This is a genomic window from Pseudomonas carassii (assembly GCF_036324045.1).
GTDB lineage: Bacteria > Pseudomonadota > Gammaproteobacteria > Pseudomonadales > Pseudomonadaceae > Aquipseudomonas > Aquipseudomonas peradeniyensis.
Genome location: NZ_JAZDCT010000005.1, coordinates 113,924 through 228,050, shown reverse-complemented (window position 1 = coordinate 228,050; position 114,127 = coordinate 113,924). Strand labels below are relative to the sequence as shown.

The 114,127-nt window shown below is 63.8% G+C and carries 102 protein-coding genes, 2 tRNA genes and 2 pseudogenes (2 of these 106 cut by a window edge); 44 read left to right on the top strand and 62 right to left on the bottom strand.

The window, feature by feature from the left end; translation table 11 throughout:
- The 4 genes from V0R62_RS06080 to V0R62_RS06065 form a co-directional block, all read left to right on the top strand.
- A protein-coding gene (locus V0R62_RS06080) for a FecR family protein (protein ID WP_330103086.1) crosses the window boundary here: on the top strand, positions 1–474 show its 3' portion. 471 nt of this gene lie to the left of the window's left edge; 474 of the gene's 945 nt are visible here — the last part of the coding sequence; its start codon lies beyond the left edge, outside the window; it ends in the stop codon at positions 472–474.
- A 169-nt stretch (positions 475–643) separates the two neighbouring features.
- Positions 644–3,076, top strand: coding sequence for a TonB-dependent siderophore receptor (locus tag V0R62_RS06075; RefSeq protein WP_330103085.1), 2,433 nt, complete (start codon positions 644–646; stop codon positions 3,074–3,076).
- Positions 3,077–3,153: 77 nt separating this feature from the next.
- The gene (locus V0R62_RS06070; protein ID WP_330103084.1) at positions 3,154–4,266 is read left to right on the top strand and encodes a PepSY-associated TM helix domain-containing protein; all 1,113 of its coding nucleotides are present in this window, start codon (positions 3,154–3,156) and stop codon (positions 4,264–4,266) included.
- A complete protein-coding gene (locus V0R62_RS06065) occupies positions 4,263–4,439 on the top strand; it encodes a hypothetical protein (RefSeq protein ID WP_198742816.1) in 177 nt (58 codons plus the stop codon). The genes V0R62_RS06070 and V0R62_RS06065 overlap by 4 nt, the downstream gene beginning before the upstream one ends.
- 239 nt (positions 4,440–4,678) lie before the next feature.
- Here the strand turns inward: V0R62_RS06065 and V0R62_RS06060 are convergent, their stop codons facing one another.
- From V0R62_RS06060 to glnE, 8 genes are all read right to left on the bottom strand, one after another.
- On the bottom strand, positions 4,679–6,121 hold the full coding sequence (locus V0R62_RS06060; protein ID WP_330103083.1) for a lipopolysaccharide kinase InaA family protein: 1,443 nt from the start codon (positions 6,119–6,121) through the stop codon (positions 4,679–4,681).
- The gene (locus V0R62_RS06055) at positions 6,121–6,873 is read right to left on the bottom strand and encodes a lipopolysaccharide kinase InaA family protein (protein ID WP_330103082.1); all 753 of its coding nucleotides are present in this window, start codon (positions 6,871–6,873) and stop codon (positions 6,121–6,123) included. Before V0R62_RS06055 ends, V0R62_RS06060 begins: the two co-directional genes overlap by 1 nt.
- Positions 6,870–7,604, bottom strand: a complete 735-nt coding sequence (locus V0R62_RS06050; protein ID WP_330103081.1) for a lipopolysaccharide kinase InaA family protein — start codon at positions 7,602–7,604, stop codon at positions 6,870–6,872. Before V0R62_RS06050 ends, V0R62_RS06055 begins: the two co-directional genes overlap by 4 nt.
- A complete protein-coding gene (gene rfaP / locus V0R62_RS06045; protein ID WP_330103080.1) occupies positions 7,604–8,410 on the bottom strand; it encodes a lipopolysaccharide core heptose(I) kinase RfaP in 807 nt (268 codons plus the stop codon). Before rfaP ends, V0R62_RS06050 begins: the two co-directional genes overlap by 1 nt.
- Entirely contained in the window at positions 8,407–9,531 is a 1,125-nt protein-coding gene (locus tag V0R62_RS06040; protein ID WP_330103079.1) for a glycosyltransferase family 4 protein, read from the bottom strand. Before V0R62_RS06040 ends, rfaP begins: the two co-directional genes overlap by 4 nt.
- Entirely contained in the window at positions 9,531–10,589 is a 1,059-nt protein-coding gene (gene waaC / locus V0R62_RS06035; RefSeq protein WP_110734449.1) for a lipopolysaccharide heptosyltransferase I, read from the bottom strand. The genes V0R62_RS06040 and waaC overlap by 1 nt, the downstream gene beginning before the upstream one ends.
- Entirely contained in the window at positions 10,590–11,639 is a 1,050-nt protein-coding gene (gene waaF / locus V0R62_RS06030; protein WP_186712636.1) for a lipopolysaccharide heptosyltransferase II, read from the bottom strand.
- A 170-nt stretch (positions 11,640–11,809) separates the two neighbouring features.
- Entirely contained in the window at positions 11,810–14,743 is a 2,934-nt protein-coding gene (gene glnE, locus V0R62_RS06025; RefSeq protein WP_330103078.1) for a bifunctional [glutamate--ammonia ligase]-adenylyl-L-tyrosine phosphorylase/[glutamate--ammonia-ligase] adenylyltransferase, read from the bottom strand.
- A gap of 383 nt (positions 14,744–15,126) precedes the next feature.
- Here glnE and aceE point away from each other — a divergent pair, with 383 nt between their 5' ends.
- The 5 genes from aceE (at position 15,127) to V0R62_RS06000 (ending at position 23,915) form a co-directional block, all read left to right on the top strand.
- Positions 15,127–17,772, top strand: a complete 2,646-nt coding sequence (gene aceE, locus V0R62_RS06020) for a pyruvate dehydrogenase (acetyl-transferring), homodimeric type (protein ID WP_330103077.1) — start codon at positions 15,127–15,129, stop codon at positions 17,770–17,772.
- Between the two features lie 13 nt (positions 17,773–17,785).
- Positions 17,786–19,441 (top strand): dihydrolipoyllysine-residue acetyltransferase, encoded by a 1,656-nt coding sequence (aceF, locus tag V0R62_RS06015; protein ID WP_330103076.1) that lies wholly within the window; start codon positions 17,786–17,788, stop codon positions 19,439–19,441.
- A 314-nt stretch (positions 19,442–19,755) separates the two neighbouring features.
- Positions 19,756–22,449, top strand: a complete 2,694-nt coding sequence (locus tag V0R62_RS06010; protein WP_330103075.1) for a putative bifunctional diguanylate cyclase/phosphodiesterase — start codon at positions 19,756–19,758, stop codon at positions 22,447–22,449.
- Positions 22,450–22,628: 179 nt separating this feature from the next.
- The gene (gene msrA / locus V0R62_RS06005) at positions 22,629–23,297 is read left to right on the top strand and encodes a peptide-methionine (S)-S-oxide reductase MsrA (protein WP_330103074.1); all 669 of its coding nucleotides are present in this window, start codon (positions 22,629–22,631) and stop codon (positions 23,295–23,297) included.
- Positions 23,298–23,300: 3 nt separating this feature from the next.
- On the top strand, positions 23,301–23,915 hold the full coding sequence (locus V0R62_RS06000; RefSeq protein WP_330103073.1) for a glutathione S-transferase: 615 nt from the start codon (positions 23,301–23,303) through the stop codon (positions 23,913–23,915).
- A gap of 190 nt (positions 23,916–24,105) precedes the next feature.
- Here the strand turns inward: V0R62_RS06000 and creD are convergent, their stop codons facing one another.
- The 4 genes from creD to rloA2 form a co-directional block, all read right to left on the bottom strand.
- Positions 24,106–25,434, bottom strand: a complete 1,329-nt coding sequence (gene creD, locus V0R62_RS05995; RefSeq protein ID WP_330103072.1) for a cell envelope integrity protein CreD — start codon at positions 25,432–25,434, stop codon at positions 24,106–24,108.
- Between the two features lie 206 nt (positions 25,435–25,640).
- Entirely contained in the window at positions 25,641–27,074 is a 1,434-nt protein-coding gene (gene creC / locus V0R62_RS05990; protein WP_330103071.1) for a two-component system sensor histidine kinase CreC, read from the bottom strand.
- A complete protein-coding gene (creB, locus tag V0R62_RS05985) occupies positions 27,074–27,754 on the bottom strand; it encodes a two-component system response regulator CreB (protein WP_330103070.1) in 681 nt (226 codons plus the stop codon). Before creB ends, creC begins: the two co-directional genes overlap by 1 nt.
- Positions 27,755–27,931: 177 nt before the next feature.
- A complete protein-coding gene (gene rloA2 / locus V0R62_RS05980) occupies positions 27,932–28,432 on the bottom strand; it encodes a retropepsin-like aspartic peptidase RloA2 (protein ID WP_330103069.1) in 501 nt (166 codons plus the stop codon).
- Between the two features lie 182 nt (positions 28,433–28,614).
- Here rloA2 and V0R62_RS05975 point away from each other — a divergent pair, with 182 nt between their 5' ends.
- Complete coding sequence (locus tag V0R62_RS05975) at positions 28,615–29,502, top strand: acyltransferase (protein WP_186731734.1); 888 nt, start codon at positions 28,615–28,617, stop codon at positions 29,500–29,502.
- A 98-nt stretch (positions 29,503–29,600) separates the two neighbouring features.
- Positions 29,601–30,500 carry an RHS repeat-associated core domain-containing protein gene (locus tag V0R62_RS26765; RefSeq protein WP_408005631.1) on the top strand — a complete coding sequence of 300 codons (900 nt, stop codon included), beginning with the start codon at positions 29,601–29,603 and terminating at the stop codon, positions 30,498–30,500.
- A gap of 9 nt (positions 30,501–30,509) precedes the next feature.
- Here the strand turns inward: V0R62_RS26765 and V0R62_RS05965 are convergent, their stop codons facing one another.
- Complete coding sequence (locus V0R62_RS05965) at positions 30,510–31,082, bottom strand: DUF2780 domain-containing protein (RefSeq protein WP_330103068.1); 573 nt, start codon at positions 31,080–31,082, stop codon at positions 30,510–30,512.
- 177 nt (positions 31,083–31,259) lie between these two features.
- Positions 31,260–31,538 (bottom strand): hypothetical protein, encoded by a 279-nt coding sequence (locus tag V0R62_RS05960; protein WP_062572570.1) that lies wholly within the window; start codon positions 31,536–31,538, stop codon positions 31,260–31,262.
- Positions 31,539–31,931: 393 nt separating this feature from the next.
- Between V0R62_RS05960 and V0R62_RS05955 the strand changes: the two genes are divergently transcribed.
- Positions 31,932–32,747: an RHS repeat-associated core domain-containing protein gene (locus V0R62_RS05955; RefSeq protein WP_330103067.1), complete on the top strand. Its 816-nt coding sequence runs from the start codon at positions 31,932–31,934 to the stop codon at positions 32,745–32,747.
- A gap of 85 nt (positions 32,748–32,832) precedes the next feature.
- Here the strand turns inward: V0R62_RS05955 and fdhA are convergent, their stop codons facing one another.
- The 7 genes from fdhA to V0R62_RS05920 form a co-directional block, all read right to left on the bottom strand.
- Positions 32,833–34,032 (bottom strand): formaldehyde dehydrogenase, glutathione-independent, encoded by a 1,200-nt coding sequence (gene fdhA, locus V0R62_RS05950; protein WP_069015871.1) that lies wholly within the window; start codon positions 34,030–34,032, stop codon positions 32,833–32,835.
- 293 nt (positions 34,033–34,325) lie between these two features.
- On the bottom strand, positions 34,326–35,183 hold the full coding sequence (purU, locus tag V0R62_RS05945) for a formyltetrahydrofolate deformylase (protein ID WP_330103066.1): 858 nt from the start codon (positions 35,181–35,183) through the stop codon (positions 34,326–34,328).
- 12 nt (positions 35,184–35,195) lie between these two features.
- Positions 35,196–35,828, bottom strand: a complete 633-nt coding sequence (locus tag V0R62_RS05940) for a sarcosine oxidase subunit gamma (protein WP_186731738.1) — start codon at positions 35,826–35,828, stop codon at positions 35,196–35,198.
- Positions 35,829–35,972: 144 nt separating this feature from the next.
- Positions 35,973–38,990, bottom strand: coding sequence for a sarcosine oxidase subunit alpha (locus V0R62_RS05935; protein ID WP_330103065.1), 3,018 nt, complete (start codon positions 38,988–38,990; stop codon positions 35,973–35,975).
- Complete coding sequence (locus tag V0R62_RS05930; protein WP_028688435.1) at positions 38,987–39,322, bottom strand: sarcosine oxidase subunit delta; 336 nt, start codon at positions 39,320–39,322, stop codon at positions 38,987–38,989. Before V0R62_RS05930 ends, V0R62_RS05935 begins: the two co-directional genes overlap by 4 nt.
- Positions 39,323–39,338: 16 nt before the next feature.
- Positions 39,339–40,589, bottom strand: coding sequence for a sarcosine oxidase subunit beta family protein (locus tag V0R62_RS05925; protein ID WP_110735299.1), 1,251 nt, complete (start codon positions 40,587–40,589; stop codon positions 39,339–39,341).
- A 15-nt stretch (positions 40,590–40,604) separates the two neighbouring features.
- Entirely contained in the window at positions 40,605–41,858 is a 1,254-nt protein-coding gene (locus tag V0R62_RS05920; RefSeq protein ID WP_330103064.1) for a serine hydroxymethyltransferase, read from the bottom strand.
- A 245-nt stretch (positions 41,859–42,103) separates the two neighbouring features.
- Between V0R62_RS05920 and V0R62_RS05915 the strand changes: the two genes are divergently transcribed.
- Positions 42,104–43,144, top strand: a complete 1,041-nt coding sequence (locus V0R62_RS05915; protein ID WP_330103063.1) for a threonine aldolase family protein — start codon at positions 42,104–42,106, stop codon at positions 43,142–43,144.
- A gap of 118 nt (positions 43,145–43,262) precedes the next feature.
- On the opposite strand, the gene V0R62_RS26760 is transcribed toward V0R62_RS05915, so the two are convergent.
- The 4 genes and pseudogenes from V0R62_RS26760 to V0R62_RS05900 all read right to left on the bottom strand — a co-directional run bounded on the left by V0R62_RS26760 (position 43,263) and on the right by V0R62_RS05900 (position 45,866).
- Positions 43,263–43,991, bottom strand: coding sequence for a methyl-accepting chemotaxis protein (locus V0R62_RS26760; protein WP_408005634.1), 729 nt, complete (start codon positions 43,989–43,991; stop codon positions 43,263–43,265).
- 135 nt (positions 43,992–44,126) lie between these two features.
- A pseudogene (locus tag V0R62_RS26755) lies at positions 44,127–45,104 on the bottom strand (HAMP domain-containing protein); the annotation flags it as partial.
- A 232-nt stretch (positions 45,105–45,336) separates the two neighbouring features.
- Positions 45,337–45,639: a cell division protein ZapA gene (locus V0R62_RS05905; RefSeq protein WP_028688439.1), complete on the bottom strand. Its 303-nt coding sequence runs from the start codon at positions 45,637–45,639 to the stop codon at positions 45,337–45,339.
- Positions 45,636–45,866 (bottom strand): hypothetical protein, encoded by a 231-nt coding sequence (locus V0R62_RS05900; protein ID WP_028688440.1) that lies wholly within the window; start codon positions 45,864–45,866, stop codon positions 45,636–45,638. The genes V0R62_RS05905 and V0R62_RS05900 overlap by 4 nt, the downstream gene beginning before the upstream one ends.
- A 238-nt stretch (positions 45,867–46,104) precedes the next feature.
- On the opposite strand from V0R62_RS05900, the pseudogene V0R62_RS26750 reads away from it, so the two are divergent.
- Both V0R62_RS26750 and V0R62_RS26745 read left to right on the top strand, forming a co-directional pair.
- Positions 46,105–46,914 (top strand): annotated as a pseudogene (locus V0R62_RS26750) (MCP four helix bundle domain-containing protein); the annotation flags it as partial.
- Positions 46,897–47,769 carry a methyl-accepting chemotaxis protein gene (locus V0R62_RS26745; protein WP_375538077.1) on the top strand — a complete coding sequence of 291 codons (873 nt, stop codon included), beginning with the start codon at positions 46,897–46,899 and terminating at the stop codon, positions 47,767–47,769. The pseudogene V0R62_RS26750 and the gene V0R62_RS26745, both read left to right, overlap by 18 nt.
- Positions 47,770–47,831: 62 nt before the next feature.
- On the opposite strand, the gene V0R62_RS05890 is transcribed toward V0R62_RS26745, so the two are convergent.
- Both V0R62_RS05890 and gbcB read right to left on the bottom strand, forming a co-directional pair.
- On the bottom strand, positions 47,832–48,665 hold the full coding sequence (locus tag V0R62_RS05890; RefSeq protein WP_330103060.1) for an RHS repeat-associated core domain-containing protein: 834 nt from the start codon (positions 48,663–48,665) through the stop codon (positions 47,832–47,834).
- A 203-nt stretch (positions 48,666–48,868) separates the two neighbouring features.
- The gene (gene gbcB, locus V0R62_RS05885; RefSeq protein WP_050703446.1) at positions 48,869–49,969 is read right to left on the bottom strand and encodes a glycine-betaine demethylase subunit GbcB; all 1,101 of its coding nucleotides are present in this window, start codon (positions 49,967–49,969) and stop codon (positions 48,869–48,871) included.
- Between the two features lie 296 nt (positions 49,970–50,265).
- On the opposite strand from gbcB, the gene gbcA reads away from it, so the two are divergent.
- Positions 50,266–51,558 carry a glycine-betaine demethylase subunit GbcA gene (gbcA, locus tag V0R62_RS05880; RefSeq protein WP_330103059.1) on the top strand — a complete coding sequence of 431 codons (1,293 nt, stop codon included), beginning with the start codon at positions 50,266–50,268 and terminating at the stop codon, positions 51,556–51,558.
- Between the two features lie 100 nt (positions 51,559–51,658).
- On the opposite strand, the gene V0R62_RS05875 is transcribed toward gbcA, so the two are convergent.
- The 7 genes from V0R62_RS05875 to V0R62_RS05845 form a co-directional block, all read right to left on the bottom strand.
- On the bottom strand, positions 51,659–52,579 hold the full coding sequence (locus V0R62_RS05875) for an RHS repeat-associated core domain-containing protein (RefSeq protein ID WP_330103058.1): 921 nt from the start codon (positions 52,577–52,579) through the stop codon (positions 51,659–51,661).
- An 884-nt stretch (positions 52,580–53,463) separates the two neighbouring features.
- Positions 53,464–54,234: an electron transfer flavoprotein subunit beta gene (gene etfB, locus V0R62_RS05870; RefSeq protein WP_330103057.1), complete on the bottom strand. Its 771-nt coding sequence runs from the start codon at positions 54,232–54,234 to the stop codon at positions 53,464–53,466.
- Positions 54,235–54,245: 11 nt separating this feature from the next.
- Entirely contained in the window at positions 54,246–55,478 is a 1,233-nt protein-coding gene (gene etfA / locus V0R62_RS05865) for an electron transfer flavoprotein subunit alpha (protein WP_330103056.1), read from the bottom strand.
- The gene (gene dgcB / locus V0R62_RS05860; RefSeq protein ID WP_330103055.1) at positions 55,478–57,430 is read right to left on the bottom strand and encodes a dimethylglycine demethylation protein DgcB; all 1,953 of its coding nucleotides are present in this window, start codon (positions 57,428–57,430) and stop codon (positions 55,478–55,480) included. The genes etfA and dgcB overlap by 1 nt, the downstream gene beginning before the upstream one ends.
- Before the next feature lie 187 nt (positions 57,431–57,617).
- Entirely contained in the window at positions 57,618–59,678 is a 2,061-nt protein-coding gene (dgcA, locus tag V0R62_RS05855) for a dimethylglycine demethylation protein DgcA (protein WP_330103054.1), read from the bottom strand.
- Positions 59,679–59,693: 15 nt separating this feature from the next.
- A complete protein-coding gene (locus tag V0R62_RS05850; protein ID WP_028688448.1) occupies positions 59,694–60,224 on the bottom strand; it encodes a DUF5943 domain-containing protein in 531 nt (176 codons plus the stop codon).
- A gap of 77 nt (positions 60,225–60,301) precedes the next feature.
- The gene (locus V0R62_RS05845) at positions 60,302–61,279 is read right to left on the bottom strand and encodes a dipeptidase (protein ID WP_186712608.1); all 978 of its coding nucleotides are present in this window, start codon (positions 61,277–61,279) and stop codon (positions 60,302–60,304) included.
- Positions 61,280–61,554: 275 nt separating this feature from the next.
- Here V0R62_RS05845 and V0R62_RS05840 point away from each other — a divergent pair, with 275 nt between their 5' ends.
- On the top strand, positions 61,555–61,956 hold the full coding sequence (locus tag V0R62_RS05840; RefSeq protein WP_330103053.1) for a lysozyme inhibitor LprI family protein: 402 nt from the start codon (positions 61,555–61,557) through the stop codon (positions 61,954–61,956).
- 158 nt (positions 61,957–62,114) lie between these two features.
- Here V0R62_RS05840 and V0R62_RS05835 read toward each other — a convergent pair whose 3' ends face one another.
- The gene (locus V0R62_RS05835) at positions 62,115–63,059 is read right to left on the bottom strand and encodes a GlxA family transcriptional regulator (protein ID WP_330103052.1); all 945 of its coding nucleotides are present in this window, start codon (positions 63,057–63,059) and stop codon (positions 62,115–62,117) included.
- A 144-nt stretch (positions 63,060–63,203) separates the two neighbouring features.
- Between V0R62_RS05835 and choX the strand changes: the two genes are divergently transcribed.
- The 4 genes from choX (at position 63,204) to V0R62_RS05815 (ending at position 66,701) form a co-directional block, all read left to right on the top strand.
- The gene (gene choX, locus V0R62_RS05830) at positions 63,204–64,148 is read left to right on the top strand and encodes a choline ABC transporter substrate-binding protein (RefSeq protein WP_330103051.1); all 945 of its coding nucleotides are present in this window, start codon (positions 63,204–63,206) and stop codon (positions 64,146–64,148) included.
- A 201-nt stretch (positions 64,149–64,349) separates the two neighbouring features.
- A complete protein-coding gene (locus V0R62_RS05825) occupies positions 64,350–65,234 on the top strand; it encodes a BKACE family enzyme (RefSeq protein WP_330103050.1) in 885 nt (294 codons plus the stop codon).
- Between the two features lie 20 nt (positions 65,235–65,254).
- On the top strand, positions 65,255–66,220 hold the full coding sequence (locus V0R62_RS05820) for an L-carnitine dehydrogenase (RefSeq protein ID WP_330103049.1): 966 nt from the start codon (positions 65,255–65,257) through the stop codon (positions 66,218–66,220).
- A gap of 10 nt (positions 66,221–66,230) precedes the next feature.
- Entirely contained in the window at positions 66,231–66,701 is a 471-nt protein-coding gene (locus V0R62_RS05815; RefSeq protein WP_330103048.1) for a thioesterase family protein, read from the top strand.
- A 50-nt stretch (positions 66,702–66,751) separates the two neighbouring features.
- Here the strand turns inward: V0R62_RS05815 and V0R62_RS05810 are convergent, their stop codons facing one another.
- Positions 66,752–68,131, bottom strand: coding sequence for a hypothetical protein (locus V0R62_RS05810; protein ID WP_330103047.1), 1,380 nt, complete (start codon positions 68,129–68,131; stop codon positions 66,752–66,754).
- A 1,153-nt stretch (positions 68,132–69,284) separates the two neighbouring features.
- Positions 69,285–70,613: a hypothetical protein gene (locus tag V0R62_RS05805; protein WP_330103046.1), complete on the bottom strand. Its 1,329-nt coding sequence runs from the start codon at positions 70,611–70,613 to the stop codon at positions 69,285–69,287.
- A gap of 328 nt (positions 70,614–70,941) precedes the next feature.
- On the opposite strand from V0R62_RS05805, the gene V0R62_RS05800 reads away from it, so the two are divergent.
- Positions 70,942–71,199, top strand: coding sequence for a hypothetical protein (locus V0R62_RS05800; RefSeq protein WP_028688456.1), 258 nt, complete (start codon positions 70,942–70,944; stop codon positions 71,197–71,199).
- A gap of 134 nt (positions 71,200–71,333) precedes the next feature.
- On the opposite strand, the gene gbdR is transcribed toward V0R62_RS05800, so the two are convergent.
- Both gbdR and V0R62_RS05790 read right to left on the bottom strand, forming a co-directional pair.
- Positions 71,334–72,440: a choline metabolism transcriptional regulator GbdR gene (gene gbdR / locus V0R62_RS05795; protein ID WP_050703415.1), complete on the bottom strand. Its 1,107-nt coding sequence runs from the start codon at positions 72,438–72,440 to the stop codon at positions 71,334–71,336.
- Between the two features lie 389 nt (positions 72,441–72,829).
- On the bottom strand, positions 72,830–74,206 hold the full coding sequence (locus V0R62_RS05790; protein ID WP_330103045.1) for an L-serine ammonia-lyase: 1,377 nt from the start codon (positions 74,204–74,206) through the stop codon (positions 72,830–72,832).
- Between the two features lie 444 nt (positions 74,207–74,650).
- On the opposite strand from V0R62_RS05790, the gene V0R62_RS05785 reads away from it, so the two are divergent.
- The 3 genes from V0R62_RS05785 (at position 74,651) to choV (ending at position 77,703) form a co-directional block, all read left to right on the top strand.
- Entirely contained in the window at positions 74,651–75,598 is a 948-nt protein-coding gene (locus tag V0R62_RS05785) for a choline ABC transporter substrate-binding protein (protein ID WP_186731759.1), read from the top strand.
- An 81-nt stretch (positions 75,599–75,679) separates the two neighbouring features.
- Positions 75,680–76,528 carry a choline ABC transporter permease subunit gene (choW, locus tag V0R62_RS05780; RefSeq protein WP_172402369.1) on the top strand — a complete coding sequence of 283 codons (849 nt, stop codon included), beginning with the start codon at positions 75,680–75,682 and terminating at the stop codon, positions 76,526–76,528.
- Positions 76,525–77,703, top strand: coding sequence for a choline ABC transporter ATP-binding protein (gene choV / locus V0R62_RS05775; protein ID WP_050703411.1), 1,179 nt, complete (start codon positions 76,525–76,527; stop codon positions 77,701–77,703). Before choW ends, choV begins: the two co-directional genes overlap by 4 nt.
- A gap of 139 nt (positions 77,704–77,842) precedes the next feature.
- Here the strand turns inward: choV and hisF are convergent, their stop codons facing one another.
- The 6 genes from hisF to V0R62_RS05745 form a co-directional block, all read right to left on the bottom strand.
- Positions 77,843–78,613 carry an imidazole glycerol phosphate synthase subunit HisF gene (gene hisF, locus V0R62_RS05770; RefSeq protein ID WP_008091498.1) on the bottom strand — a complete coding sequence of 257 codons (771 nt, stop codon included), beginning with the start codon at positions 78,611–78,613 and terminating at the stop codon, positions 77,843–77,845.
- A gap of 9 nt (positions 78,614–78,622) precedes the next feature.
- The gene (gene hisA, locus V0R62_RS05765; protein ID WP_028688461.1) at positions 78,623–79,360 is read right to left on the bottom strand and encodes a 1-(5-phosphoribosyl)-5-[(5-phosphoribosylamino)methylideneamino]imidazole-4-carboxamide isomerase; all 738 of its coding nucleotides are present in this window, start codon (positions 79,358–79,360) and stop codon (positions 78,623–78,625) included.
- A 27-nt stretch (positions 79,361–79,387) separates the two neighbouring features.
- Complete coding sequence (locus V0R62_RS05760) at positions 79,388–79,648, bottom strand: DUF2164 domain-containing protein (protein ID WP_028688462.1); 261 nt, start codon at positions 79,646–79,648, stop codon at positions 79,388–79,390.
- Positions 79,649–80,287 (bottom strand): imidazole glycerol phosphate synthase subunit HisH, encoded by a 639-nt coding sequence (hisH, locus tag V0R62_RS05755; RefSeq protein WP_028688463.1) that lies wholly within the window; start codon positions 80,285–80,287, stop codon positions 79,649–79,651.
- On the bottom strand, positions 80,288–80,881 hold the full coding sequence (gene hisB, locus V0R62_RS05750; protein ID WP_028688464.1) for an imidazoleglycerol-phosphate dehydratase HisB: 594 nt from the start codon (positions 80,879–80,881) through the stop codon (positions 80,288–80,290).
- Between the two features lie 255 nt (positions 80,882–81,136).
- Positions 81,137–82,795 carry an OFA family MFS transporter gene (locus tag V0R62_RS05745; RefSeq protein ID WP_330103044.1) on the bottom strand — a complete coding sequence of 553 codons (1,659 nt, stop codon included), beginning with the start codon at positions 82,793–82,795 and terminating at the stop codon, positions 81,137–81,139.
- 416 nt (positions 82,796–83,211) lie between these two features.
- Here V0R62_RS05745 and V0R62_RS05740 point away from each other — a divergent pair, with 416 nt between their 5' ends.
- The 6 genes from V0R62_RS05740 to V0R62_RS05715 all read left to right on the top strand — a co-directional run bounded on the left by V0R62_RS05740 (position 83,212) and on the right by V0R62_RS05715 (position 88,783).
- A complete protein-coding gene (locus tag V0R62_RS05740) occupies positions 83,212–85,461 on the top strand; it encodes an AsmA family protein (protein ID WP_330103043.1) in 2,250 nt (749 codons plus the stop codon).
- Positions 85,458–86,525 carry an A/G-specific adenine glycosylase gene (gene mutY / locus V0R62_RS05735; protein ID WP_330103042.1) on the top strand — a complete coding sequence of 356 codons (1,068 nt, stop codon included), beginning with the start codon at positions 85,458–85,460 and terminating at the stop codon, positions 86,523–86,525. The genes V0R62_RS05740 and mutY overlap by 4 nt, the downstream gene beginning before the upstream one ends.
- A complete protein-coding gene (locus V0R62_RS05730) occupies positions 86,522–86,794 on the top strand; it encodes an oxidative damage protection protein (RefSeq protein WP_011536185.1) in 273 nt (90 codons plus the stop codon). The genes mutY and V0R62_RS05730 overlap by 4 nt, the downstream gene beginning before the upstream one ends.
- Before the next feature lie 90 nt (positions 86,795–86,884).
- A tRNA-Phe gene (locus V0R62_RS05725) sits at positions 86,885–86,960 on the top strand.
- Positions 86,961–87,147: 187 nt separating this feature from the next.
- Positions 87,148–88,158 (top strand): polyphosphate kinase 2, encoded by a 1,011-nt coding sequence (gene ppk2, locus V0R62_RS05720; RefSeq protein ID WP_330103041.1) that lies wholly within the window; start codon positions 87,148–87,150, stop codon positions 88,156–88,158.
- A 181-nt stretch (positions 88,159–88,339) separates the two neighbouring features.
- The gene (locus tag V0R62_RS05715; RefSeq protein ID WP_330103040.1) at positions 88,340–88,783 is read left to right on the top strand and encodes a hypothetical protein; all 444 of its coding nucleotides are present in this window, start codon (positions 88,340–88,342) and stop codon (positions 88,781–88,783) included.
- An 82-nt stretch (positions 88,784–88,865) separates the two neighbouring features.
- On the opposite strand, the gene gabP is transcribed toward V0R62_RS05715, so the two are convergent.
- A complete protein-coding gene (gene gabP / locus V0R62_RS05710; protein WP_186731764.1) occupies positions 88,866–90,251 on the bottom strand; it encodes a GABA permease in 1,386 nt (461 codons plus the stop codon).
- A 606-nt stretch (positions 90,252–90,857) separates the two neighbouring features.
- Here gabP and V0R62_RS05705 point away from each other — a divergent pair.
- The 5 genes from V0R62_RS05705 to V0R62_RS05685 all read left to right on the top strand — a co-directional run bounded on the left by V0R62_RS05705 (position 90,858) and on the right by V0R62_RS05685 (position 95,162).
- Positions 90,858–91,631, top strand: coding sequence for an ABC transporter ATP-binding protein (locus V0R62_RS05705; protein WP_050703399.1), 774 nt, complete (start codon positions 90,858–90,860; stop codon positions 91,629–91,631).
- Positions 91,632–91,642: 11 nt separating this feature from the next.
- The gene (locus tag V0R62_RS05700; RefSeq protein ID WP_330103039.1) at positions 91,643–92,404 is read left to right on the top strand and encodes an ABC transporter substrate-binding protein; all 762 of its coding nucleotides are present in this window, start codon (positions 91,643–91,645) and stop codon (positions 92,402–92,404) included.
- A 57-nt stretch (positions 92,405–92,461) separates the two neighbouring features.
- A complete protein-coding gene (locus V0R62_RS05695; RefSeq protein ID WP_050703398.1) occupies positions 92,462–93,154 on the top strand; it encodes an ABC transporter permease in 693 nt (230 codons plus the stop codon).
- On the top strand, positions 93,155–93,844 hold the full coding sequence (locus V0R62_RS05690; RefSeq protein WP_028688474.1) for an ABC transporter permease: 690 nt from the start codon (positions 93,155–93,157) through the stop codon (positions 93,842–93,844). It abuts the gene before it with no gap.
- A gap of 94 nt (positions 93,845–93,938) precedes the next feature.
- Positions 93,939–95,162 (top strand): methyltransferase, encoded by a 1,224-nt coding sequence (locus tag V0R62_RS05685; RefSeq protein WP_330103038.1) that lies wholly within the window; start codon positions 93,939–93,941, stop codon positions 95,160–95,162.
- Positions 95,163–95,387: 225 nt separating this feature from the next.
- Here the strand turns inward: V0R62_RS05685 and mdtI are convergent, their stop codons facing one another.
- Entirely contained in the window at positions 95,388–95,705 is a 318-nt protein-coding gene (gene mdtI / locus V0R62_RS05680) for a multidrug/spermidine efflux SMR transporter subunit MdtI (protein WP_186731769.1), read from the bottom strand.
- A complete protein-coding gene (locus tag V0R62_RS05675) occupies positions 95,699–96,058 on the bottom strand; it encodes a multidrug/spermidine efflux SMR transporter subunit MdtJ (protein WP_028688477.1) in 360 nt (119 codons plus the stop codon). Before V0R62_RS05675 ends, mdtI begins: the two co-directional genes overlap by 7 nt.
- 526 nt (positions 96,059–96,584) lie before the next feature.
- Here V0R62_RS05675 and V0R62_RS05670 point away from each other — a divergent pair.
- From V0R62_RS05670 to V0R62_RS05640, 7 genes are all read left to right on the top strand, one after another.
- Positions 96,585–97,163, top strand: a complete 579-nt coding sequence (locus V0R62_RS05670) for a hypothetical protein (protein ID WP_330103037.1) — start codon at positions 96,585–96,587, stop codon at positions 97,161–97,163.
- Positions 97,164–97,172: 9 nt separating this feature from the next.
- The gene (locus V0R62_RS05665) at positions 97,173–97,379 is read left to right on the top strand and encodes a helix-turn-helix domain-containing protein (RefSeq protein WP_023629980.1); all 207 of its coding nucleotides are present in this window, start codon (positions 97,173–97,175) and stop codon (positions 97,377–97,379) included.
- Positions 97,380–97,397: 18 nt separating this feature from the next.
- Positions 97,398–97,784 carry a hypothetical protein gene (locus tag V0R62_RS05660; RefSeq protein ID WP_050703393.1) on the top strand — a complete coding sequence of 129 codons (387 nt, stop codon included), beginning with the start codon at positions 97,398–97,400 and terminating at the stop codon, positions 97,782–97,784.
- A 22-nt stretch (positions 97,785–97,806) separates the two neighbouring features.
- Positions 97,807–98,058, top strand: coding sequence for a hypothetical protein (locus V0R62_RS05655; RefSeq protein WP_408005630.1), 252 nt, complete (start codon positions 97,807–97,809; stop codon positions 98,056–98,058).
- Positions 98,059–98,156: 98 nt separating this feature from the next.
- Positions 98,157–98,232: transfer RNA gene (locus V0R62_RS05650), tRNA-Thr, on the top strand.
- 155 nt (positions 98,233–98,387) lie between these two features.
- Positions 98,388–99,533: a copper-containing nitrite reductase gene (gene nirK, locus V0R62_RS05645; protein ID WP_330103036.1), complete on the top strand. Its 1,146-nt coding sequence runs from the start codon at positions 98,388–98,390 to the stop codon at positions 99,531–99,533.
- 77 nt (positions 99,534–99,610) lie between these two features.
- Complete coding sequence (locus tag V0R62_RS05640; RefSeq protein ID WP_330103035.1) at positions 99,611–99,823, top strand: DUF3079 domain-containing protein; 213 nt, start codon at positions 99,611–99,613, stop codon at positions 99,821–99,823.
- 105 nt (positions 99,824–99,928) lie between these two features.
- On the opposite strand, the gene V0R62_RS05635 is transcribed toward V0R62_RS05640, so the two are convergent.
- The 4 genes from V0R62_RS05635 to V0R62_RS05620 all read right to left on the bottom strand — a co-directional run bounded on the left by V0R62_RS05635 (position 99,929) and on the right by V0R62_RS05620 (position 102,401).
- Positions 99,929–100,342 (bottom strand): type II toxin-antitoxin system HicB family antitoxin, encoded by a 414-nt coding sequence (locus tag V0R62_RS05635; RefSeq protein WP_330103034.1) that lies wholly within the window; start codon positions 100,340–100,342, stop codon positions 99,929–99,931.
- A gap of 17 nt (positions 100,343–100,359) precedes the next feature.
- A complete protein-coding gene (locus V0R62_RS05630) occupies positions 100,360–100,551 on the bottom strand; it encodes a type II toxin-antitoxin system HicA family toxin (RefSeq protein ID WP_186712060.1) in 192 nt (63 codons plus the stop codon).
- Positions 100,552–100,727: 176 nt separating this feature from the next.
- On the bottom strand, positions 100,728–101,273 hold the full coding sequence (locus tag V0R62_RS05625; RefSeq protein ID WP_186712061.1) for a phosphonate degradation HD-domain oxygenase: 546 nt from the start codon (positions 101,271–101,273) through the stop codon (positions 100,728–100,730).
- A 72-nt stretch (positions 101,274–101,345) separates the two neighbouring features.
- Positions 101,346–102,401: an HAD family hydrolase gene (locus tag V0R62_RS05620; protein WP_408005629.1), complete on the bottom strand. Its 1,056-nt coding sequence runs from the start codon at positions 102,399–102,401 to the stop codon at positions 101,346–101,348.
- Between the two features lie 247 nt (positions 102,402–102,648).
- Here V0R62_RS05620 and V0R62_RS05615 point away from each other — a divergent pair, with 247 nt between their 5' ends.
- Entirely contained in the window at positions 102,649–104,040 is a 1,392-nt protein-coding gene (locus V0R62_RS05615; RefSeq protein WP_330103032.1) for an L-cystine transporter, read from the top strand.
- A 124-nt stretch (positions 104,041–104,164) separates the two neighbouring features.
- On the opposite strand, the gene V0R62_RS05610 is transcribed toward V0R62_RS05615, so the two are convergent.
- From V0R62_RS05610 to V0R62_RS05565, 10 genes are all read right to left on the bottom strand, one after another.
- On the bottom strand, positions 104,165–106,555 hold the full coding sequence (locus V0R62_RS05610) for a TonB-dependent siderophore receptor (RefSeq protein ID WP_408005633.1): 2,391 nt from the start codon (positions 106,553–106,555) through the stop codon (positions 104,165–104,167).
- Between the two features lie 119 nt (positions 106,556–106,674).
- Positions 106,675–107,658 (bottom strand): FecR family protein, encoded by a 984-nt coding sequence (locus tag V0R62_RS05605; protein WP_330103030.1) that lies wholly within the window; start codon positions 107,656–107,658, stop codon positions 106,675–106,677.
- Positions 107,655–108,188: an RNA polymerase sigma factor gene (locus V0R62_RS05600; protein WP_330103029.1), complete on the bottom strand. Its 534-nt coding sequence runs from the start codon at positions 108,186–108,188 to the stop codon at positions 107,655–107,657. Before V0R62_RS05600 ends, V0R62_RS05605 begins: the two co-directional genes overlap by 4 nt.
- A 168-nt stretch (positions 108,189–108,356) precedes the next feature.
- Complete coding sequence (locus V0R62_RS05595; RefSeq protein WP_028688526.1) at positions 108,357–108,758, bottom strand: ExbD/TolR family protein; 402 nt, start codon at positions 108,756–108,758, stop codon at positions 108,357–108,359.
- A 1-nt stretch (position 108,759) separates the two neighbouring features.
- Complete coding sequence (locus tag V0R62_RS05590; RefSeq protein ID WP_028688527.1) at positions 108,760–109,482, bottom strand: MotA/TolQ/ExbB proton channel family protein; 723 nt, start codon at positions 109,480–109,482, stop codon at positions 108,760–108,762.
- A gap of 30 nt (positions 109,483–109,512) precedes the next feature.
- Positions 109,513–110,310 carry an energy transducer TonB gene (locus V0R62_RS05585; RefSeq protein ID WP_330103028.1) on the bottom strand — a complete coding sequence of 266 codons (798 nt, stop codon included), beginning with the start codon at positions 110,308–110,310 and terminating at the stop codon, positions 109,513–109,515.
- A 384-nt stretch (positions 110,311–110,694) separates the two neighbouring features.
- The gene (locus V0R62_RS05580) at positions 110,695–111,684 is read right to left on the bottom strand and encodes a sulfate/molybdate ABC transporter ATP-binding protein (RefSeq protein WP_011536261.1); all 990 of its coding nucleotides are present in this window, start codon (positions 111,682–111,684) and stop codon (positions 110,695–110,697) included.
- Positions 111,685–111,687: 3 nt separating this feature from the next.
- Positions 111,688–112,560, bottom strand: a complete 873-nt coding sequence (cysW, locus tag V0R62_RS05575; RefSeq protein ID WP_050707422.1) for a sulfate ABC transporter permease subunit CysW — start codon at positions 112,558–112,560, stop codon at positions 111,688–111,690.
- 12 nt (positions 112,561–112,572) lie between these two features.
- Positions 112,573–113,391 carry a sulfate ABC transporter permease subunit CysT gene (gene cysT / locus V0R62_RS05570; protein WP_051098159.1) on the bottom strand — a complete coding sequence of 273 codons (819 nt, stop codon included), beginning with the start codon at positions 113,389–113,391 and terminating at the stop codon, positions 112,573–112,575.
- A gap of 188 nt (positions 113,392–113,579) precedes the next feature.
- A protein-coding gene (locus V0R62_RS05565) for a sulfate ABC transporter substrate-binding protein (protein WP_330103027.1) crosses the window boundary here: on the bottom strand, positions 113,580–114,127 show its 3' portion. The gene runs 460 nt beyond the window's last position; the window shows 548 of its 1,008 coding nt (coding positions 461–1,008); its start codon lies beyond the right edge, outside the window; its stop codon occupies positions 113,580–113,582.

Here is a 114,127-nt window from a genome sequence, read left to right as displayed (position 1 = left end):
ACCGGCCACAAGGACAGCCGTCCGCTGCTGGTGCGCACCGAGGATGGCCGCCTGCGTCCGCTGGGCACACGCTTCCTGGTCAAGCGCGAGGAGGCCGGCACGCGCCTGGAGGTGCTGCAAGCCTCGGTGGCCGCCAAGCCGCAGAACAGTGGCGACGAACAGGTGCTGCGCGAAGGTCAACAGGTGCTGATGAACGCCGACGGCCTGGGCCGGGTCGGCTCCGTGGCGGTCGGCAGCGATGCCTGGACCCGCGGCATGCTGGTGGTGGACAACGTGCGCCTGGCCGATCTAGTGGCCGCGCTAGGGCAGTACCGCAGCGGCCATCTCGGGGTAAGCGACGAAGTCGCCGACCTGCGCGTGAGCGGCAGCTTCCCGCTGACCGACACCGACCTGGCCCTGGCCTCGCTGCAGCCGGCGCTGCCGGTGAAGATCGAGCGGCATACGCCGTGGTGGGTCACCGTTACCGCCAGATAAGCGTCGCGTGCCGCCCTTCGCGGGTTTACCCGCGAAGAAGCCAAGGCGATTCAGAGCTGACCGCCGCTCGTGCCAACCCCGTCAGATATTTTTTCAAAAGACCCCTGTCACTTTCCCAATCTCGCTCGGCAAGGAAGCAGTCAGCACTATTTCGTCGAGGAGCCGCTGCATGTCCCGTGCCGTTGATGCTTTGCTTCGCCCCAGCCTGATGGCCCTGGCCATCGGCCTGGCCGCCCCGTTGGTCAGCACCACCCTGTTCGCCGCCGAACAGGCCGCCCCGCGTGCCTACGACCTGCCCAGCGCGCCGCTGGCCAGCACCCTGAACCAGATCGCCAGCCAGGCCGGGATTGCCCTGGCGCTGGATCCGGCACTGGTCAGCGGGCGCAACTCGGCACCCGTCAGTGGCCAGTACGACGCGGTCGGCGCCCTGCAGGCCGCCCTGCGCGGCACCGGCCTGCAGCTGCAGCAGAGCAGCGCCGGCAGCTACAGTCTGGTGGCGGTGAGCGAAGGCACCCTGGCGCTGCCAGAAACCAACATCAATGCCAACAGCAGCTACGAAAGTGCCTGGGGCCCGGTGGAAGGCTACACCGCCAAGCGCACCGCCGCCGGCACCAAGACCGACACCGCGCTGGTCGAGGTCCCTCGCTCCATTTCCGTCGCCACCCGCCAGCAGATGAGCGACCGCGGCGTGCAAAGCCTGGATGACGCAGTGAAGTACATGCCGGGCATCGTCTCGGCCAGTTTCGGCAGCGACACCCGCTATGACTGGATGCGCGTGCGCGGCTTCGAGCCGACTCAGTTCCTCGACGGCCTGCCCCTGCCCCGCGGCGTGTATGCCAATCCGAAAGCCGAAACCTGGAACCTCGACCGCCTTGCGCTGCTGCGTGGCCCGGCCTCGTCGGTGTATGGCCAGACCCCGCCCGGCGGTCTGCTGGACATGGTCAGCCGCCGCCCCCAGGCCGAGAGCAGCCACGAGATCCAACTGCAGTACGGCAGCGACAACCACCGCCAGATCAACTTCGCCAGCACCGGCAAGCTCGATGAGCAGGGCCAGTTCCTCTATGGCGTCAGCGGCGTGGTACGCGACAGCGGCACGCAGATCGACCATATGGATAACAAGCGCTACAACATCGCCCCGAGCCTGACCTGGAACATCGACGAAGATACCTCGCTGACCTTCCTCAGCCAGTTCACCCGCGACGACACCGGTGCCACCAGCCAGTTCTATCCGATACAAGGCACCAAGATCGACATGCCGTTCGGCAAGGTGTCCCGCCACAAGAACCTGGGTGACCCGGATTACGATTACTACGACCGCACCTATTACGCGCTGGGCTATGCCTTCGAACATCGTTTCAACGATGTCTGGCAGTTCCGCCAGAACGTGCGCTACACCAAGAGCGAGTTGTCATTCCAGACGCTCACCGTTGGTGCCTACTACCAACCCGGCGGCCCGGTGGACAGCGAGGGCAATGCCAACCGCATGTCCACCAACGTCGATGAGGACATCAGCCAATTCGCACTCGACAACAACTTCCAGGCCGACTTCACCACTGGTGACATCAGCCATACCGTGCTGATCGGCCTGGACCACCAGCGCACCGAGTCCGACTTCCTCTCGATCTATGGCTTCGACGTACCGCCCACCAACGTCAACAACCCGGTGTACGGTTTGCCGATCACCCGACCGGACCGCTCCGCGGCCTATCTGGACTACAACCAGAAAACCGTGCAGACCGGGCTCTACATCCAGGACCAGATGGCGCTCGACAAATGGCGCCTGACCCTGGGCGGGCGTGAGGACTGGGTGCATACCGGCACCACGTTCCTCAACAAGGGCAATGCCACCAACACCCAGCGTGACAAGCAGTTCAGCGGCAATGCGGCGCTCAGCTACGTGTTCGACTCGGGCTTTGTACCGTATCTGTCCTACGCCGAGTCCTTCCAGCCAAGCAGCGGTTCGAGCGCTGACATCGAGAAATCGTTCAAGCCAACCGAAGGCCAGCAATGGGAGCTGGGGGTGAAGTATCAACCACCTGGCTCCAACACCTTGCTGTCGGCGGCAGTGTACGACCTCAAGCAGAAGAACGTGACCGTCACCAACAATGTGGGTGGGGTGCCCGTCTCCAGCCAGACCGGCGAGGTCAAGGTCCACGGCCTGGAGCTGGAAGCCGTCTCCGACGTCACCGACAACCTGAAAGTGATCGCCGCCTACACCCTGGCCAAGTCCGAAGTCCAGAAAGGGCAGTACAAAGGCAACCGCCTGCAACAAATGCCCAACCAGCAGGCCTCCCTGTGGACCGACTACACCTGGCATACCGGTGTGCTTGACGGCTTCGGCATTGGCCTGGGCGCACGCTACACCGGCAACCGCTACGGTGACGAAGCCAACACCTGGCTTGGCAAGAGCAAGGCCTACACGGTGTTCGACGCCGCCGTGCACTACGACCTGGGCCGCCTGGACAACAGCCTCAAGGGCGCCTCGGTGGCGATCAACGCCAGCAACCTGCTGAACAAGGACTACCTGTCCACCTGCGACGGGTATTACTGCTATTACGGGGACCAACGCAGCGTCGTCGCCAGCGCCACCTACAAGTTCTGAGTGACCGAAGCAATCGCGGGGCAAGCTCTCTCCCTCCGTGGGAGCGAGCTTGCCCCGCGACTGCGTAAGGAGCCGTGATGAAAAGCCAAACCATCCGCCGCTGGTCAGCGATCCACACCTGGAGCAGCCTGGTCTGCACGCTGTTCCTGCTGCTGCTGGCCCTCACCGGCCTGCCGCTGATCTTCCACCACGAGCTGGAGCACTTGCTCGGCGATGCGCCGGAACTGCGCGAGATGCCCGCCGACACCCCGCACCTGAACCTGCAGCAGCTGGTGCTCAAGGCCGAACAGCACCGCCCCGGCGAGGTGATGCAGTACTTCGGCTATGAAGACGACGAGCCCAACGGCGTGGTGGCAATCATGGCCGCCACCGCCGGCACCCACCCCGACGATTCGCACACCTTCATGCTCGATGCGCGCACCGGCGAGGCCGTGGCCATGCCGGCGGCCAACGGCGGTTTCATGATGCTGATGCTGCGCCTGCACGTGGACATGTTCGCCGGGTTGCCCGGCAAGCTGCTGCTGGCGTTCATGGGGGTGCTGTTCATTGTCGCCATCGTCTCCGGCACCGTGCTCTACGCGCCGTTCATGCGCCGCCTGGACTTCGCCACGGTCCGCCACGACAAGTCGCGGCGCCTGCGCTGGCTGGACCTGCACAACCTGATCGGCGTGGTCACCCTGACCTGGGCCCTGGTGGTCGGCGTCACCGGGGTGATCAGCGCCCTGTCCGACCTGGTGATCGCCGCCTGGCGCAACGACAGCCTGGCGGCCATGGTCGCGCCCTACCGTGACGCCCCACCGCTTACCGAGCGTGCTCCAGCCACGCAGTTGCTGAAGATCGCCGAACAGGCCGCGCCCGGCATGCGCCCGGACTTCATCGCCTTCCCCGGCACGCGCTTCTCCAGCGAGCACCACTACGCGGTGTTCATGAATGGCGCCACGAACCTGACCTCGCACCTGTTCACGCCGATCCTGATCGACGCGCGAACCCTGGAGGTGACCGCCGTTGGCGAACGCCCGTGGTACATGGACGCCATGGGCCTGTCGCAACCCCTGCACTTTGGCGACTACGGCGGCCGGCCGATGCAGATACTCTGGGCCGTGCTCGATGTGCTGACCATCATCGTGCTGGGCGGCGGCCTGTACCTGTGGTGGGGCAAGCAACGCAAACCACGGGAGGTGCGGGCATGAGCCACAAGTCGCAAAGCACCCGCAGGATCTTCGCTTGGCCGGCGCTGATCGCCGTGCTCAGTGCGGCCGGGCTGTTTGCCGCACTGCTCGGGGATGGGGTGTGGGATGTGCTGGCCTGGGTGGGGCTGGGCCTATCAGCCGGCCTGGGCCTGAGTGGGTTCTGGCGGCGGTAAGCCGCGCTCATGGAAAAAACCGTAACTTATTGATTTATCTAGGCCCTGTGGGAGCGGCCTTGCGTCGCGAAAGGGCCGCAGAGCGGCCCCGGCGATCTTTGCATCAACACTGAGAACCTGGGGCTGCTACGCAGCCCTTTCGCGACGCAAGGCCGCTCCCACAGGGGGACAGTTCCCTGCGCGACAGCGCAGCCCGACGGGCTGGGCGATCTCCTACAGGGATCGCGTCAACCGATCATTCAATCAGCCAACCGCGGCAACACCTGGTCCAATCGCTGGTGCAGCGCGCTGTCCCTCGGCCAGTTGCGCAGCAGCCGCGCCCGGTCCCGGGCGAAAGCCGGGGCGAAGCTGAGCTGGGTGGCGTGCTGGCACATGGCGTCGAGGTCGATCAGCGACCACTGGCCGTCCTGCCAGAACAGGTTGTGGCCCTTGAAGTCACCATGACTGATACGCTCGCGGATCAGCTGCTGCATCACCCGCACCAAGGCCTCAACCTGCTCGTCGGGCGCCTCGCCGCTCTCCACGTAGGGCGCGAAGCACTCGATCAGGTCCGGCCCATCGGCGTACTCGGTCACCAGGTAGGCCGTGCTGCGCAGCCCCATCACCCGCTGCTCCAGCACCGCCAGGGGCCGAGGCGTGGCGATGTCGAGAAACTCCAGGCGGTGGCCCTCGATCCACGAATGCCAGGCCCGGCTCGGGCGCCAGAAGCGCTTGAACCAGTGGGCGGTGTTCTTGATGTTGTAGCGCTTGAGCACCAACTTGCGCCCGGCCACCTCAATACGCGCCACGCTGGCCGCGCCACCGGTCTTGTACAGGTGGCCCTGATCGATCAGCGCATCGGCCTGCTCCAGCACCGGACGCATCGCTTCGACCTCGTTGCGGCGGATGGCCCGCAGCCTGGATAGGTTGCGCTCGACGCTGAACAGCGTGCATTCGCGACCGGCCTTGTCCAGGTAGTCCTTCAGGCGCCAGGCGCGCACCTTGTCCACCTGCTTGTGCAGCGCCTCCAGCGGCAGCGCGTGCTCGGCGTTGGCCAGCACGTAGTGCACCAGCGCCTCCTCGATGAACGGCTCCAGGCGCTTGGGCAACTGGGCGAAGAACACCCCGAGGTTTTCCAGCACGCGCTGGCGCGACAGCTGCTGGCCGGGGGTCTCGGCCTTGATGCCGGCACCGTCGATCAGGTACAGCTGGCCGTCCTGGCGCAGCAGGTTGTCCAGGTGCAGGTCTTCCTGCCACAGGCCCTTGGCGTGCATCTGCGCCACGGCGGTGAGGGCCTCGCCCAGCACCAGGTGCTGCTCGTCGGCCAGCATCGGCAACTGCTCCACCCGGGCCCAGGCGTCACCCAGGCTCTCGGCGTGGTCGAGGTATTCGAACAACAGCCAGCCGCCCTCGCCTTCCTTGAGGCCATCGGCCAGCAGACGCGGGGTGATCAGGCCTTGCTCGGCCATCAGCAGGGCGCCATCGCGCTCGCGCTGGAAATGCCGGGCGGCATTGCCGCCGACCAGCAACTTGGCCAGCACCTTGGTGCCACGCCAGATACCCGCGCCGACATAACGCTGACCCGGCAGCACGCGCAACAGGCTGAGCAACTGCAGGTCGGCGCTGCCCGCGGCGTCGGCGAGGGTGACAGTCAGCGGCAGGCTCGGGCTGCGCCCGGCCGCCTTCAATTCGGACAGGCGCATCAGCGGGCCTCTTTGTGGCGACGGCGTTGGGTCAGGCGTTGCAGCCAGGTGGATACCAGGGCGCTGTCCGCCGGCTGCTCCAGGTAGGCCGCCAGCAGCACGCGCACGTCCGCTTCGTCCCAGGCCCGGGCGCGGCGCAGCAGCGGCTCCAGGTCCTTGACCCGATCACGCATGCCGAACAGCAGCGGACGGGTCTTTTCCAGGTCGATCAGCTGGGCCTGCCAGCCCTCGCGACGCTCGCGCAGGAAGATGTGCTTGGGGTAGAAGCAGCCGTGCATCTGCCCGGCGCCGTGCAGGGTACGGGCCAGCCGTCCACAGGCCTGGAGGATCGCCTGGCGCTGCGGTGCATCCATCTGCGCCCAGCGGCCGAGCAGTTGTTCGAGGTCGGTCCACTCGTCCAGCGCCCGGGTCATGAGAATCGCCCGGTGCTCGCCACCCTGCTTGCGCTCGCCATAGAACACCGCCTGCAGGGCGGGGATGTCGAGCTTCTGGTAGCGGCTGATGTTGCGAAACTCGCGGGCGAAGGTCGGCTCGCCGAAGGGCCGCTGCAGGCTGCGGGTGAAGTAGTCGCTCTGGCGCTTGAGGTAGAACCCCTTGCCCTCGAGCTCCAGGCGGAACACGCTGCTCCAGCCGCCACGGCCGGTGTTGGGTTCGTCCACGGCGTCCAGCTGCAGGGCCCACAGCGCGTCGAAGTCGCTCAGCCCGTGTCGTTGCAGCAGCGCCTGGTCAGCACTGGCCAGGTAATCGGTCATTCCCTTCCCTCGAAAAAGCTCAGCACCTGGCGAATGCGCTTCTTGTCACGGGCGTTCAGACGCGCGTGTCCGCGGTATTGCAGGTAGAAGCGCAGGCGCTGGGTCGCCGACAGGTGGTACTTGGCCACCTTGTCCAGGCACGCCAGGTCCTTGATCAGCCTGTGGCGCAGCATGAAGCCGCGCCAGAAGTCGCCGGTCGGGCAATCGATGAAGAATAGCGTGCCCTGGTCGTCGACCAGCAGGTTGCGCCACTTAAGGTCGTTGTGGGCGAAATGATGATCGTGCATCACCCGGGTGTGGCGTGCCAGCTGGCGGCTGACGTGATCGACCCAGGCGGCGTCGCGCAGGCGCGGATCATTGCGTTCGGCCAGCGCCGAGAGGTCTTCGGTACGCGGCAACTCGCGGGTAATCATCGCCCCACGGCCAAAGGCCAGACCTTGGCGCTCTAGCCCCCAGGCGACCACATCGGCGGTGGGAATGCCCCACTTGGCAAACTGCTTGAGGTTCTGCCACTCGGCCTTGACCCGCGGCCGGCCCAGGTAGCGGCGCATGTGCTTGCCGGCGCCGGTGTAGCGCTTGACGTAGTAGTTGACGCCATCGCGCTCGATGCGGATGACCTCGCTCAGCGGGTCGCGGGTCAGGCGCTCGCCCTGAATGGCGAACACCGCGTCGATACTGCCGAAATCGGCCGTCAGGTGCGCATACTCGGGCGCCAGGTTCCAGCTCGCCATCAGAGTGCGTCCCCGTAACGTTGCTTGCGGTCGTAGAGTTTCTGCGCCTTGCGCTCCAGCCAGGCGAGCAGTGCGGCTTCGTCCTTGAGCACCTGGCGCAACGGACGCTGGAAGTAGCCGCGCAGGAAGCGCAGCTTGTCGCGGCGGGTCAGGCCGATGTCCAGGGCCGAGAAGTACAGGGCGGCCAGGTCCTTGTCGCGCCAGCGACGGGTGATCTTCGCCCGGGTCTGGGCGCGGTGCAGGTCGATCACCGACAGTTTGAAGTCTTCCGGCGTCACCGGGCGGTCGGTGTGCAGCAGGAAGTGGCAGATGTAGCAGTCGCGGTGGTTGACTCCGGCGCGGTGCATGCCACCGGTCATCTTCGCCACTTCGGCGATCAGCGCGCGCTTCAGGCGCGGCGCTGGCGGCTGCTTGACCCAGTCGATGCTGAAGTCTTCCAGGCTGACGGTGGGCGCCAATTCCTCGGTGACGATGAACGAGTGCTGGGTGGCCGGGTTGCCGCCGCGCTCGCCGTAGGCCACTGCGGTCATGGTCGGCACACCGGCCTCATGCAGGCGCTGGATGGCCCGCCATTCCTGGCCGGCGCCGAGCACCGGCAACTTGGCGCTGAACAGGTTCTTGAAGATCTCGCCCCAGCCGATGCCGCGGTGGATCTTGACGAAGAAGCCCGCGCCATCGACCTCGGTGCGCAGGGTGCGGCGGCCTTCCAGCTCGCGGTACACCTCGCCCTGCAGGGCCTCGACGGCCTCGAAGGGATCGCGCCCGGCCCACAGGCGCTTGAACGGTTCGGCCAGTATCAGCTTCATGCGGTCTCCTGACCGAGGATCACGTCGGCGGCATGCTGCGGCATGCTGTACAGGTCGGCGGTCTCGGCGAAGGCCACACCGTTGTCCGACCAGGCCGCACGGGCCCCGGCGTCTTCGAGCATGCGTTGCAGGTAGCGGTTCAGCTGCTCCTGCTCGAACGGCTCGTCCAGCACCAGGCCGCTGTCGGCCTCGGCGATGTAGTGGGCATAGCCGCAGACCTTGGACACCAGCACAGGCAGGCCGGCGACCAACGCTTCAAGCAGCACGGTGCCGGTGTTCTCGTTGTAGGCCGGATGGATCAGCAGGTCGGCACCGAGCAGGAAACGCGGAATGTCGCTGCGGCCCTTGAGGAACTGCACCTGCTCGCCCAGGCCGAGCGCCGTGCTCTGCACCTGGAACAGCTTAGGGTCGTCCTGGCCGATGACCATCAGCCTGGTACGCTTGCGCAGGGCCGACGGCAACGCCGCCAGGGCCTTGAGGCTGCGGTCCACGCCCTTGGTCTTGAAGCCCGAGCCGATCTGTACCAGCAGCAGTTCGTCGTCGGCCAGACCGAACTCCTGGCGGAAGTCGGCGCGGATGGCCGCGGCGTCGGCCGGGCGGCGGCGGTCCTGGGAAATGCCCGGCGGCAGCAGGTGGAAGCGCGCCTCGGGGGTGCCGTAGTGCTTGATGAACAGCGGCTGCTGCACCTCGGAGATCATCAGGATCTCGGTGCGCGCCTCCCTGGCGAACACCGCCCGCTCGTACTCGGCGAAATGACGGTAGCGGCCCCAGCGGCGGTACAGGCCGCCGCGCAGGGTCTGGGCCTTGTCCTCGAAACAGCCGTCGGCGGCGTAGTAGACGTCCAGGCCGGGCATCTTGTTGAAGCCGATCAGGCGATCGACCGGACGCTTGGCCAGGTCGGCTTCCATCCAGGCGCTGAGCTTCTCGTTGCGGCGGTGGTTGAACAGCGCCTTGACCGGCGCCACCAGCACCTCGAAGCCCGGCGGAATATCACCTTCCCAGATCAACGTGTACACGCGGATCTGGTGACCCCGCTTCTGGCACTCGAGGGCGATACGCATGAAGTCGCGCTGCAGCCCGCCAAAGGGGAAATACTTGTAGAGCACAAAAGCCAGTTGCATCAACGAACATCCTCAGCCAGCAGCAGCGCGCTCAAGCGGCCCGCCACATGCTCGGGATTCAGGCGAGTGAAGCACAGCGGCCACTCGCGTTTGAGATCGAACCGGCGCAGGTCCTCGGCGCTCGGTTTGTAGGTGCACTTCTTCTGCAGGCACGGGGCGCAGGGGAAGTCGCTCGCCTGGTGGATCTGGGCGCGTCCGTAGGCGCCAGTCAGACCAGGGTTGGTGGGGCCGAACAGCGAAATGGTCGGCACATCCAGCGCAGCGGCCAGGTGGCCGAGGCCGGTGTCCACGGCCACGCAGGCCTTGGCCGCCGCCAGCACGCGGGCAACGCCGGCCAGGTTCAACTTGGGGAGCACCTGGCAGTTGTTCAAGCCCTGGGCGATGCGCTCGGCACGGGCCTTCTCCGCCGGGTTGCCCCAAGGCAGCATCACCTGCAGCTTGCGTCGGCCCATGCGCTCGGCCAGCTCGCGCCAGTAGGCCTCCGGCCAGTGCTTGGTGGCCCAGGTGGTGCCGTGCAGGAACACCACGTAGGGTGCGGCCGGCGGCAGCTGCAGGCGGTTCAGGTCCAGGCCGTAGTCGCCCAGCCCTTCCGGCAGGTCGTAGGCCAGGGCCAGGGCGAACAGCTGGCGCACGCGCTCCACGGCGTGCTGGCCGACGGCGACCGACAGCCGTCGGTCGTAGAAGCGGCTGGCCCAGCCCTCGCGGGCCGAGTAACGGTCCAGGCCGGCCACCGGCGCTTTCACGTAGCGCGTCAGCCAGGCCGACTTGACCAGGCCCTGGGCGTCGATCACCAGGTCGTACTTGTGCTCGCGCAGGCGTTGCTTGAACGCCTTCCATTCGCCGCTCTTGAGCGTCTGCCAGATGTTCTTGCGCCAGCGGCGGATCGCCACCGGGATCACCCGGTCGACCGCCGGATGCCAGCTGGGAATCTCGGCGAAGCCTTCTTCCACCACCCAGTCGAAACGGATTCCGGGGATGGCGTGGGCGGCGTCGGTGAGCGCCGGCAGTGTGTGGATGACATCGCCCAGCGACGAGGTCTTGATGATCAGTACCCGCACTCAGTCGACCTCGGCCACGGTATCGATCAGGTTCGGCCCGCCCAGGCCCTGCAGTGCGGCGATGACCTTGGCCGGCTCCAGCAGGCGCAGGCAGTTGTAGTGGCCGAAGCGGCAGGTGCGCTCGAAGCAGGGGCTGCACTCGATCCCGGTGCGCACCACCTCCACCTGGTCGGCCAGCGGCGGGGTGAAGCCCGGCGAGGTCGAGCCATACACCGCCACCAGCGGGCGGTTGAGGGCGGCGGCCACATGCATCAGGCCGGAGTCGTTGGACACCACCGCATCGGCGCAGGACATCAGGTCGATGGCCTCGGCCAGCGAGGTTTCACCCGCCAGGTTGCAGGACTCCTCGCGCAGCCCGGGGATCAGCCGGTCGCGGATTTGCTCGCCCACCGGGTGATCGTTCTTCGAGCCGAACAGCCACACCTGCCAGCCCTGGCGGATCATCGCGTCGGCCACCTCGGCGTAATGCTCGGCCGGCCAGCGCTTGGCCTCGCCGAACTCGGCGCCCGGGCACAGCGCCAGCACCGGACGGTCCAGGGCCAGGCCGAACTTGGCCAGTGCCGCTTCGCGGCTGGCGGCTTCGATCTGCAGGCTCGGACGCGGGTAAGGCTTGGGCAGTTCGGCATCCGCTGCGTAGGCCAGGGCCATGAAGCGCTCGATCATCAGCGGATAGCGGGCCTTGTCCAGCTTGCGCACGTCGTTGAGCAGCAGATAGCGCATCTCGCCGCGCCAGCCGGTGCGCTTGGGGATACCGGCGAAATACGGCACCAGCGCCGACTTGAGCGAGTTGGGCAGCAGGATCGCCTGGTCGTACTGGCCGGCCAGCGACTTGCCGATGCGTCGGCGCGTGGCCAGCTCCAGCGCGCCGTGACCGAGCGGGAAGCTCAAGGCCTGGCGCACCTCGGGCATGCGCTCGAGGATCGGCCGGCTCCACTCGGGGGCCAGGACGTCGATCACGCAGTCGGGGTGCTGCTGTTTGAGGCACTGGAACAGGGTCTGCGCCATCACCATGTCGCCGACCCAGCTGGGGCCAATGATCAGTATTCTCATGCTTTATCCAGAAACATTCGGGGAGGCTGCAGGCTGCGCTACAACCTGGCCTCCCCTCTTTATATTCAGGCTATGTGGCGGACAGTGTACCACCGGTGGTGAGACGACGTTCCTTGGGGCTGCTACGCAGCCTTGTGCCGCGAAAGGGCCGCATAGCGGCCCCAACAATCTCAAGTCAGACCCAGTTCACTCCAGATCCGCCTTACCTCACGACGCTCATCGACAAACTGCGCCGCGTCGATCACCCCGGCCTGCTTCTGCAGGGCCTGGCGGTGCGACGCCGAGCGGAACGCCTTGTACACCTCGCGCAGCAGCACGGCGTCGGCGGCGGGCATCAGCCCGGCCTGCTCCAGCTCTTCGAGGATGCGGATGTTGTCGGTCCAGCGCAGTATGGCCGGATGGTCGTGGGACCAGGCCAAAGCGGCGTATTGCACCATAAATTCGATATCCACGATACCGCCGGCATCCTGCTTGATATCGAACGGCTGACCGGCCTCGAAGGCGTTGCCCGCGGTGCCGGCAGCAGTGAGCTTGGTGCCCAGGTTGTCGCGCATCTTGGCGCGCATCTCGCTCACTTCGACGCGCAGCTTGTCGAGGTCGCGGGGCTGGCCAAGGACCTGCGCCCGCACCGCCTCGAAGGCCGTCGCCACCTGCTTGCAACCCACCAATACGCGGGCCCGCACCAGGGCCTGGTGCTCCCAGGTCCAGGCCTCGTTCTGCTGGTAGCGCTCGAAGGCGCCCAGCGAGCTGACCAGCAACCCCGAGGCGCCGGAGGGGCGCAGGCGCATGTCCACGTCGTAAAGCTGGCCGGAGTTGGTCTGGGTGGTCAGCAGGTGGATGATGCGCTGGCCCAGGCGAGTGTAGAACTGCGCGCTGTCGATGGGCTTGGCGCCGTCGGTTTCGGCATTCGGATCGCCATCGTGGATGAACACCAGGTCCAGGTCAGAACCGTGGCCCAGCTCCAGGCCGCCGACCTTGCCATAGCCGACAATGATGAAGCCCGGGTCGCACAGGCTGCCGTCGCTGCGCTTGGGTTGGCCATGGCGCGCCACGGTCTGGCGCCAGGCCAGGGCCAGCACCTGGTCGAGAATCGCCTCGGCCAGCCAGGTCAGATAATCGCTGACCTTCATCAAAGGCAGGTTGCCGCTGATCTCCGAGGCAGCCACGCGCAGGTTGTGGGCCAGCTTGAAGTGGCGCAGGGCCTCCATCTGCTGTTCCAGGTCGTCCTCGGGGATGCGTGTCAGGCGCTCGCGCAGCTCGGCGGCCAGCTCTGGCGCCAACGGCGGGCTGAACAACCGGCCCTCGTTGAGCAGCTCGTCGAGCAGCAGCGGGTAGCGGGCCATCTGCTCGGCAATCCACGGGCTGGCGGCGCACAGGGTCAGCAGGCGGCGCAGGGCGCCGGGGTTCTCGGTAAGCAGCACCAGGTAGGCCGAGCGCCGCGCCACGGCCTCGACCAATGGCAGCACCCGCTCCAGCACCAGGTCAGGGTTGTCGTGCTCGACCGCCTGGGCCAGCAACCGCGGAATGAAAGCATCCAGGCGCTCGCGACCGATGCGCTGCATCGAGCGCAGGGTCGGACTGGCGCGCAACGCGGTCAGGCGGCGCAGGGCCTCGGCCGGCTGCCGGAAGCCCGCTTCCTCCAGTTGGCGGGAAGCGGCGTCTTCATCCTGGGCCTGCTCCCACAGGGGCGACCACTCACCACCGACCACCAGCTCGCCTTCGGCTTCGTCTTCATCCGGATCGGCAATGACCTGGCGGAAATGCCAGTCGATGCGCCCACGCCAGTGCACCAATTGCCCGTGGAAGCTGTCCCAGTCGGCGAAGCCGAGCATGTAGGCGATGCGCGCGCGGTCGATCGGATCGTCCGGCAGCATCTGGGTCTGGCGGTCGGCGATGGCCTGGATCGCGTGCTCGGTGTAGCGCAGGAATTCATAGCCGTCGCGCAGCTCGGCGACCACGGCCGGCGGCAGGTAGCCCTGCCCTTCCAGGGTGGTCAGCACCTTGAGCAAAGGCCGCTGTTGCAGGCTCAGGTCGCGCCCGCCGTGGATCAGCTGGAACGCCTGGGCGATGAACTCCACCTCGCGAATGCCGCCGGCACCGAGCTTGATGTTGTCGGCCATGCCCTTGCGCCGCACTTCCTGCTGGATCAGCTGCTTCATGGTGCGCAGCGCCTCGATGGCGGAGAAGTCCAGATAACGCCGATAGACGAACGGCCGCAGCATCTCCTGCAGCTGCGCGCCGGCCACCTGGTCACCGGCGACCACCCGCGCCTTGATCATGGCGTAGCGCTCCCAGTCTCGCCCCTGGTCCTGGTAGTACTGCTCCAGGGCATTGAAGCTGAGCACCAGCGCGCCGGCGGAGCCATAGGGGCGCAGGCGCATGTCGACGCGGAACACGAAACCGTCGACGGTGACCGGGTCGAGCGCCTTGATCAGGCGCTGGCCCAGGCGGGTGAAGAACTCCTGGTTGTCCAGCGAGCGCTTGACCCCTTCGGTTTCGCCGCCCTCGGGGAAGGCAAAGATCAGGTCGATGTCGGACGACAGGTTCAGCTCCACCGCGCCCAGCTTGCCCATGCCCAGCACCACCAGGTGCTGGGGCTGGCCGCTGCGGTTGCCGATGGGCGTGCCGAACTGCTGGCAGTGGCGTGGATACAGCCATTGATAGGCTTCGTCGATGCTGGCGTCAGCCAGGTCGGACAGGTCGCGGCAGGTTTCGGGCAACGAAGCCTGGCGGGTAATGTCGCGCCAGATAATGCGCAACTGCTGGCGGTTGCGCTCGCGGCGCAGGTTGCGCGCCAGTTCGTCCTCGTTCTGGGCAGCCTGGGCCACGGCGTTGATCTGCGCGCGCAGCTGGCCAGGCGCGAACGCCTGGTCCATCGCGCCGCTCGCCAGCAGTTCGAACAGCATCGCCGGATCACGCTGGGCCTGGGCCAGGACGAAGTCGCTGGCGGCGGCGACCTGGTCGAACTGGCGCCGGTGCTCGGCACTCAGACTGTCCAAGTCCAGGTCAGGATAGCCAGCCAGGGCATCGCGCAGGAATTGCTGGTTGCGAGCGACCAGCGGTTGGAGGGCGGCAGGCAGATCGAGCGGCAAAGGCAGGCGCATGGTCTATCCTTGATCGGCGTGAAAGAGAGCGGTTGCAGAGGTCAAACGGAGGTTGGACCACGGTTGGACTGTCGTACAAAAGTTGGAAATAGCTGAAATAGACGAAAAATTGGCAAAACCCATCAAGATCCACCTGTCAGCGAAACACCACCAACCAACATGAACGTTTTTCCTCACAACCCGGGATGCGACCAAACGTCGCATTTGTGTAGTTTTACTACTACTCATGACCTGCCAAAGCATGAAATGAGAAAGCATTTGTAGTAAAACTACACCGCGCCGGATGACTGTCCGGTAATCCAAGAATTCACGACGTCTGCCCATAAGGCCAGTCGCAAACTCAGGCCATCGATTCTGGTGGCCTTTCCGCCCTGGAGCAAGCCATGCAAGACCTCGATCCAATCGAAACCCAGGAATGGCTGGATGCCCTGGAGTCGGTCCTCGACAAAGAAGGCGAAGACCGCGCTCATTACCTGATGACCCGTATGGGCGAGCTGGCCACCCGTAGTGGCTCGCAGCTGCCGTATGCCATCACCACGCCGTACCGCAACACCATCCCTGTCACCCACGAAGCACGCATGCCTGGCGACCTGTTCATGGAACGCCGCATCCGCTCGATGGTGCGTTGGAACGCCCTGGCCATGGTCATGCGCACCAACCTGAAAGACTCGGACCTGGGCGGACACATCTCCAGCTTCGCCTCCAGCGCCACCCTGTACGACATCGGCTTCAACTACTTCTTCCAGGCCCCGACCGACGAACACGGCGGCGACCTGATCTTCTTCCAGGGCCACGCTTCGCCAGGCGTCTACGCCCGCGCCTTCATGGAAGGCCGCATCAACGAAGAGCAGATGAACAACTTCCGTCAGGAAGTGGACGGCAAGGGCCTGTCTTCGTACCCGCACCCCTGGCTGATGCCTGACTTCTGGCAGTTCCCGACCGTTTCCATGGGTCTGGGCCCGATCCAGGCGATCTACCAGGCGCGCTTCATGAAGTACCTGGAAGCCCGTGGTTTCATCCCTGCCGGCAAGCAGAAGGTCTGGTGCTTCATGGGCGACGGCGAGTGCGACGAGCCGGAATCCCTGGGCGCGATCGCCCTGGCCGGCCGCGAGAAGCTGGACAACCTGATCTTCGTCATCAACTGCAACCTGCAGCGCCTCGACGGCCCGGTTCGCGGCAACGGCAAGATCATCCAGGAACTCGAAGGCGTGTTCCGTGGCGGTGGCTGGAACGTCAACAAAGTCGTCTGGGGCCGCTTCTGGGACCCACTGCTGGCCAAGGACACCAACGGTGCCCTGCAGCGCCGCATGGACGAAGTCATCGACGGCGAGTACCAGAACTACAAGGCCAAGGACGGCGCGTACGTCCGCGAGAACTTCTTCAACACCCCGGAACTCAAGGCCATGGTCGAAGACCTGTCCGACGACGAAATCTGGAAGCTCAACCGTGGCGGCCACGACCCGTACAAGGTCTACGCGGCGTACCACCAAGCTGTGAACCACAAAGAGCAGCCAACCGTCATCCTGGCCAAGACCATCAAGGGTTACGGTACCGGTGCCGGCGAAGCCAAGAACACCGCGCACAACACCAAGAAAGTCGACGTCGACAGCCTGCGTCACTTCCGTGACCGCTTCGACATCCCGGTCAAGGATGCCGACCTTGAGAACCTGCCGTTCTTCAAGCCGGAAGAAGGCTCCGCCGAAGCCAAGTACCTGGCCGAGCGCCGCGCCGCCCTGGGCGGTTTCGTGCCGCAGCGCCGCGCCAAGAGCTTCAGCGTGCCGACCCCGCCACTGGAAACGCTGAAAGCGATCCTGGACGGCTCGGGCGACCGCGAAATCTCCACCACCATGGCCTTCGTGCGCATCCTGGCGCAGCTGGTCAAGGACAAGGACATCGGCCAGCGCATCGTCCCGATCATCCCGGACGAAGCCCGTACCTTCGGTATGGAAGGCATGTTCCGCCAGCTGGGCATCTACTCGTCGGTCGGCCAGCTCTACGAGCCGGTCGATAAAGACCAGGTGATGTTCTACCGCGAAGACAAGAAGGGCCAGATCCTCGAGGAAGGCATCAACGAAGCCGGCGCCATGTCGTCGTTCATCGCCGCCGGTACCTCGTACAGCTGCCACAACCAACCGATGCTGCCGTTCTACATCTTCTACTCGATGTTCGGCTTCCAGCGTATCGGCGACCTGGCCTGGGCCGCTGGCGACAGCCGCACCCGTGGCTTCCTGATCGGCGGTACCGCCGGCCGTACCACCCTCAACGGTGAAGGCCTGCAGCACGAAGACGGTCACAGCCACATGATGGCGGGCACCATCCCGAACTGCCGCACCTACGATCCGACCTACGGCTACGAGCTGGCGGTGATCATCCAGGACGGCATGAAGAAGATGACCGAAGAGCAACAGGACATCTTCTACTACATCACCGTGATGAACGAGTCGTACCAGCAGCCAGCCATGCCGGCCGGTGTCGAGGACGGTATCATCAAGGGCATGTACCTGCTCGAGGAAGACACCCGCGAAGCCGCGCACCACGTACAGCTGATGGGCTCCGGCACCATCCTGCGCGAAGTCCGCGAAGCCGCGAAGATCCTGCGTGAAGAGTTCAACGTCGGTGCCGACGTGTGGAGCGTCACCAGCTTCAACGAACTGCGTCGCGACGGCCTGGCCGTGGAACGCGCCAACCGCCTCAAGCCTGGCCAGAAGCCTCAGCAGACCTACGTCGAAGAGTGCCTGGCCGGTCGCAAGGGCCCGGTCATCGCCTCCACCGACTACATGAAGCTGTTCGCCGAGCAGATTCGCCAGTGGGTGCCGAGCAAAGAGTTCAAGGTCCTGGGTACCGACGGTTACGGTCGCAGCGACAGCCGCAAGAAGCTGCGTCACTTCTTCGAAGTCGACCGCCACTTCGTGGTGCTGGCTGCCCTGGAAGCCCTGGCTGACCGTGGCGAGATCGAACCCAAGGTTGTGGCTGACGCCATCGTCAAGTTCGGCATCGATCCGGACAAGCGCAACCCACTGGACTGCTGAGGAGTATTTTTAAGTGAGCGAACTCATTCGCGTACCTGACATCGGCAGCGGTGAAGGTGAAATCATCGAGCTGTTCGTCAAGGTCGGTGACCGTATCGAGGCTGACCAGAGCCTGCTGACCCTGGAGTCCGACAAGGCCTCCATGGAGATCCCCGCGCCGAAGGCCGGTGTGGTCAAGGAACTGAAGGTCAAGCTGGGCGATCGCCTGAAAGAAGGTGACGAGCTGCTGGTCCTGGAAGTCGAGGGTGCCGCTGCCGCGGCTCCTGAGGCCCCTGCTGCTGAACAAAAGCCCGCTGCCGCCCCGGCACAGGCTGCGGCTCCCGCGCCTGCGGCCGAAGCCGCCCCTGCTCCGGCCGCAGCCCCGGCTGCCGCCAGCGTGCAGGACATCCACGTGCCGGACATCGGCTCGTCGGGCAAGGCCAAGATCATCGAAGTGCTGGTCAAGGTCGGCGACACCGTCGAAGCCGACCAGTCGCTGATCACCCTGGAGTCCGACAAGGCCTCCATGGAAATCCCGTCGCCTAGCGCCGGTGTGATCGAAGCCGTGCTGTGCAAGCTGGAAGACGAAGTGGGCACCGGCGACCTGATCTTCAAGATCAAGGCCGCAGGCGCCGCCCCTGCTGCAGCGCCGGCTCCAGCCGCTGCTGCTCCGGCTGCCGCTCCTGCCCCAGCCGCTGCACCTGCCGCCGCCGCGCCGGCTGCTGCGCCTGCTCCAGCTCCGGTTGCCACCGTACCGGCCGCCGGCAGCAACGCCAAGGTTCACGCTGGCCCGGCCGTTCGTCAGCTGGCCCGTGAATTCGGTGTCGACCTGGGCGCTGTTGCCGCCACCGGTCCGCACGGCCGCATCCTGAAAGAAGACGTGCAGGTTTACGTCAAGGCGATGATGCAGAAGGCCAAGGAAGCACCGGCAGCCGCTGGTGCAACCGGCGGCGCCGGCATCCCGCCGATCCCGGCCGTGGACTTCAGCAAGTTCGGTGAAGTGGAAGAAGTGGCCCTGACCCGCCTGATGCAGGTCGGCGCTGCCAACCTGCACCGCAGCTGGCTGAACGTGCCGCACGTGACCCAGTTCGACTCCGCCGACATCACCGAGCTGGAAGCCTTCCGCGTTGCGCAGAAGGCCGTGGCCGAGAAGGCTGGCGTCAAGCTGACCGTGCTGCCGCTGCTGCTCAAGGCCTGCGCCTTCCTGCTCAAGGAACTGCCGGACTTCAACAGCTCGCTGGCGCCAAGCGGCAAGGCGATCATCCGCAAGAAGTACGTGCACATCGGCTTCGCCGTGGACACCCCGGACGGTCTGCTGGTCCCTGTGATCAAGAACGTCGACCAGAAGAGCCTGCTGCAACTGGCTGCCGAAGCCGCCGCGCTGGCCGAGAAAGCCCGCACCAAGAAGCTCTCGGCCGACGACATGCAGGGCGCCTGCTTCACCATCTCCAGCCTCGGTCACATTGGCGGCACCGGCTTCACGCCGATCGTCAACGCGCCTGAGGTGGCGATCCTTGGTGTGTCCAAGGCGACCATGCAGCCGGTCTGGGACGGCAAGGCCTTCCAGCCGAAGCTGATGCTGCCGCTGTCGCTGTCCTACGATCACCGTGTGATCAACGGCGCCGCCGCCGCGCGCTTCACCAAGCGCCTGGGCGACGTGCTGGGCGACATCCGCACCATGCTGCTGTAATGCTGCACGCTGCCCCTGCGCGCAGGGGCAGCCCCGTTTTCGAGCTGCCACGCTCGTACCTCAACCCCGCCAATTGGCGGGGCTTTTTTTGCCTTGGGATTGCCGGGAGGGCTGCGCCCTCCTTTTCGCGGCGCAAGGCCGCTCCTACAGGGGTATGCGATCGTCTGCCGCCCGCCGGTCCTACAGATTCTGCAAGAGCAGCCGACAACCTGTTCACAGCATCCCCCATGGCCGCTTGCCAGCCCACGGGACATGATGCAACCTTGCCCGATGCGCCGTGCTCCAGGCCGCGCCCCAGTTCAAGCGAGTCTTCGATGAAAAGCCAACCCGATGCCGCCAGCCGTGTGGCGGCCGAGGTCGTGACGCAGCTTCCCGTGCCCTCGCGGCTCGGCATGCTGCGTTTCGAGCGGCTGAACGAAGCCAGCTGGGCCATGCTTTACCTCGACCCGGCCTGCGATCGCCAGTTCGGCCTGCCCGCCGCCGAGCTCTGCGCCCTGATCGGCTCGCCCTACGCCAGCCTCATGGAGCCGGAAGCACGCTACAAGCTGCACGACGAGATCCAGCTGCAGCTGGCCCAGCGCGGTTATTACCGGGTGCGCTACACCCTGCACGCCTGCCCGGCGCCACTGCGCTTGCTGGAGGTCGGGGAAAGCTACAAGCAGCACAACCGTCAATTGCTGCGCGGCTACCTGACGGTGTTCGACGACCACCGCCAGGACACCCCGGACCTCGACGCCAACGACCTGGAGTCGCGCAACAACCGCTTGCAACTGGCTCTGCAACTGAACCAGCGCGCCCAGCAGGAGCAGCTCGAACACCTGGAGCGGGTGCGCGCTCAACAGGACTTGATCCTGCGCCTGGCCCGCCAGCGCTACAGCATCGGCAACTCGCTGCTTGAGGCCGCCGAGCTGATCACCCGCAGCGCCTGCGAGATCTACAAGGTCGACTGCGCCAGCATCTGGTACCTGAACGACCAGCGCCTGGAGCCGATCAGCGCCTGGTACCGTCGCGAACAGCAGCACCGCATGCCCGAGGCGATCGATGCCAGCCGCTTCCCGGACTACCTGGAGGCCCTGCACGCCAGCCGCGCCATCGACGCCCACAACGCCAGCCACGACCCGCGCACCCGCGAGATGGCCGAATCGCTGTACAGCACCGACGACAACGCCATGCTCGATGCCAGTATCCGCATCGATGGCCAGGTGGTCGGCGTGCTGTGCCTGGAGCAGACCGGCCAGCCACGGGCCTGGCAGTCGGACGAGATCGCCTTCGCCGGCGAGCTGGCCGACCAATTCGCCCAGGTCATCAACAACCACAACCGACGCACCGCCGCCAGCGCCCTGCATCTGTTCCAGCGCGCCGTGGAACAGAGCGCCAGCGCCTTCCTGCTGGTCAATCGCGACGGCGTGGTGGAATACGTCAACCCCAGCTTCACCGCGATCACCCAGTACAGCACCGAGGAGGTCCAGGGCCACCACCTGGCCGAACTACCGGCGCTGGAAAACCTGAGCGAACTGCTGTTCGACTCGCCGTCGAGCCTGGCCATGGGCAACAGCTGGCAGGGCGAGTTCAAGAGCCGGCGCAAGAACCTCGAGCCCTACTGGGGCCAGCTGTCGATCTCCAAGGTGTACGGCGACAACCGCGAGCTGACCCACTACATCGGCATCTACGAGGATGTCACCCAGACCAAGCTGGCCCAGCAGCGCATCGAGCGCCTGGCCTACACCGACAACCTGACCAACCTGGGCAACCGCCCGGCGTTCATCCGCAACCTCGACGAGCGCTTCGCCCGCGACAGCGCCAGCCCCATCTGCCTGCTGCTGGTGGACATCGACAACTTCAAGCGGATCAACGACAGCCTCGGCCACCAGACCGGCGACAAGCTGCTGATCAGCCTTGCCCGGCGCCTGCGCAACAGCCTGGCCAACGGCGGCAGCCTGGCGCGCTTCGCCAGTAACGAGTTCGCCGTGCTGCTGGACGACACCAGCCTGGAAGATGGCCAGGGCGTCGCCCACCAGTTGTTGCGCACCCTCGACAAACCGATGTTCGTCGACAACCAGTTGATCAACGTCACCGCCTCCGTGGGTCTGGCCTGCGCGCCGCTGCATGGCAGCGACCCGGCCACCCTGATGAAGAACGCGGGCCTGGCCCTGCACAAGGCCAAGGCCAACGGCAAGCACCAGGTCCAGGTGTTCACCGAAGTGCTCAACGCCGAGGCCAGCTACAAGCTGTTCGTCGAGAACAACCTGCGCCGCGCCCTGACCCAGAACGAACTGGAAGTGTTCTACCAGCCCAAGCTGTGCCTGCGCAGCGGCCGCCTGCTCGGCCTGGAGGCGCTGCTGCGCTGGAACCACCCCGAGCGCGGCATGATCCGCCCCGACCAGTTCATCAGCGTGGCCGAGGAAACCGGCTTGATCATCCCCATCGGCAAGTGGGTGGTGCGCCAGTCCTGCCGCATGAGCCAGCAGTTGCGCGAAGCCGGCTTCGGCAACCTGCACGTGGCCATCAACCTGTCGCCCAAGCAGTTCTCCGACCCCGAGCTGGTCAGTTCGATCGGCAGCATCCTCAAGGAAGAAGCCCTGCCGCCGCACCTGCTGGAGCTGGAACTGACCGAAGGCCTGCTGCTGGAAGCCACCGAGGACACCCACCGCCAGCTCGACGAGCTCAAGGCCCTGGGCCTGACCCTGGCCATGGACGACTTCGGCACCGGCTATTCGTCGCTGAGCTACCTGAAGAAGTTCCCGATCGACATCATCAAGATCGACCGCAGCTTCATCAACGAGATCCCCGACAACCAGGACGACATGGAAATCACCTCGGCGGTGGTGGCCATGGCCCACAACCTCAAGCTCAAGGTGGTCGCCGAAGGGATCGAGACCCCCGAGCAGCTGGCGTTCCTGCGCCGGCACCGTTGCGACGTCGGCCAGGGCTACCTGTTCGACCGGCCGATTCCGGGGCGCGAGCTGAACGAGAAGCTGCGCCGCTATCCCCGTGGCCCGGTGGACTGACAGCGGCGTAAAGCTCGGGCACTATAGACATCACTTGCCTGCCGGGGCTGCTTTGCAGCCCTTTCGCGGCACAAGGCCGCTCCTACAGGGATCATGCGTCCCCCTGTAGGAGCGGCCTTGTGCCGCGAAAGGGTCGCAAAGCGGCCCCAGGTTGTTGAATATCAAATAGAGGAACGGCCATGACCCTGCGTTCGGAAATCCTGGTGAACAAAAACGTCCTGCCCACCGCGGAACAGGCCCTGCCTGGCCGCGAGACCCCGATGAGCCTGCCCGAGTTCCACTACGTGTTCGAAGGCACGCCGCTGCTCGGCCCGTTCTTCGAGGGCGACATCGACTTCGCCATCTTCGGCCTGGGCTGCTTCTGGGGCGCCGAGCGCCGTTTCTGGCAGCGCGAAGGCGTGGTCAGCACCGTGGTCGGCTACGCCGGCGGCTTCACCCCCAACCCCACCTACGAGGAAGTCTGCTCGGGCCTGACCGGCCACACCGAGGTGGTGCTGGTGGTGTTCGACAAGAACCGGGTCAGCTACCGCGAGCTGCTGGCAATGTTCTGGGAGCTGCACAACCCGACCCAGGGCATGCGCCAGGGCAACGATGTCGGTACCCAGTACCGCTCGGCGATCTACTGCACCTCGCCGCAGCAGCTGGATGAAGCCAACGCGAGCAAGGCCGCCTTCCAGGCCGAGCTGGGCAAGGCCGGCTTCGGCGAGATCACCACCGAGATCGCCCAGGCGCCAACCGTGTACTTCGCCGAGGCCTACCACCAGCAGTACCTGGCCAAGAACCCGGAAGGCTACTGCGGCATCGGCGGTACCGGCGTGTGCCTGCCACCCAGCCTGCAGGGCAACTGAGCCATGATCCTGTTCCATTCGCCGCTGTCGCCGTTCGTGCGCAAGGTGATGATCGTGCTGCACGAGACCGGCCAACTGGACCGCGTCACCGTGCAGGGCGTGAACATCAGCCCGGTGAACGGCGACGCGCAGCTCAACCAGGGCAATCCGATCGGCAAGATCCCGGCCCTGCGCCTGGACGACGGCAGCGTGCTGCACGACAGCCGGGTGATCTGCGAGTACCTCGACAGCCAGCACGTCGGCCTGCCGCTGATCCCCCGCGAGGGCTCGGCACGCTGGCGGCGTTTGACCCTGGCCTCCCAGGCCGACGCGATCATGGACGCGGCGGTGGCCACCCGCTACGAGACCTTCCTGCGCCCGGCGGACAAACAGTGGGACGGTTGGGTGCAGGCGCAGGGCGAGAAGATCCGCCGCAGCCTGACGAGCCTGGAGCGCGAGCACCTGGCAGAGATCGCCTCGGGGTTCGATATCGCCGCGATCGGGGTGGCCTGTGCGTTGGGGTACCTGGACCTGCGCCAGCCTGAGTTCGATTGGCGTGGGCAGTATCCGGGGCTGGCGGCGTGGTATGCCGAGGTGAGCCAGCGGCCGTCGATGGTGGCTACCGCTCCGGTAGCCTGAGACGCCGCCGGCGAGGGCTGCGCCCTCGTTTCGCGGCACAAGGCCGCTCCTACAGGGGTCCACTCAACCCTGTAGGAGCGGCCTTGTGCCGCGAAAGGGCTGCACAGCAGCCCCAGAATTCACCTCGGTATCACAGGAAATAGCTGGCAAATCCTCACGGCCAACCACCGCCCGATCTCTCTATCCTCCCTCATACCCCCCTCCCCACCCGCGACCAGTCCAGCCGCCGGGTCAGCACCATGAACACGCCCAGCAGGCCAAAGCACAGCAGCGAGCCCATCAGCAGCGCATAGTCCTCGGCGCTGAGCAGCCCGTAGAGCATCGCGTACAACGCCGCCAGCCCCGCCGCAAAGCCAATCCCACGCCCCAGGCTGCGCAGCACATGAACCAGGTAAAAGCCAATCAGCAGCACGCACCCTGACGCCGACAGCCCATAGGCCATGCCAAACCCCAGGTGCTCGGACAGCGACAGCAACAACAGGTAGAAGAACGCCAGGGCCACGCCCACCAGGATGTACTGCACCGGGTGCACGCTGAGGTTCTTCAGCACCTCGAACAGGAAGAAGCCGGCAAAGGTCAGGGCGATGAACAGCAGCGCATACTTGATCGCCCGTTCGCTCTTGAGGTACTGGTCCACCGGGTCGACGAAGCTGACGCCAAAAGCACGCTCGTTGAATTCGCCACACTTGCCGACGGTCGCGCAAAGGCGCATGGACTCTTCCAGGTTGGTGGCGAAGAACGAGGTCTGCCAGTGGGCGCTGAAGCCCTTTTCATCGATGGCACGGCGGCTGGGCAGGTAGCTGCCGACGAAGCTCGGGTGCGGCCAGTTGGCGCGCATGTCCACCGTGGTGCTGCGGCCGACCGGCAGCACCGCCAGTTGGCCAGTGCCCAGCAGCGCCAGGTCGAAGGCGTAGTCGAACTCGCGGGCCTTCTGGTCGCTGAACTGCGGCAGGGCCACATGCACGCCACCGGGCAACCAGTCGACACCACTGCCGGCCTCGAACGGCAGGCGCTGGTCATCCAGGGTGAGCTCCAGGCTGTTCTCGATGCCGCGAATGTCGCTGATGCCGACCATCAGGAACGGCTTGTCGAAGCGGTAGTCGTCGTAGTCCTTCTCGATCCCCCAGCGCTCAGGCAGCTTGAAGCGACCGCTGATCTGGCTTTTGGCATGGAACAGCCGCGCCTGGTAGATGCCGCGGGCGCGCAGCTCGGTATCGACGCCCACATCCATCGCGAAGGTTTCCGGCAGGAAGTAAAGATTGCCGTGCATCGTGGTGGTCTCCTGGACGCTCGTGCCGTCCTTGTCGATCCAGCGCCGCTCGTACTTGCGATAGGGCACCACCAGCACTGGGCCGCTGACCAGCTGGTCGAAGCTGGAGCTCGCGGCGATCTCGCCCAGCACGTTGTTGCGCAGTTGCTGGCGCTCGTCGATCAGGCCGCCAATCATCAGCAGGGGAATCAGCAACAGCAGGATCAGCACGGCGATCAGGCCGAGCTTGAAACCTAGGGTCTTGTTCATGGGGTTGGGCTCCGTTTGCGATGTGGGCAGTGTCTGCCCGCCGCGTGGAGCCCTCGGGGAGGGAATGTGGAGATTGTGTGGAGATTGGCGTAATCAGCAGAAAACCTGTGGGAGCGGGCTTGTCCCGCGATTTGCCCGATCAGGCAGTGATGTTGCCTGGGCTGGCCTCATCGCGGGACAAGCCCGCTCCTGCAGGGACGTGGCCGTCAGCTATATCGTCGCGCAGGCAGCCACAACCTCACCCGCACCCCACCCTCGACGTTGTCCACCGCCAGCGTCCCGCCGTGCAGTTGCATCACCTCGGCCACGAAATTCAGCCCCAGCCCGGTGCTCTTGCGCCCGGTCCCGGGCCTTGGCAACGAATAGAACCGTTCGCTGACTCGCCCCAAGGCGTACTCGGGAATCGCCTGCCCCTGGTTGAACAGGCTAAGCGCCATCCGCTCGCCGTCCCGCTCCAGCTCGAAGGCCAGTGCCCCTCGCTCGGGGGTGAAATCCAGCGCGTTGTCCAGCAAGTTGGCCAAGGCCTGGCGCATCAGGAACGGATCGCACAGCAACCTGACGCCCGCCGGAATGCGCTGGCGCACCTGCAGGCCGGCACTGTCGATCCTCGCGCCATGGGCCAGCAGCAGCTCGTCGATCAGCGCCGCCACCGCCACCTGCTGTTCATCTTCCAGTGCCTGCATCTGCTCGACCCGCGCCAGGTTTAACAGGCGCTCGATCATCTGCTGCAGGCGCTCGCTCTCACGCTCGATATTGCCGGCGAAGCGCGCCCGCTGATCTTGCGGCATGTCGCCCTGCAGCAGCTCCGAGGCGCCGCGGATTGCCGCCAGCGGGCTCTTGAGTTCATGGGTGAGCGTATGCACATAGCGCTCGACATAGGCCTTGCCCTCCAGCTGGGTGCGCATGCGCTCCACCGCCGTGGCCAGCTGCAACAGCTCGCCGCCCTTGTAGTGCGGCAGCGCGGCGCGCTCGCCCTCGCTGACCGCCTGGGCGTAATGGGTGAGCCGGCGCAACGAGCGGGTCAGCCACCACGACAATGCCGCGCCGACCAGCAGCCCCAGCACGATCAACCCCAACCCGAGGGTGAGCAGACGCCGCTCGGAGCGGTCGATGTAGGGCTGCAGCGAGCTGTTGGGCTTGGCCACCGTGACCACGCCGATGATCTGGCCCTGGTCGAGGATCGGCGCCGCCACATGCATCACCGAGGTGCTTTCGTCGTCCGGGTCGCTGCGGGTCGAGCGAGCGCCGTACTGGCCGCGCAGGGTCAGGTAGACATCGTTCCAGCGCGAGTAGTCCTTGCCCAGGTCCTGGCCGCTGGAGTCGAGCAGGACGATGCCCTTGGCGTCGGTCACGTAAATGCGGTGGCTGACCTGGTTCTTCGCCAGCCCCCAGATCTGCGCGCTCGGGCGCCGCTCGCCATAGGAGGCGAGCACCTGCGACAGGCGGCTCTGGGTCAGGGTACCGTTCTTCACATCATCGTGAAGGATCTCGGCCAGCAGGTTGGCGGTGTCCACCAGGGTTTCTTCCGATGATTGCCGCACCACCGGGCGGATCTGCTCGCGCACCGTGTTGAGCAGGAAGTAGCCCGCCAGGCCGACGAACAGGAAGTACACCAGGAAAATGCGAATCCCCAAGCGCATCAGGCGTGTTCCGGGCTGTAGCTGTAACCCAGGCCGCGGTGGGTCTGGATCGCTTCGGCATCGGGCGCGACCTGGCGCAGCTTGGCGCGCAGGCTCTTGATATGGCTGTCGATGGTGCGCTCGTAGCCGACGTCCGAGGCCACGCCCAGGCCATCGAGCAGTTGCTCCCGGCTGAACACCCTCCGCGGTTGCGCAAGCAGGCTCTGCAGCAGGCGGAACTCGTGGCGGGTCAGCGTCAACGGCTGGCCACGGTAGCTGATGCGCATGGCCAGGGTGTCGAGCTGGAACGGCGCACTTTCGCTGGCCACCTCCACCCTGGGCGCCATGCGCTTGAGGATGGCTCGCACCCGCGCGGCCACCTCACGAGGGCTGAAGGGCTTGACCACATAGTCGTCGGCGCCGATCTCCAGGCCCAGCACCCGGTCGATCTCGGCATCGCGGGCGCTGAGGAACATCACCGGCACCTCGCTGAAGCGGCGCAGTTGGCGGCAAGTCTCGAAACCGCTGATGTCGGGCAAGCCGATGTCGAGGATCACCAGGTCGGCCGGGCGCAGGCGCTGCTGCTCGACGGCGGCGCTGCCGAGGCTCACCCACTCGGTGCTGTGGCCGTCGGCCTGCAGGGCGTAGACCAGGGTGTCGGCGATGGCGGATTCGTCTTCGACGATGAGGATGTGGGGCATGGCGTCCGGCCTTGCTGGGGCAAAGGCTGGACTTTGAGGCAAACCGCGATGGTCACGCAATCCTTGTTGCCTTTGCGGGCCCTTTCGCGGCACAAGGCCGCTCCTACAGGTGTTCGCGATTTCCTGTAGGAGCGGCCTTGTGCCGCGAAAGGGGCGCAAAGCGCCCCCAATGCGAAATCAGCAATCCGGCTTGCCCGCCGTGAACTTCTTCGCCGGGTTCACCGCCGCCTTGAACTCGCGCAGGGCCTTGGCGCCCACCAGCAGCGGGTAGTTGAAGCTGCTGCGGTCGACCAGGTTGACCTCCACGGTGCGCTTCACGTCGCCCAGGCACAGTTCCAGGTCGACCACCGGGCGGCGCGACAGCTCGGGGGCATCGCCTTCTTCCTCCTCGTCGGCGCGGTTCTTGATCTTGCTGATGCGCGCCAGCTTGTGTTCGTAGACCTTGCCATTGGCATCCTTGGTGGCCAGGCGAAAACGCACCCAGTCCTCGCCATCGCGGGTGAACTGCTCGATATCCTTGGCCGACAGCGACGCGGTGTAGGCGCCAGTGTCCATCTTGGCCTTGAGGGTTTCACCAATCTCCGGCAGGGCGATGTTCTCGTAGCGGCCGTACAGGGTGGGCTCGGCGGCCATCACCGGCAGCGCCACAAGGGTCAGCAGGGCAAGCAGGGGTTTCACGGGGCAGGCTTCCTTGAGAGGGGTCAGTGCTTAGACTGCGCAGGCAGGATAGGTTCGTTGCAACAGGGTAAACAACACAATGTGAAACATTTGTCCCAGTTAATGGACGTACGACGTTTGGCTAAGGGCCAGACCCTGCTTATCATTGCCGACCGTTCACCTTACACAACAAGAGTCCCTTTATGCGTCGCCTGCTGACCGGCATCCTCACCCTCACCCTGCTGCTGCTCAACACCCTGGTGCTGATCGGCCCGTTGCTGGTCTTCGCCCTGCTCAAGCTGGTGCTGCCGGGCCGTGGCCGCGACTATGCGTCGGCCGCGGTGATGTGGATCGCCGAGACCTGGTCGGAAATCGACAAGGCCATCTTCGCCCTGTGCATCCCCACCCAGTGGGACATCCGCGGCGTCGACACCCTGCGTCAGGACACCTCGTACCTGTGCGTGAGCAACCACCAGACCTGGGTCGATATCCCGGCGCTGATCGAAAGCCTCAACCGCCGCGTACCGTTCTTCAAGTTCTTCCTCAAGAAGGAGCTGATCTGGGTACCACTGCTGGGCCTGGCCTGGTGGGGCCTGGATTACCCGTTCATGAAGCGCTACAGCAAGGCCTTCCTCGACAAGCATCCCGAACTCAAGGGCAAGGACCTGGAGATCACCAAGGCCGCCTGCGAGCTGTTCAAGCGCCAGCCGGTGACCGTGGTCAACTACCTCGAAGGCACCCGCTTCACCGAGGCCAAGCGCCAACAGCAACAGTCGCCCTACCGCCACCTGCTCAAGCCCAAGGCCGGCGGCGTGGCCTTCGTACTGGCGGCGCTGGGCGAGCAGCTGGATGCGCTGCTCGACGTGACCATCGTCTACCCGGGCAACAAGGCGCCGGGGTTCTGGGACCTGCTCAACGGCAGCATCAGCCGGGTGATCATCGACATCCGCGTGCGCGAGCTGGACCCGGCGTTGAGCGAAGGCGACTACGAGAACGACCCGGCCTTCCGCCAGACTGTGCAGGCCTGGGTAAACCAGCTGTGGCTGGAGAAGGACCAGCGGATCGAGGAATTGCGCGCCGAGATGCGTTGATCCTGTTCCGGCCCATTCGCGGATAAACCCGCTCTCACAGGCCGCAATGATCGGAGTCCTGATACTGCCTGGCTTGGCCTGACATTTTTATCAGTAGAATGCCTGTGCGGGCAGTGAGAGACTTCAGGCCACATTGGCTTGCGAAGGGCGGTGACATGGTACGTAACAGCAGCAAGCCAATTCATCACCCCTTGCAGGTCGCCTGCCTTTTGATGGCAACCGACAGCCAACGGTCCGTGTTCTACGGTGCGTTGGGCGCGAACAGTAGCCGCAGGTGTTATGCACCTTATGGATTCGATCCCATACCGGACACTGGAATCCCATTGTCCCGCTTCACGGGGGCGTTCAGGGAACGACACACAGGACTTTACTTGCTCGGTAATGGTACGCGGGGCTACAGCCCGGCCCTGATGCGCTTCCTGTCGGTTGATAGCTGGAGCCCGTTTGGCGAAGGTGGCCTGAATGCTTATGCTTACTGCAGTGGCGACCCTGTCAACAGGGTAGACCCGACAGGGCATCTCTCCGCCAAACCTAGACGCTTGCAGGTGGTATTGCCCTCGGCAGCAGAGCCTATAACTCCTGCACCAACAATCGATGTACTCACTCTTGCGCCTGGAGCGCCAGCACAGCAGGTCTTCCCCACCCCGCATGCCGGGAACGAAGCACTACTGGCCAATCTGCAAGCAACGAACACAACGCGCACAAACATCGATGCACAGTCCCCAGGCAGTGCAAATCACCCACAGAGTACAGCACCACCGCTTCCTCCCCGTGGCCGACGCCTCACGCGAGAACGAGCCGAGGCACAGCGGTTGGAACGAGACGCGGCACGACAAAGCGCACAACAGCTCCTCTCATCTCTAGCCCTCATACCAGACGAACATATGCGCAATGATCTCCACGCACAGATCAGAGTGCTCGAGGAAAGGGCTGCGATGCTGGATATGCAGATCAGTGCCTGGGAGAGCCAGGATCAAGCCAGAACCGTGCGTCGCTAGATCTGCAGCTTATACCGAAGGTGGATTGCCAGTGACCGGGTTGGCCCACAAGCTCCCCAGGTTCTGCAGCAACGACCCGGCAATCCCCTGCTGTCCCAGATACTGCAGGATCAACGGCGCGAACTGCCCGATCATCCCGGTATCCATGCCCAGCGCCTTGAAGGCAGTATCCAGATCGTTGCGGTTCTGCACCTCGCCGCCCAGCGCATTGCTCAGTGCAGAGCTGTTCTTGTCATTGCCGAGCAACTGCCCCAGCCCGCTCAACCCACCCAGCGCATTGGTGCCGGACAGCAGGTCCAGCCCCGGCACGGCCTTGGTCAGTTGCCCATAGTCGTCGCCGCTGAGGTTATTGCGCGCCAGCCCCAGCATCGCCCCGGCGCCGCCGATGGCCTGCTCGGGGGTGATCTTCAATTCGCTGCCCAAGGTGTTGAGCAGGTTGGCCTGGCCTGCCGGGGCCTGCACCTGGCCCTGTTGATTCTGGTTCTGCATGGCCGAGACGGCATTGGCCGCGTCGCTGAGGTTGAAGGCGAACACCGGGCTTGCGGCCAGGGTCATCAGGGTTGCCAGGGTGATTGCTTTCATCGGGAGGGACCTCGTCGGCCGGAATGGCCGGGAAACGAGGGGTTTGACTGGAGCGCCGGGGGTTTGTTCCGGGCCGGCCATCGGTGTTCATTGCAGGGTCTTATCGCGGGGCAAGCCCGCTCCCACAAAGGATGGCCTGGGTCATTCGTGGGAGCGGGCTTGCCCCGCGATGGACATTTACTGGCCAGCTCTGTTTTCCACCGCACTGGCCAGCGCATCCGCCTGCCCCCAGGCGATCTGCATGGCCCGTAGCCCAAGCTTGAGCAATTGCCGCGTCTCTTCGTCCTCGATGCGGTCCAGCGCCCGGTGGCTGTCGCTGAAGGCGAACATCAGGTAGTGGGAGACGTTGGCCAGCACGTATTCCATGGGCACGACACCGTCATGGATGGCACGGGCGAGGGATTTGTCAGGGGGTAAGGCGAATTGGTGGGGTGGATCGGGGACGATCTTTTTCATGGCAGTTACTCGTGTGGTTGAACTGCTCCCGTCCGTTTCCACACGTAGGGTGGCAGTTGTACATGGGGTGGAAAACCGGTCACGAGTAACCCGGTAGGCCATAAGGCCTCCCGTGCACAACTGCCATGACGACAGTGGGTCGTGACTACCGGGTTTCCACACCCGATCGCTGAACCGACAGCGACCGAGCAAGCCTAGTGGGCAGGATTTCCCCGGACAATCAGACGTGTATCGACAGATTGTGAAGGATATTTCCCGCAACCTTTCTCCAGCTGTACGAAATAGACGTGAATTATGTAGGGCTATTCTGCAGCCTATCATTTCTACCAGTTGCTAGCCGCCAAACCTCGTCACAAAGTTAGGTAACGACGAATCCCATAACTCGGAGGTCCCATGGCACAACAACTCAAGCAAGGCACCACATCCATGCTGGCGATTGATAAACACGGATCCGTCTTAGGCCGCCAAGTCTGTGAAGCCCCCAAAGAATTTTCTTATACACCTTATGGTTACGATCGTTTAGATAAAACTTTCTGGCCACTTCTTGGCTTCAATGCCGAACCCCGCACGGCATCGGGTGGTTATTTGTTAGGCAATGGATATCGCTCCTTCACTCCATCACTGATGCGCTTCAACTCACCTGACAGCTACAGCCCTTTCGGTGCCGGTGGGATCAACGCATTCTGTTACTGCCTAAATGACCCAGTTAACAGAACGGACCCATCTGGTCACAAGTCAATTTACCGTCATGCCAGAAGTCTTGCGAAAGGTATACTAAACATATTCGGCCGGAGATCGGGACAGAACTCTTCAGCCCCCAATCCCCCCCCTGACGCCTCACCTACAGGAAGTCAAAACTTTCAAGTCGGGTACACAATGACACCAGAGCCCACACCGACCCCATCCATAAGACAACGTATATTTGATTACGACTTTTCAACTTCCCACCGTAGCTCACTATCCTCTATGAGCGAACTTGACGATCCCGCACCACATTATGGCGAAGTCGTATATGGTGAGCTACCTGACTACGAGCGTGCCATGGAGCTTGCGAGCCAAGCGGAACGAACTAACGACAGATCGAACGATGCCGATCGAATGCGTGAATTTGCGGCTTTTACGGCACAGCAAGAAACGCGACTACCTGGTGAGCGACGAGGTGCAATTACTATGCGGAGCACACGCGATCAAATCAGGCGAACTGAATGACGGCCTAATCGTACGAGCGTATTTATGGAGTTCATGTATTGAGCTATGGCATAGTGAGGCCCACGAGGGGCCTCACTTGCTTGATTCAAGCTGCGCTAAAGGTCCTATGCGGATCAATCACAAACTTCTTCGGCACCCCCGCATCAAACTCGCCATACCCCTCCGGCGCCTGATCCAGGCTGATCACCTGCACCCCCACCACCTCAGCGATATTGATGCGATCCCACATGATCGCCTGCATCAGCTGGCGGTTGTACTTCATGGTTGGGGTCTGTCCGGTGTGGAAGCTGTGGGACTTGGCCCAGCCCAGGCCGAAGCGGATGCTCAGGGCACCGATCTTGGCGGCGGCATCCACCGCACCCGGGTCTTCGGTCACGTACAGGCCCGGAATACCGATCTTGCCGGCCACGCGGGTCACCTGCATCAGCGAGTTGAGCACGGTGGCCGGGGCTTCGTGCTTGGCGCCTTCATGGCCATGACCACGGGCCTCGAAGCCAACGGCATCGACGGCGCAGTCCACTTCCGGCTCACCGAGGATATCGATGATCTGCTCGTGCAGCGGAGTGTCCTTGGACAGGTCGACCACTTCGAAACCTTGCGACTTGGCGTGAGCCAGCCGGGCCGGGTTGAGGTCGCCGACGATGACGCAGGCGGCGCCCAGCAGACGGGCGGAAGCGGCGGCGGCCAGGCCGACCGGGCCGGCGCCCGCAACGTAGACGGTGCTGCCCGGGCCGACACCTGCGGTGACGGCGCCGTGGTAACCGGTGGGGAGGATGTCGGACAGGCAGGTCAGGTCGCGGATCTTCTCCATGGCCTTGTCGCGGTCCGGCAGTTTCAGCAGGTTGAAGTCAGCGTAGGGCACCAGCACGTACTCGGCCTGGCCGCCGGTCCAGTCGCCCATGTCGACATAGCCGTAGGCGCCACCGGCGCGGGCCGGGTTGACGGTGAGGCAGACGCCGGTGTGCATCTCTTTGCACGAGCGGCAGCGGCCGCAGGCGACGTTGAAGGGTACCGATACCAGATCGCCGATTTTCAGGCGTTCGACGTCACGGCCCATTTCGACGATTTCACCGGTGATTTCGTGACCCAGGACCAGGCCGACCTGTGCGGTGGTACGGCCGCGGACCATGTGCTGGTCGGAGCCGCAGATGTTGGTGGAGACCACCTTGAGGATGACGCCGTGCTCGATCTTCTTGCCGCGCGGGTCCTGCATCTTGGGGTAGTCGATCTTCTGCACCTCGACCTTGCCCGCGCCGAGATACACCACTCCACGGTTACCAGACATGCTTCTTACCTCGCTTGATTTGTATTTATGCAGCGGTGGTGGAAAGCGCCGCCTTTCCGTGGGCGGCCTGTGTTACTGGATGAAGGGGATTGTGGGCTGGATGGGCGGTGGGGCGGTGACTGGATGCGACAGGCAGATGCCTGTTCACGGCAGGCCAAAAGCCGGGGCCGCTGCGCGGCCCTTTCGCGACACAAGGCCGCTCCTACAGGGGACCGCGTCAGCCAGGGCATACGCGGACTTTGTAGGAGCGGCCTCGTGTCGCGAAAGGGCTGCGCAGCAGCCCCGGCACTCGATCAGAGAACGACAGTCCGATTGGCGTTAAGAAACACCCGCCGCTCAATGTGATAACCAACAGCCCGCGCCAGGGTCAGGCACTCGATATCGCGCCCCTTGGCGATCAGGTCCTCGGGATAGTGGGCATGGTCCACCACCTCCACGCCCTGGGCGATGATCGGCCCTTCGTCCAGGTCGTTGTTGATGTAGTGCGCCGTGGCGCCAACCATCTTCACGCCCTTGTTGTAGGCCTGGTGATACGGCTTGGCGCCCTTGAACCCGGGCAGCAGCGAGTGGTGGATGTTGATCGCCCAGCCATCCAGCCGCCGGCACAGCTCCGGCGACAGCACCTGCATGTAGCGGGCAAGAATGACCAGCTCGGCACCGCTCTCCTCGATCACCTGCAGTACCTTGCGCTCCTGCGCTGGCTTGTCGTTCGGGTCGAGGGCGAAGTGGTAGTAGGGAATCTTGTGCCAGTGCGCCAGCGGCTCCAGGTCAGGATGGTTGGACACCACCGCGACCACGTCCATGGCCAGCTGGCCGATGCGCTGGCGGTACAGCAGGTCGTTCAGGCAATGGTCGGCCTTGGACACCATGATCACCACCTTGGGGCGGTGATTCGGCGCGACCAGCTCGAAGGCCATGCCGAACGCCTCGCTGCGCTCGGCCAGCCCAGCACGGAAGGCATCCTCGTCGAAACCGTCCGGGGCGCGGAACTCCACGCGAATGAAGAACCGCCCCGACAGCCGGTCATCGAAGGAATGGTGCTCGGTGACGTAGCAGCGCTGCTCGTAGAGATGACGCGTCACTACATCGACCGTGCCGAGCATGCTCGGGCAGTCGGCAGTGAGAATCCAGGTGTCCGGTGCCCGACTCATGGGTAATGCTCCTTACGCTTCGATGGCCAGGCCGTATTCGGCCGACGCGTCCTGCAGCCACAGCCACCAGTAGTCGGAGAAGCTGCGGCGGATCACCAGCTCCCAGGTGTCCTCGGCGGTGCGGCGGATCACCAGCTGCGACTTGGCGAACACGGTGCCGACGGCCTTGCCCACCGGGAAGTTGTTCGGGTGTACATCATAGCTGGTGGATTTCATCAGCACGTCGCGCACGTTGGGGCCGCGCAGTTCAAGCAGGGTCTGCCCGCCGCTGACGTTGACCACCTGGATGTGCTGGCCGTCGAGGGCATCGCGCAGCTTCTGCTCGACGGCGAACTCCTGGCCGCCGGGGACGATCAGCAGCCACTCGTCCGGGCCCACCCACTGCAGCGACATCTCGTTGTTGGCGACCACGGTCAGAGCCACCGGCAGCTCCAGGCCAAGGGCCTTGTGCACGCCGCCGGCGAAGGCCTGGTCATGGCCATTGCCACGGATAGTGAGGTGGCCGAGGAGTTTCTTTTCGCGCAGGGTCACGCCTGCGTTCTTGCGGCCCTTGCCGACCAGGCTGGCCAGGTCGGCGTGGTGCAGCGGCGACTGGGCCTTGGCATCGGAGCCCGGGTTTTGCTGGAAGACGTTGATAGCGCTCATTTCTTACCTGCCTTGAATTCTTGTAGGTCAGAGCGGCATCGGCACCATGGGAGCGGGCTTGCCCCGCGATGGGGGCGCCCAGGCCTCCATCGCATCGCGGGGCAAGCCCGCTCCCACAGTGTCCGGTGTCGCCAGCCGGAAGCCTTAGACGTTCTGCCGCTCGCCCTTCGGATCGAAGAACACCGAAGACACGATCTCGGCCTCGATCACGCTGCCGTCGGCCTGGGGCGAATACACCCGCTCGCCCATGCGCTTGAGACCGCCCTTGACCACACCCATGGCGAACGAATAGCCCAGGGAGTTGGCCGCGTAGCTGGAGGTGACGTGCCCGACCATGTCCATCGGGATCGGCTGCTTCGGATCGAACACCAGCTGGGCGCCTTCCGGCAGCCACACGTTCGGGTCCACAGGCTTGAGGCCCACCAGCTGCTTGCGGTTCTCGCGCACGGTGTCCTCGCGGTTCATGCCGCGCAGGCCGATCCACGAGAAGGCCTTGTTGCGGCCCACGCACCAGCTCATGTTGAGGTCGTCCGGGGTCATCGAGCCGTCTGTGTCCTGGCCGACGATGATGAAGCCCTTCTCGGCGCGCAGCACGTGCATGGTCTCGGTGCCGTACGGGGTCAGGTTGTACTTCTTGCCCGCTTCGACGATCTGCTCCAGCACGCCCATGGCGTAGTTGGCCTGGACGTTGATCTCATACGACAGCTCGCCGGTGAACGAGATGCGGAACACCCGCGCCGGCACGCCGCCGACCAGGCCCTCCTTCCAGCTCATGAACGGGAAGCCTTCCTTGTCCAGGTCGATGTCGCTGACCTCGGCCAGCAGCTTGCGGCTGTTGGGGCCGGACAGGGTCATGGTCGCCCAGTGGTCGGTGACCGAGGTGAAGTACACCTTCATCTCCGGCCATTCGGTCTGGTGGTACAGCTCCAGCCACTGCAACACGCGGGCGGCACCGCCGGTGGTGGTGGTCATGATGAAGTGGTTGTCACCGACGCAGGCGGTGACGCCGTCGTCGAAGACCATGCCGTCTTCCTTGCACATCAGGCCGTAGCGGGCCTTGCCCACGTCGAGCTTGGTCCAGGCGTTGGTGTAGATGCGGTTGAGGAACTCGCGGGCGTCCGCGCCCTGGATATCGATCTTGCCCAGGGTCGAGGCGTCCAGCAGGCCGACGCTGTCACGCACGGCCTTGCATTCGCGGGCCACGGCGGTGTGGATGTCTTCGCCGGGCTTGGGGAAGTACCACGGGCGCTTCCACTGGCCGACGTCCTCGAACTCGGCGCCGTTCTTGATGTGCCAGGCATGCAGGGCGGTGAAGCGCACCGGCTCGAACAGGTGGCCGCAGTGCCGGCCCGCCACTGCGCCGAAGGTCACCGGCGTGTAGTTGGGGCGGAACATGGTGGTGCCCATTTCCGGGATGCCTATTCCGAGCGAACGGGCGGCGATGGCCAGGCCGTTGATGTTGCCCAGCTTGCCCTGGTCGGTGCCGAAGCCCAGCGCGGTATAGCGCTTGACATGCTCGACCGACTCGAAGCCCTCGCGGGTGGCCAGCTCGATGGCGGCGGCGGTAACGTCGTTCTGCTGGTCGACGAACTGCTTCGGCGCACGGGCGGTGCCCTTGTCGTGGGGTACCTGGAACAGCGCCACGGTGGCCTCTTCCTTGCGCGCCAGGGTTTTCGGCAGGGTGCCGGCGCTGGCCTTGAAACCTGCCTCGGTGGCAGCGCGCACGCCACCTTCGAAGCCGTCGGCGATCACATCGCCGAGGGCATAGACACCGTTCACGCCACCGACGCACACACGCTTCTGCGGCGCATCGCCCGGCACGAAGCCGAGGATGTCTTCACGCCATACCGGGCGACCGCCCAGGTGCGAAGCCAAGTGGACCACCGGGCTGTATCCGCCGGAAGTCGCGATCAGGTCGCACTCGAGGGTTTCGCCAGGGCTGGTGACCTTGTGCGCCTGCACATCAATGGCGGCCACGCGGGCGCCGGTGACGTGCTTGCTGCCCTTGGCCTCGATCACGGCGCTGGAAGTGAGAATACGGATACCTTTGGCGCGAGCCTCTTCGACCAGCGAACCGCGTGGGTTGTGGCGGGCGTCGGCGATGGCGACCACTTGCAGGCCGGCGTCGTGCCAGTCCAGCGCGGCGCGGTAGGCGTGGTCGTTGTTGGTCGACAGCACCAGCTTGCGGCCCGGGGCCACGCCATAGCGGCGCACGTAGGTCGATACGGCGCCAGCCAGCATGTTGCCCGGCAGGTCGTTGTTGCCGTACACCAGCGGACGCTCGTGGGCGCCAGCGGCCAGCACCACACGATTGGCCCGTACACGGTGCACGCGTTGGCGTACCTGGCCGATGGGCGCACGGTCGCCGAGGTGGTCGGTGAGACGCTCGTGGATGGTCAGGAAGTTGTGGTCGTGATAGCCGTTGACGGTGCTGCGTGGCAGCAGGGTGACTTCCGGCAGCGACTCCAGCTCGGCGACGACGGCATTGACCCAATCGGCGGCTGGTTTGCCATCGAGGGTTTCGCGGCTGTCGAGCAAGGTGCCGCCGAACTCTTCCTGCTCATCCGCCAGGATTACCCGAGCACCGCTGCGTGCAGCGGCCAGGGCGGCGGCCAAACCTGCGGGGCCGGCACCGACGATCAGCACGTCGCAGTGCTGGTTCATGTAGTCGTAGCTGTCCGGATCGTTCTGCAGCGGCGCACGGCCGAGGCCCGCCGCCTTGCGGATGTACTTCTCGTAGGTCATCCAGAACGACTTGGGGTACATGAAGGTCTTGTAGTAGAACCCAGGCGGCATCATGTTGCCGCCGACCTTGCCGATGATCCCCATCATGTCGTTGTTGACGTTCGGCCAGCCGTTGGTGCTGGTGGCCACCAGGCCTGCATACAAGGCCTGCTGGGTGGCGCGCACGTTGGGGATCTGGGTGGCTTCGCTGGAGCCGATCTGCAGGATCGCGTTTGGCTCTTCGGTGCCGGCGGCGATGATCCCGCGGGGGCGCGAGTACTTGAAGCTGCGCCCGACGATGTCGACGCCGTTGGCCAGCAGCGCGGCGGCCAGGGTGTCGCCGGCATAACCCTGGTAGGTCTTGCCGTTGAAGCTGAAGTTCAGCACCTTGCTGCGGTCGATACGGCCGCCGCTGGCGAGGCGATAGGTCTGGCTCATACTTTTTCCCCTTGGCCCTTGGCGGTCGCTGGCGCGGTGCTCTGTTTCGAGGCGGCGGTAACCTGCGGCTTCTCGCCGATCTTGTAGGTTTCCAGGATCTCGTAGGTCACGGTGTCGCGGGTGACGTTGAAGTACTGGCGACAGCCCGCGACGTGGTCCCACAGCTCATGGTGGATGCCGCGCGGGTTGTCGCGGAAGAACATGTAGGTGCCCCATTCCTCGTCGGAGCAGGCGTTCGGGTCCAGCGGGCGGGCAATGTGCGCCTGGCCTGATGCGTGGAATTCTTCCTCGGAGCGCAGCTCGCCGCAGTGGGGACAGAAGATTTGCAACATGACGGTTGTCTCCGGGTCAGTGGGCGACGGCAGCGGCGCCGTGTTCGTCGATCAGCGCGCCGTTGTAGAAACGGTCGATGGAGAAAGGCGCGGCCAGCGGGTGCATCTCGCCTTTGGCCAGGCTCGCGGCGAACACGTTGCCCGAGCCCGGGGTGGCCTTGAAGCCGCCGGTGCCCCAGCCGCAGTTGAAGAACATGTTCTTCACCGGGGTCTTGGAAATGATCGGGCAGGCATCCGGCGTGGTGTCGACGATGCCGCCCCACTGGCGGTTCATGCGCACACGGGAGAGGATCGGGAACATCTCGACGATCGCCTGCAGGGTGTGCTCGATGACCGGGTAGGAGCCGCGCTGGCCGTAGCCGACCCAGCCGTCGATACCGGCGCCGATCACCAGGTCGCCCTTGTCGGACTGGCTGATGTAGCCGTGCACGGCGTTGGACATGATCACGCTGTCGATGATCGGTTTGATCGGCTCCGATACCAGTGCCTGCAACGGGTGCGATTCCAGCGGCAGGCGGAAGCCCGCCAACTTGGCCATGTGGCCGGAGTTGCCGGCGGTGACCACGCCGACGCGCTTGGCGCCGATGAAGCCCTTGTTGGTTTCAACGCCGATCACGGCGCCATTCTCTTTACGGAAGCCGATCACCTCGGTCTGCTGGATCAGGTCCACGCCCAGGGCGTCGGCGGCACGGGCGAAGCCCCAGGCCACGGCGTCGTGACGGGCCACGCCACCACGGCGCTGCACAGTGGCGCCGAGGATCGGGTAGCGGGTGTTCTTCGAGCAGTCCAGGTACGGGATCTCGGCCGCGACCTGCTCGGTGCGGATCAGCTCGCCGTCCACGCCATTGAGGCGGTTGGCGTTGACCCGGCGCTCGGAGTCACGGATGTCCTGCAGGGTATGGCACAGGTTGTACACGCCGCGCTGGGAGAACATCACGTTGTAGTTGATGTCCTGGGACAGCCCCTCCCACAGTTTCATGGCGTGTTCATACAGGTGCGCCGACTCATCCCACAGGTAGTTGGAACGCACGATGGTGGTGTTGCGGGCGGTGTTGCCGCCGCCCAGGTAGCCCTTCTCGACCACCGCCACGTTGGTGATGCCGTGCTCCTTGGCCAGGTAGTAGGCCGTGGCCAGGCCATGGCCGCCACCGCCGACGATGACCACGTCGTAGACCTTCTTCGGCGTCGGCGTGCGCCACATGCGCTGCCAGTTCTCGTGGTGGCTGAGGGAGTGCTTGAAGAGGCCGAAGCCCGAATAACGTTGCATGGTGTTCTGCTCCACTCAGCGGTAGACCGGGAAGTCGGCGCACAGGGCGGCGACGTTCTTGGCCACATCGGCCTCGACATCGGCGTCGCCCAGGTTGTCCAGCACATCGCAGATCCAGCCGGCCAGCGCCACGCACTGGACGACCTTGAAACCACGGGTGGTGACGGCCGGGGTGCCGATGCGCAGGCCCGAGGTGACGAACGGCGACTGCGGGTCGTTGGGCACGGCGTTCTTGTTGACGGTGATATGGGCGCGGCCGAGGGCGGCGTCGGCGTCCTTGCCGGTCAGGCCCTGGCGGATCAGGCTGACCAGGAACAGGTGGTTGTCGGTGCCGCCGGAGACCACGTCGTAGCCGCGGTCGACGAACACCTGGGCCATGGCCTGGGCGTTTTCAATCACCTGCTTCTGGTAGGCCTTGAAGCCAGGCTCCAGCGCTTCCTTGAAGCACACCGCCTTGGCAGCGATCACGTGCATCAGCGGGCCGCCCTGGGCGCCGGGGAACACGGCGGCGTTGAGCTTCTTCTCGATCTCCTCGTTCGACTTGGCCAGGATCAGGCCGCCACGCGGACCGCGCAGGGTCTTGTGGGTGGTGGTGGTGACCACGTCGGCGAAGGGGATCGGGTTCGGGTACAGGCCGGCGGCGACCAGGCCGGCGACGTGGGCCATGTCGACGAACAGCAGCGCGCCGACTTTATCGGCGATCTGGCGGAAGCGTGGGAAATCGAGGGTCTTCGAGTAGGCCGAGAAGCCGGCGACGATCATCTTCGGTTTGTGCTCGACGGCCAGGCGCTCGACTTCGTCGTAGTCGATCAGGCCCGTGGTGGTGTCGATGCCGTACTGCACGGCGTTGTACAGCTTGCCCGAAGACGACACCTTGGCGCCGTGGGTCAGGTGGCCGCCGTGGGCCAGGCTCATGCCCAGGATGGTGTCGCCGGCCTGCAGCAGGGCGAGGTACACGGCGCCGTTGGCCGAGGAGCCGGAGTGCGGCTGGACGTTGGCGTAGTCGGCGCCGAACAGCTGCTTGGCGCGCTCGATGGCCAGCGCCTCGACCTTGTCCACATGCTCGCAACCACCGTAGTAGCGCTTGCCTGGGTAGCCCTCGGCGTACTTGTTGGTCAGGCCGCTGCCCTGGGCCTGCATCACGCGCTTGCTGGTGTAGTTCTCCGAGGCGATCAGCTCGATGTGATCTTCCTGGCGCTGTTCCTCGGCATTCATCGCCGCCAGCAGTGCGTCGTCATAACCCTGGATCTGGTCTTGCTTGCTGAACATCGTGTATCTCCCGGCAGCGATCGTTTCTTGTCTGGTGAGGGTTTTCCCACCCTTTGCAGCGATGGTATGACCGGGCACCGGGGCACAGATGCCTGCGCGCGCCTTGCAATGGCGCGTTTACGACATTGCTCAAGGCGCTGAGGAAAACATCGTGGGAGCGGCGGTGCCTTTGGACAACCTGTATAGGCAACCGCCAAATCGATGGTTTAGAGTGCGTTCCTGCGTCGTACAAAAGGACAGGCGTCATGACCGACAACAACCAACAATTCGCCAGCGACAACTACTCCGGCATCTGCCCCGAAGCCTGGGCCGCCATGGAAAAGGCCAACCAGGGCCACCAACGCGCCTACGGCGACGACCAGTGGACCGAACGCGCCTCGGAATACTTCCGCAAGCTGTTCGAGACCGACTGCGAGGTGTTCTTCGCCTTCAACGGCACCGCTGCCAACTCCCTGGCCCTGGCCTCGCTGTGCCAGAGCTACCACAGCGTGATCTGCTCCGAGACCGCCCACGTCGAGACTGACGAATGCGGCGCGCCGGAGTTCTTCTCCAACGGCTCCAAGCTGCTGACCGCCGCCAGCGTCAACGGCAAGCTGACGCCCCAGTCAATCCGCGAAGTGGCGCTCAAGCGCCAGGACATCCACTACCCCAAGCCCCGCGTGGTGACCATCACCCAGGCCACCGAAGTGGGTACCGTGTATCGCCCCGACGAGCTCAAGGCGATCAGCGCCACCTGCAAGGAGCTGGGCCTGAACCTGCACATGGACGGCGCACGGTTCACCAATGCCTGCGCGTTCCTCGGCTGCTCGCCGGCCGAGCTGACCTGGAAGGCCGGGGTCGATGTGCTGTGCTTTGGCGGCACCAAGAACGGCATGGCGGTCGGCGAGGCGATCCTGTTCTTCAACCGCGACCTGGCCGAAGACTTCGACTACCGCTGCAAGCAGGCCGGGCAACTGGCGTCGAAGATGCGTTTCCTGTCGGCGCCATGGGTTGGTCTGCTCGAAGACGGTGCGTGGATGCGCCATGGCAAGCATGCCAACCACTGCGCGCAGCTGCTGGCGTCGCTGGTGAGTGATTTGCCTGGAGTGGAACTGATGTTCCCGGTGGAGGCCAACGGGGTGTTCCTGCAGATGCCGGAGCATGCGCTGGAAGTGCTGCGCAACAAAGGCTGGCGGTTCTATACGTTCATCGGTAGCGGTGGGGCGCGGTTCATGTGTTCGTGGGATACCCAGGAAGCCCGGGTGCGTGAGCTAGCGGCGGATATCCGCGCCATCTTTGGTGCCTGACCCAATGCCGGGAGGGCTTCGCCCTCCTTTCGCGACACAAGGCCGCTCCTACAGGTATTGCAATCCCCTGTAGGAGCGGCCTTGTGCCGCGAAAGGGCCGCAGAGCGGCCCCAGCGAATCAAAGCCTGAACCCACCCATCTGCCGCGCCAGGTCATCGGCCAGCCCACGCAACGCCTGGCATTCGTCGCGACACCCCTGCACTTCGCTGGCTGTCTGCCGCGCCAGATCGGAAATCCCCTGCACCGTCCGGTTGATCTCCTCGGTCACCGCCGACTGCTCCTCGGTCGCAGTGGCCACCTGCTCGTTCATGCCGCTGATGCGCTCGACCTGATCAGTGATCGCCCCCAGCGAAGCCCCTGTACGCTGGCTCGACTCGACCCCATTGCCGGTCGCCTGCTGTCCCGCCTGCATCGACGTCACGGCGGTGCCCGCACCCTGCTTGAGACGGTGGATCATCTGCTGCACCTCGTCGGTGGACACCTGGGTCCGCCGCGCCAGGGTCCGGACCTCATCGGCCACCACGGCGAAGCCCCGGCCCATCTCGCCGGCCCGCGCCGCTTCGATGGCGGCGTTGAGCGCCAGCAGGTTGGTCTGCTCGGAAATACTGCGGATCACCGCCAGCACTTCGTCGATCGAGGCAACCTCGTCGGCCAGCTGCGTCACCGCCTCGGCAGCGCGGCCAATCTCACCGGACATGCCTTCGATGTTGTGGATGGAGCGGCGCACCACCTCCCGCGCCTGCAGCGCCTCGTCACGCGCCGATTGCGAGGCATGGGCGGCGGAACCGGCGTTCTGGGCGATGTCCTGCACGGTCAGGCCCATCTCGTGCACGGCGGTGGCGACCATCTCGGTCATCTCCTGCTGGCGGCCCGAGCGCTCGGCGGTGTTGTCCACCACCCGGGTCACCTGCGCCACCGACAGGTGCAGGCGCTCGGTGGTGCGCAGCACTTCACCGATCAGGCCACGCTGGCTGTCGAGGAAGCGGTTGAAGCCACGGGCCAGGTCGCCCAGTTCGTCCTGGCGCGAGTCGTCCAGGCGATGACTGAGGTCCCCCGCGCCACCGCCGATCTGCACCAATGCGGCGGTGACCTGGCGAATGGGCCGGACCAGCCCACGCGCCAGCAGCACCACCAGCAATAACGACAGCAGCGCCACGCCGCCGCCAATCAGGCAGGTCTGCCAGATGGCCTGACGGGCCTGGGCGTAGATCTCGGCTTCCGGCACCTCTGCTACCAGGGTCCAGTTCAGGTCACGCAGGGGCAGGCCCAGGGCCAGGTAGTCCTCGCCATCACGCTGAAAACGGCTGCTGCGCAAGCCTTCGCCACCCACCAGCACGGCCTTGGCCGCCTCGATATCCAACTGCTCGGCTAGCTGGCGCTTGCCACTGAACTGCTGGTCGGGGTGGACCTGGATCAGGCCGTCATTGCGCACCAGGAACACTTTGCCGTGCTCGCCGAAACTGAAGTCGTGGATCAGCTTCGACAGTTCGGTCATACGCAGGCCCATGCCGGCCACGCCGACCAACTGGCCGTCCTTCTCGACCCGGTAGTCGATGAACAGCGCCAGCTCGCCGGTGGAGCCGTCGATATCGATGTTGATCAGGCGCTCGGCGCCACTGTCGATGTAGCCGTAGAACCACTTGTCCTTGGGGTTGGCGCGGCTGAGGGTGCGGTCCAGGCCCTTCTCGTTGTAGTAGTGGCCGGTAACGGTAGAGGCGAACAAAGTGGTGAAAGCGTGGTTGCGCTGCTTGGCCGCGTCCAGGTATTCGATGAAGCGCGGCAGCTCTGCCGGGGCTTCACCGGCGGCCAGCCAGTCGCGCAGGAGGGTGTTGCCAGCGATGTCCGCCGCCGCCACCAGCGGCTGGCCGAGCATGCGCTCGATATCGTTGCGGATGGCCTCGACGCTGGCCGGCAACGCCGTATCCACAAGGTAACGCTCGGTCAGGCGGTTGAGCGCCATCGTGTAGATCGCCACCACCACCAGGATGCTCGCCAGCAGGGCGGCGCCCATGCTTGCGATCAATTGCCACTGGATACTCCGCCGCCAGATATGCATGCCCCACTCCCCGATAATTATTGTTTTTCGGGAAGTGTATACACTTAAGTATCCAGTTGTTCCAGTGATCTGCGACAGGATGGATCGCCCGCCGCACGGGGAAAACCGCTCCCACGAAGCTGCGCGATGGCGTCAGTCAGACGTCGGAGACGGCCTTGCTGATGGCATCGACCGTGGCGTCGATCTGCGCCTGGGTGCGCTCGAGGGTGCGGTCGTGCTCGCGCTGCAGCTCGATCTGCTTGGAGCACAGGTTCAGGGCGGCCAGCACCAGCAGTTTGTCACCGATCAGGGTCGGGTAGTTGCGCTTGGTTTCGGCCAGCGCGACGTTGAGCATGCGCACGGCCTGGGAAAGGGTTTCTTCCTGGCCTTCGGGCGCCTTGAGCGAATAGTCGTTGCCCAGGATCGACACGACATTGACCGGCTGCGCTTGCAGTCTCATGCGTTCACGACACCCGCGCTGGCGCGCTCGACCAGGGCCTGGATGCGGGCGGCGGTGGCGCCGTGCTTCTCTTCCTGCTCCATCAGCGACAACTGCAGGCTGTCGTTCTCTTCCTTGGCCTGGGCCAGTTCCTGGCCAAGGCTGGCGTTCTGCTCGGCCAGTTGCGCGTTCTTGTGCATCAGGTCGCTGACCAGTTGCTCGAGTTGATTCAGGGAAGTTTCCAACATGCGTCTATCTCGGGTTGTTGCAAAGGGCGCACACGATAAGGAAAAACCGCCGCCCCCGCCATTAAATATCGGATTCAAAAGGTGTTTGCCAGGTTCAGGTTGACCCAGGATCAGCCCCCTTGTTCCGACTTGGGTCAACCGCTGGTCAGGAAAATAGTTAGCTGCCTCACATTTTTTGCATGCCGGACTCAAGACTGGCCGGTCACGACCGATAGGCAGGCAGGTCTTCTTCCGTCGCATGGATCGCGGCACCTCTTCTGCCTTGGGAACCGCCTCCATGTCCTTACGCAATATGAATATCGCGCCGCGCGCGCTGCTCGGGTTCGCCGTGATCGGCCTGCTGATGCTGGGCCTCGGCGTGTTCTCGCTGATCCAGATGGGCAATATCCGCCAGGCCGGGGTGACCATCGAAGAAATCAGCGTGCCCAGCATCAAGACCCTCGACGAGCTGACCGCGCTCAACCTGCGCCTGCGCACCCTGTCCTACCGCCTGCTGCTCAACCGCGAGCCGGCCACCCAGCAGGACACCCTGCGCCTGCTCGACGAGCGCAACGCGCAGATCGACAAGGCCCGCCGCGCCTATGAGCCGCTGGTAACCGCCGCCGACGAGAAAGCCGCCTTCGACCAGTACGGCCTGCTGCTCAACCAGTACCGCCAACTCGAGGCGCGCATGCGCACGCTGAGCCAGGCCGGCGATCTGGACGCCCTGCGCGACCTGCTCAACCGCGACCTGCTGGACAACTCCGAGCAGATCAACAAGATCATGGACACTCTGGTGCGCATCAACACCGACCAGACCAGCGCCACCAACGCCCAGGCTGCCGACCAGTACAGCGGCGCCTTCGGCCTGGTGATCAGCCTGCTGGTGGCCGCCACGGTGCTGACCCTGCTGTTCGCCTTCCTGCTCACCCGCAGCATCGTCAAGCCCATCGACGAGGCGCTGCAGGCCGCCGAGCAGATCGCCGAGGGCGACCTCACCCACCACATTGATGCCGAGGGCACCGACGAAGCGGCCCGCCTGCTCAAGGCCATGGCCAAGATGCAGGACAAGCTGCGCGACACCCTGCAGCTGATCGCCGGCTCCGCCACCCAGCTGGCCTCCGCCGCCGAAGAGCTGAACAGCGTCACCGACGAGAGCGCCCGGGGCCTGCAGCAGCAGAACAACGAGATCGAGCAGGCCGCCACCGCCGTCACCGAGATGACCAGCGCGGTCGAGGAAGTGGCGCGCAACGCGGTGAGCACCTCCGAGGCCTCCGGCGAAGCCAGCCGTTCGGCCGGCGATGGCCGTGACCTGGTGATGGAGACCGTGGGCGCCATCGAACGCATGAGTGGCGACGTGCAGGCCACCGCCAAGCTGATCACCCACCTGGCCGAGCAGTCCCGCGATATCGGCAAGGTACTGGACGTGATCCGTGGCCTGGCCGACCAGACCAACCTGCTGGCGCTCAACGCCGCCATCGAAGCTGCCCGTGCCGGTGAGGCCGGTCGTGGCTTCGCCGTGGTCGCTGACGAGGTCCGCGCCCTGGCGCATCGCACCCAGCAGTCAACCAGCGAGATCGAGCGGATGATCGGCAGCATCCAGGGCGGCACCGAGCAGGCCGTGGATTCGATGCGCACCAGCACCGAACGCGCCGAGTCGACCCTGAACATCGCCCGCGGCGCGGGCCTGGCGCTGGACACCATCGCCGGCGCGGTGGCGCAGATCAACGAGCGTAACCTGGTGATCGCCAGCGCGGCTGAAGAGCAGGCTCAGGTGGCCCGCGAGGTGGACCGCAACCTGGTGAACATCAACGACCTGTCGGTGCAGAGCGCTACCGGGGCGCATCAGACCAGCGCGGCGAGTGCCGAACTCTCGCGTCTGGCGGTGGATCTGAGCGGGCTGGTGGCGCGCTTCAGGACCTGATCGGAAACTCCCGGGGCTGAAGGCTGGCCCCGGGAGCATCATGCAAAAATGTTTGCTTTCCCCTAACCAACCCCTTCAAAGTTATCCCCCGGAATTACCTGGTAACCCTCACGGAAGTTTTGGCCTATACCTGAAAGCCACTCGACTGCCAGCCCTGCTCCACTAACCTCATAGGCTGTGCGTGCCAACACTTTCGGCCATAGGGTGTAGTCCGTTCCCACTTTTTTCACAGCATCGACTAACGCTGGCCGATACAACATAAAGGCCCCTGAGGCACCCGCAGCCGTCATTCCAAATTCTACTGGCGTAAAATTCGTAGGCCCACTCTCCAGCAGGTGCAGAACGATACCAGTGCCCCCCGAGTACAGTAGAAGCGTGTTAGCCGTTCTCCACTCCTTGCTCTTCTCCACATATTGGCCCACAGGGGTGGTTTCGCGATTGACCGCCTCAACAAACGTCCTTGCAACCGCGCCGATAGCAGTGTTGGCACTTGCTGCCACCATGGACCCTTTCGCGAATGCATCTTTATCAGGGACTGTTAGCCCAAGTAGCCAAGTACGAGGTGCGGTCCCGGTCCCGTTGCGACTTCTACCTCTAGGATCGGAATAATTGACCGGATCACCCGCACAATAGCCATAGGCATTGATCCCTCCCTTGCCAAACGGGCTGAGCCCATCGGAGGACTGGAAGCGCATGAGCACAGGATTGTAGACACGATGACCGTTACCCAGGTGGTAGCGATCCATCCCGCTGTCACGCGGCTCCCCGCAGTACGCGACTACTGGCCCGTCGTGGCAAGGCAACGCTCCGTAGGGCGTATGACAACGGCTGGAAAAGCCTGTGCCAGAGAGTGGCGTTTTCTGCTTGTCTGCAGCGAGAAGATGGGTGGTCGACATATCCGTTCTGCCTGCGTTCGTTTGCCGTTCTGGCATGCTGACAGTCGCCCCGCAGGTATGAAACTGACAGAATTACCAGGTAGCGCTACTCACAGGACAATGCGGGCGCAATCTCTGCATCAGAGTACCCAGCCGCTTGGGCTGAGTTGTCGTAAAGAGAACTGAAGCCGAAAGCGGAGCGCCCCACGGCGCTCCCTGGCGGATCAATACTCGATCCGCACATCCCCCTTCGGCACGCTGCAGCACGACAGGATGTAACCCTCGGCCTCATCCTCCTCGGTGATCCCACCGTTGTGCTCCATCTCCACCTCGCCGCCGAGCTTGAGCACCTTGCAGGTGCCGCAGATGCCCATGCCGCAGGCCTTGGGAATCATCAGCCCGACCTTGGCCGCCGCCGCGTGCACGGTCTCGCCCGGGGCCACGCGGATGCTCTTGTCGCTGCCGACGAACTCCACCAGGTTGAGGTCGGCCACATCCACTTCCGGCGCGTCTGCCGCGGCTTCGGCATGTTCCACCGCGTCGGCCTTGGCCTCCGGCGGCGTCGCGCCGAACGACTCCTCGTGGTAGTTCTTCATGTCGAAGCCGACCGCCTCGAGCATGCGCTTGACCGCGCTCATGTACGGCGTCGGGCCGCAGCAGAAGATCACGCGCTCCAGGTAGTCCGGGGCGATCAGCTCCATCAGCCGCTGGTTCAGGTAGCCGCGGTAACCGGCCCAGGGCTCACCCAACCCGTGCTTCTCGCAGATGATGTGCAGGCTGAAATTGGGGATGCGCGAGGCCATCTGTTCCAGCTCGCGGTGATAGATGATGTCCTTCGGCGAACGGGCGCTGTGCACGAAGACCATGTCGACATTGGCGTTGGTGTCGTAGAACCAGCGGGCCATGGACATCACCGGGGTGATGCCGACACCGCCCGAGAGGTACAGCACCTTGCCCGCCGGGAAATCGATGGCGTTGAACAGCCCCACCGGCCCGTGCACCGGTAGCTCGGCGCCCTCGTGCATGGTGTCGTGGAGGAAGTTCGACACCAGCCCGCCCGGCACGCGCTTGACGGTGATGGAGAAGCTGTAGGGCACCGACGGCGAACTGGAGATGGTGTACGAACGCATCACCGGTTTGCCTTCGATCTCCAGCTCCAGGGTGACGAACTGTCCGGGCTTGAAGAAGAACATGATCGGCTGGTCGGCCATGAAGCAGAAGGTGCGCACGTCCCAGGTTTCCTGGATGACCTTGACGCAACGCACGATGTGGCGGCCATTGGCCCAGGTCTGGGTGGTAACCGGATTGAGGAAGGTATCGGACATGTTCATCTCCAGCAGCCGAGTGTCGGCTTTCTTATGGCTCCGATAATGCGCAAGCGCACCGCGCCGTACATTCCCATCCGCGACATCGGCGTGCTTATCGCGACCAGCCCCGCGCTACAAGGGCTGGCGCGTCGGAATTCGATGCGGCCATGTCGCCCGTGGATATGGTCCTTTCCCGGCCCGGACGCACACTCCTCGGCAAAACAACATGCTGTTTATCGCGAACAACAGCCTTGCGGCACTACAACAACGATTAGCCACTTCAGCCGGCCGCACGCGGCCCCGAGGACCACACGATGGACGTCACCGCAACCCTGAGCCTGGGCGATCCACTGGAACCTGCACGCAAGGCCACCGCCGAGATGCTGCAGACCCGCGAGCGCACTTACTCGCTGCCGCAGCCGTTCTACTGCGACGAGCGCCTGTTCCAGATCGACATGCAGGAGATCTTCCACAAGGAATGGCTGATCGCCGGCATGGTTTGCGAGATCCCGACCAAGGGCAACTACATCACCCTGCAGATCGGCAAGAACCCGATCATCGTGATTCGCGGTGCCGAAGGTAAGGTGCATGCCTTCCACAACGTCTGCCGCCACCGCGGCTCGCGCCTGTGCGTCAGCGACAAGGGCAAGGTGGCCAAGCTGGTCTGCCACTACCACCAGTGGACCTACGAACTCGACGGCCGCCTGCTGTTCGCCGGCACCGAGATGGGCGCCGACTTCGACATGAACCAGTACGGCCTCAAGCCCGTGAATGTGAAGGTGGCCGGCGGCTACATCTTCATCAGCCTGGCCGAAAACCCGCCGGCCATCGATGAGTTCCTCGCCACCCTCGACCACTACATGGAACCCTACGACATGGAGAACACCAAGGTGGCGGTGCAGACCACCTTGATGGAGAAGGCCAACTGGAAGCTGGTGCTGGAGAACAACCGCGAGTGCTACCACTGCAGCGGCTCGCACCCGGAGCTGTTGAAGACGCTGCTGGAGTGGGACGACACCAACGACCCCCGCGCCAGCCAGGAATTCAAGGACCACGTGGCCGCCTCGGCCGCCGCCTGGGAAGCCGAGAAGATTCCGTACCTGCACAAGAGCCATGGCCTGCGTAACCGCATCGTGCGCATGCCACTGCTCAAGGGCACCGTGTCGATGACCATGGACGGCAAGCAGGCCTGCCAGAGGCTGATGGGCCGCATCAAGAACCCGGACCTCGGCTCGATGCGCATCCTGCACCTGCCGCACTCGTGGAACCACTGCATGGGCGACCACATGATCGTGTTCACCGTGTGGCCGATCAGCGCCCAGGAAACCATGGTCACCACCAAGTGGCTGGTGCACAAGGACGCGGTGGAAGGTGTGGATTACAACCCCGAGGACATGCGCAAGGTGTGGGACGCCACCAACGACCAGGACCGTCGGTTGGCGGAGGAGAACCAGCGCGGGATCAACTCCACGGCCTATCAGCCGGGGCCGTACTCGAAGACCTATGAATTCGGCGTGGTGAACTTCATCGACTGGTACAGCCAGCGGGTGCTGAACAACCTGGGGGCGGAGCCGGCGGCATATCTGAGGGAAGTACAGGCCCAGTAAACCGCACGACTTTACTCACTGAAAGGGCTGCAATGCAGCCCTTATTGATGGTTGTCCTCATAGACAAACTACGAAATGTATTGCGCGAGATATATAGCTTTCAGTCACTGTGCTGGTGATTGCTATCCTTGCGAAGAATAGTCTTCATTTCATCTAGATCGAACACCCCCCCCATCGCAAAAGGAGTTGAAGGTGGGGTACCAGGTAGGGTAGTAGACAAATCAGATTCAGAGTCTCTCGAAGATCCCCTGCCTCGGCGCCGAAGCCCATCAGGCAAACTAGTAGGAGCGTTCGACTCAATTTGAAGTATTGCGTGATTATTCATTGTATTGAGGGGCGTCACCGGTTCTGCTGGTGTAGTCGGCAATCCACTAATAATAACGCCCATATTTTTCTTCACCCTGGCCCATGAGTCTTTTCCGGAGTTCTTTATTGCCTTTATTGACCTCGCCCCACTGAATCCAGCACCAATCGCGGTAAGTGCTACCTCTGCTACCGTTAATGCTACCTTGGCAGGACCTTCAGGAACGGCCTGCTTCGCGATCTTGACGCCTAATCCTCCCCAGGCCCCCAGCGACATTCCTCTAGCAACCTGAACATCAAAGTTGGTTGTGGGGGTCCCCCCAAGCATGACCCAACTCCCGATCGCCAGGTTACTAACCCCCCCGACGTAAGGTGCCGCCGCATTGAAGGTCATCATCATATGACCATTAGTATCACGTTGATTGACCGGGTCGCCCGCACAGTAGGCATAGGCATTGAGCCCCCCTCCACCAAAAGGACTCCATGAATCCGCACTGAGAAAACGCATGAGCCCTACACTATAGACGCGATAGCTGCCCAACACATAGCCGTCCAGGGCTTGCTCGAAACGCTGACCGGTGAAGCCCAATGCCGCGGGGAAGGATGCTGGCGACCTCTGTCCATATGGCGTGTAGGCCGCAGCCAAGCTCTCAGCGCGGCCCTTTGCCAAGCAGGGACTCTGCAACCTGTCGCTCGCCAGTAGCGTTTGCGTAGCCATCTCGACGTACCTTTGCAGTGGTGTACGTACAAAATCTATCAATATGGCCAGAGTAGTGAACCTGGCAAAAATACCAGTTCACAGGGTTGCCAGTACCTGCGTTAGCGAAGTTTTCAACAGTTTATAAACAGTTAAGCGACGCTCTCCTGAACAAGCAGTGCACGCTCACCTGATCAAAAAATGCTCAAAAGGGTGTAGGCCGCTTGCTACAAGGGCTTGATCAAGGTTCCAACACGTTTTCCACAGGGGCACCAACAGAGATTGTTGAAAATGAAACAGGGAACACGACGCTAGCTGTGGATAGGTCCCCAACTTACTCATTTTCTTGAGATTCGGCGCCCTGCCGACAGGTATTGATCAAAAACTGATCACTTTCAGCAAACCCTTTTGAATCAAGGCCTGTAGGCAACATAGAACATGTTGTCCACAGGTCCGCTCACAGTGAATGTGGGCAAGTCCATTCAACGCTTGGCCCGAAGCCACACGTCATCATCAAATGTCACTGCTGTTTTTTTGATCAACCCGTCGTAAGCCATGAGGAATGCACCTTCCAGCCAAGAACAAACACTTTACCCACAGGCTGGCGAACAGATTCGGTGGGCAAAATGTGCAGCCCCTGGCATTTCTGCCAGTTTCCTTCAGTCACAGGGTGTGATGAAGTGAAAACGACCGTTTCGGCGTCGCTTCGAGGGCAGTTATGCACAGGCGCTGCGGGAAGGGGAGCGGGTGACGTTCGAGAGCGTTATCGAGGAGTTGCCGGGCCTGGCATTGAATGTGGTGCGGGAGACAGGTTGAGAGCCAGGATCTGGGGGGGCTGTAGTGACATCATCGCGGGGCAAGCCCGCTCCCACAGCCCCTGTAGCCAGGGCTTGTCCCGCGCGGCGTCAACGCAGGACCCCCTCCTCCACCAACAGCTTGAGGATCGCCTCGGCGCCTTCCTGTGGAGAAACGTCCTTGAGCACCTTGCCGCCCCCGCCACTGGCCTTGGCCGTGGCCGCCTTCATGCGGTCGGCGCCGCTCTTGGCCTTGATCACCTTGAGGCGCTTGGGCCGTGGCCTGGCCGGTTGCAGGGCATCCTCGGCCAGCAGCGGATCCTCGATCACCGCCACGTTGCGCGCCGCCAGCACACCACGCCGGGCCGGGCCGAACGCCGATTGCCGAGGCTTGGGCGCGGCGTTATCCACAGTCGCCAGCAACGGCAGGCGCACCTTCAGGCGGCGCCGTTGGCCCCGTGGCAGAGCCTGCAGCACCTGGGCGGTGCCGTTGTCGATCGATTCGACCTCGGCCAGCCCCACTACCAGCGGCCAGCCCAGCTTCTCGGCCAGCAGGAACGGCAGCATCCCCGAGCCTTCGCCGGTTTCGGCCTGGCTGCCGGTCAGCACCAGCTGAGCACCCGCGTCGCGCAGATAGTCGCCGAGCACACCCAGCACATCGGCGCCAGCAGGCTGTTCCAGCACATCCAGATGATCCAGCCCCATGCCCAGGTAGGCACGCAGCGCCTCTTCGCGAGGATCACCGGCATGCACCACCTGCAAGTTATCCCCAGCCAGTTGCAGGCCCAACTCCACGGCGCGGGCATCCTGCTCGGCGCGACGGGCGCGGCCGGAACTTGGGTGGGCGCCGATCGAGACCAGGCTGATGACTTTCGTACTCATGCTCGCTGCCCCTATGCCGCGTCGCGCTGGCCGCCGCTGCGGAAGTTGTCCACAGCCTCGATCAGTGCCTTGAGAATCGCCGAGCTGTCGCCGATAACCGACAGGTCGGCCCGCTTGATCATGTCGCAGCCCGGATCCATGTTGATCGCCACCACCTTGTCGCAGGCGCCGATGCCCTGCAGGTGCTGGATGGCGCCGGAGATACCCACAGCCACGTAGACCCGCGCCGTGACCCAGGTGCCGGTGGCGCCGACCTGGCGGTTGCGCGGCATGAAGCCGTCGTCCACCGCCACCCGCGAGGCGCCTTCAGTCGCGCCCAAGGCCGCCGTGGCCCGGTGGTACAGGTCCCAGTCCTTGACGCCGTTGCCGCCGGAGACGATGAACTCGGCCTCGGCCATGGCGATGGCGGCCGGGTCCACGGCCACCGAGCCCAGGTCTTCGATACGCGAAAGGCTGCGCGCCACGCCTGTGGACAACTCCACCGGCAACGCTTCATGACGGGTTTCGCTGACCGGCTCGGCACATTCGGCGGCGGCCAGGATCAACCGCGGCACGCTGCGCTGGAGATCCTGCTGGCCGGCACCGGCACGGCCGATGCACTGGCCGTCCTTGACCTGCCACACCCGTGTCGCCGGGCGTTCACCCAGTGCGGCGGCCAGGCGGCGGCCCAGTTCGCCGCCGCCGGTACGGCTGTCGGGCAACAGCCAGTGGCGCGGCGCGAACTGGTTATCCACAGCCCGCAAGCCCTGCACCAGTTGCTCCGGTGCATAACCAGCGAAGGCCTCGCCCTCGATGACCAGCAAGCGATCGACGCCGGCTGTGGAAAAGTTGTTTTCCTTGTGCTCGCCGAACACAACGGCCAAAACCGCGCCGTCGCTGCCGGCAAGGCTGTGGGCAAGGCCCAGCAGGTCGCGGTCGTGGCTGCCCAGGCGGCCACCGACCATGTCCGGCACCACGGCGATGTAGAAGGCAGGCTCAACCACTTGATGCAGCGGCAACTGCACTTCGGCGGCTGCACTGCGTCGCCCGCCGACACCGGTACCCTGCTGGGCGCCGCTGCGGTCGATGCGCTTGAGGCCGCTGGGGCCGATGAAGCCGGCGGCGATCGCGTGCGGGTTCTTGCGGATGATGCCGTGGGGGCCCATCCAGCTCGTCTGTTGCGTCTGCATCGCCGCGTGCAGCGGATGCAGGCGGTTACGGGCGATCCACTCGGCGCGTGGGTCGCGGCGGATGATGTCGCTCATCAGTGCACCTCCGCAGGTTCACGTTTGGCAGCCTGCGACTTCGCGGTTGCAGGGGCTTCGTCTTCGATCAGCACATCGGCGACCAGCTCGGCCAGGTCCTTGATCTGCGGACGCGGTTCGACCACGCCCTCGAGCATCGCCGTGCACTGTGGACAACCCACCGCCACCAGCTCGGCCTCGGTCTCGCGGATATCGTCCATGCGCATGTCGGGAATACGCTGCTTGCCGGGGATATCGGTGATCGGCGCACCGCCGCCACCGCCACAGCAGCGGGAGCGGAAGCCCGAGCGCTGCATCTCGCGCACTTCGATACCCAGCGCCTTGAGCACTTCGCGCGGGGCTTCGTATTCGCCGTTGTAGCGACCCAGGTAGCACGGATCGTGGTAGGTGACACTGCCGCCCTTGTGCTGGCCGAGGTTGAGCTTGCCGGCGGTGATCAGCTCGGCAATATAGGTGCTGTGGTGCTGAACCTGGTAGTCGCCGCCCAAGGCGCCGTATTCGTTCTTCAGCACATGGAAGCTGTGCGGATCGCAGGTGACGATGCGCTGGAAGCTGTATTTGCCCAGGGTCTGGATGTTGCGCTTGGCCAATTGCTGGAAGGTCGCCTCGTCGCCCAGGCGTCGGGCCACGTCACCGCTGTCGCGCTCTTCAAGACCGAGCACGGCGAAGTCCACGCCCGAAGCCTTGAGCACTTTAACGAAGGCCCGCAGGGTGCGTTGGTTGCGCATGTCGAAGGCGCCGTCGCCGACCCAGAACAGCACCTCGGTGCGCTTCACCTCGGACAGCAGTTTCAGGTTGAGGTCGGCCGCCCAGTTCATCCGCCCGCCCGGGGCGAAACCGCCGGGATTGTCGGTGGCGATCAGGTTGTCCAGCACCTCGGCGCCCTTGTTCGGCGTGGCGCCCTTTTCCAGGGTCAGGTGGCGGCGCATGTCGACGATGGCATCGACGTGCTCGATCATCATCGGGCATTCCTCGACGCAAGCGCGGCAGGTGGTGCACGACCACAGCGTCTCGGCATCCACCAGGCCGTTGACAATCGGCTGGCGCGGATGGCCGCCATGTTCGCCGACCGGCTTGCCCGGGTAGGGGCTGCCGGCGAACTGCGCGTCGGTGCCACCGGCCAGACCGATGACCATGTCCTGGATCAGCTTTTTCGGGTTCAGCGGCTGGCCGGCGGCGAACGCCGGGCACATGGCCTCGCACTTGCCGCACTGCACGCAGGCGTCGAAGCCGAGCAGTTGGTTCCAGGTGAAATCGACCGGTTTCTCCACGCCCAGCGGTGCGTTGGGGTCTTCGAGATCCAGCGGCTTGAGGCCGGTGGAGCGGCCACCGCCGAAGCGCTCGGCGCGGCGGTGCCATGCCAGGTGCAGAGCGCCGGCGAAGGCGTGTTTCATCGGGCCGCCCCAGGTCATGCCGAAGAACAGCTCGGACACGCCCCACAGCACGCCGACACCCAGCAAGGCGACCAGCACCCATCCACCGCTACCTTCCGGCAGGATGCCGGCAACCGGCAGCGTGGCGATGAAGAAGCTCGCCGCGAACATCAGCAGACTTTTCGGCAGGCGCATCCATGGGCCCTTGGACAGGCGCGAAGGAGGGTTGAGCCGACGTTTGAAGACGAAAAGCGCGCCCGTGAACATGATCACCGTGGCCACCAGCAAGGCGTAGCCCAGGATCGTGCTGTGCAGGCCGAAGCCGTGCACCAGGATCGCCAGCACGGCCGACAGCACGAAGCCGCCCGCAGTGGCCACGTGGGTCTTGGACATGTACTTGTCGCGCTCGACCACATGGTGCAGGTCCACCAGGTAACGCCGTGGCATGGCCAGCAGGCCACCGATCAGGTCAACCTTGCTAGGCCGCCCACGCCGCCACATGCGCACCCGGCGCAGGGCGCCAAGCACCGCCAGGCCAAGGGCGGTGAACAGCAGGATGGGTAAGAGGGTGTTCAACATGGGAGGCTCCCACAACAGCTGGATTCTTGCGCCGCTCTCAAGAGCGACGCGGAGCCCTGTAGGAGCGGCCTTGTGCCGCGAAAGGGTCGCGCAGCGGCCCCGGCATGTTCAGCAGTACCACACATTGCCGGGTCTGCTTCGCAGCCCTTTCGCGGCACAAGGCCGCTCCTACAGAGAGGCGGTGCGATCAGAAGTCCTTGCACAACCGCAAGGCGTCATAGATCGCCGCATGCACGTTGCGCTGGGCCACGCAGTCGCCGATGCGGTACAGCAGGTAGCCCTCGCCCGGCTGGCTGAGGATCGGCTGCGGCTTGATGGCGAACAGCGCCTCCACGTCGATCTGGCCCTTGTTGCGCGAGCCGTCCTTGAGCGCGTAGTACAGCTGCTCGTCAGGGCGCACGCCGTTCTCCACCACCACCTGGTCGACCACGCGCTCTTCCTTGGCGCCGGTGTATTCGTTCTCGAGCACCGCCACCAGCTTGTCACCCTCGCGATAGACCTTTTCCAGCATCATGTCGCCGGTCATGATCACTTCTTTGGGGTACATGCTGCGGTAGTAGGTCGGGAAGGTCGTGCCGCCCATGGCCACACCCGGCTTGATGTCGTCGGTGACGATCTCGACCTGGCTGCCCTTGTCGGCGATGAAGTCGGCCACCGACATGCCGGTGAATTCGCAGATGGTGTCGTACACCAGCACGTTCTTGCCCGGCGCGATCTTGCCATCCAGCACATCCCAGCTGCTCACCACCAGCCCTTCGGCGGCGCCCCAGTGCTCGTTCTGCTCGAGGAACGAATGGCCGCCCACCGCCAGGACGATGATGTCCGGGCGCAGGTCCTGGATGGTGTCCACATCCGCGGCGGTGCCCAGGCGCAGGTCGACCTTCAGGCGGGCGAACTCCAGCTGGTACCAGCGGGTGATGCCGGCGATCTGGTCACGCTGCGGCGCCTTGGCAGCGATGGTGATCTGCCCGCCGATCTGGTCCTTCTTCTCGAACACGGTGACGTCGTGGCCACGCTCGGCGGCGACGCGGGCCGCCTCCATGCCGGCCGGCCCGGCGCCAACCACCACCACCTTGCGCTTCGGCCCGGTGGACTTCTCGATGATGTGCGGCACGCCCATGTATTCACGGGAGGTCGCGGCGTTCTGGATGCACAGCACATCCAGGCCCTGGTACTGGCGGTCGATGCAGTAGTTGGCACCGACGCACTGCTTGATCTGGTCGACCTGGCCCATCTTGATCTTGGCGATCAGGTGCGGGTCGGCGATGTGCGCGCGGGTCATGCCGACCATGTCGACATAGCCGCCTTCGAGGATGCGCGTGGCCTGGTTCGGGTCCTTGATGTTCTGCGCGTGCAGCACCGGGACCTTGACCACTTCCTTGATGCCGGCCGCCAGGTGCAGGAAGGGCTCCGGCGGGTAGCTCATGTTGGGGATGACGTTGGCCAGGGTGTTGTGGGTGTCGCAGCCCGAGCCGACCACGCCGATGAAATCGAGCATGCCGGTGGCGTCGTAGTAGGCGGCGATCTGCTTCATGTCCTCGTGGCTGAGTCCATCGGGATGGAACTCGTCGCCGCAGATGCGCATGCCCACGCAGAAGTCGTCGCCGACTTCCTTGCGCACGGCCTTGAGCACTTCCAGGCCAAACTTCATTCGGCCCTCGAAGGTGCCGCCCCACTCGTCGGTACGCTTGTTGACCCGTGGGCTCCAGAACTGGTCGATCATGTGCTGGTGCACGGCCGACAGCTCGACGCCGTCCAGACCGCCCTCCTTGGCACGACGCGCCGCTTGCGCGTAGTTGCCGATCACCCGCCAGATCTCCTCCACCTCGATGGTCTTGCAGGTGGCGCGGTGCACGGGTTCGCGGATGCCCGACGGCGACATCAGGGTCGGCCAGTTGAAGCCGTCCCAGCGCGAGCGACGGCCCATGTGGGTAATCTGGATCATGATCTTGGCGCCATGCTTGTGCATGGCGTCGGCGAGGTTCTGGAAGTGCGGGATGATGCGGTCGGTGGACAGGTTGACCGACGACCACCACTCCTGCGGGCTGTCGATGGCCACCACCGACGAGCCGCCGCAGATGGCCAGGCCGATGCCGCCCTTGGCCTTCTCTTCGTAGTACTTCACGTAGCGGTCGGTGGTCATGCCGCCATCGGTGGCGTAGACCTCGGCGTGCGCGGTGCTGAGCACGCGGTTGCGGACGGTCAGCTTGCCGATCTGGATCGGCTGGAACATTGCTTCGAAGGCCATGACGCTATCTCCGGCTTACAACGGCTTTGTAACGAACAGGCCATCTTCGTGGCCTTCTTCCGACCCGCCGTAGACCTGTTCGGCCACGGTGCGGATCGAGCTGCCGCGGGCAGCGAGAATCTGGTCCATGGCACCGGCGAACCAGCCGGTGAACATGTAGTCGACCTTGCGGCCGCACTTGCCATAGACGTACACGAATGCGGAGTGCTTGAGCTTGACGCTGCAGGTGCCTTTATCCAAGTCGATGTCCTGGATCTGGAACAGGCCCCAGCCACGCTGGGACAGGCGCTTCATGTAGTGCTCGAACACCGCCACGCCTTCCAGGCCATGGCATTCGGCCTCTTTTTCGCACCAGTGCCAGGCGGACTTGTAGCCGGCCTTGTAGAGGATCTCGGCGTACTTGTCGGCGCCCAGCACTTCCTCGATGCCCATGTGGTTGTTGACGAAGAAATGCCGTGGCACGTAGAGCATCGGCAGGGCGTCGCTGGTCCAGACACCGGTCTCGCTGTCGACTTCGATTGGCAATTGCGGGGCGATCTTGGCCATGGAAACTCAACTCCATAAAATTTTTTGTTTGGATGCCCCGGCGTTGCTGGCAGGGGCTTTCAGGCTTGGAGAGCGGCTTACTCGCCCCAAACGTCTTTCAAGACGTTGACCCAGTTTTCGCCCATGATCTTGCGTACCACGCGCTCGGAATGGCCGCGCTTGAGCAGGGTCTCGGTGAGGTTGGGGAATTCGCCGACAGTGCGAATTCCCAGCGGGTTGATGATCTTGCCGAAGTTGGTCAGACGGCGGGCGTAGCCCTTGTCGTGGGTCAGGTACTCGAAGAAGTCCTGGCCATGGCCCTGGGTGAAGTCGGTACCAATGCCGATGGCGTCCTCGCCGACGATGTTCATGGTGTACTCGATGGCCTCGGCGTAGTCGTCGATGGTCGAGTCGATGCCCTTGGCCAGGAACGGCGCGAACATGGTCACGCCGACGAAGCCGCCGTGGTCGGCGATGAATTTCAGCTCTGCGTCGGACTTGTTGCGCGGGTGTTCTTTAAGGCCCGAGGGCAGACAGTGGGAATAGCAGACCGGCTTCTTCGATTCGAGGATGACTTCCTCGGAGGTCTTGGAGCCGACGTGGGACAGGTCGCACATGATGCCGACGCGGTTCATCTCGGCGACGATCTCGCGGCCGAAGCCCGACAGGCCACCATCACGCTCGTAGCAACCGGTACCCACCAGGTTCTGGGTGTTGTAGCACATCTGCACGATGCCTACGCCGAGCTGCTTGAACACGTCGACATAGGCGATCTGGTCTTCGAACGCATGGGCGTTCTGGAAGCCGAAGAGGATGCCGGTCTTGCCCAGCTCCTTGGCCTTGCGGATGTCGGCGGTGGTGCGCACCGGCATCACCAGGTCGCTGTTTTCGCGGATCAGCTTCTGGCTGGCGGCGATGTTGTCGACGGTGGCCTTGAAGCCCTCCCACACCGAGACCGTGCAGTTGGCTGCGGTCAGCCCGCCCTTGCGCATGTCCTCGAACAGCTCGCGGTTCCATTTGGCAATGATCAGGCCGTCGATGACGATGCTGTCGGCGTGAAGTTCGGCTGGGCTCATCAGGCTGTCCCCTTTTATTGAAGTCTGCATGCGCCGAACCTTGTGCCGGCGCTTTGGGGCCAGCATATGCCTGCCGCCCGAGGCGCCCCGATGCAAAAACGACAGGGGGTTTGCCGAAAGCGTCAATGGCCGACCTGGCACGCTCTGGCACGGCCCTCGGCAATGAGAGCGAGTCTCGATAACGGCCTTTGATGAACATTTCGTCAGGGAGCTATCGCCCGAACCTGCGCTGAGCGAGAATCCAGCGATTCGTCAGCCTGTTCAGGAGAAATCGGATGAAATCAATGGCATGGCTGGTCCTGCTGGCGGTCGCGGGCACCGCGCACGCCGCCGAGGAAGAAAGCACGCCCTGCGACAACGTCGAGACCGACCAGCAGGGGTACGCCTGCGCGGCCTACAACAAGCAGACCGCCGAGCGCGAGCTGAAATCGGCCTATGACGACCTGATGCAACGCATCCGCGACCAGTACGCCGATGAAAGCGACAAGGCCGCGGCGCTGAGCGGCAAGATGGAGGCCGCCGAAAAGCTGTGGGCGCAGTTGCGCGACGCTGACTGCAAGGTCGAGACCTGGGCCGAGAAGCCGGGGAGCAAGGCATTCGAGGCGGCGTGGAACACCTGTGTGGCGCAGCGTAGCGACGAGCGGTCGGAATACCTGCAGTCCATTGGTCAACAGTGAACACCGCGTTGTGCCGTTTTAACCTGTAGGAGCGGCCTCGTGCCGCGAAAGGGCCGCGAAGCGGCCCTGGCAATATCAGCTTGATGCACGATTCATGGGGGCGCTTCGCACCCCTTTCGCGGCACAAGGCTGCTCCTACAGAGGCCCTGGGCCCGGCCTCAAACTACCTTGGCCAGTCGATCCTCCCGCGGACACCGCTCGAACCGCGCCCGATAGCAGCGGGTGAAATACGACGCCGACTCGAACCCGCACGCCACCGCCACCTCCAGCACGCTCATGTCGGTCTGGCGCAGCAGCTGCCGGGCCTTGTCCAGCCGCAGGCGCAGGTAGAAACCGCTGGGCGTGTCGTCCAGGTACAGGCGAAACAACCGCTCCAATTGCCGTCGGGTCACCTGCACGCCATCGGCCAGCACCTGGGTGTTGAGCGGCAGCTCGGTATTGCGCTCCATCTCGCCGATCACCTTCACCAGCTTCTTGTTGCGCAGCCCATAGCGCGTGGCGATCTCCATGCGCTGATGGTCCTGGCGTGGACGGATGCGCCCGAGCACGAACTGCTCGGAAACCTGCACCGCCAGCTCGCTGCCGTGGGCCTGGGCGATCAGGTCGAGCATCAGGTCGATGGAGGCCGTGCCGCCGGCACAAGTGATGCGCCGACGGTCGATCTCGAACAGCTCCTGGGTCGCCTGCAGGCGTGGGTAACGCTCCTTGAACGCCTCCAGCGCCTCCCAGTGCAGGGTCGCCCGGTGGCCGTCGAGCAGCCCAGCCTCGGCCAGTACCATCGCGCCCGTGTCGATACCGCCGAGCACCACGCCTTCATGGTCGAGACGACGCAGCGCCTGCTGCAGCGCCGCCCCATAGCACGCCAGTGGCTCGAAGCCGGCCACCAGCAGCAACAGCCGCCCATGCCCGCCCTCCCCCAGCGCGCCGTCGGCATTCACCGACATGCCGTTGCTGGCCTCTACCGCGCCACCGTCCAGGCTCAGCACGCGCCAGCGGTACAACGGGCCACGGAAGCGGTTGGCCACGCGCAGCGGCTCGATGGCACTGATGAAACCCATGGCGGAAAAGCCGGGTAGCAACAGGAAGTCTATGGTTTCCGGCATCGCATGCTCCGCGCAAAGGTGGTCGCCTCCGTGCAAGTGTTGGTCGCCAGGGTGCGATTTTCCACCCCGCTGCCAGCGTAGCGTGTTCTCACGGCCCGCAGAGGCCGGACCCATAACAATATGCACTGCCGATGGAGAGCCACCATGCAACGCTTTATCCGCCGCAGCCTGTTGTCCCTCGCGCTCAGCACTACCATAACCGCTCCCCTGTTCGCCGCCGAACCCGCCGTCTGCAAGGACGTACGCCTGGGCGTGGTCAACTGGACCGACGTGATCGCCACCAGCGCCATGGCCCAGGTGCTGCTCGATGGACTGGGTTATCAAACCAAGCAGACCAGCGCCTCGCAGCAGATCATCTTCGCCGGTATCCGCGACAAGCGCCTGGACATGTTCCTCGGGTACTGGAACCCGATCATGACCCAGACCATCACCCCGTTCATCCAGGCCAACCAGGTCAAGGTGCTCGACAAGCCCAGCCTGGAAGACGCCCGCGCCACCCTGGCCGTGCCGAAGTACCTGGCCGACAAGGGCCTGAAGACGTTCGCCGACATCCACAAGTTCCAGAAGGAACTGGGCGGCAAGATCTACGGCATCGAGCCGGGCTCCGGCGCCAATACCCAGATCAAGGCGATGATCACCAAGAACCAGTTCGACCTGGGCAAGTTCCAGCTGGTCGAGTCGAGCGAGGCCGGCATGCTCGCCGCGGTGGATCGCGCGGTACGGCGCAAGGAGGCGGTGGTGTTCTTCGGTTGGGCGCCGCACCCGATGAACGTGAACATCGACATGGTCTACCTCGGCGACAGCCAGGATGCCCTGGGCCCGGACGAAGGCCGCGCCACGGTGTGGACGGTGACCGCGCCGGACTATGCCGAACGCTGCCCCAACGCCCACCGCCTGCTGGCCAACCTCAGCTTCAGCGCCGAGGACGAGAGCCGGATGATGCAGCCGCTGCTCGATCACAAGGACGCGCTTGAATCGGCCCGCCAGTGGCTCAAGGACCACCCCGAGGACAAGGCGCGCTGGCTCGAGGGGGTAACGACCTTCGATGGCAAGCCCGCCGCGGAAAACCTCAAGCTCACGGCCAACTGACAGAACCTTATCGCCTACTCGCACACCGACAGGTCAACCCGGTCGGTGTAGGAGCGGCCTTGTGTCGCGAAAGGGGTGCGAAGCGCCCCCAGGATTCATGCATCAGGCAGATGTTGATGGGGCCGCTTCGCGGCCCTTTCGCGACACAAGGCCGCTCCTACAGGTGACAGGGCCAGCACAGACATCACAAGGAAACACACCATGAACCACGACGTCATCATCACCTGCGCCCTCACCGGCGCCGGCGACACGGTTGCCAAGAGCCACCTGGTCCCGGTCACCCCGAAACAGATCGCCGAAGCCGCCGTCGAAGCCGCCAAGGCCGGCGCCACCGTGGTCCACTGCCACGTTCGCGATCCGCAAACCGGCCGCTTCAGCCGCGACGTCAACCTCTACCGCGAAGTGATGGAGCGCATCCGCGAGGCTGACGTGGACATCATCGTCAACCTCACCGCCGGCATGGGCGGCGACCTGGAGATCGGCCCGGGCGAATCACCAATGGAATTCGGTCCAGGCACCGACCTGATTGGCCCATTGGAGCGCCTGGCCCATGTCGAGGCACTGCTGCCGGAAATCTGCACCCTCGACTGCGGCACCCTCAATTTCGGCGACGGCAACGCCATCTACGTCTCCACCCCGGCCCAACTGCGCGCGGGGGCCAAACGCATCACCGAGCTGGGCGTGAAGCCCGAACTGGAAATCTTCGACACCGGCCACCTGTGGTTCGCCAAGCAGATGATCAAGGAAGGCCTGCTGGACGACCCGCTGTTCCAACTATGCCTGGGCATCCCCTGGGGCGCGCCGGCCGACACCACCACCATGAAGGCGATGGTCGACAACCTGCCGGCCGACGTCACCTGGGCCGGCTTCGGCATCGGCCGCATGCAGATGCCCATGGCCGCCCAGGCGGTGCTGCTTGGCGGCAACGTGCGGGTCGGGCTGGAAGACAACCTGTACCTGGACCGTGGCGTGCTGGCCAGCAACGGCCAGTTGGTGGAACGTGCAGCGGAAATCATCACCCGCATGGGTGCCCGCGTGCTCAGCCCGGCAGAAGGCCGGGAAAAGATGAACCTCAAGCATCGCTAAAATCCCCGTAGGAGCTCGATATGCCTTTCATCACCGAGATCAAGACCTTCGCCGCCCTGGGTAGCGGCGTGATCGGCAGCGGCTGGGTCGCCCGCGCCCTGGCCCATGGCCTGGACGTGGTCGCCTGGGACCCGGCACCGGGCGCCGAGGCGGCCCTGCGCAAGCGCATCGCCAACGCCTGGCCAGCGCTGCAGAAGCAAGGCTTGGCGCCCGGCGCATCGCAGGATCGCCTGACCTTCGTCGCCACTATCGAGGAATGTGTACGCGACGCCGATTTCATCCAGGAAAGCGCCCCTGAACGCCTGGACCTCAAGCTCGACCTGCACGCGAAGATCAGTGCCGCCGCCAAGCCGAATGCGATCATCGGCTCCAGCACCTCGGGCCTGCTGCCCAGCGAGTTCTACGAGTCGGCCAGCCACCCCGAACGCTGCGTGGTGGGCCACCCGTTCAACCCGGTGTACCTGTTGCCACTGGTGGAGATCGTCGGTGGCCGCAGTACCAGCCCCGACGCCATCGAAGCGGCGAAAACCATCTACACCGTGCTGGGCATGCGCCCATTGCATGTGCGCAAGGAAGTTCCCGGCTTCATCGCCGACCGTCTGCTCGAAGCGCTCTGGCGCGAGGCCTTGCACCTGGTCAACGACGGTGTCGCCAGCACCGGCGAGATCGACGATGCGATCCGCTTCGGCGCCGGCCTGCGCTGGTCGTTCATGGGTACTTTCCTCACCTATACACTGGCCGGAGGCGACGCCGGCATGCGCCACTTCATGGCGCAGTTCGGCCCGGCACTGAAGCTACCCTGGACTTACCTGCCGGCACCGGAGCTTACCGACAAGCTGATTGACGATGTGGTGGAAGGTACCTCGGAGCAGCTGGGCGAACGCAGCATCGCCGCGCTGGAGCGTTATCGTGACGACACCCTGCTGGCAGTGCTGGAAGCGGTGAAGTCCAGCAAAACTCAGCACGGCATGGCCTTTGGCGATTGAGGAGAAAACGATGCCCGCCCTGATCACCTACCGTACTCGGGTGTTGCCGGAATGGGTCGACTACAACGGCCACCTGCGCGATGCCTATTACCTGCTGATCTTCAGCTACGCCACCGATGCACTGATGGAGCGCATCGGCCTGGACGCCGATGCCCGCGGGCAGAGCGGGCATTCGCTGTTTACCCTGGAGGCGCACATCAACTACCTGCACGAGGTGAAGCTCGATACCGAGGTGTGGGTGCAGACACAAATCATCGGCTTCGACAAGAAGCGCCTGCATCTGTACCACAGCTTGCACCGCGACGGGTCAGATGTGGCGCTGGCGGCCAGTGAGCAGATGTTGCTGCATGTAGACTTGGCGGGCCCCACGTCGACGCCCTTCGGTAACCACAGCTTGGCACTATTGTATGAGCTGGAGGGCACGCAACAGGATCTGGCACGACCGGCGTTGGCAGGGCGGATCATCCGACTACCGGGATAGGCTTTCAAACGGCGAAAACAGCGCTGCAGCCCTGGGACACCTACCGGTTCTCAGGGCTCCAAGCTAAAGCCATTGCCGAGTTGAGACCTTCCTGCCTGTGGATGGAAAGCCTCGATGATCTGCGCTCGCTCGGTCAAACGACGAACTTCATTGTTGCGGTTATAGGTGCCGAGAGGGTTTCCTTCCCATGAGTTCCCAGGATCGGAATAATACAAAATATACTTACAACGATTGTCACCCCTGCAATTCTCTTTATCATATCCAATCGATGGATAGTCCTTACCATTGTACCTAAACATGAAACCATGCTGATACGTAGGGTTGAATTCAGGGTCACCCTGATTCCACCCATGCTCTATCCCTAACAGGTGCCCAAACTGATGAGTAAAGCCCACGGGATTCTTGGCATTAAACACATAATACGCTGTTTCTTTCCTGGCCGCTTGATAAGACACGCCCTTCGAAAAGACACTAACAGCTCCGACCATTACCACGTCTGCCCCAAGTCGCTCACGCGCTTGCGCGACTATTTTTGTTTCCGCGCTCTCGGCGAATCGGAAGTCCCTGAGAATTTCCCTCCCCCCGTGGAAAATATCATCCCTTGCCCCTGAGTTCATAAGCTGAACAACCTGATAGACGACAGGAATCGCGTAAACTCTATTTGTACTGTTGAGAAACTCCAACTCATCAATCATTCTATTCATAACTGGTGGTTCCTGGATCCACCCGGCTGTTAAGGTGTTCACAAGAAGCACCTTGATAACTGAATGCTCATCAACGGGCGGGGATTTCTCATTCACCGCCAAGGCGTTTTTCGCATCAGCCGCTTCATCCTTTTCCACAAGGCAAGGCAGCTCATTTTTTACAGCGACCTCCAAAAAAGCATGCTTGCCGTTTCCCACATCCTCTAGCAGGTAAAGCGTACCGTCGACGACCATCTTGCCGCGAAGCGAATCACCACGGCGAGCCAAGAAAATAAAATTGGTGGGATCGAATGCGGCACCCGAGGCACTGGAAAAATGGGCTTTGCGATCATACGATTTGGAACCAAACCAATAGACCGCTGGCCGAATACCCTTTCCAGCACCATATTGGCTGTCGTACTCCGGTAGCGTCGGGGCTTTATACTCATACCGTTGGAATTCCAACACCTGCTTTCCAAAGCGCACGGACAATTGCAGGTTATTCTCGTTCACGACCGTTGGATGGGCCGTTAGTAACTGTATTTTTTTACCTGCAGAATTATCAAGTAGCACATCCAGGTGATACATGCCTTTTGCTTGAAGTTCCTCCAGCGCCTCTCGCGCCATCGTGGTGCCCCGCTCGGCCAGAAGGGGCACACTCGACGCGACTGCGTAGCCCTGCAACAGTAACGACAGCACAATCGCCACACATATTTTAAGACAATGATTTCGCGGCTGATCAACCATGACACGGCCCCTCAGTTGGAATGGCCTTAATTAAACGGTACGAGATTGCAGGCCAACAACTGGCAAAAATATCAGGTGAATAAGAAGCCCCGGAAAGCCGTGAGCATCCGGGGCTAATAGCGAGCAACATCCACTGTGCATGAAGTGAGGGTGACCGTTTGCTGATGACTGCAAGGACAAACTGGAAAATTGATAGCAACTCAGGATTCCGGCCTTCCCCATGACGTCATCGGCCGGTCCATCTCACTTGCCTCACGTTAAACTCCCGCTCGTAAACAGGCCCTCACTTACTAGCGAGGGCCATGCCACAGATGTATATCACTGCAAATAGTCGACAGAGTACAGTGACCCAGCGACTCTTCCCTCTTTCACCCTGATTGCTCCATATTGCGGGGGACTTTCACTATCAATATCCATAATCTTCAAAACCCCTGCAGAAGAATTGTAGTACCTACTAGAATAACAGCGATTTGCCTCGTCATCCGGTGTTCTGAAACATACCCAATATGGTTTACCAGGATTGTGCACGCCAATTATTTTCGCAGACCTGGCTTGGCGTCCGACACCATTACACGCCAACTGGGAGGACTCAAGCCCCAACGCCATAACACATAACCTTTCTCCCGCCAATCCGGCCTGCGGATAAAACTCGACCCACGCAAAGCCCGGCCCATACTCAAGCTCCGCAATATCATAGGGGTATGGACTGTATTGCACCAATCCCCAACCACTCGGCACTGTATAGAATCTGCCATTCGTAAGATGGACGTTATCTTTATTACCTGATTGGCTTGACCCTGTGATACAGAAAACTCTGAAGCCCTCTCGATCCAGACCACAGAGACTTATATAGTCTCTAGGTGTAAACGTAAAGTCCAGCCGATCCGGTGTCGCTCCATTTGGAAGCCTACATGCTGTGCTCACGCCGAACGCCCTGATAGCACCCTCACACTCATTACCTGTGAGATTAACAGCTATTTTATAATCTATCGGACTCACCTGCGGAGTTACCGGCTCGACAGCATAAAGTCCTGCCGAATAAAAAAAGATCATGCAGGCACGCCCGATCTTCATAAGTAATTTCTTCACAGCATTCTCCTGAAACACTGAAAAGCCTATTACTATCTCTCTATTGAGCCTTAGAAATAAGCTATCAAGGATAAAAATATTCTACAGCCGTCCGCCGTTCATTAAGTCGACGCACCACGTCATGGCGTTCTGCCGTGCCTAACGGTATACCCTGCCACTGTTTGCGCGGATTTGAGTAGTAGTTGAGCCTCGTACAGCCCCGGCAGTCCTCATAATCCGTCATTATGGTTCTGGCATTGCCGCCAGGAAGTAGATAGCCGTGCTGGTAGGGCGGGTCAAAAAAATCTGGATCGCCTGGTTCCCAGTAATGCTCACCACCGATGTTGTGACCAAGAACATGGCCCATGTCCAGATAGTCGCCCACTACGTTCCAGGTGGTGAATCCAGTCTCTTTACGACTCGCCATGTAGTACCTTCCGAACACCGTTGGGTCGACAATGGCGGTGAGCACCAGATCTGCGCGCAAGCGATCACGCGCAGCCTGCATCTGAGTGTACACATCGCTGCCACTCATACGGATCAGGTTCAAGACCGCATTGGGTGTCCGGCCTTTTTCGCTGGCGATACTTTCAACATACCCGGCAAATTCATACTTTATTTCAACACCACTGTCCTGCAACTGGCGATTTGCAAAAATCAGATGATCTTCCATGATGTCTGACAGACTGGGATAGTCTGCGGGCCTCCGGGAAAAACCCGCACGGGCTTCGACAGTACTCATCATCATTACCCGGACAGTACTGACTGCCGTCGATTGCGCACTCTGCTGCCGTACAAAAGGATGCGCGGAGGGGCTCGGATCAGGGTCTTCTACCCGAACACAAGTCTGGGCCTGCACGGATTCCGAAGCGTCCACTCTTATCAGTACCTGCTGCCCTGCCCCCACATAATCGAGCCGGTAAAGTTTTCCGTCTACACGTATCTCTCCAAATACTTTATCGCCATAGCGAACCAGCGAAACCCAACTTGATGGATCAACGTCCACTTCCGCAGAAGATGAGAAGCGTTGTTTACGATCAGACGGTCTGTCGCCATACCAATAGGACTTACCCGGCTTATCACCACCGAACCAGCGAAGCTGATATTGCACCTGCTTTTCACCCGGCAGTAGCACCGAAATCAGTCGAGTTCCATACCCGACAAGTTCCGGTGAAACGGTCACCGAGCGGATCTCCTGATTCGCGGGGTCATCAAGCAAGTCGTTTAGATAAGCTGCAAGGTTTCTTTTGCGCTGCATTTCAAGCCAGCCTTGGCGGTCCATTGTAGGCCCAAGCTCGAATAGCGCTGGCGCCGCACGGGCCGTTGGCGCTGATACCTGCTGGGTCAAGGAACAAGCAGAAAGAAGGGAAACAGCTAACGTCACTGCTAGCATCATTCTCATTGGCGAGGTCATGCCGCTGCTCCTTTTTTCGAACGACCTCATTAGAGATGCAGGCACGATGGCCAACAACTAGCAAAATTAATAGGTCGCCCAAAAAAACAACCCCGGAAAGCCGTGAGCATCCGGGGCCAAGAGCGAGCAACATCCACTGTGCATGAAGTGAGGGTGACCAAACCCTCGGTGCCGTGAATGACTCCAGTGTGGGGCCTTCCCTCCCCGCCGATTTAGCCGTAAACGACCTGTTCTTAGCCAAAGCGGCCATCGCGACAATCCGCCCTTGCCGCCCTGGCGCGTCGGACACAGAATCGATGGCAAACAACAGTGGCGAAGGACATTAGTCATGATGCATGCGGACTTGATCGACCAGGACGACCTGCTGGGCCAACTGCGCTCGCGGGGTTTCGACATTCCGGCCGGCGCCAGTGCCGAGCAGGCCTGCGAGGTGGTGATACGCGGACTGACCGAGCCCAATGCGCGGGCCCTGAAGGGCATGGTCGAGCAGATGTACACCGGCAGCGCGACGATCCTGCCGGCCGTGCGCCAGGCTATCGACAAGCAGTTGCTGCCGGCGTTGGCGCAGTTCAACAAGCGCGCCTGAAGCATTGACTGGCGGCCTTGCGTCGCGAAAGGGCTGCGAAGCAGCCCCATCGATAGTGCAGCGTTGCTGGAACCCAGGGCCGCTGCGCGCCCCATCGCGGCACAAGGCCGCTCCTACAGGGGGCCAGTTTTCAGCTATAGGCGCACGCTGGCAAATGTCGACTCGTTGCGCGCCTGGCTCAGCGCCGCCATCGGCCCGCTGTGCGGCGACAGGGCCATGGCCTGCGGAATCGGCATCATCGCCACCTGTTGCGTGGTGTTCGAACCCACGCGCTCGTCACGCGGCGGAATGCCGAAGTACTCGCGATAGCACTTGGAGAAGTGCGGCGTGGAGACGAACCCGCACACCGACGCCACCTCGATGATCGACATCGGCGTCTGCTTGAGCAGTTGCCGCGCACGGATCAGGCGCAGCTTGAGGTAGTAGCGCGACGGCGAGCAGTGCAGGTACTTCTGGAACAATCGCTCGAGCTGGCGCCGCGACACCGCCACGTATACCGCCAGTTCGTCCAGGTCGATCGGCTCCTCGAGGTTGGCCTCCATCAGCGCGACGATTTCCTGCAGCTTCGGCTGGTTGGTGCCGAGCATATGCTTGAGCGGCACGCGCTGGTGGTCCTGCTCGTTGCGGATGCGTTCGTAGACGAACATCTCGGAGATCGCCGCCGACAGCTCGCGGCCATGATCGCGGCTGATCAGGTGCAGCATCATGTCCAGCGGCGCAGTGCCGCCGGAGCTGGTGAAGCGGTTGCGGTCGAGGGTGAACAGGCGGGTGCTCATGTTCACCCGAGGATAGGCTTCCTGCATCGCCGCCAGGCATTCCCAGTGCACGCTGCAGTCGAATCCGTCGAGCAGGCCGGCGCAGGCCAGCGCCCAGCTGCCGGTGCACACCGCACCCAGGCGGCGCGACTGGCGGGCCTGGGCCTGCAGCCAAGTGACGTGCTCGCGGGTGACGGTGCGCTGGATGCCCACGCCGCCGCAGACGATCACCGTGTCCATGGGCGGTGCGTTGTGCATCGCCGCGTCCGGTGTGATCTGCAGGCCATCACTGGCCCATACCTGGCCACCGTCGACGGTCAGCGTGTGCCAGCGGTACAGCTCGCGGCCGGACAGCTGGTTGGCCATACGGAGGGGCTCGACGGCCGAGGCCAGGGAAATGAGAGTGAAGTTGTCCAGCAGGAGAAAACCAATGGACTGGGGTGCTGTGCGGTTCTGGGTTGGGTTCCCGGAGGTGTACGACGTCATCGCGATTTCTCCTCACACAATGCAGGGTGTGCCTCAGGCGAGCACTGTTCTTGTAATGGCCCCGTTTCGTATGCAGGGGCTTTGCCAATCTCAACGCAAATGGCATGCCTGAAATTGAACGCTCATCCAATAAAACCCAAAAACGACGTCGGCATGCGCCTTCCAGCGGGCCGGGTGATGAGCGTCAGGTCAAACGCAAACGGGCGCGCCAGCGCCCCTGCGCGTCACCGCTGAGCAATTCGGTAGCACTTGTGGGAAGGTTGCCCAGATGCGACAGACTTGAGTGTCACCGACAACGACCCTGCTGGTAACGACAGGCGACGGCCGGTAGATGACAACCGATGCGCCAGAATGTGGCGCATCGGTCAGGCGTGGGCCAGAACGGCGCATCAGCACTCGATGACGCTGACCGCCAGGCCGCCACGCGAGGTTTCCTTGTACTTGTCGTGCATGTCGGCGCCGGTATCGCGCATGGTGCGGATCACCTGGTCGAGGGAGATGAAGTGCTCGCCGTCGCCGCGCAGGGCCATCTGCACGGCGTTGATCGCCTTCACCGCGGCGATGGCGTTGCGCTCGATGCACGGCACCTGGACCAGGCCGCCAACCGGATCGCAGGTCAAGCCGAGGTTGTGCTCCAGGGCGATCTCGGCGGCGTTCTCCAGCTGCGCGGGCGTCGCGCCCAGCACTTCGGCCAGGCCCGCCGCGGCCATGGCGCAGGCCGAACCGACCTCGCCCTGGCAACCGACCTCGGCGCCGGAGATCGAGGCATTCTTCTTGCACAGGATGCCCACCGCCGCCGCGCCGAGGAAGAAATCCACCACGTTGGATTCGTCCACCACATCGGAGAAACGCATGTAGTAGTGCAGCACCGCCGGGATGATCCCGGCCGCGCCGTTGGTGGGCGCGGTGACCATGCGCCCGCCAGCGGCATTCTCCTCGTTGACCGCCAGGGCGTAGAGGTTGACCCACTCCATGGCGCTCATGGTCGAGCCGATCACATTAGGCTTGCCCAGCTCCTGCAGGCTGCGGTGCAGCTTGGCGGCGCGGCGGCGCACATTGAGCCCGCCGGGCAGAATCCCTTCGTGCTTGAGGCCGTTGTCCACGCACTCCTGCATGGCCTGCCAGAGCTTGAGCAGGCCGGCGCGGATCTCTTCTTCGTTACGCCAGACCTTCTCGTTGGCCAGCATCAATTGCGACACGCTCAGGTCGTTTTGCCTGCATAGCTGCAGCAGCTCGGCGGCGCTGTTGAAGTCGTAGGGCAGCACGGTCTGGTCGGCGTCCAGCACACCACTGGCGGCCTGGGCGGCATCGACCACGAAGCCGCCGCCCACCGAGTAGTAAGTGTCGCGGTGCAGCTCGCCGCCCTCGCCTTCGGCGATCAGGGTCATGGCGTTGGGGTGATACGGCAGGTTCTCGTCCAGCAGCAGCATGTCGCGGGCCCAGACGAATTCGATGGGCAAGCGGTTGTCGAGCTTGAGCACGTGGGTTTCGCGCAGGTCGGCGATGCGCGGGGTGATCTGGCTGGGGTCGATGGCGTCGGGCCATTCGCCCATCAGGCCCATAATCGTGGCGTTGTCGGTGCCATGGCCGACACCGGTGGCCGACAGCGAGCCATACAGCCGCACCTCGATGCGCCGTACCCACTCCAGCTCGCCGCGTTCACGCAGCCCCTGGACGAACAGCGCGCCAGCGCGCATGGGGCCGACGGTGTGTGAGCTGGAAGGCCCGACACCGATCTTGAACAGGTCGAACACGCTGATGGCCATTGTCGCATCACCTCTTGATGGGCTTGTCTCGCAGCGCCGAACACCGCCTTGCGCAACTGCTAGGCTGAAAGCTCGAGCCGCCTCGGAATGCTCGCATCATCGGGCTTTTGCCCACCCCCTCGCCGTCTGCAACCGACGTACTTTTGTCCAGCAGCGCCGCCACTGCACCGGCCCTGCGTGCGCCGTTTTCCAGCGCCGGGACGCCGTAAAAACCGAGGCCGGGGGGTGGAAAAATCCAGTTGCGACATCGTCCGTACTGGATGCGACCCGTCCTGTACTGGATACGACGCCACCAGTAGGCGATTGCCGAACGCTGGAGGATTATCGAAAGCGACTCGTATTGCACGGCCTCGCATCCTGCCCTCTGCAGGCCTGGTCGACCGGAGCCCTGAGAACGCCCGGCGACCCACGCGAACCCGAAGATAAAATCACAGGAGTCCATCCATGAAAGGTTCACCCAAGCTGTTGCTGGTCGCGTTGCTGTCCGCTCCGCTGCTGGCCCAGGCCGCCGAACCCGAGCAGTGTCAGACGGTGCGTTTCTCGGATGTCGGCTGGACCGACATCACGGTCACCACCGCGACCACCAGCGTCGTGCTCGAAGCCCTGGGCTACAAGACCCACACCACCATGATCTCGGTACCGGTGACCTACAAGTCGCTGGCCACCGGCAAGGACCTGGACGTGTTTCTCGGCAACTGGATGCCGACCATGGAGAACGACATCAAGCAGTACCGCGACGCCGGCACCGTCGAGACCGTGCGCGCCAACCTGGAGAACGCCAAGTACACCCTGGCCGTGCCCCAGGCCCTGTATGACAAGGGCCTGAAGGATTTCGCCGACCTGCCCAAGTTCAAGCAGGACCTCAAGGGCAAGATCTACGGTATCGAACCCGGCAACGACGGCAACCGCACCATCCAGAAGATGATCGACGACAACGCCTTCGGCCTGAAGGACGCCGGCTTCCAGATCGTGCAGTCCAGCGAGGCCGGCATGCTCGCCCAGGTCGACCGGGCGCAGAAGCGCGACGAGGCGATCGTGTTCCTCGGTTGGGAACCACACCCGATGAACACCCGCTTCAAGATGCAGTACCTGACCGGCGGGGACGCCTATTTCGGTCCCGACTTCGGCAAGGCCACCGTGCTCACCAACACCCGCAAGGGCTATGCGCAGGAGTGCGCCAACGTCGGCCAGTTGCTGAAGAACCTGTCGTTCGAGCTCAAGGATGAAAGCACCATGATGGGCTATGTCCTGGACGACAAGATGAAACCCGAGGCAGCGGCCAAGAAGTGGCTCAAGGACAACCCCGGCAAGCTGGATGCCTGGCTGGCCGGCGTGACCACCGTGGACGGCAAGCCAGGCCTCGAGGCGGCCAAGGCCAAACTGACGCAATAACGCAAGACGCAATGGCAACACCGCGGGGCGGGACCGTGCCCGCCCCGGACTGATTTCAATCTTTGCAGGTGGAAGCTCGCTATCATGCTTATCGATCAGAAAATACCCCTGGGGCAGTACATCGCCTCATTCGTCGAATGGTTGACCCAGAACGGCGCCAGTTACTTCGACGCCATCGCCGCAGGCCTGGAGTTCATGATCCATGGGGTCACCAGCGCCCTGACCTGGTTCAACCCGTTCGTGCTCATCGCCCTGTTCGCCGCCCTCGCGCACCTGATCCAGCGCAAGTGGGCCCTTACCGTATTCGTCGCCCTGTCGTTCCTGCTGATCCTCAACCTGGGCTACTGGCAGGAAACCATGGAAACCCTGGCGCAGGTCACCTTCGCCACGGTAGTCTGCGTGGTCATCGGCGTGCCGCTGGGCATCGCCGCCGCGCACAAGCCGATGTTCTATACCGCCATGCGCCCGGTGCTGGACCTGATGCAGACCGTGCCCACCTTCGTCTACCTGATCCCGACCCTGACCCTGTTCGGCCTGGGCGTGGTACCGGGGCTGATCTCCACCGTGGTGTTCGCCATCGCCGCACCCATCCGCCTCACTTATCTGGGCATCTGCGACGTGCCGCAGGAACTGATGGACGCCGGCAAGGCCTTCGGCTGCTCGCGCCGCCAGTTGCTGACCCGCATCGAACTGCCCCACGCCATGCCGAGCATCGCCGCCGGCGTGACCCAGTGCATCATGCTGTCGCTGTCGATGGTGGTGATCGCCGCCCTGGTGGGCGCAGACGGCCTGGGCAAACCCGTGGTCAACGCCTTGAACACCGCCGATATCTCCCTGGGCTTCGAAGCGGGCCTGGCGATCGTGCTGCTGGCAATCATGCTCGACCGTATCTGCAAGCAACCGGAGCTGCCGGTAAGGGGTGAGGCATGAGCATCATTCGTTTCGAAGACGTCGACGTCATCTTCTCCAACAAGCCGCGCGAGGCGCTTTCCCTGCTCGACCAGGGCAAGACCCGCGAGCAGATTCTCAAGCAGACGGGCCTGGTGGTCGGCGTCGAGAAGGCCAACCTGGACATCAACAAGGGCGAGATCTGCGTGCTGATGGGCCTGTCCGGCTCGGGCAAATCCAGCCTGCTGCGCTGCATCAACGGCCTCAACACGGTGAGCCGCGGCAAGCTGTTCGTCGAGCATGAAGGCAAGCACATCGACATTGCCCACTGCACCCCGGCGGAACTGAAGATGATGCGCACCAAGCGCATCGCCATGGTGTTCCAGAAGTTCGCCCTGATGCCCTGGCTGACGGTGCGCGAGAACATCAGTTTCGGCTTGGAAATGCAGGGCCGCCCGGAGAAGGAACGGCGCAAGCTGGTCGACGAGAAGCTCGAGCTGGTGGGCCTGACCCAGTGGCGCAACAAGAAGCCGGACGAACTCTCCGGCGGCATGCAGCAGCGCGTGGGCCTGGCCCGGGCGCTGGCGATGGACGCCGACATCCTGTTGATGGACGAGCCGTTCTCGGCCCTCGACCCGCTGATCCGCCAAGGCCTGCAGGACGAACTGCTGGCCCTGCAGAGCAAGCTGAGCAAGACCATCGTGTTCGTCAGCCACGACCTCGACGAAGCCCTGAAACTGGGTAGCCGCATCGCGATCATGAAGGACGGGCGGATCATCCAGTACAGCAAGCCGGAAGACATCGTGCTCAACCCGGCCGACGAGTACGTGCGCACCTTCGTCGCCCACACCAACCCGCTCAACGTACTGTGCGGCCGCAGCCTGATGCGCAGCCTGGACCAGTGCAAGCGGGTCAACGGCTCGGTGTGCCTGGACCCGGGGATCGACTCATGGCTGGACCTCGGCGAAGGGGGCTCGCTCAAGCGCGCGCGCCAGGGCCAGAACGGGCTGGACATGCAGAACTGGGCACCGGGGCAGGATGTGGAGCTGCTGGAGCGCAGGCCGACCGTGGTGCACGCCGATATCGGCATGCGCGAGGCGCTGCGGATTCGTTACCAGACTGGCAACAAGCTGGTGTTGCAGGATAACGACAAGGTGGTGGGGATTCTGGGGGATACCGAGCTGTATCACGCGTTACTCGGCAAGAATCACGGGTGATGGCATTGGGGCCGCCTTGCGGCCCTTTCGCGGCACAAGGCCGCTCCTACAGAAAACGGACACGCGTTCCCCTGTAGGAGCGGCCTTGCCGAGGCGTCGGACCGGCCGGAAAGGAGGGCAAAGCCCTCCCAGCAATGGCTTAGCGAACGACGATCCCACGCGAAGCCATGTAGGCCTTCGCCTCAGGCACCGTGTACTCGCCAAAGTGGAAGATACTGGCCGCCAGCACCGCGCTGGCATGCCCTTCCAGAATCCCGTCCGCCAGGTGTTGCAGGTTGCCCACGCCACCCGAGGCAATCACCGGAATTCCCAGCGCATCGCTGATCGCCCGGGTAACCCCCAGGTCGAAGCCGTTCTTCATGCCATCCTGGTCCATGCTGGTCAGCAGGATCTCGCCAGCCCCCAGGCCTTCCATCTTCTTCGCCCACTCGACGGCATCCAGCCCGGTCGGCTTGCGACCACCGTGGGTGAATATCTCCCAACGCGGCGTTTCACCGGGGCCGGAGACTTTCTTGGCGTCGATGGCAACCACGATGCACTGCGAACCGAAACGGTCCGCCGCCTCACCGACGAACTCCGGGTTGAACACCGCAGCGGTGTTGATCGACACCTTGTCGGCACCGGCGTTGAGCAGGTTGCGGATGTCCTGCACGGTACGTACGCCACCGCCCACGGTCAGCGGGATGAACACCTGGCTGGCCATGCGCTCGACGGTATGCAGGGTGGTGTCACGGCCATCGACGCTGGCGGTGATATCCAGGAAGGTGATCTCATCCGCGCCCTGCTCGTTGTAGCGGCGGGCGATCTCCACCGGGTCGCCGGCATCACGGATGTTCTCGAACTTGACGCCCTTGACCACCCGGCCGTTGTCCACGTCCAGGCAAGGGATGATGCGCTTGGCCAGTGCCATGGTCGTTCCTCAGCCTTGGTAGTTGTCGCAGAAGGCCTGGGCCTCGGCGACGTCGAGGGTGCCTTCGTAGATGGCACGGCCAGTGATGGCGCCGATGATGCCGGGGGCCTTGGCGTCCAGCAGGGCCTTGATGTCGCCCAGGTTGTGGATGCCGCCCGAGGCGATCACCGGGATCGAGGTGGCTTCGGCCAGGGCCTTGGTGAACGGCACGTTGCAGCCCTGCATCATGCCGTCCTTGGCGATGTCGGTATAGACGATCGCCGAGACGCCATCGGCCTCGAAACGCTTGGCCAGGTCGATGACCTGCACCGAGCTCACTTCGGCCCAGCCGTCGGTGGCGACGAAGCCGTCCTTCGCATCAAGGCCGACGATGACCTTGCCCGGGAAGGCCTTGCACGCTTCGGCGACGAACTCCGGTTGCTTGACCGCCTTGGTGCCGATGATCACGTGGCTGACGCCGGCCTTGACGTAGTGCTCGATGGTTTCCAGCGAGCGGATGCCGCCGCCGATCTGGATCGGCAGGTTCGGGTAGCGCTTGGCGATGGCGGTGACCACCTCACCATTGACCGGCTGGCCTTCGAAGGCGCCGTTCAGGTCGACCAGGTGCAGGCGACGGCAGCCACCCTCGACCCATTTGGCGGCCATGCTCACCGGGTCGTCGGAGAATACGGTGGAGTCTTCCATGCGGCCTTGGCGCAGGCGTACGCAAGCACCGTCCTTGAGATCGATAGCGGGGATAATCAGCATCTTGGCAACCTGTCTTGTTCGTTGGGTTCAGGGCTTCTCGAGCGCCCACAGGTCGCTTTCGATGCTTTCGAACCGCTCCTTGAGGTGCAGCTGAACATCGGCAATCGCCCTGTTGTAGTAGTGGGGTGCAATTTCCTTGCTGAACAGCTCGAGGACCTCGGCCACCTCGAACGACCCCAACTGCAGCTCGAAGCGGTCTTCGAGGAAGCGCTTGAGCGTGTCGAGCGCGTCGCGCTCCTGCTCCGGGGTCAGCGTGATGATCGGGGCCTTGGTCTTCGATCGGCTCATTTACCAGCGCCCGTCCCAGGCGACGAAGTTCTGCAGTAGCTGCAGGCCATGGGTATGGCTCTTCTCCGGGTGGAACTGCACGGCAAAGCGCGAGCCATCGGCCAGCGCGGCGGCGAAGTCGACGCCATAGTGACCGCGACCGACCACCTGACCCGGCTTGCCGGCGTTGATGTAGTAGCTGTGCACGAAGTAGAAGCGCGCGCGGTCGGGGATGTCGTGCCACAGCGGGTGGTCGATGGTCTGGCTCACTTCGTTCCAGCCCATGTGCGGCACTTTCAGGTGCTCGCCGTCTTCCTTCAGATCTTTACCGAAGAAACGCACCTGGCCGGGGAACAGCCCGATGCAGTCGACGCCATCGTTTTCCTCGCTGTGGTCGAGCAATGCCTGCATGCCCACGCAGATGCCGAGGAACGGGCGATCCTGGCTGACCTCGCGCACCAGGCTGTCGAAGCCCAGGCGGCGGATCTCGGCCATGCAGTCGCGGATCGCGCCGACGCCGGGGAACACCACGCGGTCGGCCTCACGAATCACCGCGGCGTCGCTGGTCACCAGCACCTTGCCGGCGCCCACGTGCTCGAGGGCCTTGGCCACCGAGTGCAGGTTGCCCATGCCATAGTCGATTACGGCTACCGTTTGCATTTACAGGCACCCTTTGGTGGACGGCATCTGCCCGGCCATGCGCTCGTCGAGGGTGACGGCCATGCGCAGCGCGCGGCCGAAAGCCTTGAACACGGTCTCGATCTGGTGGTGGGTGTTGTGGCCACGCAGGTTGTCGATGTGCAGGGTCACCAGGGCGTGGTTGACGAAGCCCTGGAAGAATTCCTGGAACAGGTCGACATCGAAGCCGCCGACGGTGGCGCGGGTGTAGGGCACATGCATCTGCAGGCCCGGACGCCCCGAGAAGTCGATGACCACGCGCGACAGCGCCTCGTCCAGCGGCACATAGGCATGGCCGTAGCGGAAGATGCCTTTCTTGTCGCCGATGGCTTGGGCGAACGCCATGCCCAGGGTGATGCCGACGTCCTCGACGGTATGGTGATCGTCGATATGCAGGTCGCCCTTGCACTCGATATCCAGGTCGATCAGCCCATGTCGGGCGATCTGGTCGAGCATGTGTTCAAGGAAAGGCACGCCGATTTCAAATCGGGCCTTGCCGCTGCCATCGAGGTTGATCGAGCACTTGACCTGGGTTTCCAGGGTATTGCGCTCGACGGAAGCCTTACGTTCGACCATCACCAGCTCCGCAAAATCATTGGGCGAAAAGGGCTCCATTATAGGCCCAGAACGCGCCGGCTTGAAACGCGGATGACATATGGCAGGGCTAGTAATTACGGGGGTGGGACAGGTCTACAGGTCTATACAACCGAGCCCTAGGGCTGCTTTGCAGCCCCTTCGCGGCACAAGGCCGCTCCTACAAAGCATTGCGCTACCTCTGTAGGAGCGGCCTTGTGCCGCGAAAGGGGCGCAAAGCGCCCCCAACGATCTCAATCAGTGAAACAGCACCGCCGTCTTCTGCAGGGTGATCCACACCCCCCAGGCCAGCGGAATCACCACCACGGCCCAGGCCAGCAGCACCAACGGCAGGCTGCCCGGCGCCGCATGCCACTCCAGCGAGCGCGCCGAATCCACGCCCTTGTCATGGCTCAGCGCTCGCTCGGCAGCCAGTTCGGCATCGGTCATGAAGTACTTGTCCGCCACCGGCCGCACCAGCATGTTGCAGATGAACCCCAGGACCAGCAGGCCGGCGAGGATGTACAAGGTCATGTCGTAGGCCGCGGCCCGCTCCACCCCCGCCGCCAGCTGCGCCTCGCGCAGGTAGGTGATCAGCACCGGGCCGAGCACGCCGGCCGCCGCCCAGGCAGTCAGCAGGCGACCATGGATGGCGCCGACCATCTGCGTGCCGAACAGGTCGGCCAGGTACGCCGGCACGGTGGCGAAACCGCCGCCGTACATCGACAGGATGATGCAGAACGCCGCCACGAACAGCGCCACGTTGCCGATGTGCCCCATGTTCGGCACCAGGCTGTAGAGGCCCACGCCCAGGGCGAAGAAGGCGAAGTAAGTGTTCTTGCGGCCGATGTAGTCAGAGAACGACGCCCAGAAGAATCGCCCGCCGATGTTGAACAGGCTCAGTAGGCCGGTGAAACCGGCGGCAATGGCGGCGATCTGCGCCAGCTGCGCGGCATTCAGCTCACTGAACGTCAGCTCGTTGCCCAGCAGCTTGCCGGCGAACACTTCCTGCAGCAGCGGCGAGGCCATGCCGAGGATGCCGATACCGGCCGACACGTTCAGGCACAGCACCAGCCACACCAGGGCGAACTGCGGGGTCTTCCAGGCCACGCTGACGTGCACGTGACGGTCGGTGACCATGGCGTTGGCCTTCTTCGCCGGCGGCGTCCAGCCTTCAGGCTTCCAGCCGGTCGGTGGCACGCGGTAGGCCAGGGCGCCGGCGGTCATGAACACGAAGTAGATCGCGGCCATGGCGACGAAGCTCTGCCATACGCCCACTTCGGTCGGGCTGGAGAAATGGCCCATCAGCGCGGTGGCCAGCGGCGCGCCCACCATGGCACCCCCGCCAAAGCCCATGATCGCCATGCCGGTGGCCATGCCGCGCTTGTCCGGGAACCACTTGATCAGTGTCGACACCGGCGAAATGTAGCCCAGGCCCAGGCCGATCCCGCCGATCACCCCCGAGCCCAGCCACATCAGCCACAGCTGGTGGGTCTTCACGCCGATCGCCGAGATCAGCAGGCCGCCGCACCAGCACAGCGCCGATACCAGGCCGGCCTTGCGCGGGCCGGCGTGCTCCAGCCAGCCGCCGAGCACTGCGGCCGAGCAGCCAAGGAACACGAAGAACAGGGTGTAGATCCAGCTGAGCATCGAGATCGGCCAGTCGCACTCGGCGCTGAACAGGCGGGCGACGAAGCCCATGTCGGCGGCGCAGGCCACCGGCGCGCTGACACCCAGGGCCTGGGACAGCGGCAGCCAGAACACCGAGAAGCCATAGGCCATGCCGATGCACAGGTGAATCGCCAGGGCCGCCGGCGGCACCAGCCAGCGGTTGAAGCCCGGGCGGGCGATGATGCGCTCCTTCGACAGGAAGCCCGGCGCGCTCGCCACCGTCCCCGCCGTGATACTGCTGTTCATGGATTGTTCCTTTTGTAGGTGGGCTGTGCGCATGGACGGCTCTGCTTTGGCTGCACGCAAGGCAGCCCGGCCGCTTGGGCTGGCACCCCGCGACAATGGGTCGCGGGGGCTCCACGGGCGGGCGCAAGATTACCAGCAGGCGGTGACATGAAAGCAATCTGATATCGTGTTTTTTTCGTCAGCTGAATCGGTATTTCGTGTATTCAGGTGAGGTTGTGTCGCCTGTTCGGGCCTCATCGCGGGGCTAGCCCGCTCCCACGCAGGTACCACGCTGGTCTCGGCCCCGCGATGAGGTCCGAGCAGGCGATAAATGAACTGTCATCATTCCCACTGTCGAAATGTCGGATACGCAGAGCCAAGTGCCACGGCGCTATACTCGCCGCTGAATTTCTAAATCGGACTACAAGGACTCGCCCATGAAAGCGTTCGGCAAAATCCTGGGGCTGGGGCTTCTCGGGTTGTTGCTGATCATCGTGGCGCTGGGCTTCGCCCTGACCCACCTCTTCGATCCCAACGACTACAAAGATGAAATCCGCAAGCTGGCCCGCGACAAGGCCCATGTGGAACTGACCCTCAACGGCGACATCGGCTGGAGCCTGTTCCCCTGGCTGGGCCTGGAGCTGCACGAGGCGAGCATCGCCACGCTGAACAACCCCAAGGTGCCGTTCGCCGACCTGCAGATGCTCGGCCTGTCGGTGCGCGTTCTGCCGCTGCTGCGCCGCGAGGTGCAGATGAGCGATGTGCGGGTCGAGGGCCTCAACCTGACCCTGACCCGCGACGCCAATGGCCACGGCAACTGGGAGGACATCGGCAAGCCGCTACCGCAGCCGACCGTCGCCGGCGCGCCGGCGAGCACACCAGTTGATACGCCTGCCGCCGCGCCAGCAACGTCGGAAGCCAGCGAGCGCTCGGTCAAGCTCGACATCGACAGCCTGACCGTCAACAACGCCCGCGTGCTCTATACCGACGAGAAGGCCGGGCAGACCTACGGCGCCGAAAGTATCCAGCTGAGCACCGGCCCCGTGCACGAAGGCGCGAACATCGCGCTCAAGGCCAGTGCCTTCCTCAGCGCCAGCCAGCCGAACATCAAGGCGCGCACCGAGCTGACCGGCGAGCTGCGCTTCGACCGCAAGCTCAAGCGCTACAACCTCGAGGACATGCGCCTGTCCGGCGAGACCTCGGGCGAGCCGCTGGCCGGCAAGACCCTGACCTTCGTTGCCCAAGGCCAGGTGCTGGTCGATCTGGCGGCCAATGTCGCGTCCTGGAGCGGCCTGAAGGTCTCGGCCAACCAGCTGCGCGCCCTGGGCGAGCTGAACGTGCGCGACCTGGACAAGGCCCCGCAGGTCAGCGGCGGCCTGTCCATCGCCCAGTTCGACCTGCGCACCTTCCTCGACGGCATCGGCCACCCGCTACCGGCCACCGCCGACCCGGCGGCGTTCAAGAAGCTGGAGCTGGTCACCCGCCTGCAGGGCACACAGAACAGCCTGGCCCTGGAAGACCTGGCGGTGAAGCTGGACGACAGCACTTTCACCGGCCGTGTCGCCGTGGACGATTTCGCCAAGCAAGCATTGCGCGTGCGCCTCAAAGCCGACACGTTCGACGCCGATCGCTACCTGCCGGCCAAAAGCGAAGAGGCCAAGGGCGCCACGGCGGCGCGCCAGGCCGAGGTCAAGCAGCAGGAAGCCACCGCCGTCGCCGGCGCGGGCACCACACCGCTGCCCGACGCACCGACCCAGGTGGCCTGGAGTAACGACAAGCTGCTACCGGTCGATCGCCTGCGCGCCCTGGACCTGCAAGCTGACCTGTCGTTCGGCGCGCTGACCCTGGACAAGCTGCCGATCAGTGACGCACAGCTGACCGCCAGCGGCCAGGCCGGCCTGGTCACCCTGCAGAGCCTGCGCGGCGGCCTGTACAACGGCACCTTCGAGGCCAAGGGCACTGTCGATGTACGCCCCGCCGTGCCGCAGATCGGCGTGAACACCAAGATCAATCGCGTGCCGGTGGAGCACTTCATCAAGCGCGAAAGCCCGGACCAGGCGCCGCCGGTCAAGGGCCTGCTGACCCTGAACAGCGACCTGACCGCCACCGGCAACAGCCAGAAAGCCCTGGTCGATACCCTCAACGGCAACGCCAGCTTCACCATCAACGACGGTGTGCTGGTCAACGCCAACCTGGAACAGCAGCTGTGCCAGGCCATCGCCACCCTCAACCGCAAGCAGCTCAGCGGCGAACAGCGGGGCAAGGACACGCCCTTCCAGGAACTGCGCGGCAGCCTGGTGGTGCGTAACGGCGTGGCCAGCAACCCGGACCTCAAGGCGCGCATCCCGGGCCTGACCGTCAATGGCCATGGCGACCTCGACCTGCGCGTGCTGGGCATGGACTACAACGTCGGCGTGATCGTCGAGGGCGACCAGCGCGCCATGCCCGACCCGGCCTGCCAGGTCAACGAGCGCTTTACCGGCGTCGAAGTGCCGCTGCGCTGCCGTGGCCCGCTGGAGCTGGGTGCCAAGGCCTGCCGCCTGGACCAGGATGGCCTGGGCAAGGTCGCCGCGAAGCTGGCCGGCAACCGCCTGAAGGACAAGATCGATGAAAAACTCGAAGAGAAACTCGGAGACAAGGTGAGCCCGGAACTCAAAGATGCGCTCAAGGGGCTGTTCAAACGATGAGCCCCCAGCAGTTCTCCAGCGCCGTGCTGGACTGGTACGACCAGCACGGCCGCCACGACCTGCCCTGGCAACAGGGCATCACCCCGTATCGGGTGTGGGTCTCCGAAATCATGCTGCAGCAGACGCAAGTCAGCACCGTGCTCAACTACTTCGACCGGTTCATGCAGGCCCTGCCGACCGTGCAGGCCCTGGCCGAGGCGCCGGAGGACGAAGTGCTGCACCTGTGGACGGGCCTGGGCTACTACACCCGCGCCCGTAACCTGCAAAAAGCCGCGAAGATCGTTGTCGAGCAGCATGGCGGCGAGTTCCCGCGCAGCGTCGAGCAACTCACCGAATTGCCCGGCATCGGTCGCTCCACGGCGGGCGCCATCGCCAGCATCAGCATGGGCATCCGCGCGCCGATCCTCGACGGCAACGTCAAGCGCGTGCTGGCCCGCTTTACCGCACAGGCCGGCTACCCCGGCGAACCCAAAGTGGCCAACCAGCTATGGGCCACCGCCGAGCGCTTCACACCGATGACCCGGGTCAACCACTTCACCCAGGCGATGATGGACATGGGCGCCACGCTGTGCACCCGCAGCAAGCCCAGTTGCCTGATCTGCCCGCTGCAAAGGGGTTGTGAGGCGCACCTGCATGGCGAGGAAACCCGCTACCCCGAGCCCAAGCCGCGCAAGGCCCTGCCCCAGCGCAAGACCCTGATGCCGCTGCTGACCAACCACGAAGGCGCGATCCTGCTCTATCGCCGGCCTTCCACCGGCCTGTGGGGCGGACTGTGGAGCCTGCCGGAGCTGGACAGCCTGGAACAGCTCGACGACCTCGCCTACCAGCACGGCCTGCGCCTGAGCGGCAGCCAGGCCCTGGACGGCCTGACCCATACCTTCAGCCATTTCCAGCTGGCCATCGAGCCCTGGCTGGTGCGTGTCGAGCCCGTCGGCTCGCACGTGGCCGAGCCCGACTGGCTCTGGTATAACCTCGCCACCCCGCCGCGCCTGGGCCTCGCCGCCCCGGTCAAGAAGCTGCTGCAACGCGCGGCCGACGAACTGATTGCAGGAGACAAGCCATGACCCGCACCGTGAAGTGCCGCAAGTACAACGAAGAACTCCCAGGCCTGGACCGCCCGCCCTATCCGGGCGCCAAGGGCCAGGACATCTTCGAGCACATCTCGCAGAAAGCCTGGAAGGAGTGGCAGGACCACCAGACCATGCTGATCAACGAGAAGCGCCTGAACATGATGAATGCCGAGGACCGCAAATTCATCCAGGCCGAGATGGACAAGTTCTTCGCCGGTGAGGATTACGCCCAGGCCGAAGGCTACGTGCCACCCTCAAATTGACCCCAAAAACCGTAAGCGACGGAATTAATTTAAATTTTTTCAAAAAAGTCGTTGACGGTCGGTTCGGAAATCTATTTAATGCACCTCGTCGCCCAGATAGCTCAGTCGGTAGAGCAGAGGATTGAAAATCCTCGTGTCGGCGGTTCGACTCCGTCTCTGGGCACCACCTTCAAGCTTCTGGTGGTTGCAAAGTTACCCGAAGCGACACAAGAAACCCGCCTAGTGCGGGTTTTTTGTTGTCTGCAGTTTGCTCCAGGAATCCTGCGCCCCTGGTTGATCGATATCAAAATGCCTACCGTCGCTCCTGCATAGGATGGAAGGTGGACATTCGACCGACCCCCGCAAGGACCTCCATGAGCGAAGAATCCGCCACCCTCCTCCTGCCTGCGCCCACCGAGGCCGACAGCAGCCCCAAGCCAGCCCCCCGCCCTCGTCGCCCACGCCAGCGCAAGCCGGCCACCAGCACCGCCGCGCAAGAGACCATCACCCAGGTCAGCCAGCAGCCAGCAGCCCTGGAAGTGGCCAACGCCCGCAAAGGCAGCAACGAAGACAGCACCTCGGCGCGCCTGCCGGCCAACTACCCGTACCGCACGCGCATGCGCCGCCAGGACTATGAGAAGGCCAAGCATGACCTGCAGATCGAGCTGCTCAAGGTGCAGAACTGGGCGAAGGAAACCGGCCAGCGCATCGTCGTGCTGTTCGAGGGCCGTGACGCCGCCGGCAAGGGTGGCACCATCAAGCGCTTCATGGAGCACCTGAACCCACGCGGCGCGCGCATCGTCGCACTGGAAAAGCCCTCCGAGCAGGAGAAGGGGCAGTGGTACTTCCAGCGCTATGTCCAGCACCTGCCCACAGCCGGTGAAATGGTGTTCTTCGACCGCTCCTGGTACAACCGCGCCGGGGTCGAGAAGGTCATGGACTTCTGCTCGCCGCTGCAGTACCTGGAGTTCATGCGTCAGGCGCCGGAGCTGGAGCGCATGCTGTGCAACAGCGGCATCCTACTGTTCAAGTTCTGGTTCTCGGTGAACCGCGAGGAGCAGTTGCGCCGCTTCATCTCTCGCCGCGACGATCCGCTCAAGCACTGGAAGCTGTCGCCCATCGACATCAAGTCGCTGGACAAGTGGGAGGACTACACCGCGGCCAAGGAAGCGATGTTCTTCCACACCGACACCGCCGACGCGCCGTGGACGGTGATCAAATCGGACGACAAGAAGCGGGCGCGGATCAACTGCATTCGGCATTTCCTGCATTCGCTGGATTATCCGGGCAAGGATCACAGCGTGGCGCATGCGCCGGATCCGTTGCTGGTCGGGCGGGCTTCGCGGGGGTTCGAGGAGGATGAGCCGGCGGTGCTGGTCGACTGATTCGCAGCCCTTTCGCGGCACAAGGCCGCTCCTACAGGGGATCACGTAACCTCTGTAGGAGCGGCCTTGTGTCGCGAAAGGGGCGCAAAGCGCCCCCGGCGATCTCGAATACCTGCTTGGGTTTCCCTGGCAACTACGCTTCAATACGCGCCTTTACCAGACACCCCAAGGACCAACCCCCATGGCCACCAACACCAAACAACAGAAACGCGCCAAACGCGCCGCCACCAAGGCCAAGCAGAACCGCATGGTGCGCAGCGGCCAGGCGGTCAAGGCCAGCGCCGGTGACAGCGCCAGCGTCGAGCAGGTGTTCAACAAGGCCATGGAGTCGGGCAGCTACACCAGCCTGTTCGAGAAGATGAAGCAAGCCCAGGAAGACGGCCTGGTGCCGATGATCTCGGTATTCCTGGTCGACCCACTGCTGGCGCTGGTGCTCAAGGGCCACAAGGAAGAACACGCCACCGACTACATCGTCCTGGTGTTCACCGCCTACCGCAAATGGCTCGACGGCGCCGACGAGGACACCACCATGGCCTGGCTGGAAAGCGACGAGTTCCAGGACGCCTATGTCACTGCCTCGGAAGTCGTGGCCAGGCAGCAGCAACAGCAGAAACAGTTCGGCTGAGTCGCTCCCGCCACCCGCACAAGTCAAACAAAAAGGCCGCGCCCCCTCACAGGGCGCGGCCTTTTCGTTTCACACCAGCGGATCAGCTATCCAGCGCCACCCGCGCAGCAGCGCCACGCTTGCGGTGCACCAGCAGGCCAGCCGCCACCACACCGATGCTCAGGATGGCCGTGGCGATGATCTCGGCACGGTGGTCTTCACGCAGGCCCATCACCACCAGGATGGCAATGATGAAGGCGATGGTCGCCCAGGTCAGGCCCGGGAACATCCACATCTTGAACGAGATCTTCTCGCCCTTCGCTTCACGCTGGGCACGCATGCGCAGTTGCGACACGGCGATCACCAGGTACACCAGCAGGGCGATGGCGCCGGAGCTGGCCAGCAGGAACTCGAACACCGCGGCCGGGGCCAGGAAGTTGGCGAACACGCACAGGAAGGCCGCGGCGGTGGAGAGCAGCACGGCCCAGTGCGGGGTGCCCGCCTTGGTGGTGCGCTGGGCGATGGCCGGGGCGTCGCCACGCTTGCTCAGGGAGAACAGCATGCGCGAGGAGGTGTACAGCGCCGAGTTCAGGCAGCTGGTCACGGCGATCAGCACGACGATGTCGACGATCAGCTTGGCATTCGGCACGCCGATCAGGCTGAGGACGGTCTGGTAGGAGCCTTTCTCGGCCAGGGTCGGATCGTTCCACGGCACCATGGCCACGACCAGGAAGATCGACACCAGGTAGAACAGGCAGATACGCCAGATCACCGAGTTGGTGGCCTTGCTGATCTGGCGGCCCGGGTCTTTCGACTCGGCGGCGGCGATGGTGACGATCTCGGTACCCATGAACGAGAACATGGTGGTCAGCATCGCGGCCAGCACCGCGCCCAGGCCATTGGGCATGAAGCCCTGGGTATCGAACAGGTGGCTGATGCCGCTGACCTGGCTGCTCGGCACCATGCCGAACATGGCCGCGCAGCCGACGACGATGAAACCGATGATCGCCAGCACCTTGAGCAGGGCGAACCAGAACTCGAACTCACCGTAGTTCTTCACGCTGAACAGGTTGGTGACGGTCAGCGCCAGGGTGATGATCAGGGAAAAGGCCCACAGGTCCACCGACGGGAACCAGGCATGCAGGATGGCGGCAGCGGCGTTGGCCTCCAGCGGGATCACCAGGACCCAGAACCACCAATACAGCCAGCCGATGGTGAAACCGGCCCAGCGCCCGATGGCGCGGTCGGCGTAGGTGGAGAAGGAACCGGTGTCAGGCGAGGCGACCGCCATTTCGCCGAGCATACGCATCACCAGCACCACCAGGGTACCGGCGGCGGCGTAGGCCAGCAGCACAGCAGGGCCGGCAGCGGCGATGGCATGGCCGGAGCCGACGAACAGGCCGGCGCCGATCACGCCGGCAATCGACAGCATGGTCACATGCCGTTGCTTGAGCCCCTGAGCGAGGTCATTGGAATTGTTACCGCTCATAAAACTACCTTTGTAAGGAGGTGGACTACACGAATGACTGGCCGGCGCGCCGGGGTGTGAGTGGGCGTCGCCGCATTCAGTGGTTTCGGGATGGCAATAAGCGGGCCAGCTGAGAATGGCTTTCGTCTGAAATGTTTCTGTAACCAATAACGACGCGGCTTGCAGGGCATTGTGCCAAGCTTTGACCGAAAGGTCGTCAAATCCCCATGCCAAGTTGGGATTACTGAAATACCCACTTACAAACGCACCAAAGGTGCCCCTCGGTAACACCTGGGCACAAATTCAGGGCAGGGCAAAGCGCAACCTCAAGGCGCAACCGCGCACTCGCATAACCCGCGACACAGTGCCACCCGGCCAAAAACGGCTTCCCAGACCGGAACAAAGCTGGCACCATCGCGCCTTTTTTCATCAAAGCTCCGGTGCTGGGCAAAACGCCATTGCGGATATCCTGGCGACAGTCCACTGCAGCGATGCGACAAACTGTCCCACCAGCGACCCGAGCTCCCCGCGACCCGGTTGGCCGCCGTTGCGCCGCTATGCTAGCGTGGCGCTCGCCAGGAAGGCCGCCAACAGCTGGGAACGCACCCGAATACATGAGGACCGCACATGGCCCAGGCCACGCCCGCGCTGGAAATCCGCAACCTGCACAAACGCTATGGCGAGCAGGAAATTCTCAAGGGCATTTCGCTGACCGCGCGCGACGGTGACGTGATCTCCATCCTCGGCTCGTCCGGCTCTGGCAAGTCCACCCTGCTGCGCTGCATCAACCTGCTGGAGAACCCGCATCAGGGCGAAATCATCGTCGCCGGCGAGACCCTCAAGCTCAAGGCGCAGAAAAACGGCGACCTGATCGCCGCCGACAACCGCCAGATCAACCGCCTGCGCAGCGAGATCGGCTTCGTCTTCCAGAATTTCAACCTGTGGCCGCACATGTCGATCCTCGACAACATCATCGAGGCGCCGCGCCGCGTGCTCGGCCAGAGCAAGGCCGAGGCCACCGAGCACGCCGAGGCGCTGCTGAACAAGGTCGGCATCTTCGACAAACGCCACAGCTACCCCGCGCAGCTTTCCGGTGGTCAGCAACAGCGTGCCGCCATCGCCCGTACCCTGGCCATGAAGCCCAAGGTCATCCTGTTCGACGAGCCGACCTCGGCGCTCGATCCGGAAATGGTCCAGGAAGTGCTTAACGTCATCCGCGCATTGGCCGAAGAAGGCCGTACCATGCTGCTGGTGACGCACGAGATGAACTTTGCCCGCCAGGTGTCCAGTGAAGTGGTCTTCCTGCACCAGGGCCTGGTCGAAGAGCAGGGATCGCCGCAGCAGGTCTTCGAGAACCCGACCTCGGCGCGTTGCAAGCAATTCATGTCCAGCCACCGCTAACGGAGCACTACATGCAGACCTACAAGAAGTTCCTCCTGGCAGCTGCTGCCACGCTGGTGATGTCGGCCAACGCCATGGCCGCCGAGAAACTGCGCATGGGTATCGAAGCCGCCTACCCACCGTTCAACAACAAGGATGCCAGCGGCCAGGTCGTCGGCTTCGACAAGGACATCGGCGACGCCCTGTGCGCCAAGATGAAGGTCGAATGCGAAGTGGTCACCTCCGACTGGGACGGCATCATCCCGGCGTTGAACGCCAAGAAGTTCGACTTCATCGTCTCGTCGTTGTCGATCACCGACGAGCGCAAGCAAGCCGTCGACTTCACCGATCCCTACTACTCGAACAAGCAGCAGTTCATCGCACCGAAGAACGTCGACTTCAAGACCGACCGCGCCTCGCTCAAGGGCAAGACCATCGGCACCCAGCGCGCCACCCAGGCGGCAACCTGGCTGGATGACAACGGTGGCATGGACGGCGAGTTCAAGGTCAACCTCTACGACGGCCAGGAAAACGCCTACCTGGACCTGACCTCCGGCCGTGTCGACGCCATCCTCGCCGACAAGTACGCCAACTACGACTGGCTGAAATCCGAAGCCGGCAAGAACTACGAGTTCAAGGGCGATCCGGTCAACGAAAGCGACAAGGTGGGCATCGCCGTGCGCAAGGGCGACAACGGACTGCGTAACAAGCTCAATGCCGCGCTGAAGGAAATCGTCGCCGACGGCACCTACAAGAAGATCAACGACAAGTACTTCCCGTTCAGCATCTATTGATTCGCCCCGACAGGCATCGCCGCCATGGCGGTGCCTGTCCCTTGAACAAACTTACCCATGACTATCGACCTGCACGGATTCGGCCCGGCCATGATGGCCGGTACCCTGATGACCGTAAAACTGGCGCTCTGCGCCTTGCTGCTGGGGCTGGCCCTGGGCCTGCTCGGCGCCTTGGCCAAGACTTCGTCGGTCAAGCCGCTGCAATGGCTTGGCGGCACCTATTCCACGTTGGTGCGCGGCGTACCTGAATTGCTTTGGGTGCTGCTCATCTACTTCGGCACCGTCGGGCTGATGAACAGCCTTGGCGCCGCTCTGAACATACCGGGCCTGGAGCTCAGCGCCTTCGCGGCTGGCGTCATCGCCCTAGGCCTGTGCTTCGGCGCCTACGCCACGGAAGTGTTCCGCGGCGCGATCCTGGCCATCCCCAAAGGGCACCGTGAAGCGGGCCTGGCGCTGGGCCTGTCCAAGGGGCGCATCCTCTCGCGGATCATCCTCCCGCAGATGTGGCGCATCGCCCTGCCGGGCCTGGGCAACCTGTTCATGATCCTGATGAAGGACACCGCGCTGGTGTCGGTGATCGGCCTTGAAGAAATCATGCGCCACGCGCAGATCGGCGTGACCGTGACCAAGGAGCCGTTCACCTTCTACGCGGTCGCCGCCTGCATCTACCTGGGCCTGACCATCATCGCGATGATCGGCATGCACTTCCTGGAAAAGCGTGCCGCTCGCGGCTTCATGAGGGCCGAGTAAATGAACTGGGAAGTCATCATCAAGTGGCTGCCACGCCTGGCCCAGGGCGCGACCCTGACCCTGGAGCTGGTGGCCATCGCCGTCATCGCCGGCCTGATCCTGGCCATTCCGCTGGGGGTGGCGCGCTCTTCGCGGCACTGGTACGTGCGCGCCCTGCCCTACGGCTACATCTTCTTCTTCCGCGGCACGCCGCTGCTGGTGCAGCTGTTCCTGGTCTACTACGGCCTGGCCCAGTTCGAAGTGGTGCGCAACAGTTCGCTGTGGCCGTACCTGCGCGATCCGTTCTGGTGCACGGTGCTGACCATGACCCTGCACACCGCCGCCTACATCGCCGAGATCCTGCGCGGCGCCCTGCAGGCGATCCCCAAGGGCGAGATCGAGGCGGCCCGGGCACTGGGCATGTCGCGGGGCAAGACACTGTTCTACATCATGCTGCCGCGCGCCACGCGCATCGGCCTGCCGGCCTACAGCAACGAAGTGATCCTGATGCTCAAGGCCAGCGCCCTGGCCAGCACCGTGACGCTGCTGGAGCTGACCGGCATGGCGCGGACCATCATTGCCCGGACCTACCTGCCGGTGGAGATCTTCTTTGCCGCCGGGGTGTTCTACCTGGTGATCTCGTTCGTGCTGGTGCAAGGCTTCAAGGTACTGGAGCGCTGGCTGCGCGTGGATGCCTGCCAAGGGCGTTGAACCCGGGGCCGCACGCGGCCCCCTCTCTGTAGGAGCGGCCTTGTGCCGCGATGGGCTGCACAGCAGCCCCTCTCGCTAGCGCCCCGGTGCTCGAATGACCACACCCCTCATCCTGCAAACCGACCAGCTCTTCGAGCGCTTCCAGGCCCTCGACCGCTTCCTCACACAGCACCAGCCCCTGTGGCACCCACGCCCGTTCACCCACCTGCACCTGGCGTGGGAAGACCAGCACCCGGCACTGTCCCATTGGCTGCGCCAGCGCACCCTCGAGCAAGCCGAATCCCCCGAAACACCTGAGGCCCCGGCCCCCTTCCCACAACTGGCCGCCGAAGCCGCGCAGCTGTCCGCTGTCGGCGAACTGCCCGACGCCGGCCTGCATCCCGCCGGCCACCGCCTTGATGTCGGTGTCCCCGGCCGCAAGTGGCAGCAGATCGAAGCCTTCAGCCGTCGCCTGGCGTTCAGCCAACCCGCGCAACACTGGCTCGACTGGTGTTCCGGCAAAGGCCACCTGGGTCGTCGCCTGTTGCAGCCCGGCCAGCAACTGACCTGCCTGGAGCACGACGCCGAACTGGTCGGTGCCGGCAAGGCCCTGAGCGAGCACCACCACCTGCCCGCCACACACGTGCATCAGGATGTCATGGCCGCCGACAGCGCCCGCCACCTGGACGGCGACAAGAGCGCGGTCGCCCTGCACGCCTGCGGCGACCTGCATGTTCGGCTCATGCAGCTGGCAAGCCAGCAGGGTTGCCGGCAGATCGCCGTTGCACCCTGCTGCTACAACCGCATCCAGGGCACCGCCTATCAGCCGCTCTCCGGCGCCGCCCGGGCCTCAGCGCTGGCGTTGACCCAGGAAGACCTGGGCCTGCCGCTGAGCGAGGCGGTCACCTCCAGCCTGCGTACCCGGCGCCAGCGCGACACCTCAATGGCCCGCCGCCTGGGTTTCGACCTGCTGCAGCGCCAGCAACGTGGCATCGACGACTACCTGCCCACGCCATCGCTGCCGGTCAGCTGGCTGGCCAAGCCCTTCGAGCAGTACTGCCGCGACCTGGCCGAACTCAAGCAGGTCACGATCAGCGGCAACCCCGACTGGGCCTCCCTGGAAGTTGCCGGCCAGCGACGCCTGGCCGAAGTACGCAACCTCGAGCTGGTTCGCAATCTCTTCCGCCGCCCACTGGAAATGTGGCTGGTGCTCGACCGCGCCCTGTTCCTTCAGGAGCAAGGCTATGCGGTTCGGGTTGGCGTGTTCTGCGATTACCCGCTGACCCCCCGCAACCTGCTGCTGCTCGGAGAACGCGACACAGCGCCGCAGCGCGGTTGACAGCCTGTGGATAACTCTGTGAACAAGCTTGTGATGAAAATCACCAAATCTTGGATCCGGAGGCTATTTGCGCTGCTTTGCTTATTCCACGGCTGGCGTCAAAGCCAGTAAATACAAGCCTTTGCGCAAAGACCGATGGTAGCGCCGGCCGGCATGCCTTTCGCGCAAGCGATCAATGCCCATTGTGCATAAACCATTCGGCCAAGCGCTTTGGCAGGGGTGTTGTCAAGCCAGTTTGAGCAAGCTCATGCCTACCAGCAGCAGCACCAGACCGAGCCAGCCGCGCCCGGCCAGACGCTGACCGAACAGGGCCCAGCCCATGGCCACGGTGGCGAGAATGCCGAAGCCACCCCAGATGGCGTAAGCCAGCGACAGGTCGATGTCCTTGACCGCCTGGGCCAGCGCGGTGAACGCCGCCAGCACGCACAGGATCGAGGCCACGCCCAGGCCCTTGCGGCTAAAACCCTCGGAATACTTGAGCAGCAGGTTGGCCAGGACTTCCAGCACGATGGCCAGGCCCAGCCAGGCAAATGGAATCAGCATGGCACCGCCTCCCCTTCACGCTCGACGGCCTTGGCCCGGGTGCCGGCCTTGACCAGCAGGATGCCGGCGATCATCACCGCCAGGCCCAGGGCCTTGGTCCAGCCCAGGCTTTCGCCGAGCCAGAGCACGCTGATCAGCGTGATCAGCACGATACCGAACCCTTCCCACAGCGCGTAGGCGACACCCACCGGCACACGCTTGACCGCCAGGGCCAGGAAGAAATACGACAAACAGATCATGACGTACATGACGGCATGCCCCAGCACGGGGAAATGAGTGGCGGCGAGTTTCATCGACGCCGTGCCGATCACCTCGAAGGTGATGGCGACGATCAGGTAGATCCAGGAACGCATGATGCCCTCCCATGGGCGACAGCAGCCGAGCGCGCAGGCATCGGCACCAGACAGAAACGTTTACGGCTGTAGAGGGAGGGTGGCGCTAGAGGTCGCCGGTCCAGTGACGTTCACGGGAAACCAGGCGGGAGGAAGAGAGGAGCTTGAAAGCTTTACTGTTCAACATAATGAACACAAGATTAACTTAGATGATCGATTAAGTCAAAACGATAGGCTGAGACTAAATATTTCTCACGGAAAATTGCGCGCTTACAGATTTATCCCCTTAAAGCCTGCTGAAAGCTTCGTAAATTATATTCCCCACAGTCGTTCCTATAGGGATGCCCCTGCGACTGCTCTATAACGTAGGCAAGCTTCCTCAGCGTGAGAACGGGCTGACCCCGCGATCACCGGCAAAGCCGGTGCCATGCCCACCCCTTCCCCTGCGACAAACCGTCGCCACAGGCTAAATCACAAAATTAATTATTGTTTTACGATAATTATTCAAGAATAATCCGCCTCGTTCATCACTGTACGGAGGCACCCCATGAACAGTAGATCCGTGGCCTATGCGCGTTCGCGCCTACGCACCATTGGCGCATTCGCCGCCTACCTGGCCTGGACGACCGCGATCGTCGAACTGACAGTCACCCCGTTGCTCTTCATCTTCGACTTCCCCGAGATGCACAACGGTTATCTGCAGGCCTACGGCGACCAGATGCCCCTGCTGCTGGAACCCGGATACCAGGCATCCCCCCTGGCCATCGGCCTGGTACTGGGCGTGGACATGATCCCTACGCTGGTTTCCGTCATCGCCCTCTGCCTGACCGGCCTGTTCTTCCATCGGCTGTCCCGTGGCCAGACCTGGACCTCGGACAACATCAAGCTGCTGTGGTGGGTCGGCCTGCTGTGCATCTTCACCCCGTTGCTGTGGCCGGTGACCTACACCTTGCAAGGCCTGGCCCTGGCCATCGACCTGCCGGCCGGCGAAAGGAGCTTCAGCTTCTCGATCGGTGTATCATCGCAGGCTGTCTACGAGATCATGAAAGGCATCCTGCTGTGTGCCTTCTCGCTGCTCATGCGTGACGCCAAGACCATCAGCGATGAACACAACTGTTATGTCTGACTGCTTCCTATGCCGATAATCATCCGCCTCGACGTCGTCATGGCCCGGAACAAGATGCGTTCCAAGGACCTGGCGGAAATCATCGGTATCACGGAAGCGAACCTGTCGCTGCTGAAGAACGGCAAGATCAAGGGTTTCAAGATCGAGACCCTGGAGAAGCTGTGTCGCGCCCTGAACTGCCAGCCCGGCGATCTGCTGGAGTTCAGCGACGAATGATCAAGGACTGCAACACCCATGGCACTTTTCCACAACAGTTTGGCCGCCCTCGTGCTGGCCTGCCTGGCCTTGGCCCTGGCCGGCTGCGGCCCGAGCTACACCTATAGATACTCGCCACCGCCCAGCGCGCATGGCATGAATTGCATCAACAGCTGTTCGACGCAGCGCAACCACTGCCAGCAGATGGCGCGCCTGCAGGAGAACAGCGAACGTGCGTTGCACCAGGCCGAGATGAGGGCCTACCAGTACTGCCAGAACGGCAAGAGCAAGAAGGAAGCGCGTCACAGTTGCTACTACCCGAGCTACCCCTCCTACACGGGGAGCAGCTACAGTTGCGGCAATGACTACGACTCCTGCTACATGGCCTGCGGCGGCACCATCCAGCGCATCCTGAACAAAGACTGATCCCGGAACGGACTCGAACATCGTGAAACACACCAAGCCTTTCGCCCTGCTGACCCTCGCCCTGGCCATGACCGGCTGCGCCAGCGGCACGCCAACGAGCAAGCCCGCCCCGCTGAACTGGAACATGCCCGGCATGCAACTGGGCGGCGACCGCGGCCTGCCCCTGCACAACGCCGACGGCAGCTGCCGCAAGCGCGGCTGCGACAACGGCAAGCTGTTCTTCAACCCGGGCCAGCCCGAGCCAAGCGTCAACTCGATCCACCGCGGCTGGTAGGAAAATTCTCCTTTGTGCGCGGTGACTTAGGGGAATGTGCGATGGATGCAACGAAGTGGTTTACAGCGGCAAATCCATCGCTATAATGACGCCCCTGTGCCGGTATAGCTCAGATGGTAGAGCAACTGACTTGTAATCAGTAGGTCCCGGGTTCGATTCCTGGTGCCGGCACCATCCTCAAAAGCCTCGACGAATGTCGGGGCTTTTTCGTTTCAGCCCCTGCGACACATTGCCCACCCTCTCCACTTCTTGTTCTCCCTCAATAAACCCTACATTCAAAGCGGCTATTCCTGTGCCCGACGACTTTCGTCGACTTAAGGAGAAGTCCCATGAATGAGCAAGAAGGCGTGTCCCTGACCCGGCGTGGCATGCTGGCAGGTACCGTGTTGCTGGGCGTCGGCGCCTCGGCGCTCGGCAGCGGTCTGGCCCAGGCCGCTACTGCCGTGCCGGGCCAGGACCCGGCAGTTGACCTGGCGAAGCTGGAGCGCGTCCGCGTCGAGCTGGTGGCGCCGCCGCAAGTCCACGCTCACACTCAGCGCGCCGAGGGCAAGCTGCGGATCGTCGAGTTCCGCATGGTCATCGAAGAGAAAGAACTGGCCATCGACACCGCCGGCGCCTACATCCACGCCATGACCTTCAACGGCTCGGTTCCCGGCCCGCTGATGGTGGTGCATGAGGGCGACTACGTGGAGCTCACCCTGGTCAACCCGGCCAGCAACAGCATGATGCACAACATCGATTTCCACGCCTCCACCGGCGCCCTCGGCGGCGGCGAGCTGACCCACGTGAAGCCTGGCGAGCAGGTGAAGCTGCGCTTCAAGGCCGATCGCGCCGGGGTGTTCGTGTATCACTGCGCGCCGGGCGGAGCGATGATTCCCTGGCATGTGGTGTGCGGCATGAACGGCGCGATCATGGTCCTGCCCCGCGACGGCCTGAAAGACCCAGAGGGCCGGCCGCTGCGCTACGACAAGGTCTGGTACATCGGCGAGCAGGACTACTACATCCCCCGTGACAAGGACGGCAAATACAAGCGCTATGCCAACCCCATGGCCAGCTTCGGCGACATGAGCCAGCTGATGAAAGGGCTGGTGCCCAGCCATGTGGTGTTCAACGGCAGCGTCGGCGCCCTGACCGGCAAGCAGGCGCTCACCGCCAAGGTCGGCGAGACCGTGCTGATCGTTCATTCCCAGGCCAACCGCGATACTCGCCCGCACCTGATCGGCGGCCATGGCGACTATGTCTGGGCCTCGGGCAAGTTCGCCAACCCGCCGCAGCGCAACCTGGAGACCTGGTTCATCCCCGGCGGCGCGGCAGGCGCGGCGTTGTACACCTTCCGCCAGCCCGGACTGTACACCTACCTCAACCACAACCTGATCGAAGCGGTGATGCTCGGCGCCGCCGCGCATGTGCAGGTGGAGGGCCGCTGGAATGACGACCTGATGAAGCAGGTGCAGGCGCCCGGGCCGATCAGCTAGCGGCATTGACCCCGATCAAGCCCCTTGGCCATGCGCAGCATAGCCTGAGCGCAGGCACCCACTTCATGGAGGGAGACATGGCCAAGCGATTTCCCAACAACCCAAGCCATCCCGAACGGATCTGCTGGGGCTGCGACCTCTACTGCCCGGCCAAGGCACTGGCATGCGGCAACGGCGCGGACCGGACCATGCATCCGGTGGAGTTGTTCGGGGAGGATTGGAACCAACTGGATGATCACCTCGACAGGCCAGTCGACATCCACCCGGATCGCCAGTCGAACAGAGGCTGATGCGGCCCTCCAGATCTACAGATCTCATACGGGCTGAAACTGGAAACCCGGCAAGGTGGCGAATTGCGCGTCAGGCTGCGACTACTGCTGGACGCAATTGCCTGGTCACTTGCAGTCACCCTGCAAAATCCTGAGCGCCGCCTCGGCCAGGAAACCCGAGCGACTCTTGTGTTCCGGGTGGCTCTGCACGTACGAGTCGATGCGGGTGAGCAGGTACGCCGGCAGTGTGATGTTGAGCTTCTCGGCCTTACCCAGGTAACGGGTGATGTCGATATCGATCAGCGCCCAGGTACAACCGGCATAAGACGGATTGGCTGCGTGTACGCTGACCAGGCTGGCCTTGGGAATCTCCTGCTGGTCCTGGGCCAACAGTTCGAGGTGGCCTTCGATGGCTTCGCGGGCCATGCCGATGGCGTTGTCGAGGTCTTCGCCGGCCGAGAAACAGCCCGGGATGTCAGGGACTTCCACACCCCAGGCGTATTGATCGTCACCGGGGAGAATCGCAATGGGGAACAACATGGTGATGGGGCTCCTCGTCAGCTGGCATAGCCGATCCGCGCCTGACGCAGGATGCTGGCTGCAGTGGCCGGCAGCAGGTCTTTCTTCGGGTGCGGGATGGTGACCAGGCCTGCCTTTTCGGGATGCTTGAAGTGATGATGGCTGCCTTTCGAACGCACCAGGTACCAACCATCCGCCTCGATCACTGAAATCATTTCACGGCTGTTCATGAACCCATTCCTTGGGCCGGCCGCTTGGTGGTTAGTATAACCACCAAGCGGCATTTATCAACACCATACCCACTATTGCGACGAGTGGGCTGCCAGGAAGGGAAGTATGGTAAGAGGCACAGCATGAGCACTTGGAGAAATGATGCGGGATCTTGCGATGAGGGATAATGAATCGATCAAAGTACCGCCAGTGCCTTTTTCTTCAGTACCTCCAGGTCCATCACGGGCACCCCGGTCAGCTTCGCCATCTCGTCCCACTCGCGCAGGCGCAGGCTCACCCGGAATAGAGGATCGGCCTCGAAAGCATCGGCTTCGCTGTCGCTCATCACCCCGCCCTGGTACGCCAGCGTGCGCCGGCTGGCCTCGCTCAGGCGATCGTAGTAACCGGGCTGGCGCAAGGTCAGGTAACGCTTGGCCTCGACGTGATACTGCACCAGCCGCGCCAGTCGTTCGCTGAAGCCGCAGCGGCGCAGGTACTCGGCACCGATGCGTTCATGGCTGACGATGCCATAGCCACCCATGTCCTCGCCCTCGCACAGGTGGCCGATGTCGTGGAAGAAGGCGGCAAGGACCACTTCGTCGTCGTAGCCCTCCTCCATCGCCAACTGGGCGGCCTGGGACATGTGCTCGATCTGGGTGATGGCTTCGCCGATGTAGTCGGCACTACCGTGGCGCTCGTAGAGCGCGAAGGTGTCGCTGATGATCTGGGTGGGCGTGGACATTGTGCCTAATCCTGACTGACCTGGCCTGTCGCTATCGCGGGGCAAGCCCCGCGACAGGACCATGACGACTTGTTACTGAATCTGCTCCGGGGTCACGATCACCCAGTTCTTGTCCGCGGTAACCGGCAACCCTTCCCTGGCCTGGGCCGCCGCGTTCTTCGCGATCATGCCGTTGAGCTGATCCATGTACTTGGCCTTGCGGTTTATCCAAAGGTGGATGCCGCCCTTGCCCACATCCACGCCATGGAACTGCATGTAGCCATCGCTGGTCGGGGTATCACCGCCCACCAGCACCGGTCTCTTCCACTCATCGATGTAAGTGAGGATGGCCGCTTGCTTGCCGGCCATCCAGGTGGCCGGGGTCCACAGGTAAGGCGTCAGTTCCAGGCCTTCATTGGCCTTGGGATCGTACTGCCCCGCAGTGATCTGCTTGCGCGCCGTGGTCAGCTGGCCACTGGCGCGGTCCTTGAGCAGCAGGCTCACGCCGATCACGTTCTGCGGTTTGACGTTGTAGCCGTACTTGGGATCGGAGGCGACCATGCGCACCAGCTCTTCGGAGGCCGCGGAAATCACGTAGACCTCGATGCCGTTCTCCATCAGCTTGTTGTACAGCTCGGCCTGGCCGGTGAACACTTTCGGCGGTTGCACCTCGATGGTCTTGACCTGATCCCCCTCGAAATACGTACTGGGGATCGGCTTGCCCGAGGCCATCAGCTCGTCGACCTGCTGCTTCAGCTCCTTGAGGGTGAAGCCCGAGAACACCTGGGCCACCCAGGGGTAGCAGACCATGTCGTCGAGTTCGCACAGACGGTAGTAGTAGCTGAACAGGCTCTCCTTGTGCTCGGCGGTGTCCTTGAACGGGATCAGCTTTAGCGAGGGGTCGAGCTTGTCGCGGCTCAGCAGGCCCTTGTTCTCCATGAACGGCAGCAGCGCTTCCTCGAGGTCGAAGCGGTAGCTGGTGTTGTCCATGTCGAATACCGCGTAATTACCCTTGTTGGCATTGGCGGCAATCATCGCGTCGAGCTTCTGCGCGGCCTCGGCCGGCCAGTGCTTGAGCTCGGTGGCCGCCCAGCTGCTGGCGCTCAGCAACAGGGCCAGGCCGCCGGCAAGGATTCTCGGAGCAGACATCATGTGCGGTTCTCCAAAAGACGTGGCCGCTCAACCCTAGACCTGAATTGTGACAAACAGGCATGCGTGAGCGACCCCGAGACAACCGCAAACGCCATGTTCATTGCCAAAAACGACCAGGCGTTATTCCATAAACGACTATGCAAATTACTTTTAGGTATAAATTCGTTTGTTTTCAGGCTGTTAGCATTTCCGTTCGTAATCGCTCACAGAGGCGATGCCTCTTCCGCCTTTTCCTGGAGCTTCAATGAACCTGCCGCTGTCACTCAACCTGCTGGCGTTCCTGGCCCTGCTGCTGGGCCTGGCGCAAACCCGCCGCACCGACTGGAGCCTGGCCAAGAAAGTGCTGCTGGGCCTGGTGCTGGGCGTGGTGTTCGGCCTGGTCCTGCACACGATCTACGGCGCCGGCCACCCGGTGCTCAAGGCTACCCTCGGCTGGCTCGACCTGGTCGGCAACGGCTATGTCGGCTTGCTGCAGATGATCGTCATGCCGTTGATCTTTGCCTCGATCCTCAGCGCCGTGGCGCGCCTGCACAACGCCTCGAGCCTAGGCCGGATCAGCGTGCTGAGCATCGGCACCCTGCTGCTGACCACCGCCATCGCCGCGCTGATCGGCATCGTCCTGACCAACCTGTTCGGCCTGAACGCCGAGGGGCTGGTGGCCGGCGCCCAGGAAAGCGCCCGCCTGCAGGCCATCCACAACGACTACGCGGGCAAGGTCGCCGACCTCAACATCCCGCAGTTGCTGCTGTCGTTCATCCCGACCAACCCGGTGGGCGACCTGGCCAGGGCCAAGCCGACCTCAATCATCAGCGTGGTGATCTTCGCCGTGTTCCTGGGCCTTGCCGCGCTGCAACTGATCAGGGACGACAAGGACAAGGGCGAGCGCGCCCTGTCGGCCATCGACGTGCTGCAGGCCTGGGTGATGCGCCTGGTGCGCCTGGTGATGAAACTCACCCCTTATGGCGTACTGGCCTTGATGACCAAGGTGGTGGCCAGCTCCAACCTCGAGGACATCCTCAAGCTGGGCAGCTTCGTGGTGGTGTCGTACATCGGCCTGGGCCTGATGTTCGTGGTCCACGGGGTGATCCTGGCGCTGACCGGCGTCAGCCCGCTGCGCTTCCTGCGCAAGGTGTGGCCGGTACTGACCTTCGCCTTCACCAGCCGCTCCAGCGCCGCCAGCATTCCGCTGAACATCGAGGCGCAGACGCAACGCCTGGGCGTGCCGCCGTCGATCGCCAGCTTCAGCGCCTCGTTCGGCGCGACCATCGGCCAGAACGGCTGCGCCGGGCTGTACCCGGCAATGCTCGCGGTGATGGTCGCCCCGGCCGTGGGCATCGATACTTTCGACCCGCTGTGGATCGCCACCCTGGTGGCCATCGTCACCCTGAGTTCGGCCGGCGTGGCCGGCGTGGGTGGCGGCGCGACCTTCGCCGCGCTGATCGTGCTGCCGGCCATGGGCCTGCCAGTGGAGCTGGTGGCCTTGCTGATCTCGGTGGAGCCGCTGATCGACATGGGGCGCACGGCGTTGAACGTGAATGGTTCGATGACGGCGGGGGTGGTTACCAGCCAGTTGCTGAAAGAGACTGACAAGCAAGTGCTGGCCGGCGACGAGCATGCGCAGCTGAGTCACTCCTGAAGAATTGCCGGGGGCGCTTTGCGCCCCTTTCGCGGCACAAGGCCGCTCCTACAGGGGTATGCGATCCCTGTAGGAGCGGCCTTGTGCCGCGAAAGGGCTGCAAAGCAGCCCCGACGATCCAGGCTCAGTACACCGCCCGCAACGACAACGTGAAGTTGCGCGGCTCGCCATAGAAGTTCGAGCCCCAGGCACTGTCCACCCGCTCGTAATACACCCGGTCGAACAGGTTGTTGGCGGTCAGCGTCGCCGACAGGTGCTTGTTGAAGCGATACCCCACTTGCGCCGTGGCCACGCTGTAGCCGCCTTGGACGAAGTCCACGCCATTGCGCGTGTAGTAGGTGGAACTGACCACCCGCACGCCGCCACCGACACTGAACCCTTCCAGCGGCCCATCGGCGAACGCATAGCGTGTCCACACATTGAAGTTGTGCTTGGGCGTGATGCTGATGCCCTGGTAGTCGGCCTGACGCCCCGACTGCAGCCGGGTGAAGGCGTAGCCGGTGCTGACGCTCCAGTTGTCGGTCAGGTTGCCGGACAGCTCGGTTTCCCAACCCTGGCTGCGCACCTTGGCCTGGGCCTCGTAGAACGGCGTCTGGCCGATCTGCTGGGCGCGGTTCTCGTCGTAGATGCGGAACACCGACACGCTGCCGTTCAGACGACCGTCGAAGAACTCCCGCTTCAGACCCAGTTCATACTGCTTGCCCTCGCGTGGCTCCACCGTGCTGTTGCCGCCGGCGAGCTGGGTCTGCGGTTTGTACACAGTCGTGTAACTGGCGTAGGCCGACAACTCCGGCGTCAGCTTGGCGACCAGCGCACCGTAGGGAATCACCTTGCGGCGAACGCTGGTGTGAGGGTCGGAGAGTTCGTTGAAGAACGGGTTGGCATTGTGACCATCGCTGTCGAACCAGATCACCCGGCTGCCGAGAATCACGTCCAGCCAGTCGTTGGCGCTGACCTTGGTACGGGCATACAGCCCGTACTGGTTCGACTTGGACGCGTTGCCGTTGACCATGTCGTAGTCGATCCTGGGAATGTCGATGCTGCCCGGGTCGAACACATTGATATCGAAATACTCCTGGCCACCGTAGCGGAAATCCTTGTCCACATGCTGGTAGTCGGCGCCCAGCGTCAGCTCATGGGTTCGCCCGAACGCCTCGAACGGCCGCGTCACGAAGCTGTCCAGGCCCAGGGTCTTGATATGGGTGTAGTAGTTGTAGGCCACCGCCGAACTGGCGCCGGTCTCGGGATTCACCGAGCCGTCGGTCCAGGTGAAGTCGCGCGTCGGCGTCTCGGCGTCGCGGTAGGTCAGCGAGGTCTTGAACTGGCCGCCGTCGTCCAGCGCATGGTCGACCTCGAAGAAGCTTTCCCAGACCCGCTCGTCCAGCTCGTTCCACTTGGCGTCGTCGAAGGTCGAGCGCTTGACGTCGAGCAGCTTGCCGCTGTCGTAGGCCGGCAGGCCGAACGCGGGCACCGACTTGTTGCGCTGGTAGGCGCCGCCCAGAGTCAGGGTGGTGGCCGGTGACAGGTCGTACTCCAGGCGCCCGTACATCATCGGGCGCTCGTTCTGGGCATGGTCGACGAAGGCCTGGTTGTTCTCGTAGGCGGTGACGAAGCGCCCGCGCAGGCTGCCGTCGTTGTTCAGCGGCCCGGTGACATCAACCGTGGAGTGGTAGCGGTCATAGCTACCCGCCGACAGCTCGCCGGACAGGGCGAACTGCCCCAGCGCCCGCTTGCGCACCAGGTTGATGGTGCCGCCGGGCTCGCCCGCGCCCTGGTACAGGCCGGACGGCCCGCGCAGCACTTCGACGCGGTCGTACATGGCCAGGTCGAAGGCCGTGGCCATGTCGCCCTGCCCGGTGGGCTGGGTGACGCCATCGACCTGCACCATGTCGACCGGGAAGCCACGCATGTACACGTCGTTGAGGTTGGAGCCGGTGTTGTAGCTCTTGATCGTGGTGCCGGTCACCTGGCGCATGGCGTCCTGCAGGCTGTTCATGTTCTGGTCGTTCAGACGCTGACGGGTCATCACCGAGACCGACTGCGGGATATCCTTGAGCTTCTGCTCGCCCTTGCCGATGGTCAGCGCCCCGGTGGTGTAGGAGTGGGTGCCTTCGGTGGTGGCGCCCAACTGGCTGCTGTCGATCTTCACCGCGCCCAGTTGCATCGCGCTGTCGCCCGCGGCGCGCTGGCGCTCCAGGGTGACGCTGTCACCGTCGATGTAGGCGGCGCTCAGGCCGGTGCCCTGGAGCAGGCGGGCCAGCGCCTGGTCCTGTGGATAACTGCCGCTCAGACCCGCCGAGCGCAGGCCCTGGGTGAACTCGCCCGGCACCAGGACCTGGATCCGGGTGACCGCACTGAAGGCCGCCAGGGCCGAGTCCAGCGACTGCGCCGGAATGTCGAAACGGTAGACCTGCGCCTGGGCGGCGGCCAGGGCCTGCCCTGGTCCGACCAGCGCGGCGCTGCCAAGCGCGATGGCCAGGCCGAGTGCGGCCCGAGTGGCGGTGGATTTCATCAGTGGTGCTCCCCGAGATCGTTCAAGTCGTCGACTGGCGCGGCACGTCTGAGAGTGCTTATTATTTGCGCCTACGAAAACAAGGACGTCGGTTCAGCACGAATCCCCGAAAATATTTTCACTCAACCTTCGCGCAGGATACGCAGGTAGGGCGTGTACTGGTCGGCGCGCACGCCAAGGGTGTGGGTCAGCGCCTTGAGCACGGCGTCCGGCTTGTCGATGTCGAACACTCCGGAGACCTTGCGCTGGCGCAGAGCATCGCCCAACACCAGGGTCTGCCCGGGCCAGTAGCGATTGAGTTCGGTGACCACCTCACCGAGCGGCTGCTGGCTGAACACCAGTTGCCGCTCGCGCCAGGCGAAGGCACGGCCAGGCTCGAAGCCATGCACAGCGCCCGGTCCACTGGCCGCGTATTCCACCGCCTGCCCGGGCTCGAGGAACACGCCCTGGCCGGTGCCGACACGGATCTCGACCTTGCCCTGGGCCAGTTGCACGCGGGTCTGCCCGGCCGTCTCGGCGACGCTGAAGCGCGTGCCGATCACCCGCACCCAACCATCCCCGGCCCGCACCACGAACGGCCAGGCCGGGTCGCGGGCTACCTCGAACCAGGCCTCGCCGCGCAGCAGCCGGACACGCCGCTCTCCCGCATCCAGCTCGACCTGCAAGGCGCTGTCGGTGTTGAGCTGGATCCGTGAGCCGTCCTCCAGCTGCAGGCTGCGTGTCTCCCCCGTTGTGGTGGCGTAGTCGGCGCGCCAGCGGTCTAGCCAGGGTGTCTGGCCGACCAGCAAGCCCAACAGCAGGACGGCCGCAGCGGTACTCGCCACCTTGGGCCAGATGCGCCGCCGGGGCGCGCGCCAGGCGGCCTGCTGCTGCTCGCGCAGGCGCCTGGCCGGGCCTTGCAAGGCGCCCAGCAGGTCGAGCACTTCCTCCCAGGCCTTGGCATGGGCCTGCCCCTGCGCCCGCCAGACGGCGAACGCCTGGCGTTCGGCCAGGGTGACGTCCTCGGCGTGCAGGCGGTAATACCAGGCCGTGGCTTCGGCGAACATGCGCTCGCTTTCGGGCAGGTCGCTCATGGGATCGGTCGCACTCTCGGGATGGCGGCTCATGGACGTTGCCCCCTCGCGTCACCGGCCAGCCGCGCCTGGATGAAGGCACGGCAGTCGAGCAACGCCCGCCGCAGCTGGTACTCGACGCTACGCGGCGTGACTTGCAGGCGCTCGCCGATCTCGCGGTAGGTGCAACCTTCGACATGATAGAGCAGGAAGATGTGCCGGGTCGCCTCGGGCAATGCCTGGATCGCGGCCTGCATCAGCGCCTGCTCCTGCTGCGCGGCCAGCTGGTCATCGGCGCCGGGGGCGTCGCTGGCCAGTTCCTCGCTGGGCTCGCCGCCATCCAGGCGCTCACGGCGAATGGCCTGGCGCTGATGATCGCGCACCAGGTTGCTGGCAATCGTGAACAGGAAGGCCGGCAGGTTATCGATCTGCTTGTCGGCAGGCAGCCGCGCCAGGCGCAGGAAGGATTCCTGGGTCAGGTCGGCAGCCACCTGAGTATTGCCGGTGCGCCGCGCGACGAACGCCTCGAGGGCCTTCTTGTGCTCGGTGAACAACCGGGCGATCTGCTTGTTCCACGAAGACACGGCACATCCTGGCTCTGGGTCTCAAGAGGAGCGAACGCTAGCAGAAGATGATATTTGTTCGCAATTACATGAGGGTGTTTCAGCAAGATCCTCTGCCCCATAAAAAAAGGGCCATCCCCTGCCAAGGAAAATGGCCCCTAAGCACTTGCCTGAAGAGGGTATCGCCGGTCAGCGGGCGGTAATCACCGCCAGCTTGCTGATCCCGGCACGCTCGATCGCCGCCATCGCCCGGGCGACCTCGCCATAGTTCACACCATCGTCGGCCTGCAACTGCACACGCAGCTCGGCGTCCTTGTCCTTGGCAGCCTTGAGGTTGGTCTCCAGCAGGTCGGGCTGGATCTCGTCCTTGTTGATGAACAGCTTGCCGCTGCCATCGATGCTCACCACCAGCGGATCCTTCTGCTCCACCGGGGCCACGGCCTCGGTCTTGGGCAGGTTGATCGGGATAGCGTTGGTCAGCAATGGCGCGGTGACGATGAACACCACCAACAGCACCAGCATGACGTCCACCAATGGCGTGACGTTGATTTCACTCAACACTTCATCGCTGTCCTGGGTCGAGAAGGCCATGTCAGGAGGCCTCCTTCACAGGTTGGGTGAAGCCGGTGTGCTGGCGCTGCACCGCCGGGTGCACCAGCACGCGGAAGGCACTCTTCTGCGCCAGGCTGTAGAAATCGTGGGCGAAGTCGTCGAGGTCCGCCGCGGTCAGCTTGAGGCGACGGAGGAAGTAGTTGTAGACCAGCACCGCCGGCACCGCGACGGCGATACCCACGCCGGTGGCGACCAGCGCCGCGCCGATCGGGCCGGCCACGGTTTCCAGGCTCGCCGAGCCCGCCGCGCTGATGCCCTTGAGCGCCTCCATGATGCCCCACACGGTGCCGAACAGGCCGATGAACGGCGAGGTGCTGCCGATACTGGCGACCACCGCCAGGCCGGTCTCCAGCGAACGGCGCTCACGCACGATCTGCTGGCGCAGGGCGCGCTCCAGGCGGTCCTGGTGGTTGATGGCCTGGCTGAGGTCACTGGCCTGGCCCGGCTCGCCGACCGCGATCGCCGCAAAGCCCGCCTGGGCGACGCGGGCGGCCGGGCCTGGCAGATCGTGGGCGGGCTCGGCGGCAGAGTCGAGGCTGGACGCGGCCCAGAACTGCTGGTGGAAGCGCTTGTCCTGGTTCTTCAGGCGCACGAACTGTACGACCTTGACCAGGGCCAGCGCCCACGTAGCGACGGAGAAGCCGACCAGCAGCCAGATGACCGCGCTTTCAACGGATTCGAGGGGAGATGCCAACAAGCTCATGATGAAGTCCTTCCTGTATGCGGTCGCAAGTTAACGAAGCTTGAAATCGATCGGTACGCTGACCCAGCCCACCTGGGCCACGTCGCCCTGCTTGGCCGGGACGAAGCTCCAGCGCTTCACAGCCGCCAGCGCGGCGGCGTCCAGGGCATCGCGGCCACTGCTCTTCTGGATCTGGATCTGCCCCGGCTTGCCACTGGGCAGCACCTCCACGCGCAGCAGCACGGTGCCTTCCCAGCCACGGCGTTGGGCCATCTGCGGATACTCCGGCGCCGGGTTCTTCAGGTACGCGGCGTTGGCCGAGGCCGGGGTGACCGGCACGGGCGCAGGTGGCGCAGGTGCCGGCGCCGGAGGGGCTGGCGCGGCGACCGGTGTCGGCGGTGGCGCCTCGACTGGCTTGGGCTGCGGCTTGGCCACGGGCTTGGGCACCGGCTTGGGTTTGGGGACCGGCTTGGGCGCAGGCTTGGCGGCCAGTTCGTCGACCACCGGTGGCGGTGGTGGCGGCTGGACCACAGGGGCCGGCGGCGGCGGCTCGACCACCGGTGGTGCGGGCGCGGCGAACTCGATGGTCATGGGCGGAATCTTCGGCGGGATGACCGGCAGCTCGGGGGTCGGCTGGTGGCTGACCCAGTACGCCGCCGCGCCGTGCAGCACCAGCACCAGCAGGCCGAGCGCCAGTTTGTCGCGGCGCTTCAGGCCACTGACCGGCGTGCGTTGCAGGCGCAACTGGCCCAGCGGCAGGCGCAGCGTGCGTCCGAGCTCGACCAGGTCACCCGATGCCGGGCGCCATGGCTGGTCGTAGGCCCTGACGGCCGTCTGGACATTGCCCATTGCTAAAACTCCTGGGGTTCTTGATTCAGGTGTGTGGCTGAATCATCGGTGCCAGATGCTTAGTTCATAAAGAAATGTTTAAACGTAAAATTAGACCTTAATGGAATAATGATTTTGATGGTCTACCCACAACCCGCGTCGTTCGCGGCCTGCCGCAGAACAGCTCACGAATGATGCCTTGTAGGCATTCAAAATATTCGTCCAAGGCATCAATTCACTGCGAGGGCTTCGCCCTCGATCGCGGCACAAGGCCGCTCCTACAAAGAGATCGCGGTGCCCTGCAGGAGCGGCCTTGTGCCGCGATGGGCTACGCAGCAGCCCCGATAACTCTCAGGCAATAAAAAACCCGGGACCATGCCCGGGTTCTCCATCGCAAGCGCCAGCTCAGATATCCGCCACCTTCTGCCACACCTTCGGCCGGAAGAACAACGTCTCCCCCCGCGCCAGCCCGGTGAGGCTGTCGTGATCCTTGACCACTTCGGCCTCGATCAGCTCGCTCTGCCCTTCCACCTTCAGCGTCACTCGCGTGGTCGCGCCCAGCGGGCGGATATCGCGTACTTCGGCGGCATGATGCCCCTCGGTCTCGTGGCGCGACAGCGACACTTCGTGCGGACGGAACAGCACGTGGTGCCCTTCGCTCAGCGCCAGGCGGTTGGAGTCGCCAAGGAAGTGGTAGACGAAGTCGTTGGCCGGCTTCTCGTACACCTCGCCCGGCGAACCGATCTGTTCGATCACACCCTTGTTCATCACCACGATACGGTCGGCGACTTCCATGGCCTCTTCCTGGTCGTGGGTGACGAACACCGAGGTCAGGTTGATGTCCTCGTGCAGGCGCGCCAGCCAGCGGCGCAGCTCCTTGCGCACCTTGGCATCCAGCGCCCCGAACGGTTCATCGAGCAGCAGCACCTTGGGCTCCACCGCCAGGGCGCGGGCCAGGGCGATACGCTGGCGCTGGCCGCCGGACAGCTGCTCGGGGTAGCGGTCGGACAGCCAGTCGAGCTGCACCATGTTCAGCAGTTCATGGACCTTCTCGGCGATCTTGCTCTCGCTCGGGCGCTCGCCCTTGGGCTTCATGCGCAGGCCGAAGGCGACGTTGTCGAACACGCTCATGTGACGGAACAGCGCGTAGTGCTGGAACACGAAACCGACGTTGCGATCGCGCACGTCGTGGCCGGACACGTCCTCGCCATGGAACACGATGCTGCCGTTGTCCGGGGTCTCGAGGCCGGCGATGATGCGCAGCAAGGTGGTCTTGCCGCAGCCGGAAGGGCCGAGCAGGGCCACCAGCTCGCCGCTGTGGATATCCAGGTTGATGTTGTCCAGGGCCTGGAAGCTGTTGAAGCGCTTGCTGACGTTACGAACTTCGATCGACATGAATCATTCCTCCGCGGCGCTGTGGCGCAGGCGGTTAATACGGTTCTCGCTCCACTGCTTGAGCAGCAGGATGAAGAGCGCCAGGATCAGCAGCAGACTGGCCACGCTGAAGGCCGCGACATGGTTGTACTCGTTGTAGAGGATCTCCACGTGCAGCGGCAAGGTGTTGGTGACGCCGCGGATATGGCCCGACACGACAGACACCGCGCCGAACTCGCCCATGGCCCGGGCGGTGCACAGCACCACGCCGTAGATCAGGCCCCATTTGATGTTCGGCAGGGTGACGTGCCAGAACATCTGCCAGCCGTTGGCGCCCAGCAGGCGCGCCGCCTCCTCTTCCTGGGTGCCCTGCTCCTGCATCAACGGGATCAGTTCACGGGCGACGAACGGCACGGTGACGAAGATGGTCGCCAGGACGATGCCCGGCAGGGCGAAGACGATCTGGATATCGTGGTCCTGCAGCCACGGCCCGAACAGGCCCTGGGCGCCAAACATCAGCACATAGACCAGGCCGGCGATCACCGGCGATACCGAGAACGGCAGGTCGATCAGGGTGACCAGGATACTCTTGCCGCGGAAGCTGTACTTGCTCACGCACCAGGCGGCGGACACACCGAACACCAGGTTCAGCGGCACCGAGATGGCCACCGCCAGCAGGGTGAGCTTGAGCGCGGACAGCGCGTCGGGCTCGAAGATCGCCTCGAAGAAGGTGCCGAAGCCGTTCTTCAACGCCTGTGACACCACGATCACCAGCGGCAGCGCCAGGAACAGCGCGAAGACGATCCAGGCCAGGGTGATCAGCACCCGGCGCGAGGTGGCGCTGCTGCGTCGGGCGGCGTTGGCGGCGGCGGTTGCGCTCATGGGTTGACTAGACATTGCCGGCCTCCTTCAAGGGGTTTCGATGCGCCGCTGCAGCAGGTTGATCAGCAGCAGCAGGATGAAGGAAACCACCAGCATCAGCACGCCGATGGCGGTGGCGCCGGTGTAGTCGTACTGGTCGAGCTTGACCATGATCAGCAGCGGCAGGATCTCGGTCTTCATCGGCATGTTGCCGGCGATGAAGATCACCGAACCGTACTCGCCCACGCCCCGGGCGAAGGCCAGGGCGAAGCCGGTCAGCCACGCCGGCAGCAGCGCCGGTGCCAGCACGTGGCGGAACACCTGCAAGGGCTTCGCGCCCAGGCAGGCGGCGGCTTCCTCGACTTCACGCGGGATGTCGGCCAGCACCGGCTGCACCGTGCGCACCACGAACGGCAGGGTGACGAAGGTCAGCGCCAGGGTGATGCCCAGGGGGGTGTAGGCGATCTTGAAACCGAGGTCGGTGGCGAACTGGCCGACCCAGCCCGCCGGGGCGTACAGGGCGGTCAGGGCGATACCGGCGACGGCGGTGGGCAGGGCGAACGGCAGGTCGATCATCGCGTCGATGATCTTGCGCCCTGGGAAGGTGTAGCGCACCAGCACCCAGGCCAGCAGGGTGCCGATCACACCGTTGATGATGGCGGCGAACAGGGCGGTGCCGAAACTCAGTTTCAGCGCGGCCAGCACCCGTGGCGCGCTGATGATGTTCCAGAACTGCTCCCAGGTGAGCTGCGCGGCATGCACGAACATGGCGGCCAGCGGTATCAGCACGATCAGGCTGAGGTACACCAAGGTGTAGCCCAGCGTCAGCCCGAAGCCGGGTATGACGGGGGAAATGCGACGTGACATAAAGGTCCCTGGTTGAACGCACGAAGCCCGGAAAGGCTCCCGGGCTGGTGCTAGCTTCTGAAATCCTGGGGCTGCTTTGCAGCCCATCGCGACACAAGGCCGCTCCTACAGGGGATCGCGCTTTTCTGTAGGAGCGGCCTTGTGTCGCGAAAGGGCCGCAAAGCGGCCCCCGCTCTTTCCATTGCCGATCACTGTGCCTGATAAATCTGGTCGAACACACCGCCATCATTGAAGAACTTCGGCTGCGCAGTCTTCCAGCCACCGAAGTCCTTGTCGATGGTCACCAGGTCCAGTTTCGGGAACTGCTGGCCGAATTCGGCGGCGACCTTGGCGTCACGCGGACGGTAGAAGTTCTGCGCCGCGATCTTCTGGCCAGCCGGGCTGTACAGGTGCTTGAGGTACTCCTCGGCGATCTTCTCGTTGCCCTTCTTCTCGGCGTTCTTGTCGACCACCGCCACCGGTGGCTCGGCCAGGATCGACAGCGAAGGCACGACGATCTCGAACTTGTCGGCGCCGCCGTCTTCCTTCAACGCCAGGAAGGCCTCGTTTTCCCAGGCCAGCAGCACATCGCCCTGGCCGTTGTTGACGAAGGTGATGGTCGAGCCACGGGCGCCGGTATCGAGCACTGGCACGTGCTTGAACAGCTCCTGCACATAGGCCTTGGCCTTGTCTTCATTGCCGCCGGTCTTCAGGCCGTAGGCCCAGGCGGCGAGGAAGTTCCAGCGGGCGCCGCCGG

Excerpts from the sequence above, each read along its gene's own strand:
- V0R62_RS06075 (WP_330103085.1), top strand. The coding sequence starts at position 644 with ATGTCCCGTGCCGTTGATGCTTTGCTTCGCCCCAGCCTGATGGCCCTG.
- V0R62_RS06070 (WP_330103084.1), top strand. The coding sequence starts at position 3,154 with ATGAAAAGCCAAACCATCCGCCGCTGGTCAGCGATCCACACCTGGAGC.
- V0R62_RS06065 (WP_198742816.1), top strand. The coding sequence starts at position 4,263 with ATGAGCCACAAGTCGCAAAGCACCCGCAGGATCTTCGCTTGGCCGGCG.
- V0R62_RS06060 (WP_330103083.1), bottom strand. The coding sequence starts at position 6,121 with ATGCGCCTGTCCGAATTGAAGGCGGCCGGGCGCAGCCCGAGCCTGCCG.
- V0R62_RS06055 (WP_330103082.1), bottom strand. The coding sequence starts at position 6,873 with ATGACCGATTACCTGGCCAGTGCTGACCAGGCGCTGCTGCAACGACAC.
- V0R62_RS06050 (WP_330103081.1), bottom strand. The coding sequence starts at position 7,604 with ATGGCGAGCTGGAACCTGGCGCCCGAGTATGCGCACCTGACGGCCGAT.
- rfaP (WP_330103080.1), bottom strand. The coding sequence starts at position 8,410 with ATGAAGCTGATACTGGCCGAACCGTTCAAGCGCCTGTGGGCCGGGCGC.
- V0R62_RS06040 (WP_330103079.1), bottom strand. The coding sequence starts at position 9,531 with ATGCAACTGGCTTTTGTGCTCTACAAGTATTTCCCCTTTGGCGGGCTG.
- waaF (WP_186712636.1), bottom strand. The coding sequence starts at position 11,639 with ATGAGAATACTGATCATTGGCCCCAGCTGGGTCGGCGACATGGTGATG.
- glnE (WP_330103078.1), bottom strand. The coding sequence starts at position 14,743 with ATGCGCCTGCCTTTGCCGCTCGATCTGCCTGCCGCCCTCCAACCGCTG.
- aceE (WP_330103077.1), top strand. The coding sequence starts at position 15,127 with ATGCAAGACCTCGATCCAATCGAAACCCAGGAATGGCTGGATGCCCTG.
- V0R62_RS06010 (WP_330103075.1), top strand. The coding sequence starts at position 19,756 with ATGAAAAGCCAACCCGATGCCGCCAGCCGTGTGGCGGCCGAGGTCGTG.
- msrA (WP_330103074.1), top strand. The coding sequence starts at position 22,629 with ATGACCCTGCGTTCGGAAATCCTGGTGAACAAAAACGTCCTGCCCACC.
- V0R62_RS06000 (WP_330103073.1), top strand. The coding sequence starts at position 23,301 with ATGATCCTGTTCCATTCGCCGCTGTCGCCGTTCGTGCGCAAGGTGATG.
- creD (WP_330103072.1), bottom strand. The coding sequence starts at position 25,434 with ATGAACAAGACCCTAGGTTTCAAGCTCGGCCTGATCGCCGTGCTGATC.
- creC (WP_330103071.1), bottom strand. The coding sequence starts at position 27,074 with ATGCGCTTGGGGATTCGCATTTTCCTGGTGTACTTCCTGTTCGTCGGC.
- creB (WP_330103070.1), bottom strand. The coding sequence starts at position 27,754 with ATGCCCCACATCCTCATCGTCGAAGACGAATCCGCCATCGCCGACACC.
- V0R62_RS05975 (WP_186731734.1), top strand. The coding sequence starts at position 28,615 with ATGCGTCGCCTGCTGACCGGCATCCTCACCCTCACCCTGCTGCTGCTC.
- V0R62_RS26765 (WP_408005631.1), top strand. The coding sequence starts at position 29,601 with ATGCCTGTGCGGGCAGTGAGAGACTTCAGGCCACATTGGCTTGCGAAG.
- V0R62_RS05965 (WP_330103068.1), bottom strand. The coding sequence starts at position 31,082 with ATGAAAGCAATCACCCTGGCAACCCTGATGACCCTGGCCGCAAGCCCG.
- V0R62_RS05960 (WP_062572570.1), bottom strand. The coding sequence starts at position 31,538 with ATGAAAAAGATCGTCCCCGATCCACCCCACCAATTCGCCTTACCCCCT.
- V0R62_RS05955 (WP_330103067.1), top strand. The coding sequence starts at position 31,932 with ATGGCACAACAACTCAAGCAAGGCACCACATCCATGCTGGCGATTGAT.
- fdhA (WP_069015871.1), bottom strand. The coding sequence starts at position 34,032 with ATGTCTGGTAACCGTGGAGTGGTGTATCTCGGCGCGGGCAAGGTCGAG.
- purU (WP_330103066.1), bottom strand. The coding sequence starts at position 35,183 with ATGAGTCGGGCACCGGACACCTGGATTCTCACTGCCGACTGCCCGAGC.
- V0R62_RS05940 (WP_186731738.1), bottom strand. The coding sequence starts at position 35,828 with ATGAGCGCTATCAACGTCTTCCAGCAAAACCCGGGCTCCGATGCCAAG.
- V0R62_RS05935 (WP_330103065.1), bottom strand. The coding sequence starts at position 38,990 with ATGAGCCAGACCTATCGCCTCGCCAGCGGCGGCCGTATCGACCGCAGC.
- V0R62_RS05930 (WP_028688435.1), bottom strand. The coding sequence starts at position 39,322 with ATGTTGCAAATCTTCTGTCCCCACTGCGGCGAGCTGCGCTCCGAGGAA.
- V0R62_RS05925 (WP_110735299.1), bottom strand. The coding sequence starts at position 40,589 with ATGCAACGTTATTCGGGCTTCGGCCTCTTCAAGCACTCCCTCAGCCAC.
- V0R62_RS05920 (WP_330103064.1), bottom strand. The coding sequence starts at position 41,858 with ATGTTCAGCAAGCAAGACCAGATCCAGGGTTATGACGACGCACTGCTG.
- V0R62_RS05915 (WP_330103063.1), top strand. The coding sequence starts at position 42,104 with ATGACCGACAACAACCAACAATTCGCCAGCGACAACTACTCCGGCATC.
- V0R62_RS26760 (WP_408005634.1), bottom strand. The coding sequence starts at position 43,991 with ATGGTCGCCACCGCCGTGCACGAGATGGGCCTGACCGTGCAGGACATC.
- V0R62_RS05905 (WP_028688439.1), bottom strand. The coding sequence starts at position 45,639 with ATGAGACTGCAAGCGCAGCCGGTCAATGTCGTGTCGATCCTGGGCAAC.
- V0R62_RS05900 (WP_028688440.1), bottom strand. The coding sequence starts at position 45,866 with ATGTTGGAAACTTCCCTGAATCAACTCGAGCAACTGGTCAGCGACCTG.
- V0R62_RS26745 (WP_375538077.1), top strand. The coding sequence starts at position 46,897 with ATGGCCAAGATGCAGGACAAGCTGCGCGACACCCTGCAGCTGATCGCC.
- V0R62_RS05890 (WP_330103060.1), bottom strand. The coding sequence starts at position 48,665 with ATGTCGACCACCCATCTTCTCGCTGCAGACAAGCAGAAAACGCCACTC.
- gbcB (WP_050703446.1), bottom strand. The coding sequence starts at position 49,969 with ATGTCCGATACCTTCCTCAATCCGGTTACCACCCAGACCTGGGCCAAT.
- gbcA (WP_330103059.1), top strand. The coding sequence starts at position 50,266 with ATGGACGTCACCGCAACCCTGAGCCTGGGCGATCCACTGGAACCTGCA.
- V0R62_RS05875 (WP_330103058.1), bottom strand. The coding sequence starts at position 52,579 with ATGGCTACGCAAACGCTACTGGCGAGCGACAGGTTGCAGAGTCCCTGC.
- etfB (WP_330103057.1), bottom strand. The coding sequence starts at position 54,234 with ATGAGTACGAAAGTCATCAGCCTGGTCTCGATCGGCGCCCACCCAAGT.
- etfA (WP_330103056.1), bottom strand. The coding sequence starts at position 55,478 with ATGAGCGACATCATCCGCCGCGACCCACGCGCCGAGTGGATCGCCCGT.
- dgcB (WP_330103055.1), bottom strand. The coding sequence starts at position 57,430 with ATGTTGAACACCCTCTTACCCATCCTGCTGTTCACCGCCCTTGGCCTG.
- dgcA (WP_330103054.1), bottom strand. The coding sequence starts at position 59,678 with ATGGCCTTCGAAGCAATGTTCCAGCCGATCCAGATCGGCAAGCTGACC.
- V0R62_RS05850 (WP_028688448.1), bottom strand. The coding sequence starts at position 60,224 with ATGGCCAAGATCGCCCCGCAATTGCCAATCGAAGTCGACAGCGAGACC.
- V0R62_RS05845 (WP_186712608.1), bottom strand. The coding sequence starts at position 61,279 with ATGAGCCCAGCCGAACTTCACGCCGACAGCATCGTCATCGACGGCCTG.
- V0R62_RS05840 (WP_330103053.1), top strand. The coding sequence starts at position 61,555 with ATGAAATCAATGGCATGGCTGGTCCTGCTGGCGGTCGCGGGCACCGCG.
- V0R62_RS05835 (WP_330103052.1), bottom strand. The coding sequence starts at position 63,059 with ATGCCGGAAACCATAGACTTCCTGTTGCTACCCGGCTTTTCCGCCATG.
- choX (WP_330103051.1), top strand. The coding sequence starts at position 63,204 with ATGCAACGCTTTATCCGCCGCAGCCTGTTGTCCCTCGCGCTCAGCACT.
- V0R62_RS05825 (WP_330103050.1), top strand. The coding sequence starts at position 64,350 with ATGAACCACGACGTCATCATCACCTGCGCCCTCACCGGCGCCGGCGAC.
- V0R62_RS05820 (WP_330103049.1), top strand. The coding sequence starts at position 65,255 with ATGCCTTTCATCACCGAGATCAAGACCTTCGCCGCCCTGGGTAGCGGC.
- V0R62_RS05815 (WP_330103048.1), top strand. The coding sequence starts at position 66,231 with ATGCCCGCCCTGATCACCTACCGTACTCGGGTGTTGCCGGAATGGGTC.
- V0R62_RS05810 (WP_330103047.1), bottom strand. The coding sequence starts at position 68,131 with ATGGTTGATCAGCCGCGAAATCATTGTCTTAAAATATGTGTGGCGATT.
- V0R62_RS05805 (WP_330103046.1), bottom strand. The coding sequence starts at position 70,613 with ATGACCTCGCCAATGAGAATGATGCTAGCAGTGACGTTAGCTGTTTCC.
- V0R62_RS05800 (WP_028688456.1), top strand. The coding sequence starts at position 70,942 with ATGATGCATGCGGACTTGATCGACCAGGACGACCTGCTGGGCCAACTG.
- gbdR (WP_050703415.1), bottom strand. The coding sequence starts at position 72,440 with ATGACGTCGTACACCTCCGGGAACCCAACCCAGAACCGCACAGCACCC.
- V0R62_RS05790 (WP_330103045.1), bottom strand. The coding sequence starts at position 74,206 with ATGGCCATCAGCGTGTTCGACCTGTTCAAGATCGGTGTCGGGCCTTCC.
- V0R62_RS05785 (WP_186731759.1), top strand. The coding sequence starts at position 74,651 with ATGAAAGGTTCACCCAAGCTGTTGCTGGTCGCGTTGCTGTCCGCTCCG.
- choV (WP_050703411.1), top strand. The coding sequence starts at position 76,525 with ATGAGCATCATTCGTTTCGAAGACGTCGACGTCATCTTCTCCAACAAG.
- hisF (WP_008091498.1), bottom strand. The coding sequence starts at position 78,613 with ATGGCACTGGCCAAGCGCATCATCCCTTGCCTGGACGTGGACAACGGC.
- hisA (WP_028688461.1), bottom strand. The coding sequence starts at position 79,360 with ATGCTGATTATCCCCGCTATCGATCTCAAGGACGGTGCTTGCGTACGC.
- V0R62_RS05760 (WP_028688462.1), bottom strand. The coding sequence starts at position 79,648 with ATGAGCCGATCGAAGACCAAGGCCCCGATCATCACGCTGACCCCGGAG.
- hisH (WP_028688463.1), bottom strand. The coding sequence starts at position 80,287 with ATGCAAACGGTAGCCGTAATCGACTATGGCATGGGCAACCTGCACTCG.
- hisB (WP_028688464.1), bottom strand. The coding sequence starts at position 80,881 with ATGGTCGAACGTAAGGCTTCCGTCGAGCGCAATACCCTGGAAACCCAG.
- V0R62_RS05745 (WP_330103044.1), bottom strand. The coding sequence starts at position 82,795 with ATGAACAGCAGTATCACGGCGGGGACGGTGGCGAGCGCGCCGGGCTTC.
- V0R62_RS05740 (WP_330103043.1), top strand. The coding sequence starts at position 83,212 with ATGAAAGCGTTCGGCAAAATCCTGGGGCTGGGGCTTCTCGGGTTGTTG.
- mutY (WP_330103042.1), top strand. The coding sequence starts at position 85,458 with ATGAGCCCCCAGCAGTTCTCCAGCGCCGTGCTGGACTGGTACGACCAG.
- V0R62_RS05730 (WP_011536185.1), top strand. The coding sequence starts at position 86,522 with ATGACCCGCACCGTGAAGTGCCGCAAGTACAACGAAGAACTCCCAGGC.
- ppk2 (WP_330103041.1), top strand. The coding sequence starts at position 87,148 with ATGAGCGAAGAATCCGCCACCCTCCTCCTGCCTGCGCCCACCGAGGCC.
- V0R62_RS05715 (WP_330103040.1), top strand. The coding sequence starts at position 88,340 with ATGGCCACCAACACCAAACAACAGAAACGCGCCAAACGCGCCGCCACC.
- gabP (WP_186731764.1), bottom strand. The coding sequence starts at position 90,251 with ATGAGCGGTAACAATTCCAATGACCTCGCTCAGGGGCTCAAGCAACGG.
- V0R62_RS05705 (WP_050703399.1), top strand. The coding sequence starts at position 90,858 with ATGGCCCAGGCCACGCCCGCGCTGGAAATCCGCAACCTGCACAAACGC.
- V0R62_RS05700 (WP_330103039.1), top strand. The coding sequence starts at position 91,643 with ATGCAGACCTACAAGAAGTTCCTCCTGGCAGCTGCTGCCACGCTGGTG.
- V0R62_RS05695 (WP_050703398.1), top strand. The coding sequence starts at position 92,462 with ATGACTATCGACCTGCACGGATTCGGCCCGGCCATGATGGCCGGTACC.
- V0R62_RS05690 (WP_028688474.1), top strand. The coding sequence starts at position 93,155 with ATGAACTGGGAAGTCATCATCAAGTGGCTGCCACGCCTGGCCCAGGGC.
- V0R62_RS05685 (WP_330103038.1), top strand. The coding sequence starts at position 93,939 with ATGACCACACCCCTCATCCTGCAAACCGACCAGCTCTTCGAGCGCTTC.
- mdtI (WP_186731769.1), bottom strand. The coding sequence starts at position 95,705 with ATGCTGATTCCATTTGCCTGGCTGGGCCTGGCCATCGTGCTGGAAGTC.
- V0R62_RS05675 (WP_028688477.1), bottom strand. The coding sequence starts at position 96,058 with ATGCGTTCCTGGATCTACCTGATCGTCGCCATCACCTTCGAGGTGATC.
- V0R62_RS05670 (WP_330103037.1), top strand. The coding sequence starts at position 96,585 with ATGAACAGTAGATCCGTGGCCTATGCGCGTTCGCGCCTACGCACCATT.
- V0R62_RS05665 (WP_023629980.1), top strand. The coding sequence starts at position 97,173 with ATGCCGATAATCATCCGCCTCGACGTCGTCATGGCCCGGAACAAGATG.
- V0R62_RS05660 (WP_050703393.1), top strand. The coding sequence starts at position 97,398 with ATGGCACTTTTCCACAACAGTTTGGCCGCCCTCGTGCTGGCCTGCCTG.
- nirK (WP_330103036.1), top strand. The coding sequence starts at position 98,388 with ATGAATGAGCAAGAAGGCGTGTCCCTGACCCGGCGTGGCATGCTGGCA.
- V0R62_RS05640 (WP_330103035.1), top strand. The coding sequence starts at position 99,611 with ATGGCCAAGCGATTTCCCAACAACCCAAGCCATCCCGAACGGATCTGC.
- V0R62_RS05635 (WP_330103034.1), bottom strand. The coding sequence starts at position 100,342 with ATGTTGTTCCCCATTGCGATTCTCCCCGGTGACGATCAATACGCCTGG.
- V0R62_RS05630 (WP_186712060.1), bottom strand. The coding sequence starts at position 100,551 with ATGAACAGCCGTGAAATGATTTCAGTGATCGAGGCGGATGGTTGGTAC.
- V0R62_RS05625 (WP_186712061.1), bottom strand. The coding sequence starts at position 101,273 with ATGTCCACGCCCACCCAGATCATCAGCGACACCTTCGCGCTCTACGAG.
- V0R62_RS05620 (WP_408005629.1), bottom strand. The coding sequence starts at position 102,401 with ATGTCTGCTCCGAGAATCCTTGCCGGCGGCCTGGCCCTGTTGCTGAGC.
- V0R62_RS05615 (WP_330103032.1), top strand. The coding sequence starts at position 102,649 with ATGAACCTGCCGCTGTCACTCAACCTGCTGGCGTTCCTGGCCCTGCTG.
- V0R62_RS05605 (WP_330103030.1), bottom strand. The coding sequence starts at position 107,658 with ATGAGCCGCCATCCCGAGAGTGCGACCGATCCCATGAGCGACCTGCCC.
- V0R62_RS05595 (WP_028688526.1), bottom strand. The coding sequence starts at position 108,758 with ATGGCCTTCTCGACCCAGGACAGCGATGAAGTGTTGAGTGAAATCAAC.
- V0R62_RS05590 (WP_028688527.1), bottom strand. The coding sequence starts at position 109,482 with ATGAGCTTGTTGGCATCTCCCCTCGAATCCGTTGAAAGCGCGGTCATC.
- V0R62_RS05585 (WP_330103028.1), bottom strand. The coding sequence starts at position 110,310 with ATGGGCAATGTCCAGACGGCCGTCAGGGCCTACGACCAGCCATGGCGC.
- V0R62_RS05580 (WP_011536261.1), bottom strand. The coding sequence starts at position 111,684 with ATGTCGATCGAAGTTCGTAACGTCAGCAAGCGCTTCAACAGCTTCCAG.
- cysW (WP_050707422.1), bottom strand. The coding sequence starts at position 112,560 with ATGTCTAGTCAACCCATGAGCGCAACCGCCGCCGCCAACGCCGCCCGA.
- cysT (WP_051098159.1), bottom strand. The coding sequence starts at position 113,391 with ATGTCACGTCGCATTTCCCCCGTCATACCCGGCTTCGGGCTGACGCTG.